Source organism: Microbulbifer maximicatervae (SeqCode) (genome assembly GCF_052467825.1).
This window is the reverse complement of the sequence record NZ_CP174327.1, coordinates 409,650-524,992: the sequence shown is the minus strand read 5'-3', so window position 1 is coordinate 524,992 and position 115,343 is coordinate 409,650. Positions and strand designations below refer to the sequence as shown.

Annotated in this window: 92 protein-coding genes and 4 tRNA genes (2 of these 96 cut by a window edge); 47 read left to right on the top strand and 49 right to left on the bottom strand. The window is 48.1% G+C overall.

Features of this window, described 5'->3' with window-relative positions; translation table 11 throughout:
* The 9 genes from ACJJII_RS02345 to ACJJII_RS02305 all read right to left on the bottom strand — a co-directional run.
* Positions 1–761, bottom strand: the 5' portion of a protein-coding gene (locus ACJJII_RS02345) for a hypothetical protein (protein WP_444918148.1). 124 nt of this gene lie to the left of the window's left edge; the window shows 761 of its 885 coding nt (coding positions 1–761); it begins with the start codon at positions 759–761; its stop codon lies beyond the left edge, outside the window.
* Positions 762–1,171: 410 nt separating this feature from the next.
* Entirely contained in the window at positions 1,172–2,053 is an 882-nt protein-coding gene (locus ACJJII_RS02340) for a hypothetical protein (RefSeq protein WP_444918147.1), read from the bottom strand.
* A 245-nt stretch (positions 2,054–2,298) separates the two neighbouring features.
* Positions 2,299–3,318, bottom strand: a complete 1,020-nt coding sequence (locus tag ACJJII_RS02335; protein WP_444918146.1) for a hypothetical protein — start codon at positions 3,316–3,318, stop codon at positions 2,299–2,301.
* Between the two features lie 446 nt (positions 3,319–3,764).
* Positions 3,765–4,787 carry a hypothetical protein gene (locus ACJJII_RS02330; RefSeq protein WP_444918145.1) on the bottom strand — a complete coding sequence of 341 codons (1,023 nt, stop codon included), beginning with the start codon at positions 4,785–4,787 and terminating at the stop codon, positions 3,765–3,767.
* Positions 4,788–5,255: 468 nt separating this feature from the next.
* The gene (locus ACJJII_RS02325; protein WP_444915578.1) at positions 5,256–5,798 is read right to left on the bottom strand and encodes a hypothetical protein; all 543 of its coding nucleotides are present in this window, start codon (positions 5,796–5,798) and stop codon (positions 5,256–5,258) included.
* A gap of 59 nt (positions 5,799–5,857) precedes the next feature.
* Entirely contained in the window at positions 5,858–6,730 is an 873-nt protein-coding gene (locus tag ACJJII_RS02320; RefSeq protein WP_413663259.1) for a CsgG/HfaB family protein, read from the bottom strand.
* A 32-nt stretch (positions 6,731–6,762) separates the two neighbouring features.
* Complete coding sequence (locus ACJJII_RS02315) at positions 6,763–7,182, bottom strand: curli assembly protein CsgF (RefSeq protein ID WP_413663258.1); 420 nt, start codon at positions 7,180–7,182, stop codon at positions 6,763–6,765.
* The gene (locus ACJJII_RS02310) at positions 7,182–7,610 is read right to left on the bottom strand and encodes a CsgE family curli-type amyloid fiber assembly protein (RefSeq protein ID WP_444918144.1); all 429 of its coding nucleotides are present in this window, start codon (positions 7,608–7,610) and stop codon (positions 7,182–7,184) included. Before ACJJII_RS02310 ends, ACJJII_RS02315 begins: the two co-directional genes overlap by 1 nt.
* Positions 7,607–8,038 (bottom strand): response regulator transcription factor, encoded by a 432-nt coding sequence (locus tag ACJJII_RS02305; protein WP_282931332.1) that lies wholly within the window; start codon positions 8,036–8,038, stop codon positions 7,607–7,609. The genes ACJJII_RS02310 and ACJJII_RS02305 overlap by 4 nt, the downstream gene beginning before the upstream one ends.
* Before the next feature lie 869 nt (positions 8,039–8,907).
* On the opposite strand from ACJJII_RS02305, the gene ACJJII_RS02300 reads away from it, so the two are divergent.
* From ACJJII_RS02300 to ACJJII_RS02290, 3 genes are all read left to right on the top strand, one after another.
* The gene (locus ACJJII_RS02300) at positions 8,908–10,362 is read left to right on the top strand and encodes a hypothetical protein (protein ID WP_444918143.1); all 1,455 of its coding nucleotides are present in this window, start codon (positions 8,908–8,910) and stop codon (positions 10,360–10,362) included.
* A 163-nt stretch (positions 10,363–10,525) separates the two neighbouring features.
* Positions 10,526–11,317 (top strand): glycerophosphodiester phosphodiesterase family protein, encoded by a 792-nt coding sequence (locus ACJJII_RS02295; protein WP_444918142.1) that lies wholly within the window; start codon positions 10,526–10,528, stop codon positions 11,315–11,317.
* A gap of 57 nt (positions 11,318–11,374) precedes the next feature.
* Positions 11,375–12,277 carry an MBL fold metallo-hydrolase gene (locus ACJJII_RS02290; protein WP_444918141.1) on the top strand — a complete coding sequence of 301 codons (903 nt, stop codon included), beginning with the start codon at positions 11,375–11,377 and terminating at the stop codon, positions 12,275–12,277.
* A 63-nt stretch (positions 12,278–12,340) separates the two neighbouring features.
* Here ACJJII_RS02290 and ACJJII_RS02285 read toward each other — a convergent pair whose 3' ends face one another.
* Together ACJJII_RS02285 and ACJJII_RS02280 are read right to left on the bottom strand one after the other, a co-directional pair.
* Complete coding sequence (locus ACJJII_RS02285; RefSeq protein ID WP_444896146.1) at positions 12,341–15,460, bottom strand: efflux RND transporter permease subunit; 3,120 nt, start codon at positions 15,458–15,460, stop codon at positions 12,341–12,343.
* 120 nt (positions 15,461–15,580) lie between these two features.
* Positions 15,581–16,699, bottom strand: coding sequence for an efflux RND transporter periplasmic adaptor subunit (locus ACJJII_RS02280; RefSeq protein WP_444918140.1), 1,119 nt, complete (start codon positions 16,697–16,699; stop codon positions 15,581–15,583).
* Positions 16,700–16,833: 134 nt separating this feature from the next.
* Here ACJJII_RS02280 and ACJJII_RS02275 point away from each other — a divergent pair, with 134 nt between their 5' ends.
* Positions 16,834–17,466 (top strand): TetR/AcrR family transcriptional regulator, encoded by a 633-nt coding sequence (locus tag ACJJII_RS02275; RefSeq protein ID WP_413663250.1) that lies wholly within the window; start codon positions 16,834–16,836, stop codon positions 17,464–17,466.
* Here ACJJII_RS02275 and ACJJII_RS02270 read toward each other — a convergent pair.
* The 5 genes from ACJJII_RS02270 to ACJJII_RS02250 form a co-directional block, all read right to left on the bottom strand.
* Entirely contained in the window at positions 17,447–17,911 is a 465-nt protein-coding gene (locus tag ACJJII_RS02270; RefSeq protein ID WP_444918139.1) for a GFA family protein, read from the bottom strand. The genes ACJJII_RS02275 and ACJJII_RS02270 overlap by 20 nt on opposite strands.
* Before the next feature lie 59 nt (positions 17,912–17,970).
* The gene (locus ACJJII_RS02265) at positions 17,971–18,732 is read right to left on the bottom strand and encodes an ABC transporter permease (RefSeq protein ID WP_413663248.1); all 762 of its coding nucleotides are present in this window, start codon (positions 18,730–18,732) and stop codon (positions 17,971–17,973) included.
* Entirely contained in the window at positions 18,729–19,694 is a 966-nt protein-coding gene (locus ACJJII_RS02260) for an ABC transporter ATP-binding protein (protein ID WP_444918138.1), read from the bottom strand. Before ACJJII_RS02260 ends, ACJJII_RS02265 begins: the two co-directional genes overlap by 4 nt.
* A 92-nt stretch (positions 19,695–19,786) precedes the next feature.
* A complete protein-coding gene (locus tag ACJJII_RS02255) occupies positions 19,787–21,010 on the bottom strand; it encodes an MFS transporter (protein WP_444896150.1) in 1,224 nt (407 codons plus the stop codon).
* 18 nt (positions 21,011–21,028) lie between these two features.
* Entirely contained in the window at positions 21,029–21,184 is a 156-nt protein-coding gene (locus tag ACJJII_RS02250; RefSeq protein ID WP_444896151.1) for a hypothetical protein, read from the bottom strand.
* Positions 21,185–21,268: 84 nt separating this feature from the next.
* On the opposite strand from ACJJII_RS02250, the gene soxR reads away from it, so the two are divergent.
* Positions 21,269–21,757, top strand: coding sequence for a redox-sensitive transcriptional activator SoxR (gene soxR / locus ACJJII_RS02245; protein ID WP_444918137.1), 489 nt, complete (start codon positions 21,269–21,271; stop codon positions 21,755–21,757).
* Between the two features lie 93 nt (positions 21,758–21,850).
* Here soxR and ACJJII_RS02240 read toward each other — a convergent pair whose 3' ends face one another.
* The 3 genes from ACJJII_RS02240 to ACJJII_RS02230 form a co-directional block, all read right to left on the bottom strand.
* The gene (locus ACJJII_RS02240) at positions 21,851–22,576 is read right to left on the bottom strand and encodes a dienelactone hydrolase family protein (RefSeq protein WP_444915587.1); all 726 of its coding nucleotides are present in this window, start codon (positions 22,574–22,576) and stop codon (positions 21,851–21,853) included.
* 80 nt (positions 22,577–22,656) lie between these two features.
* A complete protein-coding gene (locus tag ACJJII_RS02235) occupies positions 22,657–23,070 on the bottom strand; it encodes a VOC family protein (RefSeq protein ID WP_444915588.1) in 414 nt (137 codons plus the stop codon).
* A gap of 83 nt (positions 23,071–23,153) precedes the next feature.
* Complete coding sequence (locus ACJJII_RS02230; protein ID WP_444918136.1) at positions 23,154–23,756, bottom strand: LysE family translocator; 603 nt, start codon at positions 23,754–23,756, stop codon at positions 23,154–23,156.
* Between the two features lie 375 nt (positions 23,757–24,131).
* Here ACJJII_RS02230 and ACJJII_RS02225 point away from each other — a divergent pair, with 375 nt between their 5' ends.
* The gene (locus tag ACJJII_RS02225; RefSeq protein ID WP_444918135.1) at positions 24,132–25,064 is read left to right on the top strand and encodes a LysR family transcriptional regulator; all 933 of its coding nucleotides are present in this window, start codon (positions 24,132–24,134) and stop codon (positions 25,062–25,064) included.
* 99 nt (positions 25,065–25,163) lie between these two features.
* Here the strand turns inward: ACJJII_RS02225 and ACJJII_RS02220 are convergent, their stop codons facing one another.
* The 7 genes from ACJJII_RS02220 to ACJJII_RS02190 form a co-directional block, all read right to left on the bottom strand.
* A complete protein-coding gene (locus tag ACJJII_RS02220; RefSeq protein WP_444918134.1) occupies positions 25,164–27,926 on the bottom strand; it encodes a nitrate reductase in 2,763 nt (920 codons plus the stop codon).
* Positions 27,926–28,372, bottom strand: a complete 447-nt coding sequence (gene nirD / locus ACJJII_RS02215; RefSeq protein ID WP_282931350.1) for a nitrite reductase small subunit NirD — start codon at positions 28,370–28,372, stop codon at positions 27,926–27,928. Before nirD ends, ACJJII_RS02220 begins: the two co-directional genes overlap by 1 nt.
* 87 nt (positions 28,373–28,459) lie before the next feature.
* Complete coding sequence (gene nirB / locus ACJJII_RS02210) at positions 28,460–30,997, bottom strand: nitrite reductase large subunit NirB (protein WP_444896156.1); 2,538 nt, start codon at positions 30,995–30,997, stop codon at positions 28,460–28,462.
* A gap of 270 nt (positions 30,998–31,267) precedes the next feature.
* On the bottom strand, positions 31,268–33,049 hold the full coding sequence (locus tag ACJJII_RS02205) for a bifunctional protein-serine/threonine kinase/phosphatase (RefSeq protein WP_444896157.1): 1,782 nt from the start codon (positions 33,047–33,049) through the stop codon (positions 31,268–31,270).
* Positions 33,039–34,502: a NarK family nitrate/nitrite MFS transporter gene (locus tag ACJJII_RS02200; RefSeq protein ID WP_444896158.1), complete on the bottom strand. Its 1,464-nt coding sequence runs from the start codon at positions 34,500–34,502 to the stop codon at positions 33,039–33,041. The genes ACJJII_RS02205 and ACJJII_RS02200 overlap by 11 nt, the downstream gene beginning before the upstream one ends.
* Before the next feature lie 180 nt (positions 34,503–34,682).
* Positions 34,683–35,747, bottom strand: coding sequence for a CmpA/NrtA family ABC transporter substrate-binding protein (locus ACJJII_RS02195; RefSeq protein ID WP_444896159.1), 1,065 nt, complete (start codon positions 35,745–35,747; stop codon positions 34,683–34,685).
* A 7-nt stretch (positions 35,748–35,754) separates the two neighbouring features.
* Positions 35,755–36,342 (bottom strand): ANTAR domain-containing response regulator, encoded by a 588-nt coding sequence (locus ACJJII_RS02190; protein ID WP_444918133.1) that lies wholly within the window; start codon positions 36,340–36,342, stop codon positions 35,755–35,757.
* A gap of 773 nt (positions 36,343–37,115) precedes the next feature.
* Here ACJJII_RS02190 and ACJJII_RS02185 point away from each other — a divergent pair.
* From ACJJII_RS02185 to ACJJII_RS02170, 4 genes are all read left to right on the top strand, one after another.
* Complete coding sequence (locus ACJJII_RS02185) at positions 37,116–38,663, top strand: Re/Si-specific NAD(P)(+) transhydrogenase subunit alpha (RefSeq protein ID WP_444918132.1); 1,548 nt, start codon at positions 37,116–37,118, stop codon at positions 38,661–38,663.
* Between the two features lie 15 nt (positions 38,664–38,678).
* Positions 38,679–40,070 carry a Re/Si-specific NAD(P)(+) transhydrogenase subunit beta gene (gene pntB, locus ACJJII_RS02180; RefSeq protein ID WP_413663233.1) on the top strand — a complete coding sequence of 464 codons (1,392 nt, stop codon included), beginning with the start codon at positions 38,679–38,681 and terminating at the stop codon, positions 40,068–40,070.
* A 213-nt stretch (positions 40,071–40,283) separates the two neighbouring features.
* A complete protein-coding gene (locus tag ACJJII_RS02175) occupies positions 40,284–41,891 on the top strand; it encodes a S41 family peptidase (RefSeq protein WP_444896161.1) in 1,608 nt (535 codons plus the stop codon).
* Position 41,892: 1 nt separating this feature from the next.
* Positions 41,893–42,267: a hypothetical protein gene (locus tag ACJJII_RS02170; protein ID WP_444896162.1), complete on the top strand. Its 375-nt coding sequence runs from the start codon at positions 41,893–41,895 to the stop codon at positions 42,265–42,267.
* A 34-nt stretch (positions 42,268–42,301) separates the two neighbouring features.
* Here the strand turns inward: ACJJII_RS02170 and yhbY are convergent, their stop codons facing one another.
* Positions 42,302–42,604 (bottom strand): ribosome assembly RNA-binding protein YhbY, encoded by a 303-nt coding sequence (yhbY, locus tag ACJJII_RS02165; RefSeq protein WP_108734403.1) that lies wholly within the window; start codon positions 42,602–42,604, stop codon positions 42,302–42,304.
* Between the two features lie 143 nt (positions 42,605–42,747).
* Between yhbY and rlmE the strand changes: the two genes are divergently transcribed.
* From rlmE to ACJJII_RS02115, 10 genes are all read left to right on the top strand, one after another.
* On the top strand, positions 42,748–43,368 hold the full coding sequence (gene rlmE / locus ACJJII_RS02160) for a 23S rRNA (uridine(2552)-2'-O)-methyltransferase RlmE (RefSeq protein ID WP_108734402.1): 621 nt from the start codon (positions 42,748–42,750) through the stop codon (positions 43,366–43,368).
* 187 nt (positions 43,369–43,555) lie between these two features.
* Positions 43,556–45,475 (top strand): ATP-dependent zinc metalloprotease FtsH, encoded by a 1,920-nt coding sequence (ftsH, locus tag ACJJII_RS02155; RefSeq protein ID WP_444896163.1) that lies wholly within the window; start codon positions 43,556–43,558, stop codon positions 45,473–45,475.
* A gap of 91 nt (positions 45,476–45,566) precedes the next feature.
* Positions 45,567–46,412, top strand: coding sequence for a dihydropteroate synthase (folP, locus tag ACJJII_RS02150; RefSeq protein ID WP_444918131.1), 846 nt, complete (start codon positions 45,567–45,569; stop codon positions 46,410–46,412).
* 94 nt (positions 46,413–46,506) lie between these two features.
* Complete coding sequence (glmM, locus tag ACJJII_RS02145) at positions 46,507–47,859, top strand: phosphoglucosamine mutase (RefSeq protein WP_282931361.1); 1,353 nt, start codon at positions 46,507–46,509, stop codon at positions 47,857–47,859.
* A gap of 119 nt (positions 47,860–47,978) precedes the next feature.
* A complete protein-coding gene (tpiA, locus tag ACJJII_RS02140) occupies positions 47,979–48,713 on the top strand; it encodes a triose-phosphate isomerase (RefSeq protein ID WP_444918130.1) in 735 nt (244 codons plus the stop codon).
* Positions 48,714–48,783: 70 nt separating this feature from the next.
* A complete protein-coding gene (secG, locus tag ACJJII_RS02135) occupies positions 48,784–49,218 on the top strand; it encodes a preprotein translocase subunit SecG (RefSeq protein WP_444918129.1) in 435 nt (144 codons plus the stop codon).
* Between the two features lie 9 nt (positions 49,219–49,227).
* Positions 49,228–49,313, top strand: a tRNA-Leu gene (locus ACJJII_RS02130).
* 173 nt (positions 49,314–49,486) lie between these two features.
* Positions 49,487–49,714 carry an Arm DNA-binding domain-containing protein gene (locus ACJJII_RS02125; protein ID WP_444919250.1) on the top strand — a complete coding sequence of 76 codons (228 nt, stop codon included), beginning with the start codon at positions 49,487–49,489 and terminating at the stop codon, positions 49,712–49,714.
* Positions 49,671–50,063 carry a tyrosine-type recombinase/integrase gene (locus ACJJII_RS02120; RefSeq protein WP_444919249.1) on the top strand — a complete coding sequence of 131 codons (393 nt, stop codon included), beginning with the start codon at positions 49,671–49,673 and terminating at the stop codon, positions 50,061–50,063. The genes ACJJII_RS02125 and ACJJII_RS02120 overlap by 44 nt, the downstream gene beginning before the upstream one ends.
* 33 nt (positions 50,064–50,096) lie before the next feature.
* A complete protein-coding gene (locus ACJJII_RS02115; RefSeq protein ID WP_444919247.1) occupies positions 50,097–50,441 on the top strand; it encodes a tyrosine-type recombinase/integrase in 345 nt (114 codons plus the stop codon).
* A 459-nt stretch (positions 50,442–50,900) separates the two neighbouring features.
* Here the strand turns inward: ACJJII_RS02115 and ACJJII_RS02110 are convergent, their stop codons facing one another.
* Together ACJJII_RS02110 and ACJJII_RS02105 are read right to left on the bottom strand one after the other, a co-directional pair.
* Positions 50,901–51,440 carry a serine protease external chaperone gene (locus tag ACJJII_RS02110; protein ID WP_444918128.1) on the bottom strand — a complete coding sequence of 180 codons (540 nt, stop codon included), beginning with the start codon at positions 51,438–51,440 and terminating at the stop codon, positions 50,901–50,903.
* 13 nt (positions 51,441–51,453) lie between these two features.
* Entirely contained in the window at positions 51,454–54,090 is a 2,637-nt protein-coding gene (locus ACJJII_RS02105) for a S8 family serine peptidase (RefSeq protein ID WP_444918127.1), read from the bottom strand.
* A gap of 1,752 nt (positions 54,091–55,842) precedes the next feature.
* On the opposite strand from ACJJII_RS02105, the gene ACJJII_RS02100 reads away from it, so the two are divergent.
* The 6 genes from ACJJII_RS02100 to cas6e all read left to right on the top strand — a co-directional run bounded on the left by ACJJII_RS02100 (position 55,843) and on the right by cas6e (position 62,114).
* Positions 55,843–56,388, top strand: a complete 546-nt coding sequence (locus tag ACJJII_RS02100) for a hypothetical protein (RefSeq protein ID WP_444918126.1) — start codon at positions 55,843–55,845, stop codon at positions 56,386–56,388.
* Positions 56,389–57,126: 738 nt separating this feature from the next.
* On the top strand, positions 57,127–58,728 hold the full coding sequence (casA, locus tag ACJJII_RS02095; RefSeq protein ID WP_444918125.1) for a type I-E CRISPR-associated protein Cse1/CasA: 1,602 nt from the start codon (positions 57,127–57,129) through the stop codon (positions 58,726–58,728).
* Positions 58,728–59,306 carry a type I-E CRISPR-associated protein Cse2/CasB gene (gene casB, locus ACJJII_RS02090; protein ID WP_444918124.1) on the top strand — a complete coding sequence of 193 codons (579 nt, stop codon included), beginning with the start codon at positions 58,728–58,730 and terminating at the stop codon, positions 59,304–59,306. The genes casA and casB overlap by 1 nt, the downstream gene beginning before the upstream one ends.
* Positions 59,307–59,489: 183 nt before the next feature.
* Complete coding sequence (gene cas7e, locus ACJJII_RS02085) at positions 59,490–60,566, top strand: type I-E CRISPR-associated protein Cas7/Cse4/CasC (protein ID WP_444918123.1); 1,077 nt, start codon at positions 59,490–59,492, stop codon at positions 60,564–60,566.
* Positions 60,567–60,574: 8 nt separating this feature from the next.
* A complete protein-coding gene (cas5e, locus tag ACJJII_RS02080; RefSeq protein WP_444911465.1) occupies positions 60,575–61,333 on the top strand; it encodes a type I-E CRISPR-associated protein Cas5/CasD in 759 nt (252 codons plus the stop codon).
* Between the two features lie 10 nt (positions 61,334–61,343).
* Positions 61,344–62,114 carry a type I-E CRISPR-associated protein Cas6/Cse3/CasE gene (gene cas6e, locus ACJJII_RS02075; RefSeq protein WP_413663212.1) on the top strand — a complete coding sequence of 257 codons (771 nt, stop codon included), beginning with the start codon at positions 61,344–61,346 and terminating at the stop codon, positions 62,112–62,114.
* A 783-nt stretch (positions 62,115–62,897) separates the two neighbouring features.
* Here cas6e and ACJJII_RS02070 read toward each other — a convergent pair.
* The 3 genes from ACJJII_RS02070 to ACJJII_RS02060 all read right to left on the bottom strand — a co-directional run bounded on the left by ACJJII_RS02070 (position 62,898) and on the right by ACJJII_RS02060 (position 65,879).
* Positions 62,898–64,256 carry a hypothetical protein gene (locus ACJJII_RS02070; protein ID WP_444918122.1) on the bottom strand — a complete coding sequence of 453 codons (1,359 nt, stop codon included), beginning with the start codon at positions 64,254–64,256 and terminating at the stop codon, positions 62,898–62,900.
* Positions 64,257–64,598: 342 nt separating this feature from the next.
* Positions 64,599–65,102, bottom strand: coding sequence for an endonuclease V (locus ACJJII_RS02065; protein WP_475708108.1), 504 nt, complete (start codon positions 65,100–65,102; stop codon positions 64,599–64,601).
* A 42-nt stretch (positions 65,103–65,144) separates the two neighbouring features.
* Positions 65,145–65,879 (bottom strand): tetratricopeptide repeat protein, encoded by a 735-nt coding sequence (locus tag ACJJII_RS02060; protein ID WP_444918121.1) that lies wholly within the window; start codon positions 65,877–65,879, stop codon positions 65,145–65,147.
* A 236-nt stretch (positions 65,880–66,115) separates the two neighbouring features.
* Between ACJJII_RS02060 and cueO the strand changes: the two genes are divergently transcribed.
* Entirely contained in the window at positions 66,116–67,687 is a 1,572-nt protein-coding gene (gene cueO, locus ACJJII_RS02055) for a multicopper oxidase CueO (RefSeq protein WP_444918120.1), read from the top strand.
* A 20-nt stretch (positions 67,688–67,707) separates the two neighbouring features.
* Here the strand turns inward: cueO and ACJJII_RS02050 are convergent, their stop codons facing one another.
* Positions 67,708–68,142 (bottom strand): helix-turn-helix domain-containing protein, encoded by a 435-nt coding sequence (locus tag ACJJII_RS02050; protein WP_282931385.1) that lies wholly within the window; start codon positions 68,140–68,142, stop codon positions 67,708–67,710.
* A gap of 22 nt (positions 68,143–68,164) precedes the next feature.
* Between ACJJII_RS02050 and ACJJII_RS02045 the strand changes: the two genes are divergently transcribed.
* Positions 68,165–69,676, top strand: coding sequence for an MFS transporter (locus ACJJII_RS02045; protein WP_444918119.1), 1,512 nt, complete (start codon positions 68,165–68,167; stop codon positions 69,674–69,676).
* Positions 69,677–69,958: 282 nt separating this feature from the next.
* Positions 69,959–70,486 (top strand): hypothetical protein, encoded by a 528-nt coding sequence (locus tag ACJJII_RS02040; protein ID WP_444918118.1) that lies wholly within the window; start codon positions 69,959–69,961, stop codon positions 70,484–70,486.
* A gap of 164 nt (positions 70,487–70,650) precedes the next feature.
* Here the strand turns inward: ACJJII_RS02040 and ACJJII_RS02035 are convergent, their stop codons facing one another.
* On the bottom strand, positions 70,651–71,604 hold the full coding sequence (locus ACJJII_RS02035) for a hypothetical protein (protein ID WP_444918117.1): 954 nt from the start codon (positions 71,602–71,604) through the stop codon (positions 70,651–70,653).
* A gap of 895 nt (positions 71,605–72,499) precedes the next feature.
* On the opposite strand from ACJJII_RS02035, the gene ACJJII_RS02030 reads away from it, so the two are divergent.
* Positions 72,500–74,938 (top strand): glycoside hydrolase family 19 protein, encoded by a 2,439-nt coding sequence (locus ACJJII_RS02030; RefSeq protein WP_444918116.1) that lies wholly within the window; start codon positions 72,500–72,502, stop codon positions 74,936–74,938.
* 147 nt (positions 74,939–75,085) lie between these two features.
* Here ACJJII_RS02030 and ACJJII_RS02025 read toward each other — a convergent pair whose 3' ends face one another.
* The 5 genes from ACJJII_RS02025 to ACJJII_RS02005 form a co-directional block, all read right to left on the bottom strand.
* Positions 75,086–75,901, bottom strand: coding sequence for a NosD domain-containing protein (locus ACJJII_RS02025; protein ID WP_444918115.1), 816 nt, complete (start codon positions 75,899–75,901; stop codon positions 75,086–75,088).
* Positions 75,902–76,295: 394 nt separating this feature from the next.
* A complete protein-coding gene (locus tag ACJJII_RS02020; RefSeq protein WP_444918114.1) occupies positions 76,296–77,519 on the bottom strand; it encodes a hypothetical protein in 1,224 nt (407 codons plus the stop codon).
* A 278-nt stretch (positions 77,520–77,797) separates the two neighbouring features.
* Positions 77,798–77,962 carry a hypothetical protein gene (locus tag ACJJII_RS02015; RefSeq protein ID WP_282931392.1) on the bottom strand — a complete coding sequence of 55 codons (165 nt, stop codon included), beginning with the start codon at positions 77,960–77,962 and terminating at the stop codon, positions 77,798–77,800.
* 128 nt (positions 77,963–78,090) lie between these two features.
* Entirely contained in the window at positions 78,091–79,449 is a 1,359-nt protein-coding gene (locus ACJJII_RS02010) for a hypothetical protein (protein ID WP_282931393.1), read from the bottom strand.
* A 511-nt stretch (positions 79,450–79,960) separates the two neighbouring features.
* Positions 79,961–80,071 (bottom strand): hypothetical protein, encoded by a 111-nt coding sequence (locus ACJJII_RS02005; protein WP_353057086.1) that lies wholly within the window; start codon positions 80,069–80,071, stop codon positions 79,961–79,963.
* A 1,177-nt stretch (positions 80,072–81,248) separates the two neighbouring features.
* On the opposite strand from ACJJII_RS02005, the gene ACJJII_RS02000 reads away from it, so the two are divergent.
* Positions 81,249–82,088: a right-handed parallel beta-helix repeat-containing protein gene (locus ACJJII_RS02000; protein WP_282931394.1), complete on the top strand. Its 840-nt coding sequence runs from the start codon at positions 81,249–81,251 to the stop codon at positions 82,086–82,088.
* A gap of 846 nt (positions 82,089–82,934) precedes the next feature.
* On the opposite strand, the gene ACJJII_RS01995 is transcribed toward ACJJII_RS02000, so the two are convergent.
* The 5 genes from ACJJII_RS01995 to ACJJII_RS01975 form a co-directional block, all read right to left on the bottom strand.
* The gene (locus tag ACJJII_RS01995) at positions 82,935–84,251 is read right to left on the bottom strand and encodes an autotransporter outer membrane beta-barrel domain-containing protein (RefSeq protein WP_444918113.1); all 1,317 of its coding nucleotides are present in this window, start codon (positions 84,249–84,251) and stop codon (positions 82,935–82,937) included.
* 870 nt (positions 84,252–85,121) lie between these two features.
* A complete protein-coding gene (locus tag ACJJII_RS01990; RefSeq protein ID WP_444918112.1) occupies positions 85,122–86,426 on the bottom strand; it encodes a hypothetical protein in 1,305 nt (434 codons plus the stop codon).
* A 476-nt stretch (positions 86,427–86,902) separates the two neighbouring features.
* Positions 86,903–88,327 carry a hypothetical protein gene (locus ACJJII_RS01985; RefSeq protein ID WP_444918111.1) on the bottom strand — a complete coding sequence of 475 codons (1,425 nt, stop codon included), beginning with the start codon at positions 88,325–88,327 and terminating at the stop codon, positions 86,903–86,905.
* 554 nt (positions 88,328–88,881) lie between these two features.
* A complete protein-coding gene (locus ACJJII_RS01980; protein WP_444918110.1) occupies positions 88,882–90,174 on the bottom strand; it encodes a hypothetical protein in 1,293 nt (430 codons plus the stop codon).
* A 579-nt stretch (positions 90,175–90,753) separates the two neighbouring features.
* Complete coding sequence (locus ACJJII_RS01975; protein ID WP_444918109.1) at positions 90,754–92,049, bottom strand: hypothetical protein; 1,296 nt, start codon at positions 92,047–92,049, stop codon at positions 90,754–90,756.
* A 1,401-nt stretch (positions 92,050–93,450) separates the two neighbouring features.
* On the opposite strand from ACJJII_RS01975, the gene ACJJII_RS01970 reads away from it, so the two are divergent.
* Positions 93,451–94,839, top strand: a complete 1,389-nt coding sequence (locus tag ACJJII_RS01970) for an MFS transporter (RefSeq protein ID WP_444918108.1) — start codon at positions 93,451–93,453, stop codon at positions 94,837–94,839.
* Between the two features lie 35 nt (positions 94,840–94,874).
* On the opposite strand, the gene ACJJII_RS01965 is transcribed toward ACJJII_RS01970, so the two are convergent.
* Positions 94,875–96,086: a hypothetical protein gene (locus ACJJII_RS01965; protein WP_444918107.1), complete on the bottom strand. Its 1,212-nt coding sequence runs from the start codon at positions 96,084–96,086 to the stop codon at positions 94,875–94,877.
* An 812-nt stretch (positions 96,087–96,898) separates the two neighbouring features.
* On the opposite strand from ACJJII_RS01965, the gene ACJJII_RS01960 reads away from it, so the two are divergent.
* Positions 96,899–98,059 carry an NnrS family protein gene (locus ACJJII_RS01960; RefSeq protein WP_444907373.1) on the top strand — a complete coding sequence of 387 codons (1,161 nt, stop codon included), beginning with the start codon at positions 96,899–96,901 and terminating at the stop codon, positions 98,057–98,059.
* Between the two features lie 82 nt (positions 98,060–98,141).
* On the opposite strand, the gene ACJJII_RS01955 is transcribed toward ACJJII_RS01960, so the two are convergent.
* Together ACJJII_RS01955 and ACJJII_RS01950 are read right to left on the bottom strand one after the other, a co-directional pair.
* Positions 98,142–98,564: a GFA family protein gene (locus tag ACJJII_RS01955; RefSeq protein ID WP_444896197.1), complete on the bottom strand. Its 423-nt coding sequence runs from the start codon at positions 98,562–98,564 to the stop codon at positions 98,142–98,144.
* A gap of 87 nt (positions 98,565–98,651) precedes the next feature.
* Positions 98,652–99,443 (bottom strand): PhzF family protein, encoded by a 792-nt coding sequence (locus tag ACJJII_RS01950; protein WP_444918106.1) that lies wholly within the window; start codon positions 99,441–99,443, stop codon positions 98,652–98,654.
* A gap of 195 nt (positions 99,444–99,638) precedes the next feature.
* Between ACJJII_RS01950 and ubiM the strand changes: the two genes are divergently transcribed.
* From ubiM to ACJJII_RS01880, 14 genes are all read left to right on the top strand, one after another.
* Positions 99,639–100,805 carry a 5-demethoxyubiquinol-8 5-hydroxylase UbiM gene (gene ubiM, locus ACJJII_RS01945; RefSeq protein ID WP_444911447.1) on the top strand — a complete coding sequence of 389 codons (1,167 nt, stop codon included), beginning with the start codon at positions 99,639–99,641 and terminating at the stop codon, positions 100,803–100,805.
* Positions 100,806–101,093: 288 nt separating this feature from the next.
* A tRNA-Met gene (locus tag ACJJII_RS01940) sits at positions 101,094–101,170 on the top strand.
* A 38-nt stretch (positions 101,171–101,208) separates the two neighbouring features.
* Positions 101,209–101,285: transfer RNA gene (locus ACJJII_RS01935), tRNA-Met, on the top strand.
* Positions 101,286–101,322: 37 nt separating this feature from the next.
* Positions 101,323–101,399: transfer RNA gene (locus ACJJII_RS01930), tRNA-Met, on the top strand.
* 136 nt (positions 101,400–101,535) lie between these two features.
* Entirely contained in the window at positions 101,536–102,000 is a 465-nt protein-coding gene (rimP, locus tag ACJJII_RS01925; protein ID WP_108734364.1) for a ribosome maturation factor RimP, read from the top strand.
* Between the two features lie 42 nt (positions 102,001–102,042).
* On the top strand, positions 102,043–103,545 hold the full coding sequence (gene nusA / locus ACJJII_RS01920) for a transcription termination factor NusA (protein WP_413663186.1): 1,503 nt from the start codon (positions 102,043–102,045) through the stop codon (positions 103,543–103,545).
* Positions 103,546–103,609: 64 nt separating this feature from the next.
* Positions 103,610–106,504: a translation initiation factor IF-2 gene (infB, locus tag ACJJII_RS01915; protein ID WP_413663185.1), complete on the top strand. Its 2,895-nt coding sequence runs from the start codon at positions 103,610–103,612 to the stop codon at positions 106,502–106,504.
* A 90-nt stretch (positions 106,505–106,594) separates the two neighbouring features.
* Positions 106,595–106,993: a 30S ribosome-binding factor RbfA gene (gene rbfA / locus ACJJII_RS01910; protein WP_108734361.1), complete on the top strand. Its 399-nt coding sequence runs from the start codon at positions 106,595–106,597 to the stop codon at positions 106,991–106,993.
* Positions 106,994–106,996: 3 nt separating this feature from the next.
* Entirely contained in the window at positions 106,997–107,938 is a 942-nt protein-coding gene (gene truB / locus ACJJII_RS01905; protein ID WP_108734360.1) for a tRNA pseudouridine(55) synthase TruB, read from the top strand.
* Positions 107,939–108,351: 413 nt separating this feature from the next.
* On the top strand, positions 108,352–108,621 hold the full coding sequence (rpsO, locus tag ACJJII_RS01900) for a 30S ribosomal protein S15 (RefSeq protein ID WP_252083174.1): 270 nt from the start codon (positions 108,352–108,354) through the stop codon (positions 108,619–108,621).
* A 263-nt stretch (positions 108,622–108,884) separates the two neighbouring features.
* Entirely contained in the window at positions 108,885–111,008 is a 2,124-nt protein-coding gene (gene pnp, locus ACJJII_RS01895) for a polyribonucleotide nucleotidyltransferase (protein WP_444918105.1), read from the top strand.
* A 115-nt stretch (positions 111,009–111,123) separates the two neighbouring features.
* Positions 111,124–111,774, top strand: coding sequence for a hypothetical protein (locus ACJJII_RS01890; protein ID WP_444918104.1), 651 nt, complete (start codon positions 111,124–111,126; stop codon positions 111,772–111,774).
* Positions 111,767–112,171: a GFA family protein gene (locus ACJJII_RS01885; protein WP_413663182.1), complete on the top strand. Its 405-nt coding sequence runs from the start codon at positions 111,767–111,769 to the stop codon at positions 112,169–112,171. Before ACJJII_RS01890 ends, ACJJII_RS01885 begins: the two co-directional genes overlap by 8 nt.
* Positions 112,172–112,222: 51 nt before the next feature.
* On the top strand, positions 112,223–113,191 hold the full coding sequence (locus tag ACJJII_RS01880; RefSeq protein ID WP_444918103.1) for a zinc transporter ZntB: 969 nt from the start codon (positions 112,223–112,225) through the stop codon (positions 113,189–113,191).
* Between the two features lie 55 nt (positions 113,192–113,246).
* Here the strand turns inward: ACJJII_RS01880 and ACJJII_RS01875 are convergent, their stop codons facing one another.
* Together ACJJII_RS01875 and ACJJII_RS01870 are read right to left on the bottom strand one after the other, a co-directional pair.
* Entirely contained in the window at positions 113,247–114,809 is a 1,563-nt protein-coding gene (locus tag ACJJII_RS01875; protein WP_444918102.1) for a hypothetical protein, read from the bottom strand.
* Between the two features lie 164 nt (positions 114,810–114,973).
* On the bottom strand, positions 114,974–115,343 hold the 3' portion of the coding sequence (locus ACJJII_RS01870; RefSeq protein WP_444907381.1) for an endonuclease/exonuclease/phosphatase family protein. It continues 668 nt past the right edge of the window; only the last 370 of its 1,038 coding nucleotides appear in the window; its start codon lies off the right edge, out of view — the gene reads right to left on this strand; the stop codon is at positions 114,974–114,976.

Here is a 115,343-nt window from a genome sequence, read left to right as displayed (position 1 = left end):
ATTGCTCCAGCTTGATCCACGATGGACATATTGCCAGTACCATCTTGTAGCGTAGAAACCAACAAAATATCTCCCGTCTGGGTCTGGGTACTAATGTTACCATCTCCTATCTGGGTACTTGTTGCTACCAGGATGTCACCCGTTTGTATAGAAAAATAAGTATTTAGATTGCCCGTTTGCGAGGAGGTCAACAGATTATCAAACCCTGTTTGTTCGGCATCTGCGCTATTTTGATCACCCGTTTGAGACACATTTAGGCTGTTAAACGTGGTGGTAGTTTGAGTCACTAACATCTGGTTATCAAAACCAGACTGATAGAGGTTGACTGTATCGAAACTACTGTCTGTTTGGGAGAAAATGATGTCATTTGCAGAATTGAACTGAGAAATGTCAACAAAGCTGGAAGAAGTACTGTCTTGTAAAGTAGAGGCGAAATTTCCAGCGCCCTCCTGATAGATATTTACCTCTGCATCATCTGAAAAATTAGTTTGAGTCGAGTCAGCTTCATTCCCCAGCGTTACCTGTTCATGCCTGATGATACTCAAGTTGGTTGAAGTGTCTTGCAGGCTATTGCTAACCTGTGCTTCATCTGCCTGAATAACCTCAATAAAGTTGTTAGTTGCCGTTGGGTCTACTTGGTTTGCAGTCACCTGGTGATTGTTACCCGTTTGTTCCACGGTAGTTGTATTTCCATCCGCATAAGCAATTGACCCGACAAGGCATAAACTGATGCCCACGGAAATTGGTGTATGGATTCGCATCGATATCTCCGATTGAAGGTAAGGTGGATTTTTCTTATCCCCATGATTTCAGTTGCGGTGAAGCATCAAGCCTAGGAAGGACAAAAGACTCCATAGATAGGGTATGGCATTTATTGCGCAAGGAGTTTGGCACACCTTGTTTTATTGCTATCCCTAATAGGTATTATCACTGGAGTACCTGATAATACCCTGATGCTGGTATGAGTTTTATCGTAAGCCTCAAGTATTGCTATGGGAAGTTAGTGCCTAAAAAATAGGAAAAACTTCTTTGTTGTTGTTTTTTGCGTTACCTGGATGTGCCTGTAAAGGGATACGATAAACGGATTTAAGCGATAGGTTTGTAGAGCTATAGTGAGGTTTAGATTGGGCTACCTGTTAGAGTAGCCCGTTAATAAACAACTAAACAGATGTTATTGAAAAATAAAGCCCATATTATTACTGCCATTTTGAGTGGCATTGGCTGTTTGGCTGATGCCGTTCTGGCCGGTCTGGTGCGAGTTGTTTGTACCTATTTGCAAAGTGGTTGCCAAATTATTACTACCTCCTTGATTCATATTAATGATATTCATAGAGCCTATTTGAGTCGATAATCCAGTTGCGAATGTCCCGAATTGTCCATGAAAAGAGGTGTTGTTATCACCATCCTGCATAATGGTGATTGAGCCCTGCTGACTACTTTGTACAGCACTGATTGTATTGGAGGTACCAATCTGAGTGGCATCAATCAAGTGGGCCAGACCTGTCTGCGTATATCCAGCACCATTTGAATCTCCAGATTGTGAAGATATGGTGGTACTTGAGTCGCTATTTGCTTGGGTAACTGTAGCCAGGTTTTGAGTGCCAAATTGCTCAAAGTCGGCATTGTCAGAAACGCTATTGACCTGGCTGATAGTGGCAGACTGAAGGGTTCCGAATTGCTCAACACTACCGCTGCTGGTTGTTGTATTAGTTTGGCTTGTAGTTACGCTGTGACTAACGCCATCCTGGTAAACAGTCGCTGTTGTATTAGAAGCTGCCGTTTGAGTTGAAAAAATGGAGTTGCTGTCTCCGAGTTGTTCCTGATCAATTCCATTAGAGGTGCTATTTGTTTGCTGCGTAGCATTAGCAGTATTTAGATTCCCGGTCTGAATTTGAGTAACTAAATTTCCAATAGCAGTAGGATCACCCTGATCCACAGTGGCACTATTGGTTAATCCGCTTTGTAAAACTGTAGCGGTATTATTAGATGCGACAGCATTGTAGCTTGGGATACACAGTAAGAGTCCGATGGCTAACGATTGGTGACGTATCATTCTATCTCCGTGGAATTTTAATTTTGAATATAAAAGATCTTGAATAGCTTGAATGAAATGAAGAAGCAGATTATCTGATAGATATAGTGATTTTTACTTCTTAAACACTATATATGCAGAACTATTGTAGAGTGTTCACTTATGGTGGCTATGAGAACTTAGTATGGATAAATTGAGATTAAAGTTTGTGAGATGATTTTTTTCGTTAAAAAAAGGCCGACTTTAACAGTCGGCCTTTATCTTGATTACTGAATAATTACTGCCACATTGCCATCGCCCACTTGAGCGGGAGCGGCTGCGTTGAAGTCACCTACTTGGGTCACAGTTATGGTGTTGAAGTTGCCAACTTGTGATGATGTAGCGCTATTGAAATCGCCAGGTTGTGTCACGGTCAGGTTATTGAAAGTACCATCCTGAGCGGCCTGGGAGAAGTTATCGAAACCACTTTGGGTAACGACAGCAACATTAGTGAGTCCCACTTGTTCTGTGTATGCCCAGTGGTCACCGCCACTTTGGTTGTGGACCAAAGTCTGGGTAGTACCGTTTTGTAAGCCCTCACTGTAGTTTCCGTCATCAGTCTGGCTAAAGAACAAGGTGTTGAAAGAACCATCCTGGAAGGAGAAGGTTGAGCTGTTGCTCGCAGATATTTGCTGGTGAGCGACAGTGTTAGTATCACCCGCCTGGATCATATTCATGGTGTTCTGCGTGCTATTACTTTGCGTTGCAGAAGCGGTGCCATTGGTGCCGGTTTGAGTAATAATTGCGCTATTCAATGAGGTCAGGGTTTGAATGGCGACTGCCACATTACCGTCACCGGATTGATTAACTACAGCGGTGTCATTTGCGCTGGTAGTCTGGGCAATAGTTGCATCTTGCGGGCCACCGCTTTGATTTATCACGGCAACACTGGTATCTACAAAGCTCTGAGTAGTCGATGCAAACTGGCCGTCATTTATCTGGGTGATGGTAGCCACTGGCACATTGGAATCGTTTTGGAATGATTCCGCGTAATTCATATCTCCTACTTGAGTTTGAGTAATTACTCCCGAATCGTTATTGCTGGATTGCTCAGCATAAACTTCATTCGTATCACCAGTTTGAGTCTGGGTGATAACATTGTTGGTTACCGTTGGATCACTCTGATCAGCGGTTGCCATGTTACCAGTACCGTTCTGATTGAGAATGGCGGTATTGTTCGATGCGAAGGCTCCGGTGCTGGCGATCGCCAGAAGAACACTGGCGGCAATAGGTGTGTACTTGGTCATCTGTAACTCCATATAGATGTCAAATATCGCTGTACAGCTTTTACAAACAAAAGGAAAACAGCATCATTTGATATTGGGAGAGTCTCATTTTCAGGCATACTACAACTTTGTCTGAAGTATGTGAGGAAACTGGGATGAACCCGACTGCTTATTAACCTTCACATTCCTTGTGAAAACCTAGCAATATCATTTAAACAGCAGCTTGATGCTGATTAGAGTTTTGTCGTCTTCTGGAGTTACAGCCATAGGACGGAAGTGCCGAAACCTTAGGAATAAAGTTCTTTTTTTAACTAGCTATGGCAAATAATGGCAGCTGATTTGGGGGGTGGCATTAAATGTAGAAAATGGTTGTCTCATGCGAATTTTGGACTAGTAATAATTAAAGCTTGCACTTAGCCCATCAAATTGAAAATAGGCCGGCCAATTAAGCCGGCCTACACCCTTTACTATTGAATGATAATTGCCATGTTGAAATCACCTACCTGTGTAGGTGTAGCCATGTTGGTATCGGTTGCCTGGGTTACGGCAATAGTGTTGTTATTACCGGTCTGCGAGGCGATAGTGGTATTGAAGTCGCCAGGCTGGGTAACGGTCAAGCTATTGAACGTTCCATCCTGGTAGCCTTCAGAATAGTTATCAAAGCCAGTTTGGGTGATCACACCAATATTGGTGGTACCCACTTGCTCAGTATAAGCCCAGTGATCATCTCCAACTTGAATGTGAGTCAAGCCTTGAGTAGTACCATTTTGGAAGCCCTCGCTGTAATTCCCATCACCTGCTGTCTGTGATGAAGTGAATGTGTTGGAAGTGCCATCCTGGAAGGAAACTGAGGTGCTGTTGGTGGCCAGGTTTTGAATAAGTACTACAGAGTTTGTGGTACCGGCCTGGATAGCGTTAACAGTGCTCGAGGTACTGGAAGTTTGAGTAGAAGTTGCAGTATTGGTGGTTCCTGTTTGGGTTAATATTGCGGTGTTAAATGAACCGTTAGTTTGGATAACATTACCTACATTACCGTCGCCGGACTGAGTCACTACAGCATTATCATTTGTACTGGAAACTTGGGTTACTGCTGCTGTTTGTGGACTACCACTTTGGGTGACAGTAGCAACGCTGGTATCTACAAAACTTTGTGTAGTTGTTGCAAAGTGACCGTCGTTGATTTGGGTGATAGTAACAATTGCAGTACTTGAATCATTCTGGAAGGACTCTGCGTCATTCATGTCCCCGACTTGAGTTTGGGTAATTACACCGGAATCATTAAAGCTGGTTTGCTCTGCATAAACTACGTTGTTGTCACCGGTTTGGGTTTGTGTGATCAGGTTGTTGGATACAGTGGCATCACTCTGATCAGCCGTGGCCATGTTGCCAGTGCCATTTTGGTTGAGAATGGCGGTATTGTTGGTAGCTAAGGCTCCGGTACTGGCGATCGCCAGAAGAACACTGGCGGCAATAGGTGTGTACTTAGTCATCAGTAACTCCATAGGGATGTCAAATATAGCTGTACAGCTTTTTACAAATAAAAAGAATTCAGCACCATTAGATATTGGGAGTGTTTTGTCTCAGGACACGATACGGCTGTGCCAGGCGTATGTGAGTTATCTGGAGTGAAACCGACTGCTTCTAACCTTCACATTCCTTGTGAAACATCTAGCAATATCATTTTTAACAGCAGCTTGATGCTGAATAGAGTTTTGTCGTCTTTGGGGGTTGTGGCTATAGGGCAGAAGTCTCGAAACTTTAGGAAGAAAGTTCTTTTTTTTAGGTGGGGTGATAAAGCTTGTCAGAAAATTCTTTTATACGGCGCGAGGTTCAAATAATCACATTTCTGATGAATTTTCTAAGTTGCTGTAATAATTATTGTCACTTAATAAGCTTACATGAATTAAAATAAAGAAGTCTAATCAGGTGAAAGGGAATCAGAGAAGTATTATTATTTATTAGTCATATTGGCTAATATACGTTGTTGTAGCAGTTCCGCTAACAGTGACCGAAGTGTGAAGGCCATTCCCACTTTGGTAAATATTGACGTTATGAAAACTGCCAATCTCTTCCACATGGGCACTATTTTGTATTCCAAATTGGGATATACCCGCGGTATTGCCAACTCCATACTGGTCGATATCTATAAAATTCTCAAAGCCTATTTGTATCAACATTGAATAGTTGTAATTCCCGACCTGACTCGATGTGATAATATTATCCTCACCAGATTGGGTGACCGATAAACTATTTCTATTGCCGTCCTGGTGAGCAGAAGTGTAGTTGTTACTACCTGATTGGCGGGTATGTATGTTGTTGTTTCCACCTTCCTGGTTGATTACGGTTAAATTTGTGACGGAGTAAAGATTGGCTGCGCTTAATTCGCTCGCAACAGCCAATTCACTGCTGGAATCCAAGTCTGAGCAATGGCCTAAACCCGGAAGATTAACAACAGCCATTGCTAGGGTGGCAGAAAAAATAACTCTGAATTTATGGTACATCTTTCCAAGTATCCCAATTTTAAGCCGAGCTTAAAAATATAATTTGTCAGTCATTGATACTACATAATGACAGTGCTGTCATTAAGGTAGTACTGCAATATCGGATTTTCGATCTCATCCGGATTGGCAAGTGCCCAAGAGTTGTGCACGATGCCTTCACTGATCAAATGAATCACAGCAGATTCCATCGCTGAAAGCATAGCAAGCTGTGCGGGTTCATTATAAGTAGTGCCAGCTTCCAATTCCAACAGGCGCCGATATTTTACGTAGCGAAATACATCGGCACTGATTGCCTTGGAGTAGACGGTTTTAGATGTCAATACAGAGTGGAGTACCCGCCCGGAACGAATATCTATGGCCCGCAAGTTCACTGTTACCTGATCCACGCGATACTGCTCGTCTGCGCCAATACCAAAATAGCGAGCACCTGCGCCACCGGTTTGAATATTTTGGTCGTAGGCAACAATGCCGCCTTCTAATAGGACATTCGCAGCTACGAGTGTGGGAAGTGGCACACTGTTATTGACGGGAATATCCGGCTTGGTTAATCCTGCACGGATAATCTTCCGCTCTGTCAGCAGATTTTGCAGCCCTTCACGTTCCAACGGGATAAACCAGCCGGACTCATTGAGTACGTCCATCAGCATGGCCGCGCCACCTTGGGTGACTGCGGTAGAGAAACTGCTGTTTGGTGCGGGTTTGTACTGGCCAGTCTGATCGCGGAAACCGTATACCGCCACCAATATTTTACCCTTCGGTTGCGGAAGGTTGATCAGGTCCCGATAGGTGTTTTTCCTCGGGGTGAGCATTGCATCTGTGATGCCCGGACCAAAAAGTGCATCGCCCACATCTTTGACCGCGGAACAACTACTTAGCGTCATTAATGTCGCTACGATGGGCAAAGCTATCACTTTTTTTATTGCATTACGCATTGCCAAAGAATCCTTTGAAATTTAAACGTTCGTTAGTTTGTCGGGTTTAGCCCGCTTACAACGATTTCGCTTTTATCTCCGGTGCTGCGGTCGGTGATAAGTACTGTTAGAACACCATCGTTATCAACGATTTGTACGATAAAGTCGTCTGTAATCAGTTCTCCACTATTACCATCACCAACATCGGTTAGAAGTTGGTTTAGCAGGCGGGTTTCCAGCGAGTCGCTGAACCTATCCAGAGCACTGGGTTGTTCATAGAGGCTGTCTGGTTTATCCGGATCTTCGTGAGTGTCTTGTGACTGCGCATTTTGCAGTAGGTAAGTACCATTGAGTGGGTTGCCACCAAAATTGGGATTTACCGGTTCATAGATTAATTCGGTGGCCGAGACGTGATGATATGAGAACGCCGCCAGAGAAAAAAAAGCGGTACCCAGTAATGATTTGATCTTCATTAGAATTCATCCTTACCCAAATCAAAGGTGTCTGTGAGTGAGTTGCGAACACGCGCTTGCAGTACTTCCTGGTGAATATATTGCGCGGCCTCATCGGCCAAGCGATGAATATTATTGGTGCTTGGACTGATAAAACGCCTGAAAACAATTTTGTCGTTATAGGTAACCCAGATGAGATTTCCCCAACGTGCTGAGGGTCTCTCGTAAATAGTTAAGTTGTAAGTGGCATCTGGATAATTAAGGTTTCTGTATTCGCTCATGTAGCGGGCAAAATCGTGCCCGGTACGGGTTATTGTTCGATCAATATTGAATCCACTGATTTCGTCTTCGAGTTTTCCAGAATCGGTATCTGCTGGAGGGACCTCTGTGTCATCCTGGCCAAAGGCCAGGGATGCACACAGTGTCAACATCAACAGGGTTAGTCTCATATCCTCTCTTCCTGGAGATTGAGCTTGGCCCAATTACTGGCCTGCAGCCGGTTTTTAACTCCAATTTTTCGGAAAATGTTATACATGTGATTTTTCACCGTGTGTTCGCTAAGGTGCAATTTTGTTGCGATCACACTGTTGGGTTCACCGGTAGTGAGTTGTCCGAGTATTTCCTGTTCCCTGCGGGTAAGAGGGAGGGAGTTTTGTGGGCTGATATGTTGTCGCCCCTCGGCACTGTGAATCGCGGTATCCAATTTGTGAATAAGGTTTTCCTGACTGGTATTGCTATCACAAAGTAGGTGAAAACCTTTCTGGCGTAACTTTTCCGATATATGAATGGGTAGGTTGGCTGGGAGATTAATCAGTAAAGCTTTTGCATGACTAATCTTCTTTAGATCTGAAAGAAACTGCTTTGAGTCGGAGCTCACACCAATTTGCCAGCAATCTATCACGATAGCCTGATAATGCTGCAGGCAGTTTTTTTGTTTTCCAATGCTAGATTTTTCCCAGGGTATGGGAATAGCTTGTGAAAACAGTGAAAATAATAGATCGCCTTGAAGGCCGGAGTTGCTAAAAAAAAGAACCGGCATATACCTCGTACCTCTCCTTGATACAGATAGATCTCTCTTAAAATAAGAGTTTGACCTTCCATCGACTCCTGTCGTTTAGGTTCCCAAAATTACCCCACGTTACCTGCCATGACGACGTGGGAGTCAGCGTAAAATTGTTTCTGCCGTGTTAGGGAAAAACACTCACTCAATGAGAATTTAGTTTGGAGTGTAGACGTAGGAGGGGTAAGGCTTAGGAAAAAATGTGCCTTATTTATGGGGTTTGAATATTTTTGGTTTGATTTGGCTGTGGTTTTTAAGTTTGGAAATGTATTGTTTTTCTCAGTCAAAGTTTTGAAAGGTATGCGTACAATTTATTTTTTTGGCATTTTGTGTCTCGCATATGGTGCTGTTTTTTTTCTTTGGCAACTATTGTGCTTTATTGTTGATTTTCTCTACTCTATGCAGACGTTTATTTTTTTAATTTCTAACGGGATAAACTTAAATTGATGTAAAAGAACAACTGTTTTCAGGTAACTTAATGATGTCACCTGTATGGTTCCGTATTGTTGGGTCGCCTTAACGGCCCTGCGTCTATATCAGCTTTCCCTGTGTTTCCAAAATTAGGGCCTGATCCCAATGGCAAAGCTGTCGTCATACTCCTGTACAAATTGTGAACTTTTGGGCGAATGTGCTGTCCGCAGCTGTTAGGATAGAGGCCAATTGGGCTGATAATGAAGGGGGGAGAGATGAGTCAACTAATGCAAAGTTTACCACTTTGGCTTTGGGGTATCCTGGGATTGATTGTTTTGTTCCTGGCCCGTGAGCCTGTGCATCGCGCCGTATATGCTATAGCGCGTCTGGGACATCGGGCGTTGCGCTTTGTGGCGAGTAATATTGATTCCGCAGAACAAAGACTGGTAGAGCGCAATCGAGAAGTACTTTTTGCTGAAGGCAGGGACACGGCAGAGCGCCAGATTGAAAGAGAATTTGAACGTATTGAGCAAACCGTACAGCGGGATTTGGCACTGTATCCAACCTTACATAGAAAGCTCTGTGAACAACTCAGCAGCTTGGATGAAGACTATGTACGCAGTGCTGAAATAGCACCAGAACCGTCAAACTGGGCCAGGGCTATTCGAGCTGTTTCGGAAATTCCTGGCAAAGAGGACCCTGTGGTAGCAGATGTTCTCGATACTATTAATCAGTCTATGCGCAAGGCCGAGTCCAAAGCTCTGGAGTCCTATCGTGAGTCCACCCGGGAGAGGCATCAATTACTAAAACGTATGCTGCCCAGTTGGCGTGCAATGCTTTCGACATTGGGACGTATTAACAAAAATGTAGAATCGGTTATTCGGCGGGCCAAAGCGCTGGATGGCCATATGGAGCGCTACGAAGAGATTTTGCAGGAAACGGATAAAAGCCTTCACTTGCTGTCTTCATCCTCTTTCAGCCGCTTTCTGACAGCTTCTCTGGTATTAGTGGTTGCTTTAGCTGGCGCTATGGTGAATTTTCAGTTACTGGCACAGCCTATGGCGGCAGTACTGGGCACTGAAGCTTCACTTGGCAGTTATAGTCTCGCCAGTATTTCAGCCGCAGTGGTTATCTTTTTGCAGATCACAGTCGGGTTGTTGATTATGGAATGCTTGCAGGTTACTCGAATGTTTCCTGCGGTAGGTTCCCTCGGTGAGAGTACGCGCAGGTTATTGCTGGGAGTGGCTTTGGCACTCTTATTGGTTTTGGCTGTAGTCGGTGGAAACCTGGCTTTCTCACGTGAGTTGATTCTGCAACAGCAGTTATTAGGTTCTGAGCAGCTTTGGCCAATTCCTCTGGCACAGATGGGACTTGGGTTTGTGCTTCCCTTGATTCTGGCTTTTCTGGCAATTCCTTTGGAGCAGTTTATCCGTTCAGCGCGAACGGTAATTGGTATTGGTGTGGGCTTATCCCTGCGGGGAATGACCATAATACTGCGGTTTTTGGCGATGGCTTCACTGCACTTAGGTGTTTTGGCTAATCGTTTTTACGACATCGTTATTTTTGTTCCCCTCTGGTTACAGGCTTTATATGTGCGTCAGAAACAGGGAATTGAAAGTGAGGCTAAAGAACCGGCGGGGAAAGAAGAGTCCAAAAAGAATACTGTGCTTGCTGACACTGACACTGACACTGACACTGACTCTGTTGCCAAATTAGTGGAAGAGGCGTGATCGAAGCTAACACTATCCAGCTTGAAAACTGACAAAATAATAAGTGTGGTGAAGCATGTTTTGGTTGTCGTTCTTTTTAATTGCCCTAGTCGTCCTATTTCTTTATGCCCGGTCTGCACCGGGTAAACCTTGTCCCCTGTGGTTTCCTCAGGGGGAGGGGCCGATGGTGATCGCACATGGTAATGATTGCGGCAATGGCCTCTACCCAGGAAACACGGCGATTTACCTTGAAAAAATGGTGCAACTGGGCGTGGATGCTATTGAAGTGGATCTGTGGCTCACTGCCGACGGCCATTTAGTGTTGATTCACGACAGGGAGCTGGAAATGTTCTCTGATGGTGCGGGGTTTATAGAGGATAAAACCTTAGAGCAGCTGCGCCAGTTAAATGTTGCCTATCTCTGGACTCGGGATGGAGAGTATTACCCCTATAGAGAAAAGCCCCTGCGAGTGTTGACTCTGGAAGAGGCGCTGTCAATGGTGGGGGATATGCCAATGATACTGGAGATTAAAAGCCGTCAGTATCGCGCTGCAAAAGTGTTGAAGGATGTGCTGGCAAAGTGTGGAAAAGGCGAGCAGGTCGTCGTTTCCTCATTTCACCAAGGGGTGATTAATGAGTTTCGTCGACTCTGTCCGCAAGTAGCGACGGGCACGCCTACCGTAGAGGCGGTGGTATTTTATATTGCACAGTTACTCCGAGCAGAGAAACTGCTGCGTCCAAGCTATAGCGCGATGCAGCTACCGATGGAGCAAAAAGGTATTCCCGTAGTTACTGAAAGTATGGTGCGCGCCGCTAATAAGAAGAAAGTCCACTTGGCGGTATGGACTGTGAATGGCACGGAAAACTACCGGCGCTATATTGAACTGGGCGTACACGGCATTGTGACTGACCGACCGGATCTGCTGTTGGAAATGTTGGCGCAGCAGCGAGAAACTTTATTGAAGCAGGCAGCCTGAGCTAAATAATCAGTTGCCGATGATATTGGAAAGAAATAATAACAACTGGGAGTTTTTATGAAGAACGTAGTAGGTTCCGTCGCCCTGGCGGTTTCTGTATTGGCTGCATCTTTTACCTCTGCGCAGGATCGGTTTGCCAATGTGGAAATTAGTAGTGAATCTGTGTCTGGCAATGTTTATATGCTCAAAGGGGCTGGGGGCAATATTGCGGTACTGGTGGGGGAGGACGGCACTTTTATGGTGGATGACCAATACGCGCCTTTGACCGCAAAAATTCAACAGGCAGTAGCTGAGTTAGCCAAGCAACCTTTGCGCTTCGTCATTAATACCCACTGGCATGGAGATCATACCGGCGGTAATGAAAACCTGGGTAAAAGCGGCGCCCTGATTGTGGCTCACGAGAATGTGCGCAAACGGGTAAGTACCGAGCAGTTTATTGAGGCATTTAAGCGGAAGGTTGAGCCGTCTCCTCCAGAAGCATTACCGGTGATTACCTTTACCGATGCCACTACCTTTTACTGGAATGGCGATAGGGTAAAGGTCCAACATGTGGGGCCGGCGCACACGGATGGTGACTCCATCGTGCATTTTGCCGAAGCCGATGTGATTCATATGGGGGATATTTATTTTAACGGCAACTATCCCTTTATCGATCTCTCTTCCGGCGGCTCGGTGGATGGCATGATCGCAGCTATGGACACTGCTCTGGCAATGGCGGGGGAAGATACCAAAATTATTCCCGGCCATGGCCCCCTCAGTAATCGGGCAGAGCTGCAACAGCAGCGCAATATACTGGCAGGGCTTAGGGACAAAGTGAAAGCGATGGTGGATGAGGGTAAAACCCGGCAGGAAGTGATTTCTGCAAAACCGACTGCGGAATTTGATGCGCAGTATGGCCAGGGTTTTATGACACCGGATATTTGGACCGGGATTGTTTACGACTCCCTGACACAATCTTAGGAAATAAAAAAGGCGGCGCAGTGAAAACCTACGCCGCCTTTTTTGTTGGATTACCCAGTGATTTTAATCTGTAGTGGCGTTCGGGGTCATGGGCCCGCCAAATTCAGGACTGTTTTCCACCGCTTCTTCATTGTGTTCTTCCCGCACTCGGAACCAAGCAGCATAGAGTGCTGGCAGGAACAGTAGGGTGAGTCCGGTTGCGACAATCAATCCGCCCATAATGGCGACCGCCATAGGGCCAAAGAAGTCACTGCGGGACAGTGGAATCATCGCCAATACCGCAGTCAGCGCTGTCAAAACAATCGGCCTGAAGCGTCTTACCGTCGACTCGACAATTGCATCCCAGGGGCTGAGGCCCTGGCTGATATCCTGCTGTATCTGGTCCACCAAAATCACCGAGTTACGCATAATCATTCCCGCCAGGGCGATGGTGCCCAGCATGGCGACAAAACCAAAGGGCTTGCCAAACAGCAGCAGGAACAGGGTAACGCCGATCAGGCCCAGGGGAGCCGTGAGGAATACCATGGTGGATAGGGACATACTGCGCAACTGCAGCATCAGCAGGGTAAAGACCACCAACACAAATAGCGGCATACCGGCATTGACCGATTTTTGCCCCCGCGCAGATTCTTCCACGGTACCACCCACTTCCAGCAAGTAGCCCGGCGGTAATTTATCGCGAATGGATTGAAGCTGAGGCCACACGGCATTGACTACGGTCGCCGGTAACTCTTCCCCATAAATATCAGCGCGCACTGTGACGGTGGGCAGGCGGTCCCGGTGCCAGATAATACCTTCCTCAAAACCGTATTCCAGGGTGGCAATCTGGTTCAACGGTACACTGCGGCCGCTGTCGGTTTGTACCGCGAGGTTACCCAACTGGCGCAGGGCATAGCGATCGTCTTCATTACCGCGCACACGCACGTCGATCAGCTCGTTATCCTCCCGGTATTGGCTCACAGTGATACCCGTTAAGGAGCTTTGCAGAGCCTGGGACAAGGTTGCACTGTTGACGCCCATGGCGCGAGCGCGGTCCTGGTCGATATTGAGGTTGATAGATTTACTGGGTTCTTCCCAATCCAGGTGCACGTTGGTCACTTGTGGATTGTCCCGCAGGCGCTCGGCCACTTCCCGGGCCAATCCGCGCACTTCGCGAATATGTTCGCCGGACAAGCGGAATTGCACCGGGTAACCCACGGGCGGGCCGTTCTCGAGGCGGGACACACGGCTGCGCAGGGTGGGGAACTCCTCATTCATCGTATTGATCAACCAGCTGCGCACTTGCTCGCGTTCTTCGACACTGCGGGTCATCACAACAAACTGGGCGAAACTGGCAGCGGGCAGCTGCTGGTCCAAAGGCAGGTAGAAGCGCGGGGAGCCGGTGCCCACATAGGCCACGTAATTTTCTACCTGATCGTTTTGCGCCAGCAGGGTTTCCAACCTTTTGGCCTGGTGCTCGGTGGATTTCAGCGAGGCACCTTCGGCCAGCTTCAGGTCCACCATCAATTCGAGGCGTCCGGAAGAGGGGAAGAACTGTTGCGGAACCAGTTTGAACAGAGCGAGCGAGCCGACAAAAATTGCCAGGGTGGCTGCGATCACTGTTTTGCGATTGCGCAGGCACCAGGTAATAAAGCGGCGGAAGCGCTGGTAAAAGGGTTTCTGGTAGGGGTCTGCCACTTCACCGCCGTGGCCGTGTCGCGCCAGGTTTGGCAGCAGGTAGTGGCCCAGATAGGGTACAAAGACCACGGCGGCAATCCAGGAAACGATTAGCGACAGGGTGACCACCTGGAAAATAGATCGGGTGTATTCACCGGTGCCGGATTGGGCGGTGGCAATCGGTAAAAAACCGGCGGCGGTAATCAGTGTACCGGTGAGCATGGGAAAAGCGGTGCTGGTCCAGGCGAAGCCGGCGGCTTTTAGCCGGCTGAGCCCCTGCTCCATTTTTATCGCCATCATCTCCACCGCGATAATGGCATCGTCCACCATCAAGCCCAGGGCGAGTACCAGTGCCCCCAGCGAGATCTTGTGCAGGCCGATATTGAAGTAGTGCATCAGCGCGAAGGTCATCGCCAATACCAATGGGATCGACAGCGCCACAATTAATCCCGGGCGGCTGCCGAGGGAGAAAAAACTCACCAGCAGTACGATACCCAGGGCTTCGGCCAGCACTTGCAGGAATTCGCCGACGCCGCGTTTTACTGCCGCCGGTTGGTCGGAGACCTTGCGCAGTTCCATACCTATGGGCAGATCTTCCTGTAGTCGGGCAAAGGTTTCGTCGAGGGCTTTACCCAACTTTAAAATATCTCCCCCTTCCTTCATGGACACGGCGAGGCCGATGGCATCCTCTCCCATAAAGCGCATGCGGGGCTGGGCCGGATCGCTAAAGCCGCGGTGGACCTGGGCGATATCTCCCAGGCGCTGGGTGCGGCCATCTGCGGTAATAGGAAACTGGCGTATTTCATTGACGGAGGTGAATTGTCCGCTCACACGGATGCGCACCCGGTCGCTGACGGTATCCACAAAGCCGCCATCGGTGACCTGGTTTTGCGCTTGCAGGGCGTTTTGAACCGCAGACAGTGGAATGCCCATGGAGGCCAATTTGGTGTTGGATATTTCCACCCAAATTTTTTCGTCCTGTAGTCCCAGTAACTCGACCTTGCCTACATCCTTAACTCGCTGAAGGGCCAGTTGCAGCCGCTCAGCGTAGTCCTTCATCAGTGCGTAATCGAAGCCACTGCCGGTGAGGGCATAAATATTGCCGAAGGTGGTGCCAAACTCGTCGTTAAAAAATGGGCCCTGGATATCCGGTGGCAGGGTGTGGCGAATATCCCCCACTTTTTTGCGCACTTCATACCAGAGATCGGGAATGTCACGGGAGTGCATATCGTCCCGGGCAACAAACAATACCTGGGATTGCCCCGGACGGGAAAAAGAGGAGATACGCTGGTAATCACCGGTCTCCAGTAATTTCTTTTCTACCCGTTCGGTAATCTGGCGGGATACATCTTCGGCGCTGGCGCCGGGCCAGACGGTGTTGATCACCATCACCTTAAAGGTAAAGGGTGGATCTTCACTTTGCCCCAATTGGGTATAGGAAAAGGTTCCCAGCAGTCCCAGGACGATCATTGCGTAAAGCACCAGCGGGCGGTTTTTTAAGGCCCACTCGGAGAGGTTAAAACCCATGGCAGTTTCTCTGTTTCAAGGGCGGCTCTGCTGTTCGCGGCCGCACTTTGGAAATTGTTATCGAGGCTTTATTGGGAATTAATTTGCGCAGGCAGGCATTATTGTTCCCGCGCCTTTAATTTATTCCTGATGGGCGAGAGACGGCCCCTGTTCGATGGGGCGGTTCATACGGTCCACAGGGCGCACCACCATACCTTCCTGCAATAAATGGGTACCTGCGGCCACAATCCAGTCATTGCGTTCCAACCCGGAAAATACCGAGACAAACTCCTCACCGTAGGGGCCCAGGCTGACCGGGGTTTTATGCAGCGTTTTTGTCTCTGGATTTAATACCCATACAAATGCGGCGCCTTCGTCAGCACTGACTGCTGACATCGGAACTTGCAGTACATCAGTTTTTTCCGTCCTGGGGACAAACGCCCGTGCACTCTGGCCGATTTCTACACCGCTCACTTTATTTTCGAAAGCGACCCTGGCTTCAAAGGTGCGGGATATGGGATCGGCTGCCGGTGATAGTTCGCGGATGCGTGCGGGGAAAGATTGGCCCGGTTGGGACCAGAGTTCGACAGTTAGCGGTTGGCCCACTTTAAAGCGGCTGATGGATTGTTCCGGCAGGTCGATACGCACTTCCCGTTCACCATCGGCTGCCAGCTCAAAAATGCCTTGTCCTGCGGCAACGACCTGGCCGGCCTCGGCCATGCGGCGGGCGATCACGCCACTTTCCGGCGCCTTGAGTACGGCGTAGGCAGCCTGGTTGCGGGCAACATCCAGCTGTGCCTTGGCCTGCTGTAGTCGCGCTTCGCTGGCTTCGAATTGGGTTTCTACGGTATCGAATTGGGAGAGGCTCACCAGCTGCTTTTCCAATAGCTTGCGGTGGCGCGACAGTTCACTGCTAGCCAGGCGCTGGTCTGCCTCGGCGGAAGTATGGCTGGCGCGGGCTGAATCCAGTTGTAGCAGCAGGTCTTCAGTGTCCAGTTCCGCCAGGGGCTGGCCCTGTTCCACACGGTCGCCGACATTTACCAGGCGCCGCTGGATTTTCCCGCCGATACGGAAGGCCAGTGCCGGCTCGAAGCGGGCTCTTACCTCACCGGGATAGACATCGGTTTGGGCGCTGGCCAGGGTGGGGCGCACCATAACAGCGGGGCGCGGTTTGGTTTCTTGTTCCTGGGATTCAGAGGGGGCACAAGCGCTCAGCAAAAGGCTGAGTGAGAGTGCAGCGAGGATTGGCATTCGGTACATATTGGCTTCCTTCCCCGGCGCTGGCGCGTCGAGGCAGATCCGTGACTGGGTCAAGCATGGCCGGGCGGCCATCAATGTTATACTGGCGAGTATAGTATATTTAATGAACTAACGAGTCTAGTATATGGAGAGCTATGTCTGAGCAGACCCAGACGGCCGCCCAGCGCGGTCGCCCCAAGGATCCGGTGAAACGCCAAGCCATTCTGGATGCCGCCCGGGACCTGTTTTTATCCCACGGTTTTGCCGCTACCAGCGTGGATGCGGTGGCCTCGGCAGCGGGAGTATCCAAACTTACGGTCTACAGCCACTTCTCCGATAAGGAGACGCTCTTTAGCGCCGCTATTGCCTCTCGCTGCGAAATGATGATGCCCTTGCCCATCTTTGCTTTAGAAGAGGGGGAATCGGTAGAGCAGGTCCTGGAGCGTATTGGCGACGCTTTTATGGGGATGGTGGAGAGCGAGGATAGCGTGCGTCTGTTACGCCTTTTGTGTGCTCTGGCATCCCAGGAGTCGGAAATGGCCCAGCTATTTTTTGACGCCGGTCCACAGAGGATTTTGGGGGAGATAGAGCAGCTATTGCGCAGAGCCAATCAGTTACAGATGTTGAAGGTGGATAATCCCGCCGTAGCGGCGGAAGATTTTATCGGTTTGTTGCTGGGTTGCCACCATATGCAGGTCTTGATCGGCTGCCGACAAATGTCGACACAGGAAGAGCGCCGTGAGCGCGTACAAAAGGCGGTGAGAACCTTTATGTGTGCCCACCACTAGCGCCGGGATTATTGCCTGTATTCTTGGGCTGCTCCGCCATCGCGGGGCACAGGACAATATCACTGGCTACCTGGAGCCACTCAGGTTTATTGCGGCTGTAAACATAGCGCTCGGGATAAATAAATTCCGGTGCATCAAAGGCGCCGCCGCCAAAGCCCCGATATTCGGGTAGGAATTCCAGTGTCCAGGTGAGCGTGCTGCCGCAATCGGGGCAGAACTGGCTCTTTATCCAGCGACCGGCATCGGAGTAAAGAGTGTGGGTTTGCAAATGGCCCTGAAGAAAGGCTATTTGTTTCTTTTTGAAGTAGACCGATAAGCCGATGGGGCTACCGCTGCGCTTTCTGCACCACTGACAAGAGCACAGGCTGACCCGGCGAGGGGAGCCGTGGGCGCGAAAGCGCAGTTGCCCGCAAACGCAGCCCCCTTCGTGATATTCCTCCACCATACTAAGTCCACCGCTGTACCGCCTTTACTAAGGTTGGCACAGCGGCGTGGGGGGAGGAATCAGGTTTTGATGCGGTATCCGGTGCGGAAAATCCACCAGACGGTGGTGAGACACAGCACCAGAAAGAGCAAAGTCATGCCGATACTCAGCCCCAGGTTAACATCGGCTACGCCGTAAAAAGCCCAGCGGAAGCCGCTGATCAAATAAACTACCGGGTTGAACAAGGTAATTTTTTGCCACATTTCCGGCAGCATACTGATCGAATAAAATGCACCGCCGAGAAAAGTGAGCGGCGTAATAATCATCAGCGGAATAACTTGCAGCTTCTGAAAGTCATCGGCCCAAACTCCGATAATAAATCCGAACAGGCTAAAAGTGACGGCAGTCAGCGCGAGGAATGTCAGCATCCACCAGGGGTGTACAATTTCGTAATCCACAAAAAAGCGAGCGGTCAGCAATATCAACAGCCCCAATAAAATGGACTTTGTAGCTGCGGCACCCACATATCCGGTGACGATTTCGAAGGAGGATATGGGAGCGGACAGTACTTCATAAATGGTGCCGGAAAACTTAGGGAAAAATATTCCGAAAGAGGCGTTGGAAATACTCTCGCTGAGCAGCGCCAGCATTACCAATCCTGGAATAATAAAGGCCCCATAGCTGACCCCGTCGATATCCCCCATACGCGATCCAATCGCCGCACCAAACACAATAAAATAGAGAGATGTGGAGAGCACCGGTGAGGCGATGCTCTGCATCAGGGTGCGCCAGGTGCGGGCCATCTCAAACTTATAGATGGCGCCAATTCCATACCAATTCATGCCTGTGCCTCCTTACTGAGCTGCTCTTCCCGTTCAAGGCGGGCACCGTGAACCAAGTTGACGAAAATTTCCTCCAGGGAGCTTTCCCGGGTGTGTAAATCGCGGAATTCAATATTGGCGGCATTTAAACGGCGCAGAAATTCCGCAAGACCAGTGTCTTCGCTTTTGATATCAAAGCGATAAACCAGCTGGCTGCCATCGCTGCTGAGACTGAGTGGCAGGTCAGCGAGACTCTCTGGAATTTGTTGCAGTGGTGTGGGCAGTTGCAGGCTGAGTTCTTTCTCCCCCATTTTCTTCATCAGTGCATTTTTCTCCTCAACCAGAACCAGTTGGCCGTGATTGATAACACCGACACGATCGGCCATTTCCTCGGCCTCTTCGATATAGTGGGTGGTGAGGATAACGGTTACTCCCGACTCTTTCAGTTCGCGCACCATTTGCCACATATCCTGGCGTAGCTCCACATCGACCCCGGCGGTGGGTTCGTCGAGGAAGAGCACATTGGGCTCGTGGGATAGCGCTTTGGCGATCATCAGGCGGCGCTTCATTCCTCCTGAAAGCGTAATAATTTTGTTATCTTTTTTCTCCCATAGGGATAGCTGCCGTAGAATTTTCTCCAGATAGGCGGGATTGGGAGCCTTGCCGAATAGACCGCGGCTGAATTTCACTGCCGCCCAAACGGTTTCAAAGGCATCGGTGGATATCTCCTGGGGCACCAGACCAATCTCATTGCGGGCATTGCGATAGTCCCGCTGAATATTGTAACCATTGACAGTGACCTCACCGCGGCTCGGATTTACGATGCCGCAGATAATGCTGATCATGGTTGTCTTGCCCGCGCCATTGGGGCCGAGCAAAGCAAAGAGTTCTCCCCGCTGAATTTCCAGGTCGATATTCTTCAGGGCGGTAAACCCCTCGGCATAGGTTTTTCCCAAGCCTTTGATGGAAATAATCGATTCCACTTTTTCTCCTTGCCAAAATTACCGTACGGCTTTGGCTGTGTGTTGTCAGGTGGATTTATCGGGCAGAAAGGAGGAATACCTTTCCTTTCGGATCAGTTTCCCGATCCCAGCCCGGAAGTATATGCCAATGAGAATTCTTTTTTAATTTTAATGATGTATATCAAAGCCGCGCTGGAGGCGGAGATCATCAAAATTAAAGCCATGGATGAGAATGCACTGGAATATCCCATTTTATCAATCCAGGGCTGGCTGATGAAAGGCGAAATAAATTGCCCAAGAAAAATTCCAGTCGTCAGAAATCCCGCAGTTTTCCCTCTTTTTGACTCTGGAGCAGACTCGAGAGCCGTAGAAAAGATATGTGGTATCAGGGTACCCATTCCAAGTCCGTAGAGGGCAATAAAAGCAACTATTTCTGTCAGGTTTTGAGCGCCGGCGAGCAGCCCAAAGCTGGCGGCCATAATAGTAAAGCTTGCGATAAAAACGCCGAGCACTCCCAGTCGATTCCGGGCTCGCCGGTAAATCAATAATGAGGCGATGGCTCCCATAACATTACTGGAGGCGATAGCCATAGCAATAAGGCTGGGTGAAGAAATTTCTATCTTGCGCAAGTAAAAAGGGATCTGAGTTGGAATCAGGGTAAAAGCCAGGCTATTTAAAGTTGCCGCCGCCAGTAGTGCATAAAATGCAAGCGGGTTATCCTGCTTTTCTTTTTTGGGGTCTCTGTGCTTGAAAGGCCTTACTCGCATGGGCTCCCAAAGGAAAATTTTAACTGCTGGAACTAGTAGTAAGGCCAACAAGTAAATTGCGAAGGGGGCGCGCCAATGTAAGCTGGCCAGTAGTCCGCCCAGGGTTAGAAATACGACCCCACCGATACTGATAAAAGTACTCTGCTGGCTCAAATAAGTTAGGCGTTGCTCCCGGCTGAAATAATCCCCCACCAGGGCTGTTACCGAGGTCATTGTTCCGGCCACGGCAACTCCCAATAGTAAGCGGCTAGTCAGGATACCTGCGAGACTATCCTGAAATAGGGCTAGTAGACCGGATAGTCCATAGAGTACCAGGGCTGCTTTCAATAATTGCAGGCGGCCATGGCGATCAGCAATCCAGCCTGCTAATGGAGCGCAGAGGGCGATGCTCAAAGCGGGCAGGGTCACTACCAGTCGGCTCCACAAATCACTATTGGGTGTCCCTGAGAAATACTGCTGCAGTGCAGGTAGTGACGGGGCTACAGTGGCCCCCGACATGATAGTGAGTGCTGCCAGGCACAGTAATGTGATACGGCTCTGAGACGGTATCCCGCTGGTCGTGTGCTTCATGATTATTAGTCGCTGCTTCTAGGTCCCTGGGTTTCTCTTCGCGGTATCTCCAGACTCGCGTATTTCAGTAGCAAATTTGGGGTTCAGGCTTGCAGCTGCCACTAGTAGTAAGAACAGGTTTGGGGTGGCTTGACCGGCTGGTTGCGCAACGACGTTTGCTTGGTGCTTTTCCATCACTTTTCTCCCTCGCTTGCATTAGGTTGCGCAGCAGTGTAAAACCTCAATTAATGTTTAGGTCAATGGTTGGTGGGCATTTTTATGGCAGCTGAAGAATCGGCCGAAAAAGGAGCGGTAAAGTCAAAGCAAATCAAGCGGGAGCTGACTGTTGGCGAGGTGGCCGAGCGCAGCGGCGTGGCAGTCAGCGCCCTGCATTTCTATGAAAGCAAAGGCCTGATTGCCAGCCGGCGGACCTCCGGAAATCAAAGGCGTTACTCGCGGGATGTATTGCGTCGAGTGGCCATTATCAAGGTGGCCCAGAGCACCGGGATTCCACTGTCGGAAATACGCGAGGCTTTCGGGGAGCTTCCCAATAAACGTACGCCCAATGCGGGGGATTGGTCATCACTCTCTTCTCACTGGCGTGAAGAGTTGGATCAGCGTATCCAGCAGTTAACCAAGTTGCGCGATGACCTTGAGGGATGTATTGGCTGCGGTTGTTTGTCTATGCAGAAATGCCCTTTACGGAATCCCGGGGATGAAGCTGCGGAGCAGGGAGGGGGAGCTCGCTATTTGGATTTGACCGAATAGGAAAGTGGTAGCAATACACGAGTACTGCTACCAACCCCCAAGGCGTACTTTTATCACTGCTAAAACGCTGATAGCGGTTTTCCGGCGCTCACTTCAGGAGAAAATCTTCTCGTAAAACGCCAGTGTTCCCCGCCAGGCGTCTTCAGCGGCTTCACGGTTATAGGCCAGCGGCAGGCCGAACTTTTCTCCCCGGTCTGTTGCACAGGGGTTGGTAAATCCGTGTAGGACCCCCGGGTAACTGACCAGAGTTAATTTGGCTTCGGATTCCTGCATCTCAGTAACAAACTGGCCGACCTGGTCCGGTGGAACCATCACATCGGCGCCGCCGGTGTAGACCTGTATTTCAGCATTAATAGGTTTGTTTTGTGCGGGGGTACTTCTTGCCAGTGCCCCGTGGTAACTGACTACGCCGCGCAAGTCCACGCCGACTCGAGCCATAGCGAGTACGACTCCGCCGCCAAAACAATAGCCCTGTGCTGCGACCTGGTCCGGGTCTGCTTGGGGCCGCTGCTGGAGCAGTGATAATGCTGTGCGGAAGCGCGCTTCAAGGGCCACCGGGTCCTTCAGGGCTTCATCCCTGAACTGTTGTGCCTCTTGTGGATCATCGGTCTGTTTGCCTGCGCCAAACATATCCACTGCAAAAGCGAGGTAGCCGCAGTTGGCCAGTTTCTCCGCCTGCTCGCGAACAAAGGCATTGTGCCCCCACCATTCGTGTACCAGTAAAACCCCCGGCCGTTTGTCACTGATATTTTCATCCCATGCGAGATATCCGCAAAAAGTATCCCCGTTTACGGTGTAGTCAATTACTTCCGCTTCCATAGTGAGTCGCCTGGCTGATCGAGAAAGAGTCGTTGGGAAACCGGTAAGGGCCCGGCTACTCCGCAAGCGTGGCACAAACTTCAGTTGTTGCCAGTGGGTGGCCCTTTCAGCTCAATCACATTGTCTTCGGGATCTGAGATGTAAATTGACAGGCCAATTCCATCGGCACCAAAGCGCTCTTCTGCTGGCGAAAACTTTACCTGTTCCTGCGCTAAAAAGGCTTGAATACTCTCCGGATTAAAGGGTTCAACCCGGAAGCAAAAATGATCCAGGTTCCGCCCTTCCTTTCCCGGTGCTGCTCCCCCTCCCTGGCCTATAGGTTTATCAACTGGCACTAAATCTATCATGCAAGTGCCTGCGCGGAGTTGGTAGAGGCCAATATCATCCCGTTGGCGCACAATGCTGCATCCAAGAATATTTTGGTAAAAGTCGAGCATGGGTTTTAGAGATTGGACACGCAAGACAATATGGTCAATATGGTGGAGCTTAATCATAGGCGGCCCAAGCTTATTTTTTACTAAGACTAGGTGGACCCTAAGGTAGTTGTCGAGTGAATTAAATGTTAGAGATTTTTTAGTTAATCTGTAAAAGCCTGGCTATAGAGCAGGTAGGTAGCGCAAATAATCAGAAGGCTCCCCATGGATCTGTTAAATATTTTGCGCCGGTATTGACTCTCTAATAGTAAGCGAGCCCGATCCCCGGCAATAGCCCAAGTACTTAATGATATATAGCAAACCAGAAAGTAAATCAGGGTGAATGAGAGTAAATTGCTGTGGTTATCGCTGCTGGAGAAAATAGCCACTCCAGAAAGGCAGGCGATCCAGGCCTTCGGATTGAGCCATTGCAATAAAAACCCCTGGTAAAAGCGTGGTTTCTGTAACTGCTCAATATCCGCATGATTAGTAGGTGCAGCCGCTGTTTGGTAGCCGATATAGGCTACATAAATTGATCCTGGTATCGCAACATATCGTAGTAACTGGGGATAAATTTCTATTACCTGATAGAGCCCAAGGCCTATAGCTGCAAGTAACAGTGTAAAGCCTATTGTGGCTCCTGATACAAAGGGCAAGGTGCGGATAAATCCATAATTCACCCCGGAGGAAATGATAACCATATTCACCGGCCCCGGTGTAATGGACATAGCCAGGGAAAACCCAAACATAGCAAGAAGTAGTGACATTCGCTGCTCCTGGCAGTTATCAATTGTTTGGAGACTTTAATGGCCTGGTAGGAAAATGATTAGATACTTAAAACTGAAATATATTGTTTATAAAAATTTACTTACTAAAAAGGGAGAAGGAAAGAATACACTGCGCTCGGGACCCTATGAGGCATGGATGCCGATTAGGAGCTTACAGGGATGTATTTACTGCGTGTCTCGAGTGCGGTGTATTCTTTCCTTCCACCCCAGTAGTAAGTATGGACGAGTGTGCTGCATGAGACTGGATGCCGATTAGGCGCTAACAGCAATATATTCACAGATCTTCGCAAGAGCGGTGTATTCTTTCCTGTTGACCCAGAAGTATCTTTAGAGAATTCATAGGGAGTTGCTATTTTGCTAAAGGATATTCGCTATTTACTGGTGTTTGCCAAGGTTGTGGAAAGCGGCTCTTTTAGAGGCGCTTCTTCGGAACTGGATATTTCTGTCGCCAGCGTTAGTTCCTATGTGGCGAGGTTGGAGGAAAGTCTTGACGTTGCGCTCTTGTATCGCAATACCCGCAAGTTGTCCCTGACCGAAGATGGGGAAAAGATTTATAAAACGGCACAGAATATATTGGATTTGTACGCCGATGGTCTCGGAGAATACAAAGCGCGAGAGGAACGCAGTATCAGTCGGCTTAAAATTGCAACCCCCGCCGTTTTGATCCACAGCCGCTTGCTGAGCAAAATAGTGGACTTTGTCCGACGGGATCTGGGTATTCATTTACAACTTCAATGCAGCGACCAGCACGAGGATGTAATTGGCGGTGGTTTTGACTTGGCAATTCGCCTGGGTAATATGCCTGATAGCAATTTGAAAGCGCGTAAGATATTTGAATTAGAGCGGGTGTTAATTGCCAGTGGCGATATGCTGGATCGCTATGGTTTTCCGGGTCATCCTCGCGACCTTGCAGTCTGGCCCTGGATTGGGCTGACAATGCGGCCCAATCACCGGCAATTTCTACATCGGCAGCAGGGCGAATATGAAGTTAGCTACACCCCGGTAGCGACTGTCGACAGCGTTGAAGCGGCTTATCGACTGACGAGCTGCGGCCTGGGACTATCGGCGCCACCTCGATTTTTAATAAGCGCACAGGATGATGTACAAGAGTTATTACCAGACTGGCAGCTTCCGAATTTACCCGCCTATGCAGTTAGGCCTTCAAACGGAGTCTCCGAAGGTCCTATACAGAAACTGATTGATTATTTGGCCGATAGTGATACCCAGCTGGCCGCCTGCCATCCTCGTGATTTAACGCAAAAGCTAGCTGCAGAAGCGGTTGATTGATTGTCCCGGAAGGTTCTCAATAGCTCGGTAGAGGCCTCTGCCGTCAAGGTTGGTCACTTGCGGGCAGAGGTTCTTTTATTCATGGGGGAATTTAAAACCTTACTGCGGAATAAATTCCTGAACCATATTTATTTGGGCATTACTGCTTATTTCTACCGGATCTTGCTTTACCGGAGTTGACTCCATGGATGTGTCTTCAGAGGCATTAACTGTGCGAATAATACTGGCGATTTCTGGTTTGCAGGAACCGCAGCTGGTACCGCAGCCAAGAGTTTCACCCAGTGCTTCGACAGTGTTAATGCCCTGGGCGATAGCCTCCTCTATCTGTGGCCGTGAAACCTGGAGGCAGGTACAAATCATCTTCACACCGGGCTTTATGGGATGAAGCAGTTGCCCCGGTGATTCCGGCAAGGGAGTGGCCAGGTAGTTTTCCAGGTGCTGTCGGCTGGGTAATTGATGCCAGTCTCTGCCAGAGAAAATCAGCAGTTTTAAGTTATCGTCGTAGGCGATCCAGCGCTGACTTTTAGGGGTAACCAATTCCTGCCAGAATAATTGGGGCTGGTCGACCATTATCTTGGATGCCAGTTCCCGCCCGTGGATAAGTTGGTTCGCGGCAATTTCATAGCGAAAGCCACTTTCCAAGGGGACTCGATACCAGTGCAGGATACTGCTGTCGTTGGGCTGCTGTAACCAATCCCATACTCTATCGGCAGTCTCTTCGGCACAGATCATTGTGGCAAAGTATTCAGCTGCCAGAGGACTGACACTAACGGGAACCTGTTTGAATTCTGGTTGGCCGGAATAGGGATCAATACTGGAGTCCGCCAGGGCGCTGGGCTTGGAATCCTGTGAGAAGGTTTCGCTCCAGTGAATGGGGGCAAAGATCTCCCCGCTTTTTTGTCCTCCGTTGAGGGCGGCGCGGCCGACCATTTTAGATGAGGCGCTGTTTAACCGAACTAATTCCCCATCGTTAACCTGGAAGCGAGCGGCATCCTTGGGGTTTATTTGTATTTCCGGCAGTTCGCTGTGATCGAGTAATTTCCTTACCCGCCCGGTTCGGGTCATGGTATGCCACTGGTCGCGCATACGGCCAGTATTGAGCCATATGGGATAGTCGTCACTGATCTGCTGTTCCGGAGGCTGCGGCGTTATGGGGATAAAGCGCGCACGTTTGTCCGGGGTAAAAAACTGTCCACTGGTGAATAAGCGTTTGCACCCGGCGGGGTGCTCCTGGTTGACCGGCCACTGCACCGGAGCCAATGCATCGTATTCGCTGCGATTGATATTGGCGAGTGCGGAGATATCGAAAGCCCTGGAGCCGTGGTTTTCGAAGCCGGAAAGCTGGGCGTGCTCACGAAAAATATCGGCGGGGTGTGAATAATTAAACTGATCCCCATAGCCCAGATGTTGGGCCAGCCCGCACAGGGCTTGCCAGTCGTGGCGAGCTTCTCCCGCAGGGGATAAAAATCCACGCTGCCGAGAGATACGTCGTTCTGCATTGGTGACAGTGCCGTTTTTTTCTCCCCAGCCCGTTGCAGGAAGTAGCAAATCGGCACAGCGAGCGGTATCGGTATTGGCAATGCAGTCGGAGACAATAACCAACGGGCATTTCTGTAGTGCGGCTTTGACTCTATCGGCTTCGGGCATACTGACGGCGGGGTTGGTAGCCATAACCCAAATGGCTTTAATTTTTCCGCTTTCTACCGCGCGGAACATATCCACAGCCTTCATTCCCGGCTTGGTAGCAATTTGATCGGAATTCCAGAATCGTGATACCCGGTCAATATCCTGCTCGTTAAACTCCATATGCGCGGCGAGGGTATTGGCAAGTCCGCCCACCTCGCGTCCACCCATCGCGTTGGGTTGGCCGGTAATAGAAAATGGTCCTGCACCAATTTTGCCCACGCGTCCGGTGGCTAAATGGCAGTTTATGATTGCGTTGTTTTTATCAGTGCCGCTGCTGGACTGATTGATTCCCATAGAATAAAAACTAATGGTCTTTTCTGTTGCTGCAAATGCCTGAAAAAATTCCAATAGTTTTTCGATAGATATGCCACAGGTGGCCGCAGTTAATTCTGGTGACCAGTCTTGAGCCGCAGCTAAGGTATCGGCAAATCCCTGTGTATGATTTTTTATGTAGTCGGTATCTAGATAATAGTGCCGGCTGAGAAAACGCAGAAGTCCATTGAATAGTGCCGCATCAGTGCCGGGTTTAATTGCCAGGTGCAGATCTGCCATTTCACTGGTAGCGCTGCCACGGGGGTCGATAACGACAAGCTTTGCAGCACCTGCCTGCATTCGCTGGAATAAGATCGGATGTGTCCAGGCTGCATTGGAACCGATAAGCACGATAAGTTCAGCCTGTTCCAGATCCTCATAGGAACAGGGTACCGCATCGGCACCAAATGCGCGTTTATATCCCACCACCGCAGAGGCCATACAAAGTCGGGAATTGGTATCAATATTGGCAGAGCCAATAAATCCCTTCATTAACTTGTTGGCCACATAGTAGTCTTCGGTGAGAAGCTGACCGGACAGATAAAAAGCTACCGAGTCAGGGCCATGGTCGCGAATTGTCTGCTTAAAGGCATCGGCCATATAAGAGAGCGCAGTATCCCAGTCACAATCTTTTCCGTGCAGGCGAGGGTGTAGGAGACGGCCGTGTTCGCCCAGCGTTTCGCCGAGCGCAGAACCTTTAACGCACAATTTGCCGAAATTTGAAGGGTGCTGGGAATCGCCACTAACAGTAATCGCTGTAGTATTTGCGCGCTCTTCCCTGTTAACCGAAACCCCACAACCGACACCACAATAGGGGCAGGTAGTGCAGGAGCGGTGCGCGCTCAGAAATTCCTGTACTGCCATTACTGTAGCTTATTGTTGCCGATGTAAACCGTGTTCCCACTAAATGCCAGCGGGTAGGTGGCAAGCTTGATATCGCTGTCTTCCATGCAGACTCCATCGCTAAGGCGGAAATGGTTTTTATACATTGGGGAAGCAATGGTTAATTCCCCTTCCAATTCCGCAATAATTCCTCTTGCAATCACACCAGCTTGTGCGATTGGGTCCCAGTTGTCAACGGCATAAAGCTGTTGTTCCTGGTCGGGTAAAAAAAACAGGGCGATGCTTCTTTGATAGACAGTTTTAGTCACTGTATTCAAAGCCTTCGTTGGGTATACGGAGGTATCGCCCCAAAGCGCACATACCCCAGAGTTGGTGACCAAATCTGATCGCTGACAGATTGGAGACCATTGGGGGTGGGTTATGGCAACTGAATTTGAGGGAGTTTCTTGCAGGGCAGCCAGGCTCATAATAATTTCCTCACAATGGATGGAAAGGATTCAAAAGCAATTTATTAATAAAGGTATAACTGGCGGCTTGCGCCGCCGGGAGAAGCTTTAGGCGGATTCGGCTGTTTCCACTAGCTCGTCAGTGGTTGCCGGACGCGGTTGTCCACGCTCCTTAACGAAAACAATCTTTTCATCGGTTTCGTTGCTATTGACGAATTGACGGAAGCGCTTGAGTTTTTCCGGATCGTTAATGGCTGTTTTCCATTCGCACTGGTAGGTGTCTACTACTCGGGCCATCTGGACTTCCAGCTCGGCACAAATCCCCAGCTTGTCATCGATAATGACTTCGCGCAGGTAATCCAGGCCGCCGTCAAGATTTTCCAGCCACACAGATGTGCGTTGTAATTTATCGGCGGTGCGCACATAGAACATCAGGAAACGGTCGATATAGCGGATAAGAGTTTCGTCATCCAGGTCGGTGGCGAACAAATCTGCATGGCGGGGGCGCATGCCACCGTTGCCACAAACAAATAGATTCCAACCTTTTTCAGTGGCAATAACCCCGACATCTTTGCTTTGAGCCTCAGCGCATTCACGGGTACAGCCGGAAACAGCCATTTTTATTTTGTGTGGAGAACGCAGTCCCTTGTAACGATTTTCTACTTGAAGGGCCATTGAAACGCTGTCCTGAACCCCAAAGCGACACCAGGTGCTACCAACACAAGACTTAACCGTGCGCAGGGATTTGCCGTAGGCATGGCCGGTTTCAAATCCGGCATCAATCAGTTCTCGCCAAATTTCCGGTAGCTGCTCCAGGCGCGCGCCAAACAAGTCGATACGCTGGCCACCGGTAATTTTGGTATAGAGGTTGTAGCGTTTGGCCACTTCGCCGATCACTATTAATTTTTCCGGTGTGATCTCGCCGCCGGGAATACGCGGGACTACAGAATAGCTGCCGTTTTTCTGCATATTCGCCATGAAAGTATCGTTGGTGTCCTGTAAGCCGACGTGAGTCTGCTCCAGAATATGTTCATTCCACAGGGAGGCAAATATGGATGCGGCTGCAGGTTTACAAATTTCACAGCCGCGCCCTGAACCGTGTTTGCTTAATAATTCACTAAAGGTTTTTATTTCTTCCACCTGGATAATGTGGAATAACTCCTGGCGGGAGAAGGGGAAGTGCACGCATAAGTGATTGTTCACTTCCATGCCGAGCGCCGCTAGCTCTTCATCGACAATATTTTTCAGTAGCCCAGCACAACCACCGCAACCTGTAGATGCTTTTGTTACATCCTTAACATCAGCCAGTGAGTGGCAGCCACCGGCAACGGCGTCGATAATCTGGCCTTTACTTACATTGTGGCAGGAACATACGGTAGCCGAAGCGGGGAGTGCAGCAGCACCCAGCCCGGGAGCTGCGCCATCGGTTGCCGGTAAAATTAATTGTTCCGGGTGTTCGGGCAGATCAATATCGTTGAGGTGATATTGCAGCAGGGTATCGTAGTCATCCGTATCTCCTACCATTACCGCGCCCAGGAGCTTTTTTCCCTCGCTATCGGTGATCATACGTTTGTAAACACCGCTCTGCTCGTCTACAAAAGTAATAGCGGCAGCGCCGTTGGTGCGACCATGGGCATCGCCAATAGAACCGACCTGTACGCCCAGGAGTTTCAGCTTGGTGCTCATGTCAGCACCGTTAAAACTTTCCTCTCCACCGGTCAGTTGAGCGACAGCAGTACGCGCCATGCTGTAACCGGGAGCGACCAGGCCAAAAATTTTCTGATCGTAAAGCGCGCATTCGCCGATAGCGAAAATATTCGGGTCTGAAGTACGGCAGTTGCTGTCAATTACGATCCCGCCGCGTTCGCCAACTTCCAGCCCGCTGGATTTTGCCAGTTCATCCTGGGGGCGAATGCCTGCGGAGAAAACAATCATATCGGTAAGCAGTTCTTTATCTCCCTTGAACTGCATACGCAGGCGGCCGTCTACTTCTTCAATCAATTCCGTGGCGGTACTGGTGTGTACCTGAACCCCGAGTGCTTCAATTTTTGTTCTTAATAGGGCTGAACCACCTTCATCCAACTGAGTGGCCATAAGGCCTGGGGCGAACTCGACAACGTGGGCTTCAAGTCCCAGGGCTTTCAGGGCATTGGCAGCTTCCAGGCCCAGTAGGCCACCGCCGACAACTACACCACTTTTTGCACTGGCGGCAATCGAGCGAATGGAATCGAGATCTTCCAGGGTTCGATATACAAAGCAGCGCTGGTGTTGATGGCCGGGTATTGGCGGAACAAAAGGGTAGGAGCCGGTGGCAAGTATTAATTGGTCGTAAGAGTGGCTGGCTCCACTTGCCGCAGTAATTGTTTTATTGTCCCGATCAATTTGCACCACCTTGTCATTGAGCAGGATATTAAAACCCCACTGCTGATACTGCTCCAAGTTTCCCATGGACAGGTCTTCAGCTGTGCGTCCGGCAAAGTATTCGGAAAGGTGGACCCGGTCATAAGCGGGACGGGGCTCTGCACAGAATATGGTGATATCAAACTGGTTGGCGTATTGATGGTTGGCGAGCTGTTCCAGGAAATGGTGCCCGACCATACCGTTGCCAATCACAATCAGCTTTTGAGGTTTAACATTTGCCTTCATTTACAATCCTGCCGTCTCAATTCGTTTTATTCGGCAGGAAGAGAGCCCGTCTGAAATGGCAAGGGCGTCTCCTCTTCTGCCGAAGAGTACAGGCGCCGTTGCCTCGTAATGGGGGAATAATTTGTTGGTAATTAAATACATTCAATCTCTATGCCAATTTTATTTTTAGTAATAAAGGGGGTTTGGCCTGATTGTCCACAATTTTTGCGACAAAGTGGTGCATTTAATTAATTTTCTGCGCTGTAAATGTGCTTATTCAAATCTTATGTATTAGCGCCAAAAGAAGTAGAGCAGATGAGAGAGCAGTAGAATTAAAGTTAGTAGCTGCCAGACAAGAACCGGATTTCTTTCTAGCAGGGGACGGCTTTGGGGGGCTTTAAAATCTGGGCTGGGAGATTGCAGATCCTGGATAAATTCTGACAATGCGTTGTAGCGCTTTTTAGGATCAGGAGCACAAGCCTTTTGTAGAGCGCTATCAATCCAGTAGGGAATATCTTTGCGGTGTGCGGATGCGCGAGTAAAGCGCATTTGGTTATAGTTCTTTAAACGGTAGTGGTAGCTACCAAAGCGCTCGGGATAGGGATATTTGCCCGTGAGTAATTCATAAGCAATGATTCCCAGGGAAAAGATGTCTGATCGATGGCTGGCGCTATCCCCAAAAAAGAATTCTGGAGCTGTATAATTCTTACTGCCGGGTGCTGTTTCACCAGATAGATGTAATTGCTCTCTGAGCCCTGGGCCATCGGCACCACCGAGATCAATGATTGCCAGGCGCCCGTCGTTGCGCATCATAATATTCTCTGGCTTGAGATCGCCGTGAACGATCTCCAACCGCTGTAAACTTCGCAACGCACTAACCAGTTGTGCCATTAGCTCCCGCACTTGGGGAATTTGAGGTTGTGGATGTAATTGCATCCACTGACGCAAAGTCTGTCCTTCGATATATTCGAGAATATGATAGAGACAGTGCCTTTCAGAAGTCGGAGCAAAAACTTTAATAATTCCTGGGTGGGAGATTCGTCGCCCGGTCCATTCCTCAGCAATAAATCGTTCGATGTAGTGGGGGTCATCACAGAAATTAACTGAGGGAGTTTTTATCACCCGCAATACTTCGGTATTGAGGTCTCGGGCCAGATAGAGATGGCTGCGGCTGCTGGCATGTAATTCCTGTAAAACAAGGAAATTGTCGAGCTTTTGGCCTGGGCGCAGGTCAGGTGCGAACGGGAGTTCGCGATTGCGCATAGCCAATTCATCGCATTGGGGCAGCCCTACATAATTTATCCGGCAAGTGACAGCAGTCAGGTTATCGGTGGAGCCCGCTGTCAGAGCAGCATCAATAAGCCCTTGTGGGGTTGAACTGGAAAAATTAAGCAATAGCTCAATTAACTCTGTCTCAGGCAGAAAATCGTGAATCCCATCGCTACTCAGCAGGAAAATATCCCCGGGTTGCAATTCCTCACAGCGGTAGTCCACTTCAATATGAGCATCCATTCCCAGGGCGCGGCTCAAAAAGGTGCGTCCAGGTCCGAGGCTGTGGCTGTGATCGCTACTCAAGCACTCTAATTTCCTGTCGCGGAGTCGGTAGATCCGGGAGTCGCCGATGTGAACCAGATGTGCGCTGGTGCCTTTGAAAATAACGGCAGAAAAAGTGGTCAGCCAACCCCGTTTAATTTCGGCACTGCCGCCACTCTGTCGAAATAGCCAGCTATTGAGCGAGTGCAAAACCCGCGCAACAGCGTGCTTTGTCGACCAGGTTTGCGGGGTGCTGTAATAATCGGAAAAGAATCCATTGATGGCAGCGCGGGCTGCTTCACCGCCGGCTTCTGCATTGGCAACACCGTCGGCTACTGCCGCAAGGCTGCCGTGGCGCTGTAATTCAGCGCCTTCGGGAAGCCGCACTGCGCAGGCGTCGTCATTGTGTTGGCGAAGTCCGGCGCAGGAGGCAGTGAACAGTTGCAGGGCATCTTCTTTATTGTCCTGCGAACTGTCACTAGCAGCGAGCCCGGATTCTATTGTGCTCGCTGCAGTGGGTAGATCGTTATTAGGCAACATCGATCATGGATACGCTGCCATCGGGGTGTACTTCTGCCATTTGTCCCTCCGGTTCTTCCAGTAGAAGCAGGGCGGCAAAGCCGAGCAATGCGGTAGCGCAGATTACCAGGAAAAAGGCCTGGTAAGACACCATGCTGAGAACGGTGAGATAGAAAACGGCTCCGACATTGCCGTAGGCGCCAGTCATGCCGGCAATCTGCCCGGTTAGGCGGCGTTTGATTAAGGGCACCACTGCGAATACAGCGCCTTCACCAGCTTGCACAAAGAAGGAACAGGCCATGGCAGCGGCGACCGCCAGGTACAGGGGCCATTCGGCATCGATCATGCTCATAGTGAAGTAACCCAGAGCCAGGCCAGCGGTGAGGATCAGCAGGGTAGGTTTGCGGCCCCAGCGGTCGCTAATCAATCCGCCGGCAGGGCGTGACATGAGGTTCATAAAGGCATAGGCGGAGGCCAGCAAGCCAGCTTTTACCGGGTCCAGTGTAAAGGTCTCGGAGAAGAACAGGGGCAGCATGGAAACCACAGCCAATTCGGAACCGAAAGTCGCGAAGTAGAGCAGATTCAAAACTGCTACTTGCTTAAACTTATAGCGGTGTACCGGTGCTGGTGGGTTGCTGAGTACTTCACGGTTAATACTGTAGGTTTTATACGCGTCCAGAAGGTACAGTAGTACCAGACCTGCATAGATCAGGTTGGCAGTAAGGTTGGATATTAATGCAACGCCGCTAGATAATTTCCAGGTTAGCAGAGCCAGTGCCGCATACATGGGCACTTTCATCACCAGAAGCAGGATAAAATCCCCGGGACTGGTGACTTCCATAGCACCAATTTTTTTTGGCTTGAAATAGGTTGACCCCTTGGGCGTATCAGTCACAGAGAAGTAATAAATTACGCTGTAAACCAGTGCGATTGCGCCGGTGAGGCCAATGGCATAACGCCAGCCGTCGTCACCGCCAAAAAACAGGGCGATAGTGGGCAGGGACATGGCTGCTGCAGCTGAGCCAAAATTTCCCCATCCCCCGTAAATACCTTCCGCGGTACCCAGCTGTCGAGCCGGGAACCACTCGGACACCATTCGGATACCTACAACAAAACCTGCACCAATAAAGCCCAAAAGGAATCGGCCAATGGCTGCCTGCACAAAATTGTCTGCCAGGGCAAAAATAAAGCAAGGCACACTGCCGATTGCCAGTAATAGCGAATAGGTGAGTCTGGGGCCATATTTATCAGTGAGCATCCCGATTACAATGCGCGCGGGAATTGTCAGGGCCACGTTTAAAATAAGTAGGGTTTTGACCTGGTCCGGAGTCAATGAAAGGCTTTTCGCAATTGCCATTAGCAATGGTGCGTGGTTAAACCAGGCAAAGAAAGTGATAAAGAAGGCCACCCAGGTTAGGTGGAGCACTTTTATCTTCCCGCGGAACGAGAATAGATTGAGTGAGTCACTGGACATGCGCATTTCCTTTGTTTGCTAATTCCGCAGGCACAAAAAAAGCCCAAAGCTGCAGCCGCTTGACTGCAGACGATGGACTTCGTTGCCCGTTATATTCGGTGAACAACCGCTTCACCGCGCTGATGCGCCTGAGGGAAGGCAATTGCATCATCGAATTATTTCCATTCAATTAATGTGCCACTATTTTTTTGCGAGCAGGAAATCCACCGTTTGCCGGTAGAGGTCTGGACGATAGGCTTCTGCTGCACGAAGTGTCGAGCTCCCCAGATCTGAATACATCTCCAGTAGCTGCCGTGCTTTTTCCTGAGTTGGACGCCCACAGTCGTTATCAATATGGGCAAAGAGGTGCCAGCCGGGATTGGCGAGGATTTCCCGGTCCCGATGGTAGAGAATCTGGTCATTGAGAGAGCGTTGAATCAGCTCCTCAGGCAGGTTGAGGTATTGCCCCAGGGACAAGAGCTTGGCAGCTTCGGCTCTGTTTGCGCGTGCGGCAAGCCAGGTACAGGCTTTGAGAAGAGCGGCCCTTAGGGCCAGGTGGGTTGCAGGGTTGGCTTGATGCCAGCTTTCAGTGACTGTCAGCACTTTTTCCGGCATAGCTGGCAGCAGTGTATTACAGGCTGCAATGACCACTCCGGACCCTTTGTGGGCGGCCAGGGAGTTCCAGGGTTCGCCTACACAATAGCCATCGATAACGCCACTGTGGAGGTTTTCCAGCATTTGTTCAGGCGGTAATACCACCAGTTTTATATCCCGGTCCGGGTCGATATCGACGGAGCGCAACCAGTACCTTAATTGCAAGCTATGGCTTGAAAATGGATAAACTGTGGCGAGTCTGACAGTAGGAGGGTGTTTATTGCCATGCAGATAGCGCTTAAGTGCCAAGGCGATATCACTTTGAGAGTCACCTTCACAGTAATTTTGCAGGCGTTCGAATAATTCTGCGGAAAGGGTAATAGCGTTACCGTTGCAGCTGAGAATTAACCCACTTAACAAGCGTTCGTGGCAATTGGGTAAAGCTTGTTCCAGTGTCAGGGGCATAGGAGCGAGCATTGCTGCAGCATCTGCCTTGCGCGCAATTAACTTGTCTCGCAGGGTGGCCCAGCTTGTTTCTTTTTGCAGCTGTACTTTTAATCCATGTTCTTGGAAGTAGCCTAGTTCCTTGGCGACAATCAGCGGTGCGCTGTCGGTCAGGCGCAGGTAAAGCAGTTTGATGGTCTTTTTTTCCGGGCACAGAAGGGCTGACATCGGTACTCTAATGCTCTTTCTGAAAATATTGGATAACTTGCTCGGCAACTGTATGGATGGTTGAGTTGCTGTTCATCGCGAGATTGCGCAAGGTCTTATGGGCATCCTCTTCACTGAGGTTCTTCTTGGCCATTAATAGCCCTTTGGCCCGCTCGATCGCTTTTCGCTCTGTGAGTTGCTGCTGGGTGCGCTCGAGAGACTGACGCAATTGCTGGAAATGTTTAAATTGTGCCATAGCGATTTCTATCGCTGGTGCCACGCGCTCAGGAGTCATTCCCTCGGCCATATAGGCGCTTACCCCGGAGTCGACCGCGCGGCTAATGAAGTCTGCGTTGCCGCTACTTGAAAACATGGCCACCGGAGTCGGCGCCTCACGATTAACTATGGCCAGGCTTTCCAGGATATCCCTGTCCGGGGATTCGATATCTATCAACACAATATCCGGACGGTATTTTTCCACCTGGAAGAGGAGGCCTTCGGCACTGTTGATCTGGGCGAGAATGCTGTAGCCAGCAGCACGTAATCGCTCACAAACCAAGTGGGCGCGCTCGGGACTGTCATCGACCAGCATGATTCCAGGGCTTGGATTAGTCACAATTTACTGCGGCACTCATCTAATAATTTTTATTGGGCTTTACCAACTTTTAATCAATAGTTGTGCCAAATACGCAGAGGTGGGGGAGTGGATGTATGTCTCTAATTCCATGAGATAAATCTGATGTTACTGCTTTTTCCTGGTGCGACATTCTGCGGATATTGTTTTTTTTGCACAAGTAGGGGGCTAGTACATATTTTTCAGGCAGAAAAGTGTGACTTGGTACTATGGAAGCAAAATCATCTGCACATTTGTGGTTTGCGTGAATAGACTGTCACATGGCGCGTTATTTTTTGTTATAAACGTAATGTGGCATCCGTATTCGTCGATAATATTTAACTAACATGATGTATTTGGTGATCTATTTTTGGTTATTAAAAATAGTCAGTTACCCCTAAATTTTTGTAGTTTCTGTTTATTTGCAGGTGCTTGCTCTACCGTGGGGATTCTTTTGGATTGAAAATTCATAGTGAATTGATCGGTGAGGCCATTCAAAAAGGAAAATCCCTTATATTTTGGATAAACAAATAGCAATTTAACTTCAGGGAAAAGGTTTCGAGCGAGACTAATTTTTGCTTATTTCTCTCAGGTCTATATAGCCAATTCAGGATATATAGTCTTATTAATTTCACCAATTACGGCTATCAGGTTATCCCCCTTTTCATCCCCTTTGACGACGTTTACACTCGATCTGTTTATAAATTGGGCAATCCAATACTTTTTGAGGTAGATGTAGCTGTAAGTTCATAAAATCAACTAAGAGGGGCACGGCGGTGATTATAGCCATACCTAGAGAGACCGCAGAGGGAGAAGCACGTGTTGCAGCGACTCCCGATAGCGTAAGACGATTACGCGATTTGGGTTTTTCCGTAGCGGTGGAGAAGGGGGCTGGTAACAGGGCCAGTTTTACTGATGAAGCTTATGCTGAAGCCGGTGCAGAAATCCGTGAGGATATGCAACAGTGCCTGGCTGATGCGGGCATAGTATTAAAAGTACAAGCACCAACTGATCAAGAGTTGGCCCTGATTCCCAAAGGGGCTACGCTGATCGCCTTTCTGAAGCCGGCACAAAATGCCGAGTTCCTACAGAAGCTTGCCGAGCGCGATATCAATGCGCTAGCGGTCGAGTCGATTCCAAGAATTTCCCGCGCGCAAAAAATGGATGCGCTCAGCTCCATGGCAAATATTGCCGGCTATCGTGCGGTTGTGGAGGCTGCCCACAATTTCGGTCGCTTCTTTACAGGGCAGATCACGGCAGCAGGAAAAATTCCCCCGGCAAAAGTACTTGTTATTGGTGCTGGTGTAGCGGGGCTCTCTGCAATAGGTACGGCAAAAAGCATGGGAGCTATAGTGCGGGCCTTCGATACCCGCGCTGAAGTACGTGAGCAAGTGGAGTCCATGGGGGCTGAATTCCTCACCGTAGAAATTGAGGAGGAAGGCTCGGGCTCCGGTGGTTACGCCAAGGTGATGTCGAAGGAATTTATTGATGCTGAAATGGCACTGTTCCGCGAGCAGGCCAAAGAAGTGGATATTGTGATTACCACTGCCTTAATTCCGGGGAAACCCGCTCCGAAATTATGGCTTGCAGATATGGTCGACAGTATGCCTAAAGGTTCTGTCGTCGTGGATTTAGCAGCAGAAATGGGCGGTAACTGTGACTATACGGTGGCTCATGAAAAAGTGGAGCAGAACGGCGTCACTATTCTTGGTTATACCAATCTGCCCAGTCGAGCAGCGGCACAATCCTCGCGCCTGTATTCAACCAATCTCGCTCACCTGCTTGGGGAGCTAACTCCAGAGAAAGATGGTGAGGTTAATCTCAATTTTGAAGATGAAGTGATTCGTGGTGCCACAGTGGTTAAATCCGGTGAGATTACCTGGCCTCCACCCGCACCAAAAATTTCGGCTCAGCCCAAGCCATCGGTGAAAGCCACTGAGGAAGTGAAAATTGTTGAGGAGAAAGCTGAGAAACGAAAATCTCCCGTATCTATTTTTGCATTTTGGGCGATCGCGGCAATCTTATTGCTGTGGTTGGGGCGCGTGGCACCTCCTGATTTCGTCTCGCACTTTACCGTATTTGTTCTGGCAATATTTGTTGGCTGGCAAGTGATTTGGAATGTTACTCATGCGCTACACACTCCGCTAATGAGTGTTACTAATGCAATTTCCGGCATAGTGGTTGTTGGTGCGTTAGTGCAGCTTGGGATTGCCAATTCGGGTTTGGTGAGCCTGCTTGCTTTCATCGGCGTGTTGGTGGCCAGTATTAATATATTCGGTGGTTTCTTTGTGACCTACCGTATGTTGAAAATGTTTCGCCGGTAAGGGGAGGAGAGAGTGATGAACGGTATGATTGCAATGGCTTATCTCTTCTCGGCAGTGATGTTTATCTTGAGTCTGGGAGGTTTATCCAGTCACGAAACTGCGCGCAGGGGAAATATTTACGGCATGGTGGGAATGGCAGTTGCCATTATCGCCACTATTGCTGGAGTGGCCGCCGGGGCTTACTGGATGGTCGCCATCGCCATGATCGTCGGCGCGGTGATTGGTTTGGCACTGGCCAAGCGTGTAGCTATGACTCAAATGCCACAAATGGTTGCTTTGCTACACAGCTTCGTCGGCTTGGCTGCGGTATTAATTGGTTGGGGCGGTTTCCTCGATCCAGTTGTGGAGTTACACGGAGCTGCTCATGTTGTCCACAGCACTGAGATATACCTGGGTGTATTTATTGGGGCAATTACCCTGACCGGTTCTTTGGTTGCTTTTTGTAAGTTGCAGGGATTGGTTTCCGGGAAACCATTAATGCTACCGGCCCGGCACTGGCTTAACTTGATTGCCATTTTGGCCTGTATTGTTCTGGGTGTGTTGTTTGTACCGGCAGATGTGCATGCGGGTACGGTTATTAACTTGCTGTTAATGACCTCAATTGCATTGCTGTTAGGTATTCACCTTGTGGCGGCTATTGGCGGCGCTGATATGCCGGTGGTTATATCCATGCTGAACAGCTACTCCGGTTGGGCCGCTGCCGCTACCGGATTTATGCTGGGCAATGACCTGTTAATTGTAGTGGGCGCCCTGGTGGGTTCTTCCGGTGCCATCCTGAGTTACATCATGTGCCGGGGAATGAACCGCTCTTTTATCAGCGTTATTCTCGGTGGATTTGGCTCTGATGGTGGTGAAGTGTCCGATGAGGAAGTCGATGGTGAAGTAATTGCCATTGATCAACAGGAGCTTGCGGATGAACTGGATGCGGCGGACAGTATCATTATTGTTCCCGGATTCGGAATGGCGGTTGCCCATGCCCAGCAGGCGGTTAGTGACTTGACTGATCGTTTGAGAAAAGCGGGCAAAACAGTGCGCTTTGGTATTCACCCGGTAGCTGGACGTCTTCCCGGACATATGAATGTGCTCTTGGCCGAGGCTAATGTGCCCTACGATATCGTTCTGGAAATGGATGAGATTAATCCAGACTTTCCCGCTACAGATTTGGTTTTGGTGATCGGTGCTAACGACACGGTAAACCCGGATGCAGTGGAAAAACCGGGCTCGCCAATCGCAGGTATGCCGGTATTGGAAGTTTGGAAGGCCGGTAAGGTTGTTATCCTTAAGCGCTCTATGGCTTCCGGGTATGCGGGAGTTGCTAACCCACTGTTTTACAAAGAAAACTCACGCATGCTGTTCGGTGATGCAAAAGATAGTTTGCAGGGGGTTTTGGGTAAAGTCGGCAATTAGTTGCTGACTCGGGTTATTAATAGTAATTAACCTGTTTTGTACTGAAAGGCCTGGTGGGGTACAAATTGTGATGTGCCTCTTCAGGCCTTTCTGTATTTTGGTTTAGCAATTTCTTTTGATGAAAAACTTGGTTATCGAACCCTTTTTCAAATAGTGGTAGGCTCCACCGCTTTACATATCTTTACTAATAAAAAGGTTAATAGGAGTTTGGGGATGGAAATCCGTCTACGTAAGCTAGCTTTAGCAGGGGTTGTTACTCTGGGAGCTTTAGGCTTGGCAGCCTGTGGGGGAGGCGGAGGTAGCTCTGACTCTGATAGTGGAGATGGTTCTGAGACGCCAACTGCCGTTGGCGGCACTTGGGAAAAGGATAACTTTCTGCCTGTCTCAACTTATGCGAGCCGGTGTGTTGCTCCCCGTAGTGGCACAGACCCAGCAACGGGTTCAGCTTATGCTGATGTAGCGGGCACCCGCGAGGACGAGAATAACTGGCTGCGCTCAATGAGTAATGAGCTCTACCTATGGTACGACGAGATTGAAGACCAGGATCCAGCGAGCTTCGATGATTCTTTAGCTTATTTCGAAGAGCTAAGAACTTTCGCTCTAACTCCCTCCGGTCGAGAAAAGGACCGCTTCCATTATACGGTTCCGTCAGATGAGTGGTATTCACAAACTGAATCTGGTGTGTACGTTGGTTATGGTGTCCAGTGGGCCCTACTTTCCGATAAGCCGCCACGTAAAGCGGTAGTCGCTTATCTGGATGAGGAAAACGGTGGTAATCTGCCGGATATTATCACCCGCGGTGCAGAAGTTATCAGTGTGGACGGCGTTGACCTGGCTTATGGTGATGATGTCGATACCTTAAATTACGGTATGTGGCCGGAAAACGATGGTGAGTCCCATGTATTTGAAATAAGACCTTTGGGTTCTTCAACGATTGAGACTGTCACTTTGGTTGCATCACCAGTGCAATCAGATCCTGTTCAATATGTTAAAACGGTGGACACAAATTCGGGCCGCAAAGTCGGATATATGTTGTTCAATGATCATATTGCGACAGCCGAAGCGGAATTGATTGATGCTGTCAGCGAGCTTGAGTCTGAGTCTGTTGACGATTTAGTACTAGACCTTCGTTATAACGGTGGTGGTTACCTCGATATCGCTGCAGAGTTAGCTTATATGATCGCAGGTGATAATACTGCGGGACAGGTATTTGAAACGTCCCAATTTAATGATCAACACCCGGAAACAAACCCTGTTACCGGAGCGCCATTGGATGGGACTCCATTCTACTCGACCGGTCTGGGCTTTGTTGATGAGTCTTTATACGGGGAAGAATTGCCGACTTTAAACCTGTCGCGACTGTTTGTCTTAACCAGTGAAAATACCTGCTCAGCCAGTGAGGCCATTATCAATGGCTTGCGCGGAATTGATGTAGAAGTTATTCAGATCGGTGAGACTACTTGCGGTAAGCCTTACGGTTTTTACCCCCTGGATAACTGTGGCACTACTTACTTCACAATTCAGTTCTCCGGTGTGAATGCAAAAGGCTTTGGCGATTACTCCGATGGTTTTGTACCCAATGGTAATTATGGAACTGATGCCGATTTGCCCGGGTGTGTGATTGGGGATGACTTTGACAATCTCCTGGGTGATGCTGATGAAGCGCGGTTTGCCACTGCGTTGAATTACATTGAGACTGGCGAATGTGGAGATATTGCGGTTAGCGCATTCTCCATTTCCGGTGAAAGCGAGGGTGCCCCCGCTTTCAATGCACGAGTGACCAAGGAAGTCTCTCGCAGTAACCGCATAATGGTGAAATAAAATGAAAAAGGCAGCTTTGGCTAAACTTTGTGGTTTTGCATTGGTGTGTCTTGGCTGCTCCTCCCAGCAAAATATTGAAACTGCACAACCGGCACTGTTACAGGAAACGAGCCCGGAGATTCAGGGCAAGTTGCAGGTGGCAGTTTCGCAAGCGCTGGGCGGGGTTAATGTGACCCTAGGCCCGAGGGTGTTTGTGGACGATACTATTTTGGTGATTGAGAATGATCCCAAAAAGATGGCTCTGATTGGCCGGGATATGGGGCGGCCGATCAAGTTTCAATTAGTCGGCAATGGTGAGAAGTGCTGGTTGAGGCGACTGTCCAATGGAGAATCCTGGGAGTTGCCTGTGATGTGTAAGCCTGTTTCCACTGGTTGAGAAAAGAAAGGGGAGCATTAGCTCCCCTTTTTGTTTAACGCAGCAGGTTGGACTTGCGAATATCCGGCTTCTGCGCCGCACGGAAAATCAGGGCAATCTTGCCGATTTCCTGTACCAGCTCGGATGAGGATTTTTCGCAAAGCTCACCAACGATTTGGTGGCGTACTTCCCGGTCGGCGATCATCAGTTTGACCTTGATCAGCTCGTGGTCTTCGAGTGCACGGTTCAGTTCTTCCATCACCCCCTCGCTCAGCCCATTGCCGGCTACGGTCACGACAGGTTTCAGGTTGTGACCTAGAGAGCGAAGAGCTTTTTTGCGGTCGGCGGTTAAAGGCATACAATACTCCATTACCACTTTGTGGAATTCGATGTGGGAGCGGCCACAGACCGCGATCGTCGCCAGCGTTTGTTCGGCGGACCCGATCGCGGCCAGTGGCCGCTCTTACAATTAAGCTGTAGTGATTGTAGGCATTGTACCCGATGGGCCGATCTAAGAGCAGCCACCGTTGGCTGCGTGAACATTTTAATGACCATTACGTCAAACAGTCCCAAAAAGAGGGCTATCGCTCCCGTGCCAGCTACAAGCTGCAGGAGCTACAAAATAAGGACCGCTTATTCAAGCCGGGAATGACTGTTGTCGACCTGGGTGCGGCTCCAGGGGGCTGGTCCCAGGTAGCGATGGAGTTGGTAGGGCACAAAGGTAAGGTTTTGGCGTCAGATATATTGCCGATGGACCCGCTGGCCGGTGTGGACTTTGTCCAGGGGGACTTTACCGAGGAGTCGGTGCTCAGTGAACTGTTACAGCGCATGGGCGATGAACTGGCAGACCTTGTGATTTCCGATATGGCCCCCAATATGAGTGGGATACGCGATGTTGATCAGCCCGCCTCCATGTATTTGGTGGAACTGGCGGTCGATATGGCCCGGCAGGTACTTAAGCCCGGTGGTGCATTTGTTGCAAAGGTATTCCAGGGAGAGGGTTTCGACGAGTTGATCCGCGACTTGCGTGGGAGCTACAACAGTGTCGTAACTCGCAAACCTGGTGCTTCCCGCCCCCGTTCACGTGAAGTATACGTGGTGGCGCGAGGATTTAAGGGCTGAGAGCGACTGAGAACATCGGCGTATTTCTAGTCTGACTCCCCATATGGTATAAGCGATACCTGTATCGGGGGCGAAGGCTGTTGACCCCCCGCACCTATACTGGTTTTATCCGGTATTGATGTGGCCGGCATTGCCGGAATGAACGGATTTTGATTGCGAAAGCGAGAGGGCTATCCCTTTGAATGATATGGCAAAGAACCTAGTACTGTGGTTGATCATCGCAGCGGTACTGCTGATGGTTTTTCAAAACTTTAAACCGCAGTCACGGGATGAGGCTCTCAGTTACTCCGACTTTGTTCAGGATGTGCAGTCGGGCCAAGTTAAGAACGTGATCGTAGACGGTCTGGTAATCACCGGCGAAAAAGCCGATGGCAGCCGCTTCAAGACTATCCAGCCACAGATTATCGACGATGAACTCACCAATGAGCTGGTTCGCAGCAATGTGCAATTCGTTGGTCGCGAGCCTGAGTCACCGAGTATCTGGCAGCAGCTTCTGGTAGCCAGCTTCCCGATCCTGATTATTATCGCTGTATTTATGTTCTTTATGCGCCAAATGCAGGGCGGAGCCGGCGGTCGCTCAGGTCCTATGGCATTTGGTAAGAGCAAGGCGCGCCTGCTGGGCGAAGACCAGATCAAGACAACTTTTTCCGATGTTGCCGGAGTAGATGAAGCTAAGGAAGAGGTACAGGAGCTGGTCGAGTTCCTGCGCGATCCCACCAAGTTCCAGCGACTGGGTGGCAATATCCCCCGTGGCGTACTGATGTGTGGCCCTCCCGGTACCGGTAAGACCCTGCTTGCCAAAGCAATTGCCGGCGAAGCAAAAGTACCTTTCTTCTCTATCTCCGGTTCTGACTTTGTTGAGATGTTTGTTGGTGTGGGCGCTTCCCGGGTGCGGGATATGTTTGACCAAGCCAAGAAGCAGGCTCCCTGCATCATCTTTATCGACGAGATTGACGCTGTTGGCCGTCACCGTGGAGCCGGCGTTGGCGGCGGTCACGATGAGCGCGAGCAGACCCTGAACCAGTTGCTGGTTGAGATGGATGGTTTCGAAGGTAATGAGGGTGTGATCGTTATTGCAGCGACCAACCGCCCGGATGTACTGGACCACGCCCTGCTGCGCCCAGGTCGCTTTGACCGCCAGGTGTTTGTCGGGCTGCCAGATATTCGCGGCCGCGAACAAATCCTCAAGGTTCATATGCGTAAAGTGCCTATGGACGACAAGGTGAATCCGCAGACTATTGCCCGTGGTACCCCTGGTTTCTCCGGTGCCGATCTGGCCAACTTGGTCAACGAGGCTGCCCTGTTTGCTGCGCGAGCCAATAGACGCACCGTGACCATGGAGGAGTTTGAGCGCGCCCGTGACAAGATCATGATGGGTGCCGAGCGCAAGTCCATGGTGATGAATGAAAAGGAAAAGGTGAATACCGCTTACCACGAGGCCGGTCACGCCATTATTGGTCGACTGGTACCCGAGCATGACCCGGTACACAAAGTAACTATTATTCCCCGTGGCCGGGCTCTGGGCGTCACCCAGTTCCTGCCTGAGGAAGACAAGTACAGCCTGTCCAAGCGCGCGATTGAATCGCAACTGTGCTCCCTGTTTGGCGGCCGTATTGCCGAGGAAATGACCCTGGGTATCGACGGTGTTACTACCGGCGCTTCCAACGACATTGAACGGGCCACTGACTTGGCGCGCAGTATGGTGACCAAGTGGGGTTTGTCCGAAAAGCTCGGCCCATTGCATTACGGCGAAGATGAAAGTGGCCAGCCCGGTCAGGGCAATCCGGTTTCCGGCAAGACTTCCAATGAAATTGATGTGGAGGTGCGCCGTATTATCGATGTCTGCTACGAGCGAGCACAAAAGCTGCTGGAAGATAACCGCGATATTCTTGAAGCGATGAAAGATGCGCTGATGGAATATGAAACCCTGGATGCGGAGCAGGTGGACGATCTTATGGCTCGCCGCAAAGTTCGCGCACCGAGGGATTGGGAAGATAATAACTTCGGTTCTGGTGGAAACAGCCCGACCCAGGATACTGAAACCACAGAGGCCTCAACTGAGGCAGATAAGAGCAATACCGTCGGCGGCCCATTAAACGGCCACTGATTCTCCGAAGCGACTAACTGGACAAAACCAAATGCCGGGTTGGGGATAGGGCGATAGCCTGTTCCGATCCGGCATTTTTTTATTTCAGCCAATGAAAATTATTTGTGGTAACCACATCCTAGATCTCTCCCAACCGGTGGTTATGGGGGTTCTGAATACAACGCCCGACTCCTTTTCCGACGGTGGCAGTTACTATGCCTCCGGTAGCCTGGACTTGACCCTGGCTTTGCAGAGAGCAGAACAGATGCTCTCTGAGGGAGCGAAAATCCTGGACATTGGCGGAGAATCGACACGCCCTGGCGCATCGCCGGTCACCGAGCAGCAGGAGCTGGATCGGGTAGTGCCGGTGGTGGAGGCAATCAAAGCGAACTTTGACGTGATTATCTCTGTCGATACCAGTACCCCGGCAGTGATGCGTGAGTCAGCTGCGGTAGGGGCGGGACTGATCAATGATGTTCGCGCCCTGGAGCGCCCGGGTGCACTGGAAGCAGCCGTCGAGAGTGGCTTGGCGATCTGTCTGATGCATATGCAGGGTCAGCCCGGCACTATGCAGAATGATCCGTCTTACACTGATGTTGTAGAGGATGTCGCCAGGTATTTGCAGAAACGGGTCGATCTCTGTATCGATCTGGGGGTGACACGTCACCGGCTCATTCTCGACCCAGGTTTTGGCTTTGGCAAAACCGATGAGCACAATTTGACGTTGTTGCGTAATTTGTCGCAGCTGGCGCCGGCGGATATGCCCATACTGGCAGGCTTGTCGCGCAAGTCGATGATCGGCCGCCTGCTCGATCGAGATGTAGATGGCCGACTCCCCGGTAGCCTGGCCCTGGCCATGTTGGCTGCGCAAAAAGGCGCAAGAATTTTACGTGTCCACGATGTTGCGGAAACCGTGGATGTGTTGCGTATGCAGCAATTGGTTTGCAGCGAAATTTGATGAGTGATGTCTTACAGAGACCTTAAGCCGCAGGGTCCTGTTCTGGTTTTCCGACAGAACAGAAGAGCGGCGAAGTACACAATTGAGAAGCGTTATGGAAAGAAAGTATTTTGGCACTGATGGTATTCGTGGTCGCGTTGGCGAGGGAGCAATTACTCCCGATTTTATGCTGCGCCTGGGATATGCAGCGGGCAAGGTACTGGGAAGAATTTCCAAAGCTAAACACCACCGGCGCCCCCGTATCCTTATCGGTAAGGACACTCGGGTCTCCGGCTACATGTTTGAGGCAGCGCTGCAGGCGGGCCTGATTAATGCTGGCGTGGATGTCGCCCTGTTGGGGCCAATGCCGACTCCGGCGATCGCCTACCTGACCCGGACTTTCCATGCCGGTGCAGGCATTGTTATCAGCGCCTCCCATAATCCTTACCACGACAATGGCATTAAGTTTTTCAGCGCTGAAGGCTCCAAGTTACCGGATGAGGTTGAATTGGAGATTGAAGCCGCTCTCGAGCTGCCGATGGAAACTTCCGATGATCTCGGTCGCGCCTATCGAGTTGATGATGCAGCCGCGCGTTACATTGAGTTTTGCAAGGCTTCTACGCCCTGGGGTTTCTCCCTTGAGGGTTTGAAAATTGTTCTCGACTGCGCCAATGGTGCCACTTATCACGTAGCGCCAATGGTGTTTCGTGAGCAGGGAGCAGAAGTCAGCGTAATTGGAGCAGGCCCTGATGGACTCAATATCAATCTAGATTGCGGCTCCACTAAACCACAGCAGTTGCAACGGGCCGTGGTTAAGCGCGGTGCGGACCTGGGCATAGCCTTTGATGGTGACGGGGACAGGGTGTTGTTCGTCGATGCCAATGGGGAATTGGTCGATGGCGATCAGCTGTTGTATATCATTGCCATGCACCAGCATAAATTCCTGGGCGGTTGCAGTGGTGTTGTCGGCACCTTGATGAGCAATTACGGTTTTGAGCTTGCATTGCGCGAAAACAAAATCCCGTTTGAGAGAGCCAAAGTGGGCGACCGCCATGTGCTTGAAAAAATGTCAGCTAATCAGTGGAAACTGGGAGGCGAGTCATCAGGCCACATTATCTGTGCCGATGCTTCTACCACCGGCGACGGTATCATTGCCGCACTGCAGGTACTGCGTGGCCTGTGTGAATTTGATGAGCCCTTGCATCAGCTTAAATCCCGTATGACAATGTTCCCCCAGCACATGATTAATGTGCAACTGGCTCATCGCGATGGTGTTCTCGATCACACAGACGTTAAGGCCATTGTTGTCGATGCAGAACGTCAGCTCGCAGACAGCGGACGTGTGCTGCTGCGGCCATCTGGCACAGAGCCTCTGATTCGGGTAATGGTTGAAGGTCGCGACAGCGCCCTGGTGGAACAGCTGGCCAAAGATATTTCCTCCGTGGTGGAGCGAATTGGAAATAACTGATCTGCTGCGATTTAACCCGTAGTAAATCGGTCCTCTTGGGGCGTAGAAGAAACTCGTATAATTTTGGTTGTATGTTGGCGTCAATGTCGCTAAGATTTGCGCCCCTTGAAGGAGCACACATGCGAACACCGCTAGTAGCAGCAAACTGGAAAATGAACGGCAGCCGCGAGTTTGCCGAACGTTTTTTCACCGAACTCAACCTCGAAGGTGTGAAGTCCGGTGTTGTTGTTTGCCCATCTTTTCCATACCTCGGTTTGGTGGCTGATGCGGCGGAAAAGAGCGGAGGTTTTAGTCTGGGTGCCCAGGACCTTAGCCAGGAGCCCAAAGGGGCGTTTACTGGTGAGGTTTCCGCTAGCATGTTACTGGATTGGAATACCCGTTACGTTATTGTCGGGCATTCTGAGCGCCGTAGTCTCTACGGAGAAACCAGTGAGTTAGTGGCGAAAAAATTTGTTGCGGCCCAAGAGGCGGGACTGGCTCCAATACTTTGCGTCGGGGAAACCCTTGAAGAACGCGAGCAGGAGCGCACTCTCGAAGTGGTTGCAGAACAACTTCAAGCGGTTGCCGACATCATTGATTCGGCTGGCTGGAAGCAGTCCGTGATTGCCTATGAACCGGTATGGGCCATTGGCACCGGAAAAACTGCTACCCCTGATGAGGCCCAAGCCGTACATGCGTTTATTCGCTCGCAGTTGGGAGATTTGGGCGCTGAAGTACAGATTTTATATGGCGGTAGTGTAAAATCCGCAAATGCCAGGGAGCTTTTTGCCCAGGCAGATATTGATGGCGCCCTGGTGGGTGGAGCCTCGCTGGATGCCGGCGAGTTTGCTGAGATTTGTCGCGCTGCTGTCTGAATTGACAGCACGCGGGCTGGCGAATACTGAATAACGGGTTGTTTAGACCCCGGTAGAGAGTTTCCAGAAAATGGAAAAATTGGTATTAGTTGTACACGTTTTGACCGCATTGGGCATTATTGGCCTGATTTTGTTGCAGCAAGGTAAAGGTGCTGAAGCCGGTGCATCCTTTGGTGCGGGCGCGTCTCAGACAGTTTTTGGCAGTCAAGGTAGCGGAAATTTCTTTTCCCGCTTGACAGCAATTTTTGCGACGGTATTCTTCGTCACCAGTTTCGGCCTGGCCATCCTGGCTAAGCAAGGTGCAGGCACCAATGTTGATGCGGATCTTCCGCAAATTCCAGCAGCGGTACAGCAAATTGGCCCAGCCGAAGAACTGCCGGCTATCGACAGCGATATCCCGCAGCTCGAAACAGATTTGGAAGCTGGCGATATCCCGCAGATTCCTGCAGACAGCACCGGTTCAGAAGAGCCAGCTGCTAACCAGGAAAGTGAGGAAAAGCAGTAAAAGATTTTTGCCCAGGTGGTGGAATTGGTAGACACGCTATCTTGAGGGGGTAGTGAGCTATGCTCGTGCGGGTTCAAGTCCCGCCCTGGGCACCACATCAAGATCCGAAGAAGTTCGGAATCATCCAGAAAGCCCGGTAAATCCGGGCTTTCTGCTATCTGGAGGGTACACACTCCTCCGCTTTTGTTCGTTGTCATCCAGTGCTATTTGGTGCTACCTGGTTCAATTTAGAACCTGGTAGCACCACCATGGTTTTGACAGATACTCAATCAAACAAGCCAAACCAAGCAATAAGGATCAGTGGCTTACGGATGGACAGGGATTGTGCCTGTTGATCAAATCTACTGGCTCCAAGTATTGGCGGCTTAAATATCGATTCCAAGGAAAACAAAAGACGTTGAACTTGGGTGTTTACCCCTCTGTAAGTCTCAAACAGGCGAGGCAAAAAGTAGCTGAAGCAAAACAGCTGCGACCCTTCAGCACGGAAACGAGTTGAGAAGAACCAAACCAGAGTCAATATTGACCGGAGTTTTACTGCTGTTGCTGAAGAGTGTTGGAACCACCAGAAAGAAACCTGGACAGAGGACCATGCCAACCGTGTATGGACTAGGCTACGAGATAATACCTTCCCTCGAATTGGCCAAAGGCCCATTGACGATCTTCATCCCCAAGATGTAATAGCCATTGTCCGCGATGTTGAAGAGCGGGATGTTATGGGTATTGCGCAACGGGTTTTACAGGATATTCGCCGCGTTTATCGCTATGGGGTTCAGGTTGGCAAGCTTACGCATAATCCCGCGATTGAGTTAACGGGCATTTTGCGTGGCCGAAAAAGTAGCCATTGAGCTTCCCTCCCGCGAGAAGAGTAACCCTGCTTTCTGAAAGAAGTAGACCTCTACCAAGAGTGGGGCAGGGTATTAATCAAGCTCCCTACCCAGTTACTAATTCTCACCTTTGTTAGACCTGGCGAATTACGCTGTGTACGTTGGGAAGATCTCGACTTTAAGCCTGCTCTATGGCGAGTCCCCGGTGAGTGTATGAAAATGGGCACGGATCATATCATGCCGCTGTCTTCACAAGCCCTTTCTGCACTTGTAGAGTTGAAGTCTTTCGCTGGCAATTATTCTTTGCATTTCCCTCTAAGCGGGAAAGGGCTTGGCCGCTGTCCGATTACACTATGCGTAGGGCAAATTTTAAAATGGGCTGGGATGGCTCCCAAGTAGGGGGGAGCTAGAGCAAGCCCCTACGATTTCCATATTGCTGCTACCTCAGCCTTGAATCAGGTCTGCTTTGATTCTGATGTCATTGAAAGGCAACGGAAAGGAATTAGCAGCGAATCTCATTCCTATTCGTTCAATGGATGAGGGAAAAGAGATGATACAGTGATGGGCAAGTTTACTTTGCTGGGATGCGGGTACGGGAGCCGATATTAGCAATACCAAAGTAAGTACCCAAGAAAACCACGGTTTGCTTTCTTGCTTTTAAGTGGGGATAGATCTCTTGGCTTCACTCAATGATTTCATACCTTAAAAGTATGTTTTCTGCGTTAAAGTTCAATGTTGGAAACCTGAGTTTTTATTTTGTCGTTAGGGTATTTAAGCTGCAAAAAATAAAGAGGCACTACTTTATAAGTAGTGCCTCTTGCTTATTAAGGCATAAAACGCAACCGAAATAGATTGTATTTATTGTGCCTCGTGCATGCTTTCCGTGACTTCGACTCGACTTTCAATTGTTAAGCCCGACTGCTTCATGGCATTGAATGCTTCCAGCAAATCGTTGCCTTCTTTAACTTTTAATATGGCAATGTCAGTGCCAGGAAATACCGATACTACTTCCATTCCTGTGGCTTCCGCTACTTCAGATGCAGTAACATTTTTACTTAATAAAATAGTTACATTGCCGGTTAGGGTTGTTAGTTTATTGGTTATTATGTTCCGTACTATTGTACCTTTTCCGACAATATCTGTTGCGGAATCAGTGTCAATATCTACGATGGCGCTTTCACCTTTGGTTGCAATGATTTGTTCTGGTGCAGCAAGAGATAAAGGAACCCTTGTTAGTGAGTGTTCAATCTTAAAGATACCAAATTCAGCATTCTCCTTTGCTTGTGTCGCTTTAACCTGTTTGCTCTCAGTGATAGCTCCTTGCTTAATATCATTTGCCTGTGCTATACCAGATATACACATTGTAGCAGTCAAGATAATTAATTTATTAATCTTCATAGTACTATCCTTCTTATTGAGCGGCTTGAGCAGCACGGCCGAATGTTCTTAATGAAACCCCTTCGAGAACGCTTTCTACAGGGTTATTTATCAGCCCAGTCGGTAGTTCCTCAGTCTCTTCATTTATAACAATTGTAGAGAGATTCTCCGTGTCTACGAACTCTAAATTAGTTTCACCAGTGTCTAGCGCTTTAAAAGTCCAAGTTCCCTTGGCATTTTCACCATAAAATGCATTAGAGAGGAATACGGCACCATTTAGGATATAGCCCATACTGAAGCCATCCGCAGAACTCCAGGAAGGATTCAATAAAGCTTGCTTGGAAGACAACAAGACACTTCTGGTGCCTGAGGGAGAAATTACTTCAAGAGCCAAATCATTCCCTGCTGAACTTAGTGAGGTTTCATTTAAGAGATAGCCCATATCATCATTACGGATATCGAATTCAAACTGCATAGCTTCAATAGTTATATCTTCAGCTACTTCAATTTGTAGGCTGACACCATTTGCACTGTTATCCGGAATGGTCTCTTCCAGCGCAGCTTCGCCAGCTGTCGACCCCAGACCTTGCCACTCAGTGATCACTTGCTCTCCGAGGTCCTCGGAGTAATTCAGGGCCATGTTTACTGCTGCACCGGCATCCACCCGACCAAATCCATATAAGTTATTGAATTGATAGCCTGCTGCATTTTCAACCCAGCCGTCATGAGCAATAAAAGAGTCTTCGCCAATTGTGATCTCAACTGCTTCATTATCAGGATCAATCAAAGTACTTGTTGAGGCCAAAATATGCCGAACATCACGCCAAGTTAAGTCGGGGTTTGCAGATAAGATGAGAGAGACAACACCGGATGTATTAGGTGCTGCAGAAGATGTTCCATTGAAGGTTGAGGTATAGTTACAGCTAGTGTTCTCCGGGTGGCCTGGATAGTTGAATGGGAATTGGCTAGTTACAAAGTCTAAGCCATACACTTCTCCCCAAGCACTTATTGTTCCACCATTAAAGCCAGAGTATCCATTAATGCAGGTCATTTGGTCCGTAGTTACCATGGCGGGAGCCCATCGCCCATACTCCCCCGCTGGGGCTGAGACCATAGTGCTTGCCCCGGCTGTTGAGTAGCTGGTATGTTTGCCATTAGCATTCACTGCTGCAATACCCAAGTAATATGGGTGTGCCTGACTGGATTCAAACGCTGCGTTATGACAAGTTAGGCCTAATGCAACAGCACCATTAACTTCACATAAATAACCATCACGACTACCGCCCTCAAAACCATTACCGTTAGACTTTATATTTAAGGCGCCTTTACCATTTCGAAGCACAAGGTTGGGGTAAGATTCAATAGCTTCATCCAAATATGAGTAACCTATAGAGCCGGGCCATGTAATGCCGTAACTGCGGTTGAATGCTGAAATTTCTTCATCGGTAGAAATACCACTTCCAGGAAAGCCATGAATTAATAGCTCTGTTTGTTCTATTGTCTCATCACCTAAATAATTCATACCGATGAGCCCTGTATCTGGGGCTACACCACGGGTACCAATATTGTTCCAGCCTTTAGCTGCAATTAACCCTGCGACACTAGTTCCATGATCGCCGCTATTAGAAAGGCTTGTTGGATCTGTTCTGTCAGATGCTAATTCGGATAAGTTGAGGGAACGATTTACTAGTACATTGTCTATCAAGTCTTCATGACGAATTTCTAAGCCTGAATCTACAACAACTGCTGTAACACCCGTACCAGTCACGCCTTGAGCATAAGAAGCGGCTACATTCATATCTTCGCCAGCAATAAGCTCTTCTGCTAAATGGGTTTCATATTTTTCGCTGGCATATTCGGATGTATAGAAACCTATATCAACCATCCCTTGTGGTACCGAATCACTCAGTGCGAAAGCTCTTTGACCAGTATTGCGCAAGTGCCATTGCTGATAGGCTAAAGGATCACTTGCAACATTGATAATTTCGATTACTGCAGATGCAGACGAATCATTCGCTGTTACTGTATAAGAAATGGAAGCGTTTTCCCCTGAGAATGAGGTGTACTCGAACTGATTTTCATTTAAGGTTAGCTCACCGTGACTAAATGTATATATATCATCTACTGGATTTACAGCTGCTTCATTTTCAGAAAAACTAAACGTTAAAGCGTCGCCATCTTGGTCGTTGCCCTGCAATTCTCCAGATATTGGAATCCATTGTTTGGCTCCATCTACAGTTACATCGGCAGCAGTTGGGGGAATATCTGCAATGATTTCAATAGTTGAAGATGCTGAGGCACCGTTAGCGGTTACGGTATAGGTGATGGAGGCATCTTCTCCAGAAGCTGATGTATATTCGAACTGATCACCGCTTAACGTTAGCTGACCATGGGAGAACGTATAAACACCATCAACTGGATCAATAGTCCCATCATCACCAGAAAAGCTATATGTCAGGGTGTCTCCATCCTCATCATTGCCCAATAGTATCCCTGATACAGGAACAGATTGTTTTACACCCTCTATAGTAACTGTGCTAGCAGTTGGTGGGATGTCGGCCGGTTCAGGAGTTGGACTGGCCCCGGAAGAACTACTATCACTACCGCAACCTGATAAAGTTAATAAAATGGCCGCATGGATAGCAGAAAATTGAAATATTTTTTTATTCATTTAAATTCCCTATATTTTAATACTTATTGAGCAAGGGGATTATAAGTCAGCTCGTCGGCATCTGGTCAAATAAATTTGTTCACTTGACTTTTAGTGGTGTCTTTAGATTTGATCTCAGGTCCATTGACTTGGTTTGACGGTCAAGTGCGGACAGAATTAAAGAGGTCTTTACGATTAACTGTTAGTGCTATACATGCTTTTCAAGCATCAGTTAGTGCTTATGAGGAGAATACCTTATCAATACAGGTATCGATCTATAGTATTTTAAGTCAGGATAGACAGGTGTAAGCGTTAGCTTTCTAATATGAATGATAATCTTGGGTGATTGGCTGTTTGTTTATCCCGCTGTGTTTGTCTGAAGCAAGAAGCCTTGAGTGGTCAGCAGTCAGATTTTACCCAATGAGCGTTATGGTTTGAATGCCAAGATAAATAAAGTGTGCCTATACGATAAAAAATCCGGGGGAGATTTAATAATGTAAAATTTTTTGGCCGGCATCAATGCGGAATAGTCCATTGCAAGCCTGATTTTCAGTACTTTGTTAGTTTTCCCTTGCCTTTGAAAGTGATGCGGCTCTGCTATTGTTCATTCATATGGAGCTAGATGGTGTAGGTTCCCAGAGCTTCCTGATTTATTTGTTTTTAAAAGCTAATTAGTCTATAGCTAGTTAACTTTCCTCTTAATCATCAAGGGGGTTGACTGTTGTGTAGTTTAGGGTGTTACGTGTACGATACATATGTTTGTATTACAGTCTCTATGACCTTGCTATAGTGGATGCACTATATAAAATTAATGCTATGAGTATTTTCGTTCCAATTTTTCTTAAAAAATAATAAGCAAGCCTGATAATTATATTGCACTCCCTTGAGGCCATTTTTTCCTTTTTACTTTCGTATAATTAAGGCAGTATTGGATAATTGTCTTTATGAGTCATCTTTGGGCTTTATGATGTAGGGTGCTGTGCTGCACCTTTCCGGAAACTACATTTCCTTCAGGTGGCGGTTCACCCGAGTTCAATTCTGAAGCGTATCATCTGATTATTTGAAAATAGTGATTAGTTATAAATGATATTTACCACTTTTTATCAGTAGTAGATTAAGTAAGTATAGAAATCTATGAGAAAATGATCGACGCATAGCGATGTTGGAGTGGATACGAAAGAAAAATGGCAGAAATGAGAGAGCCTGAGGTTGATCGATTTACGATATGTAGGTAGTTAGGTCGATATCGATATTGTAGTGATTTTTACTGTGGGAAAGCTAAAAGATTAATTGAAGTTTTCCTGCCGACTAGGAAAGTTATAGGTTGGCTGAATTGATAGTTTACTACTTTGTTTTTTTAGGGGTTGTATCTATCACGATATCTATATACATGTCATCGATATGTGTAATGTGAATGGATGCTCCTTTTGCTTCGTTAATTGTTGCTTTTCAAGTATAGGGGTAGGTCATAATAAAAGTTAAGCTCTCCTGAAAATAGCTTTCTGTTGCTTGAAGGGATTGTTGTGTTTTTAGGTTTGTGGTGGGGAAAGAGAAGTTGGAATTTTCAATGAGCAGCTAATTTAAGTTTAAAGATATATTTTTAAGTGGAGTGATATGCGAGGCATAATGAATGTGAATGTAGCCTGAATATTTTAAATTTTTTTAAGATTTTTCCTGGAATACTTCAAGTGTTAATTATGTTGGTGGATTATCTTGCTAGTTAATATTTGGGTATTTATACTGCCTGCTCGATTATTTTTTTAAGGATGAAAAATGAAGTTTTTAAAGTCTATGTTGCCGGTGTTTGCCTTGTTGTTAGCGAGTCAGTCTTTAGCGGAAATGACTTTTATTAGCGGCGTTAAGCACAATGTTACTGAGTACACTTATACTTCGGATACTCGGCGAATTGCTGAGATTGATGTCTTGGGTGATGGTGCGCAAGAAATCAGTTTCGATATTACTGCGATTGTATCTGGTTTGGGGCGGTTGAGGCCAGATGTCGTTTGTCGTTATTCCCATAGGGGAGAGCGTTGCTACACTAGAAATCATCCTAGAATTTTTGATTTTGTATATGATGTTGCGATCACGGCAAGTTGTGTTGCCAAAGATGGTACTCAAACTGCAATAGGGGTTGATAGGGACGATAAAAATATTTATACGAATGTGCCCATTTCAGATTTTCGCAATGAAGTAGTCTTAACGATAGATAATGGTTCAATTGCCGCGGATATGTGCGATACCTTGACAGTTGATATTCAGGGTGATTTAGAGGCTATTGAAGATGTAAATTTAAAAGTTTTCACCTACGAAATTTTCTAGTTAATAGTATGAAAGTGTCGGTAATAATTGCCGGCACTTTCACAGTCGAACTCCAATCTAGTATATCCATACAATCAAAAGTAGTGGATCACCGCACACCTAATAGAAATGATGTCAGCTCTGTAGCAGAGTCAGAAGCAGTTAATAAAGTCTTTTCTTTTATCTGAAGTCGGTAAGGGTTGAACGGCTTAGTAGTGGCGATTCAGTGCCGATAGCTACCGGCCGGTTAAAAGTGATGAGCTTATATTGAGCTGGATACCGATTCGTTAAATTTCCTTCACAATGGAATCTGTCGCTAGTTTTGAGCCCCATCAAGGGGCTCTTTTGTATCTGTTGATTAACAATTGAGGTCAATAGCTGATGCAGGTTAGAGAGTGGGAGAATTGCCTGTACAGGAATACTCTTATATAGAGAGGCGAATGGGATTAATACCCTTATCTTGTGTGTGGTCTATGCGATAACTGAGCGCTTTGTTTTGTGTCAGGTAGAGGGCGCTACCCTGATTTCCGGTGTGGAAAGCGAGAAAGATGCCCAGACTTGAGCCAGATCATTTTTCTCTAGTCAGAGTGGCATAAGGTAATGGAATTAGTGTCCCGGCAGTGACGCTGAGAGATTGAGCACTCAAAAATGAGGCAGAGGCGCTCGCACTGCTCTGAGTGTAACTGTTCCCTCTAACTCTTGAAAAAAGCATGGCTATGGCAGAGTAAGAGGGCGGAGACTGGATCAGGGAGGATCGTGGTGAATTTGGTTGAAGATTCCTGGCTGCCAATTATCCGGCGATGCGGCATGCAGGAAAGAATTGCTCCTTGGCAAATTGTCGAGGTAGATAATCCTGTCGTAGATATCTGTACGGTACGACCGGATTTTCGCGGGGCGCTTTTCCAATTTTTAATCGGCCTGTTGCAAACAGCTTTTGCACCTGAAAGTGTCGATGATTGGGGAGTCTACTGGAAAAAGGCGCCTACTGAGGAAACACTGAAATCACGGCTGCAAAACTACGCTCCCAATTTTGAATTGTTTCAAGAGTCCGGGCCTGCATTTATGCAGGACTTGGAATTAAGCGAGGGAGAATCAAAGTCGATTGCTGCCCTACTGATTGAGGCGCCGGGCAGTAAAACCTGTAGAGATAATCAGGATCTATTTATTAAGGGCGGTAGGGTGCAGGGTGTATGTCCCAGCTGTGCCGCTAGTGCCTTGTTCACTTTGCAAATTAACGCCCCCTCTGGAGGTGTGGGACATAGAACCAGTTTGCGTGGTGGTGGTCCCCTTACCACATTGATAATACCAGAGGCTGAAAATGCCAACCTATGGCAGAAACTGTGGCTCAATATCTTGCTACAAGAGGAGTTTGGGGCGAGGTCTGAAAGCTCTGATAGTTGTATCTTCCCCTGGCTCGCTCCCTCCCGCCTCTCTGACAAACAAGGTTCCTCTACGTCTCCCAATGATACCCATCCCCTGCAAATGTACTGGGGTATGCCGCGCAGGATACGTTTCCATATCCCGAGAGAAGGCAAGGGTTACTGCGATCTTTGTGGAGAGCAGACGAATCAGTTAATTCGGGAATATACCACTAAGAATTATGGCATTAATTACGAGGGTCCCTGGATTCATCCCCTGACGCCCTATCGACGTGATCCCAAGAAAAAAGCCCCACCCTTGAGTTTGAAAGGTCAACAGAGTGGCCTCGGTTATCGGCATTGGTTGGGGCTTATGTGGTATGACCATTCAAATGGCGATGAAGCGAGCCGGGCGGTGCGCTTGTTCCATGAAGAATATGCGGAAATTCTCGAAGAGCTTGATTTGAATGTCGATGTACGTCTGTGGGGATTTGGCTATGACATGGACAATATGAAAGCGCGTTGCTGGTATGAACAGGAAATGCCAGTACTGCCTATTTCCCCCGAGTACCGGTCGCTATTTATTCAGCTGGCAGGGCAGCTTTTAACGGCTGCAAAAGATACTTTGAAAGAGCTGCGCTTTAGGGTCAAGGCTGCCTGGTTTAATAACCCTAATGAGACTAAAGGGGATTTTTCATTTGTCGATCAGGCGTTTTGGCAGGCGACGGAAAGCCAGTTTTATCACTCGCTCAAGCAATTATCCCTCGAATCCAAGAAATCCCAATTTACACCTGCACCAGTGGCTATTACCTGGGCACACACATTGAAAAAAACGGCCTTTGCGCAGTTTGACCATTGGTCAATGGAGGGCTCGGCGGAAGACTTGAAATTGCAGCGAGTGACTCGGGCGCGACGTTTTTTAAGGAATAAGCTCGCCAGCTTGGCAAGTTTAAAGACTCTGGATAATACAGCCAAAGTTGAGCAACAACAGGAGGAATTGTGATGGCCGGATATCAATATCTTAGCGATACAGATGTGAGCCGACTGCGCGAATGGCACCGCTGGCTCAATGACAAAGCTGGCCGAGCCGACCGAGCGCGTTTGCGCCGTGCGGTAGAGCCCATGGATGTAATGCCTACTCCCGCCTTTATCCGTTTTTTAAAGGATATGCCCGAGCGCTGGCAGAAAGATGAGCAAATTCGTATCGAAGATGCGGCTCTGGTAGCCACCGTAATTGCACACGTAAAAAATGATAACACCGGAAAAACAATTGATGTTGACAGCAGCGAGGCTATGGATATCAGTTTTGCCCGGTCCCTGGCTATGCCCCGGGAGAGAGGCGGGCGCCCCCCTTTAAGTGAGCTGCGTTTTTTTCAGTTGCAAAAAAGTCGCGATACGGCTGAGTTCTACCGCCGCATAGTACGGGCCCTGGCCCTGCTGGATGGCAGAGCCAATATAGCTTCTCTTGCCAATGATTTGCTGCATTGGCAAAGAGAGATGCGCACGATTCCAGCACGGCATCCACAGGAACGCCTAGCTGTGCGTTGGGCAACTGATTACTACGCCGTATTACCAGACTGAGAAGTATTTAGAGAATTACAAATTAAAGGTGTCTTAGGGGCCTAAAGAATTTTTAAAAGCTATTCCCATAACAACACTAAGCACAGAGCAAAGCCAGACCGATTGACAGTGACTGTTGATCAGATACCTGAGAAATGAATCGAAGTAATGTGATGGCCTGACGGTCGCAACAAGGAGAGATTTATGAGCCGCTTTATTCAATTGCATGTATTGACCGCCTATCCCCCTGCGAACCTGAACCGGGATGACTTGGGGCGGCCAAAAACAGCGAAGATGGGAGGTTGTGATCGCCTGCGAATCTCTTCCCAGAGCCTTAAGCGTCACTGGCGAACGTCAGAGTTGTTCCAGCAGGTATTGGCAACGGAGCAGGGGGATAGCCTCATTGGCATCAGAACCAAGCGTCAGGGAGTACTGGCCTATGAGACTTTATTGGAACTGGGTGTCTCTGAGAAAAAGGCCAAATTGTGGGCACAGAAAATTGCCGAGCAATTCGGTAAGTTAAAAAAGCCGGAAAAAGATAACCCTCTGGCCGATTTGGAAATCGAGCAGTTAGTTCACCTCAGTAGTGCTGAGCAAAACGGGATCAATGCACTACTGAAAACCTTGGCAGAAGAGGGGCGGGAGCCGGATAAGACGGAGTTGGATTTATTGCGCAAGGAAAACATGGCGGTGGATATTGCTTTGTTTGGCCGTATGCTCGCTTCCAAGCCCACCTATAACGTTGAGGCGGCGTGCCAGGTGGCCCATGCACTCTCGGCTCACTCTGTAGTGATTGAAGATGATTATTTTACTGCGGTAGACGACCTGAATGATCGCAGCGAGGATGCCGGTGCTGCTCACTTGGGTGAGGCGGGTTTTGCTGCGGGATTATTTTATTCCTATATCTGCATTAACAAAGAGCTGCTAATTGAAAACCTTGGCGGGGATAAACCCCTGGCCGATCGAGCCGTAGCTGCGCTGACTGAGACAATCCTTAAAGTTTCTCCCAGCGGTAAACAAAACAGCTATGCCAGCCGTGCCTATGCCTCTTATGTCGTGGCCGAAGCCGGTGACCAGCAACCGCGCTCTCTCTCTGCGGCCTACCTGAAGCCGGTTGATCGCTATAGCGAGGATTACGCCCATGACGCTATTGATGCACTTCAAAAGCAATTGCAGAGTTTCGATAAGGTGTACGGGGATTGTGCTGATAGCCGCTATGTTCTCAATGCCGTAACTGGCGAAGGTAATATTGAGGAACTTTTAGCCTTCGTCAGCGAATAGGTGGCGCTATGGAATACCTAGTATTTCGTCTGTACGGTGCCATGGCTTCCTGGGGGGAAGTGGCTGTGGGAGAGTCCCGCCACAGCGCACACTACCCGGGTAAATCCGCTATCGCGGGACTATTTGGTGCGGCACTGGGGATACCCCGGGAGCGAGAGGACTTACACCAGAGCCTGGCCCGGCAATATCGCCAGGCGGTGAAGGTGCTGAATGTCGGTACTTTGCTAAAGGATTTCCACACGGTGCAGGTCCCAGATTCCGCTGGCAAGCGCCGCTACCATACGCGCCGGGATGAGCTGGTTGTAGGGAAAGCGCGTCTGGGAACCCTGTTATCCCGCAGGGAGTATCTGGTGGATGCGCAGGCGATAGTGGCCCTGAGATCCTGTGAAGAGGCTAACTGGTCTCTGGCGGAGCTGTGTGAAGCCCTGGCCCGGCCAAAGTATCACCTCTATCTGGGGCGAAAAGCATTTCCCCTTTCAGCCCCCACTGCCGCACGGGTGATCGGTGCGGACAATTTCCGCAGCGCCCTGGATCATTATGAATCCCCGGAGTTGCTGGATTACCAACCGGAATGGGCCCGGCAGGAGCGCTGGTTGCCCACTGAAGAGAGTTGTCGTTACTACTGGGAGGGTAGCTTGGATGATTTCTCTGCGGAAGATGGAGTGTTTTCAGCAGGATCTGTACAGCGGCTTAGCCGTCTCGATCAGCCCCTATCTCGCAAGCGCTGGCAGTTCCAGCCGCGTATTGAAAATCTCTGGCAGTCATAAGGGAGCGGCTATGTATTTATCCAGAGTTCAACTATCTCCCTCGCTGGCGGTGCAGAAGCAGCTGGCACGGTTGCTCAGCGAAAACAGCTACGGTATTCATCAAATCTTGTGGGATCTTTTTGATGGTGATGAGCGTTTTTTATTTCGTGAGGAATCCTCGCGGGAACAGCTGCTTAGCAAACGCAATCTACCGGTGTATTACCTGCTGTCTAAAGTCCGGCCTGCGCAGGACAATCCGATATTTTTGGTAGAGACAAAAATCTTCGAGCCCCGTTTAAACCCCGGCGATCGGCTGGCCTTCCGCCTGCGGGCGAACCCTACAGTTGCTCGTAAAACTGAAGGGCAAAAGCGCGGCAAGCGGCACGATGTGCTGATGGATGCCCAATACCATTGGTTGAGGGAGCAGTGCGAATTGCATGGTTTACCTGTTGAAGGTGGCAAAGGGCAGCTGAAGCAGAGCTTGGTGCAGGAAAAGCCGGAGCAGTTTGACCAGGGGCAGATTGAAACCCGGTTACAGGATGTCAGCCAAACTGCCGCCCGCAGCTGGTTAATTCACCGGGGGACGCGCCTCGGATTTGATATTTACCCACCAAAGCTTCACTGCAATGGGTATCGTTGGAATTTGTTACATAAAAAGCAGCGCGGTGCTGGTTTCAGTTCTGTGGATTACCGGGGAGAGCTTTTGGTTACTGAACCCGAATTATTTATAAAAAATATTTTTGCGGGTATGGGGCCGGCCAAAGCATTTGGTTGTGGATTGATGTTAATCCGCCGAATCTGATTGGGATAAATAGAGTTGTTATACAACTGGAAGTGTTTGAGAGCGAGGGCTGGGATTCAAAAGTATCGGCAACGATACTGAGACTTTAGAGGATAGCAAATAGGCATATTTAGAGAGTTCCCCGCATCAGCGGAGATAAATCGACCGGTGATATGATGGTCAAACCAGCTTCATACTGTTCCCCGTATATACGGGGCTAAACCGGAGGGTATCCTGTTATACGCTCCTTTCCGAATAGGTTCTCCGCATAAGCGGAGTTGCACCGGTAATTGCGCAATAAGGCGATCTTAACTGAGGCTGTTCCCCGCCCAGGCGGGGTTAAACCGTGGAAAATCGTCAAAGCTGCACGGTAATTATTCGGGCTATTCCCCGCTGCTGCGGGGGTAAACCGAGTGTGGGGTTGGGTTGTGCCGACACCTGAGTTTGTTCCCCCGCTGGGCGGGGCTGGACCGTAGCCGATAGCGCACGGACATTAGTTCTGAAAATGTTTCCCCGAAGGCTCGGGGATGTAATGAGGGTGTGCTATGATCGCGCTCCTTTTGCGCGACTGTTCCCTGTTTGTACAGGGGTAAACCGGATAAGGCATAGCCTTTATGCTCTGCGCAAGGTGTTCCCTGAATACTCGGGGATAAACCGACGATGGAGAAGTTGTCGGAGTGCATCCTAGTTGTTCCCCGCTCTCGCGGGGCTGCACAGCGACTTTTCCCTTCTTCTTTTTCCTGTAGATTTCGCAATCGAAAGCCCCGCAGTGTATTACCGGGGGCTTCTGAATTTTGGCTGGAATTATTGGATGATTACGCCGGTATTACTCTCGCCGCCGATCTGGAAGTTAAAAGCGCGGCCATTAGAACCCGTCTGAGTAATTTCCTTGGTGTGATTGTTACCAATTTGCAGGCTAAAGGCTGAGTTGGAGTCACCGCTCTGGGTGATGGTGATGTTATTACTATCGCCAAATTGTCGGGAGCTTATTGAAAGAGACTCACCAGCCTGTTCGAACGTTGCCCGGTTATCGAAACCCAATTGACGGGTGAATATATCTACCTCTGTTCCAGCCTGCTCGATATTGGCAACATTCTGCAACCCGGTTTGTTCATTGGTCGCGCTGATCAGGAAGCCGCCTTGATTAATAACAACCACATTATCAATCAGGAACTGTTCGCTGTTCATGGAGTTGAATTCGGCACCCAGCTGGGAACCCGTAATCTGGTTGGTGGTACCGGTCTGGCGTATATCGATACTGCTACTCAATGCGGATTGTTCTAAAGCCGCGTTGTTGCCCCCACCATTTTGGCGCAACTCAAGGGTATTAAAGGCACCGGTTTGGGTAATCGAGGTGATATTGGCATCGCCGAGCCTTTGGATAATCAGAAGGTCATTGAACAGACTGTCTACTTGGGTTGCAAAGGCGAAGTGGCGATTGTTTGTTTGCCGTAAGGTCATACTGCTGCTGACACTGGCAAATTGTGCGAGCCCGCCATAGATATCGCTGCCATCCTGCAGTATGTCCAAGGTGCCATCGATTGTGGCAACCAGGCTGGCGGTGGCGAAGTCGTCCCGATCAAACTGAAAGATTAAAACGGAACTGCCTATATTGCCTGCGGTTTCCTCTACCACGGCACTTTGCCTTTCGCCGTCCTGGAATACAAAAATGCTGCCGTTAGCACTGGCTTCCTGGCGACCAATAAAAAAGTGACTGTCTCCATCCTGGATATTGGTAATGGCATTACCGCTGCCAAAGCGCTGTTCGATAGTGGAAGCATTGGAGGTACCGAGTTGCAGAATAGATACCTGGCTGTCGAGAGAGAGTTCTTGGGTGATCTCGGAAGTATTTTGCGATCCGATTTGTGTATTGGTTGCGCTTAGAGAAGCACCACCGGATTGAGATATCGTGGTCTCGTTTTGACTGCCGATCTGGGAACTCTGAATACTACTGTTAATAACACCGCCACTTTGAGTGGCGGTGGCGGTATTAGTATCACCTATTTGGCGTTTGATAATAGTATTGCCGAAACCCGCTTCAGTTTGATCGGAATTTGCTGAGTTACCTGAACCGATTTGTTCCAAGTCAGTAGAGTTGGTGCCCAGCGCATTGCCGCTAAAGGCAACCAGTGCGAGCGTCGCAATACTGGCGCATAACTTCATGAGTAACTCCTTTACTACAAACTTCTAAGGAGCCCATTCGGGGCTGCTAATGAATATCGCCCACTCGGACTTCACAAGTGGACATCAAAAACTACGAGCCGAATACATCAGTGTGGGATCTTAGCTACTTCTAGCCGTCTATCTAAGCGCCAAATTATCCCTATGGGATAAATGGATGCCAGGTAGCTTTTACTTTCAGTATCTATTTCCCGCCGAATAGAAAAATTATTGCTGGCATCGAAGGGGTAGGATATGAGAAATAAGTATTGAAAATGTAGGAAGAAAGTCCCAGGGATGTGACTGGGAAATGGCGGCGATAACTGCCTTTCATTCTCTCGGGAATTATCGTGGGGACTTTCGACACTCGCGGTCCACGCGTTTCAATAAAGTGGGGATACGGTGGTCTCCATGCATCTTTTTCACCAATTTTTTGGCTTCCGGCAAAGGGAGACCGAGGCTGCTGATATACAGCGGTTTTATACTTTTTCCCCGCAGCAGCTCCGCCTCAACAGGGGTGTCCTTAAATGGTTTCTTGGCGACACCGATGATGGGAACTTCCTGCTGGAGAGTAGAGTAGAGATGGGCACCCAGACCCGGTTTTTGTTCCCCTCCGAGAAATACATAACCATCGATAACAATCAGTTCTGCTTCTATCTTGTGCTCCTCGATTAGGGTGAGGATACAGGGGAGTTCTCTCTTGTAGAAAGCACCGGGCTCATAGGCCAAGGTACTCTCTATTTTACTGAGATAGAGTTGCTCGGGCTCAGGAGCTGACCAATCCTCAAAGCCGACCCCGGCTACCATTGCTCCGGGGTCCCGGTAATCTACATCTACCGCCAAAATCATATTGGGAGCCTTTTTACCATTGAGTCGAATGTTGCAGTTGGTTCAGGATACTTCCAGTTTTGCCTGCTTTAACAGCTGCTTATGAGTCGCTTTGTAGTGCTTGCCCAGTGTTTTGGATTTCTCAAGGATTTCATTGAACAAGACATTGGCCTTTTCCACCTGGGATTGATCTTTCAAGAATAAGGCAAAGTAAAAAGTCGCTTCTGGTCCGCTGTAGTATTGGTACAGCGTTTCATACTCGTGGTAGGCCTCTTTTACTTGCTTCAATGCCGCTAGTGTACGAGCGTAAAGTAAGTGAGCATCCTGATTTTTAAAATCGGGGTTCTTTTCGATTAATTGGTCCAGTGTTTCCTTGGCCAGTTCAAACAGATTGAGAGCAAACTGACAGCGAGCCAACCCAAACATCAGCTCAGGGTCATCCTGATGAACCCCCTGGAGGCACTTTTCATAGAGAGTTTTTGCCTCGTGATAAAGGCCGCGTTTCACGCATTCATCGGCCATGCGCATAGAGTTTTCCACATTATTGGAACGGGACAATTCTTGCGCAGCCTGATGGATATCCCGATTGGGATTTAGAGTTTCCCGCACCGTCCTGCGCGCATTTTTGGCACTGCGTGATTGGTTTACTTCCGGCAGAATTTCCAGGACCAGGTAAGCAATAACTCCGGCCATGGGCAGCATCACCAGAACCCAAATCCAAGTGGTGTTGCGCCCGGTTTTGAGCACGTGAATTACAAAAGCTGCCTGAATAAGGATGGATAGAATAAGAAACGGCATAGGGATTACTCTTCTTATTTTCACTACTAACTTTTCGAGGGCAAGGTTAACCGAGTTCGCTTAGAACACAAGGGCTGTGGATCACGGAGTTGTGCACCAGGGTACCACTCTGTATTGAGTGTACAGTTGTCGCAATATACTACTGGGCCATTGGAATAAGCCGTCTAAGATTTCTGGGGATAAAAATGACCAGTGCCCTAGACACTTGGAGCTATGGCGCATAGGGAGGTGGACCCATGGCTCAATTGTCGCGACGGGAATTTTGTTTTGCCACTGGCGCATTGGGGGCGGCCTTGCTAACAGGGGTGTCGACTTCCAAAGCTGCCCAGGCACAGAAGGGTCGCCGTCAGGCTTTACCGATTCCCCCGGAGTTGCGTGCAGATGGGCAAGGCCGGATTAAATTGGCAGCGCGCCCGGGCAAGCAGTCTTTCCTACCGGGGGTGACTACGCGTACTTATGGGTTCAATGGTCCGTTTTTAGGCCCGGCGATACGGGTGCGTAAGGGCGAGAAAGTAACCGTCAGCGTGGTCAATCATCTGCCGCAAAATGTAACTGCGCATTGGCATGGACTGATCGTACCCGGCAATGCCGATGGTGGCCCCTATATGCCATTGAAGCCTGGCGAAACCTGGACCGTAGATTGGAACATAATCCAGCCCGCCGCCACCTTATGGTTTCATCCCCACCTCTACCCGACAACCGCCGAGTTGGTACTCAAAGGCTTGGCGGGATTGATTATTATCGATGATGAAGAAGGCGATGCACTGCCGATACCTTCGCGGTGGGGTGTGGATGACATTCCGTTAGTGATTCAGGATCGCCGCTTTACCGATGATGGTCAGTTCTTCCATCGCTTTAACGAAGTGACGGTTGCGGCGGGCTATTGTGGGGATCGACTTCTGGTTAATGGCGTTATTAATCCGGTGGTCAGGCCACCTAAAGGCTGGGTGCGCTTTCGTATTTTGGATGGCTCCAACGGACGCAACTATCGGCTTGCCACCAGTGACAAGCGACCACTCTACGTGATCGCCAGCGATGGCGGTTTTCTCTCGGAACCAGTGAAAGTAGATGTACTGCCTATTGCTGCGGGAGAGCGCTACGAAGTAATGATCGACACCCGCGATGGCAAGCCTTTCGACTTCCAAACACTGCCAGTGCCCCAGCCAATAATGCGCCTGCCGCCATTTGATCAGGCCCACAGTTTTCTCAGTGTGGTGCCTGGAACATCCGAGGGGAAAGGAAAATTGCCGGAGCGCCTGGTATCCCTGCCGACAATTCCCCAAAACCTGCCACCAATCAGTCAGAAGCTGGTGATGCAAATGAATCGACAGAAGCAGGCGCAAGCTGTGATCGGTGCAACGGGGCTGCCGCAGATGGTTGCCGCAGGTACGACCAACCCCGATGTGGTGGCCAAAGTATTGAAGCTAATTACTGAGGGGCCGGCATTGCCGTTAAAAGAGCAATTAACTGCGAATGCGATTAATGGGGTTTCCTTCGCATTTACCGAGCCCGGGTTTAAGGTTGCGAGGAATAAGGACCTACGCTGGGAGATCTCTGAAGGACAGGACCGAATGCTACACCCGGTACATATCCATGGCTGCCAGTTCCGAGTCACGAAATACAATAATGCAGAACCGCCACTCTATATGCGTGGCTGGAAAGATACGATGCCCATATCCGATGGCGGCAAAGCGGAAATATTTGTTCGTTTCCCGCTGCCGGCGATGCCGGATATGCCCTATATGGCGCACTGCCATGTTTTGGAGCACGAGGACTCGGGAATGATGACAGAGTTTAGTGTCTCCTGACTTTATTCGCTGCTATTCTGTCAGCGTCGCTTCTGTTTCCTGTCTTCCTTATGCTGTAACTTGGTAGCTTTCCTGATCAGGTTTTGGAAGTTGGGGCACTCCAGCTGATTGACCTCGGGACAGTTGGCCACATGGCGTAGCCCATCGCGCATAGCTTCGAGTCGGCGGATATTCTTTTCCAGATCGTCGGCCCTGGCGAGGAGCTGCTCCCTGTCGATAGCGGGGTTGCCATTAGAGGAAAACATCTCGCCAATTTCATCCAGGGAAAAACCGGCGTAGCGGCCAAGGGAGATAAGGGACAACTGTTCTATCACTGTGGCTTTAAAAATCCGGGTAATTCCCCGACGACCACATGACTTTATCAGGCCTTTTTCCTCATAATACCGAAGTGTGGAAGAGGGGAGTCCCGACAGTTTGGAGACTTCGCGTATATCCAGTTCTTCCCTGTTATTCATCGCTTATTGACCTCAAGCTCACTTGAAGTTGTATGCTAGTTTCACGCGTCATTACTGGCAAGTCAAAGTTCAGCTTATGCACACCGCGAAAAGTTATTCCGAAGACCCAATTTCCCAAGAGGCTGCTCAGGTTTCCAAAAGAGGAGTCCTGGTCACCTTGTGTTTGGCGACCTTGCTCGCAGCCTTGGGAGTCAGTGCAATTAATATGGCGCTGCCTGTATTAATCGAAAGCTTGGGGGCTTCCTTCAGTAATACTCAGTGGATTACCGTGGCCTACATGATGTGTATGACTGCGACCCTGCCTATTGCCGGAAGCCTCAGTGACAAGCTGGGTCGCAGGAAATTGTTTCTAAGTGGCGGATTGATATTCACCTTATCGACATTACTTTGCGCGCTGTCTTTCAATGTTTGGACTCTGGTTTTTTTCCGCGCAATACAAGGGGTCGGTGCCGCGATGTTCGTGGCTGTGTCTATGGCTATTGCCAGCGATGTTTTCGATAAAAGTGAAACGGGAAAGATAATTGGATTACTGGGCAGCCTGTCTGCGGTTGGGACTGGCATGGGCCCTATTGTGGGCGGCTTGATTGTCGAAAACCTGAATTGGCAGGCCATCTTTTGGTTGGTAGTGCCGGTGGGATTGGGGGTGTTCTTTCTCGCATATCGAACTCTGCCGGAAAACATAGTCAGCGAAGTTGTTGATGGCAGGAGTCGATTCAAACGCTACCTGGCCGCAGCATTCCTGTTCTTTAGCATTGTTTTTTATACCCTGGCAATTAAACCATTGGGAGAGGGATATTCCGCGGTTAATGGAATTGCTATCGCTCTATCGGTGATATTTGGTGTGGGGTTGTTTTATGTCAGGCAGAAAGTACAACCCCTGCGTGACGGATTTACGGAATCTTCTGGGAAGCAGACATTCTTGGCGAATGTGGCCGGAAACTTTTTGGTGGCTTCATCGGTAATGAGTAGCCTGATTGTAGGGCCTTTTTATTTGACCCTGGCACTGGATCTGGACCTTTTTATCGCAGGGCTGGTGATGACAACCGGATCATTTATGGTGGCTGCTTGTTCAAATCTTGCCGGTCGAGCCGTGGATCGATTCAATAGTCGAGGTATCGTATTACTGGGTCTGTTAATTTTGCTTTGTGGAGCCATGGGAATGGGGCTGCTCAGGGTGGAGCAGGGCTTGGTAGGCTATCTGATTTTTTCCGTCACTATGGCAATGGGTTACGGAACCTACCTGTCGACAGTTAATACCATGACCATGAATAGCGCCCGGGCCGAAGTTCGTGGGCGTATTTCCGGGTTTCTCAGCCTTTCACGAGGTTTGGGTTTGTTGACCGGAGCTTCAGTGATGAGTGTGATTTTTGTAGGGCTTGTACCCAGCCAGCCCCTGCAAGACATGAGCCCTTCGCAGATAGCGGATGGTCTCAATGCCGTTTATCGCCTGGCATCAGTGTTCTTGTTAACCGCATTAACAATACAGGTGGTGTCTATTCTTGCCAGCAAGCTTGCTTCCAAAGCGCAAAATTAACGATTACCTCCAGAGCTATAAAGTAAACCCATTAGCGAGTGCTTCGTTTTAGTGAACACTCGCGGGTATTAATAACTGCTGGAGCTGTTAATACCCATCTTTATTTCCCGATTTATTCCTATTTTCCAGGCCAACGTTTTTACACTTCACCCACTAGCTCAATAGCTAAAAATTCAGGCACAGATCTGGTTGACTTAAAGCTGGCTTCAAGTTGTATCTTGAGTTTGTGGATTCGCAGTAATTTTCAACAAGATATCGAGAGAGCTTTAGGAGGACCAATCAGTGACGGATTCTTTGAGACAGTGTGTTGAAGCACTTAAAGCGAATTGGCAGGGACTTGATACTTCATCGATTGTGAGATGTCGAGAGGCCCTGGGAAAATTGGCGTCATCAAATTCTGATGAAGCATGGTTGGCTGATCTACACAGTCGCCAAGAACCCAGTGTAGAGTTATACCGTGACGAAGATAAGGGTTTTATCTTACTGGCTCATGTGGAGCCTCGTGGGCTCTATCGTCCACCACATAATCATGGCAATGGCTGGGTATTTTACGCGGTGCAACATGGTGAAGTGGAGATGTCTACCTATGGTTTGCTCAATCAAGACGACGGTGAACAACTGGTGAGCCGGGGCTGTTATCAAATGAAGCCCGGTGACTGTAGTGCGTTCTTACCAGGGGATATTCACGATACTCATTGCCTTTCCGAATATGTATTGATGTTTAGGTTGACCAGTTGTGACTTTAGCGAGGAGAAGCGTGAGGGTCGACTTAGAGTGTTTTCACCAAGTTTTGAACCTATCAGCGTATAATTTTTGTTGGCCATTAGGTAGCAGGTGTGCCAGAGAGGAAGTGTAAAGAAAATAATCTCAGGCACAAAAGCCCTTAAAGTATTTCCCTTTGTGTTTGGGGGGCACATTAAGCTCTCTGTAAGTCAACGGAAAGTGAGTGTTCCCCCGGTTTACTCCTACTATTACTACTGAAATATCATTCCGGTATTCCCGTTACCCGCCTGATTAGCAGTGATATTTCCATTCATCTCATCTTGTGAAATTTCCATAAAATTATCCAGCCCATTTTGCTGAGCTGTAGTAAAACTCAAAGAGCCACCCTGATTTGCTGTAATCTCATTAGTCATACCGATCTGTGTCGTGCTTATATCCATAAACTCTCCCTCTTGTCGGGTATTTAAAATATTGTCTGATCCAATTTGACTTGATTGGGCATAGCTATTTTCAATGAATATCTGTAACACAGTCGCATTATTGCCATCGCCGCTCTGGGTTATCTCATTCATAATGGATTCGCCAAAATTCTGTGCGCTTGTCGCCTCGTTTCCTACACCGTTTTGTGTAACTGTTGCCGTGTAGAAGGCACCACGCAGTTGTATAAGGACACCGTCATTTGAGGTTCCTGTTTGTAATAATGACCCTGTATGGAATTCACCACTGGTGGCGCGAACAAAGCCTATATTGCTTTGTCCTGATTGAAATAGGTAGCCGGTATCATTGAGTGAGTCAGTTTGGAACATCTCAGCATCGTTCAATTGCCCCTCCTGGTAAATCTCCCCGATAGTATTTTCTGTGAGAAAATGGGTGCTCAATGCAATTTGGTTATCACCAACCTGTTGTATCAACATCATTGTGGAGTTGCTTTCCTCCTGGCTGGAAGAGGCATCATTGCTGTTGCCGGTTTGTGTTTGAATTATCGAGCTAAATGACGAGTTTACAGTTTGTATGGCTTCAGCTGAATTACTATTGCCCGTCTGCGACTGATCTATCAGGTTGTTTTCAACGGAGGGATCGGTTTGATCTGCGACTGCCAGATTTCCATCGCCCGTCTGTTCCACATTGGAAGTATTGCTGTCGGCGCGAATAGCCATACTTGGCAAAAGAAGTATGACCGCAAAAAGGATATGGTGCTGCTTCACAGAAAACTCCCAATATTGAGCTAATCAAAATACATATTTGTTTGAGGCTTATGGCGATGAGTTGATACTGTCGATAAGGTGAAGGGTTGCTAGTTTCGGCTTATTACTACTGATATTGCCGACTTAAGTGTCGTATGAAGTGGGGGGAATGCCATGGGATATAAGTACTTTAAACTTGAGAATAAAGTCACTTTTTAGAAGGTTGGTACTTATTTAATTTATTATTTACTGTCTGTGGGTCACAGTGGTATTAGGAAATTGTTCTCATTTATTCATAAAATAAGCACTTGACTCCATTAATGATGACGGATACGGCTCCAGAAATTCTCAAAGTCACATTGGGTCGCAACTATCTATTCCCTGTTCATATACTTCCCGATCCATCGGTTAGGATAATTTGCCAATTAAAGCTATATTTGAGTTTTAAAAACCCCTTATTCTTTATTTTTTGTAATTAATTCCTCATTTAATAATATTTGCCCACTTGCGCACATCATCTATGTCTAGGTGGTCACGAAATATTTTCTGTATGTCTGGAACCATTCCCCCTGGGGTTTATCGAATTTGCTGTGTACGTATGGGGTTATATGAACAGCGTACAAAAATAAAGTAAGTATTTGTAAAGGTTTTTAAGGGGCGCAAAGGCAGCTGCATTTAATCGAGTGAATAATAACGGGAGAGGGGATGTTGCCCTTCGCTGAGTTCAATGACTTTGATCGCATAAAACAATTTCATAATTGTCTACTGCTCAAATCGCAAACGCTATCCGTTACAGATCATTCACACGAGCTCTTAATCTCTATTTTTACAAATAATACCTAGCAGTTCGGTGGTTGCCTCATCGCATAAAACTGCGTTTTTAAATAGAACCCTAAAAACGACAATTGGAGATTCTATGAGCCATATTTTTATTCGCACAGCCATAGCATCGGCGCTGATGCTGGGCGCTCAAGGTTTGAGTGCGGCACAACCCGCCGACGACTACGTTGCGGGGCAGAGTTATTCCGGTGGCAGCCAGGTTTGCTACGGGGGAAACCTGTATAAAGCTCAATGGTGGGCAACAGCTTCTCAAATTCCCTCGGATGCCCTGACAGCAGAAAACCGCTGGGACTCCCCCTGGATCTTGGAAGAGTCAGGTGCATGCGATACCGATGGTGGCGATGACTCCAATTCCGGTGATGGTGATAACACCGATTCTGATGATGATACTGATACCGGTACCGGAAATAACGGAGATACGGATTCTGGTAACAATGATGATACAGGTTCCGGCAGTGGTGGTGGCACTGGTGGCTCCGATGACTCCGATACTTATATTTCCGGTCAAAACTATCGCAAAGGCGAAGAAGTTTGTTACGACGGCGACCTATTTGTTGCCCAGTGGTGGGCTAATGGTGACGACCACCCCACCGATGCATTAACGGCTGAAAATACCTGGGGTTCCCCTTGGCTTCTTAAGGAAGCGGATGGTTGCTCCAGTGATGGCGGCTCCGATGACGACACCGGCACCGGTGGCGATGATAGCGGTAGTGGCAACGACGATAACGACAACAGTGGCGATGGCAACGATAATTCTGACAGCACTCCCATTACGATCAGTACTTCAGTGTCGCAGTCACAAATTACCGGTGGTGGCACTGTAACACTTGATGCCAGTGCCTCCGGTGGCGACGGCAACTTATCTTACAGCTGGGCTCAATTATCCCCGGCCTCTCCTGAAGCAGATATTGCCTCTGCTACCAGCGCATCCACCACTGTTACCCTACCTTCAAGCACCTTTGATGTGAGCTATGTCTTTAGCTTGATCGTCAGTGATGGTGACACTACTGAAGAAGCACAGGTAACCGTGCAAAACCTCGCTGTGGACGATACCGATGAAGACGACGATGATAATACCGATGGTTCTGAAAGCTCAGTAACCGCAAATATCTCGGCCTCAAGTATCAATGTAGGCTGTAGTGGAACGGTTAATCTGGATGGCTCGGGTAGTACCGGTGGCAGCGATATCTCTTACATTTGGAGCCAAACCAGTGGCCCGGTTGTAAAGATGACCAACTATACCGGCAGCGCTACCTCAGTGACCCTGTCTGAGGTATACAGCGATGTAACCTACACCTTCCAGCTGACAGCTTCTGACTCCACTCAAGCCAGTGATGTGGACGAGGTCTCCATTAGCCAGGATGGCTGTGCCGCAGCCGATGGCTATGTGATGGGCATCAGCGAACTGGAAGCTGCGGAAGAGTCGATTACCAGCAGTGATTCCCTGCTTCAGGAAGTAAAGGACACTGTCGAAACCCGGGACAACGCCGTGGTTGAGGCGGTACAACCTGGCCGCAGTGCAAACCCTGAAAATGTCCTCCGCGTTGAGAACATCCTGTCTGAAGAAGACTGGGACTACCTTTTCGCCCTCAGAGCGGAAGAGTACACCTACACCAATTTCCTCCGAGCCGTAGCCAAGTTCCCAGCTTTCTGTGGTGACTATACAGATGGCCGCGATGCCGAGGCGATCTGTCGCAAGTCGATGGCGGTAATGTTTGCACACTACGCCCAGGAAACCGGTGCCCACGCAACAGGTTGGGAAGTGCCGGAATGGCGCCAGGGCCTGTACTGGTTGCGGGAAATTGGCTGGACTGAAGATACTTCCGGTGGCTACGGCGCCTGTGATGCCAGCAGCAGCTGGGCAGCAGAAGCATGGCCCTGTGCGATCAATAGTGATGGTGGCTACAAGAGTTACTTCGGCCGCGGCGCCAAGCAGTTGAGCTGGAACTATAACTACGGTCCCTTCTCCCAGGCAATGTACGGCGATATTTACACCCTGCTGGAAGCCCCGGAATTGGTAGCAGATACCTGGTTGAACCTGGCGAGCTCCATCTTCTTCTTCGTCTATCCACAGCCACCCAAGCCAAGCATCCTGCATGTAATCGATGGCACCTGGGAACCGAACAGTGTGGATCTGGCCAATAACCTGACTTCTGGATTCGGTGTTACCACCAATATTATTAATGGGGCGATCGAATGTAGTTCTGGTACTGAAGACTACCGCTCACAGTATCGGATCGAGTACTACCAGAGCACAGCGGAATACTTCGGTGTAGAAATTCCGGCAGATGAAGAACTCGGTTGTGCCAATATGGGACAGTTCCAGACTGGTGGTGCAGCCTCCCTGGATATTTACTGGGATAAAGATTGGGGATGGTCTGCGGATACCCCAAATAATGAGAGCTACGCATGTCAGTTGGTGAATTACCAGACTGCCTACTCAGCACTGAATGAGGGCGATTATGCCAAGTGTGTTGAGGGCAACTTTGATATGAGCATCGATTACCAAGACTAAAAACCAGGGGGCCGAATAGTCCCCACCCAAACCCTTTCAGTGACCTGGCTCTCCCCCGCAGCCAGGTCACTTTTTTATTGCCTTTCCTTCGGTGTTATCTTTCTCTAAACCTATCTACTGGCATATACATTCCTGTTAGACAAAATTTTAATCCAGGCAGTTGGGGTTAGCAGTTGTAAAAGTGTTGGAGACCCATATATTGGAAGACGCACATGCATCCGCATTGGCATCATTAAGGTCGAAGCCGAGACTGATGTCGCCCCCAATAACTCTATTGCCAGTAATAAGGTAATTGGTTTGCGCAAATTCCTGCATCAATATGCCGCTAAACTCAATATCTAAAACGGTATTTTGCGTAATAATCCCTCCGGACGAGCTGCCGATAACGATACCATTCAACCCTGTAAAGACACCTCCATTTTCAGGTTCTATGGTATTTTGTGATACGAGTACATAGTCCCCTTGAATAACGATGGAGTCCTTCTCGTTACTCAGGATTTCGTTTGAAAGTATGCTGTTAAAATCCCCATCGGAAGAGATACCCATTTCGGTATTTGAAGAAATTGTTGAACCGCTAACAAAATTGTGATCGCTGGTTAGGGAAATACCTATTTCATTACCTTGCACCAGGACATTGTAAATTCCATGAAATCCCGAGTCCTCTGCGCTGACGCCGGTATAACAATTTTCAACAGTTCCGTTTGAGAGAAAAGCCCCCTGACCAGACAAAATAATGCCAGTATTTAGCACGGGAAGTTCGGCACAGTGCACGGTAAACCCGTTCATATCCAGATTGCCGCTAGGACCGGATATGGTGATTGGCGGCATAGCAGTGCAGAATAATATGTCTTCAGTCATTATTTCAGCGGTGGTAATGGTATCGCCGCACTGAACGTCAGCAAAAGATAGGGCTGGTAAAAGCACGGATGCAAAAATTAACGGGAAATATTTTCCTGCCTGCATAGGGTTTCTTCTCTGTCAGTTGCTTTAAAGTGGCGCTTAAAAGAGATCCTTTGAGCGGATCTTCTGAGAAAAATATAGATATGATTGATTGGAGGGTGAGGTAATAGGTGACGGAGATCAGGCGTGGGAAATGGGTGCATGTTATTGATATTTGCATAGATTCCAGCCAAACAGGTAGGAATAATTAGCGGTAAGTACATCCTGTACAGGCTGTTTTTATACGTGCAGATTACTCTTTTTACTCTGTGGTATTGTGCTCGCGCCTTGTGTATAAGGCGAAAATATACGATAGGGCTAATAAACTATAATGCCGCCGGATATCGCAAAGGATATTGGCGGCATGGTGTTACAACATATTTAACATCTACTTAAAAATAGGGGTGCCGGTTTACTCCTACTGTGTGACCTGGGCAAAGTTGGCGCTGCCGATTTGGATCGTGAAAGAGGAATGACCTTCACCAGATTGTGATATCTCCTTGTAATGCCCTTCGCCAATTTGTAGGAGTGTGAGGGAATTATTCAGGCCACTTTGTGAGATCACTGCTTCATTGGAATTGCCAATTTGGGCAACATCTGCACTGAGAATAGTGCCATCCTGCTGTAGGCTGACGGTATTAGCTGTTCCGATCTGTGCAACCAGCAAGTGTACATCAAGCCCTAACTGATCAGTATCCACTGCATTTTGGCTTCCGAGCTGAGCAATCTCACCACTACTAATCAGTGTATTTTGGTCGGCCTCAACACTATTTCCTGAACCGCCTTGGGTAATGATTAGGGAGCCATCTTCAGATAGATTCTGGTTAGTAGTCGCTGTATTTAAGGTTCCTAGCTGGGCAATAAATACACTATTAGAGTTACTAATAGTCTGGGTAGTTTCAGCGGAGTTCTGAGTGCCAGTTTGTAATACTTCTGCACTATCAGAATTGGCATCCAGCTGAGAAATCTTCGCATAGTTATTACCTCCAATTTGGGTAATAGACCCTTGAGCGGTGTCGCTGTCGATTTGGTCAATACGGCCTGTATTTAATGATCCGACCTGAAGCAGAGTTCCAGTGCTACCAGACCTTAGCAGTTGCAGAATATTCCCCGTATTTGATATTCCAAATTGTTGAAGTGTGCCACTAGCAGAACTTATATTCTCCTGGTAAATTTCCGCAGAGTTTTGTTCTCCCAATTGAGTGGTGAGTGATGAGATTGAAGAGGTCACAACCTGTTGGGAGGTAGCGGTATTCGATACGCCGATTTGATTGACGATAATCGATCCGTCTGATGAGCTTCCCTGGCCAGCATTAGCGCTGTTACTATCCCCTGTCTGAGAAGTGTTGATATGCCCATTACTGGTATTTTCCTGGGCAGTCTCACTGTCATTGGCGACACCGATCTGGCTTTGCACGATGGTGCTTTCACTGGTTCCATCAATTTGGAGAGCATCCTCGCTGTTGTTGACTCCAATTTGAGTTTGTACTATTAAGCTGTTGTTAACATCAGAGTCTGCATTATTGGCTGTCGCGGTATTGCCTATGCCAGTTTGGTTTTGGATTACAAAATTGTTTTCGGCAAAAACCACACTGCTGATTGCCAACGCAAGTGAGCTAAAGATAAGTGGTGAGATTTTCATAAGTTACTCCTTTAAACTAAAAATCCCTAAATCATTGTCCGTTCAGTTACTGCTTCCTCCTTGTAAATCGAATTGACCACTGATATCCACTTGAGGCTCTGCCGATGAACGATACTGCATACAGAGCCTAATCCTGTGAGTTTTGGATATAACTATTGCTGCACACTGGCAAAGTTGGCATTACCAATTTGTAACGTAAATGAAGTTTGGTTTACATACACTTTGTGAAATTTCTTCAGAATGACAGCAGCCAATCTGGATTAATATCATCAAATTTCTCAGATCCGTATGGGTATTGTCTGCCTCATGGTACTGCCATTTTGTGTTACAGCGGTGCTCAGAAAGGCCCTACCTTGCTGTGAAGTAACAAAATTATTCTCGGCGATAGCAGCACTGCTGATGGTCAGCGCCAGGGAATCGGTAAGGAAGGAAGAGATTTTCATAAGATACTCCTTGACTACAAAATCTCTATGACAGCATATGGTGATGTTTAGGCGATGTGCTCATTAACTTTTGCATATTGAGTAGGTTAAGATGCCCAAAGGGCACCTTAACGAAAGTCTCTATCAGTCTACTGTATAAATGTAGCGCTATTGCCGTCTCCAAGTTGGGTAACACTGATAGCATCATTAAAGCCAGTTTGCGTAACCGATATGTAGTTACTGCTACCGTCTTGAGATAATGTTGCAGTGTTTTGCATGCCGCTCTGGGCCAACTCAATCAAATTCAAGTTACCTGCCTGCAGCATGGTTGCTGTCTCCATATCTCCATCCTGTGTTGAGGTAATTTCGTTCTCATCACCTTCCTGGGTGATATCCAGTGAGCCACTGAATGCTGATTGGCTAGCTGAAACCATATTCATATTTCCAATTTGTTCAACAGAGGATGTATCCGATGAACCGCTTTGTGTGACAGTAGCATCGTTTTGTGTACCGTCCTGGGAAATAATATTGGAGCTATTGTCAGTCGACGCCTGTAAGGCTGTAGCCATATTGGATGAGCCTGACTGATAAATTTCAATGTTGTCACTGGCTCCTGATTGTGTTGCCAAAGCCATATTATTGTCATCACTTTGGCTAATATAAATGTTACTTTCAAAAGCACTACTTTGTGTGGCAACCGCTGATTGATTATCCCCATATTGGTAGATGGATAATGTATTGTCTGCAGTATCAAAACTAGTAGCACTGGCAAAATTGGAGTCTCCGGACTGTACTACGATAGCACTATCGGAACTTGAGGTGTTTCTGTTAATTGAGGCATTGTTGAAATCACCAACCTGACTTATCAAGTCTGAATTGGTAAAGGAGTTAAGGTGAGATATCCCAGCAGCATTTTGTTGCCCGAATTGAATTGTGGTAGCGCTGTTACCAGAGCTTGCTGTGTTTTGCAATGTAGTTGAAATATTTAAGTCACCGGATTGGGTAATGACTACAATATTGCTGGAACTCGTATCCTGAGTACTAGTAGCCAGGTTTTGATCGCCATACTGGCTGATTGAAATAGAATCAGAATCTGAGGAGGTTTGTTCAGAGCTGGCAAAGTTAGTGTCACCATTCTGGAGGATTTCACTGCTACCGTTTGAAGCGGTTTCCTGACTGGTTAAAACGATATTGTTATCCCCGACCTGGAGTGCTGATGCCGTAGTGCTGGTTGTGGCATCTTGTGTCGAGGTGACACTATTATTATCCCCCTGCTGTGTTTGATAAATGGCGCCGCTGACATTGCCATTAGTTTGACTGGCATCAGCGTCGTTGTTATCACCAATTTGTGTTTGCACAATAAGGTTATCAAATACGGTGGGATCACTTTGATCAGCTGTCGCGTTATTATCTGTACCCATCTGGTTCTGGATGACAGTATTTTCCGCATAGGAAATCCCACTGATCATAAAGGATAAGGCCGTGGCTATAAGGGAATAGGTCTTCATTGGATAACTCCTTTACCAATTTGGACTTTGGGTGGTAAGCATATACTCTGCCTTTAACATCCATATAAAGGCAGAGTGTTTTTCGTGTTTCTACGAAAAATTATGTGCGGTCAATAATGATTGGGAATCTTAAGTGGAGGCTAGTACATAAAAAATATCACTCTACTACACGATGATATGGTTTAAAGCCATAGGTTGGGTTGTTAGCCATTTGATTTATAGCGTCAGATCAATCAAAGGCTACTTTAATTTTTGTCGATGAATTGGTATGTAGCTATGAGAATTTAGTTTGGCAAAGTTAGGAATAAAGTCGAGTTTGTGTTTTGACTGACTACGTACTGGGCTGATCTATATTTTATAGATTGACAAGAATATAGGGAGGTTGCGCCCTGATGATCACATCAGCTCACCGATCAGCACAGCTTTCGAGACAACCTTGAAAGGGCTAGGTTATTGCTGCTGGTAGTTTGCGCTGTTGTCACCACCTATTCGTAGTATGTCAGCACTGCTATTAACCCCCAGTTTGCATCATTTGTATAAAGTTATTGCTACCAATTGGGGAGAGTTCGACAGTATTTTGTCTCCCACTCTGGGTTAGACTGAGCCTATGATCGCTGCCTATTTGGTGAGTGTAGAGGTGAGTCTCTTCTCCACTCTAAGTGACGTTTAAACTATTAATATATCCCTCCTGCAGTAGTTGCAGTTCGCTACTTGTGCCGCCCAAATTCACTGTTTTAATATTACTACTGCCGAGTTGATTAATAATGACCTCATTATTAGCTGTAGAGATAAGACTAATATCGATAGTGTGCCTGGCCCCAGCTTGTATAATCTCTACTTTGTCATTATCACTAACACTGTGAATTAGAAAAACCTGGTTGTCCGCACCAACTTTCTTGATATAGTCTATTGCCGAGTTTGTCGTGCTAATAAATACCTAGTTTTGATTGGTATCACCGATTTGAGCGGAAAGTGTACTATTATTAGAGCCATTGTTTGAATCTAGTATTGTTGGTTTGTTACTAAATCCTATCTGATGAAATTGCATTTCTCCATTAATAATATTATCTTGTGAACTAGTGGCAGAATTTTCTGTGTTTTTTTGATAGATAGAAATAGAAGCATTTTTAGAGTAGGTTTGAACACCTTGGGCGTTATTTTGATGGTCTAACTGGATATAGTTAAAATGGCTGTTAGTAATGGAGTCTTGTAGTGAACTTCCCTGGTTGCTATCGCCAATCTGGTAGCCAATACTAGTAATATCGCTTTGGTCAGTAGTGGCACTGTTAGCGCTACCCTACTGATACAGTGATGTACTATTTGCTTCAGCCAAAGAATTTGTGGCAATAAATGAAGATAGAGCGAGGTAAATACCAGCCTTGGTGTACATGATAATTCCTTTCTATGACCGAACATTAAGTAACAGTTTCCCGAAGTTAGTACTTCTATCATGAGTAAATTTTATATAAATAACCTAAGTTTTTCATAATAAGCTGCATGCACTAGCTGGCGAATAAAATCGTACTTTCCAAAATTGGATCAGAGTATGGTGTTCTGGATTAAATGCTAGTAATCATTAAAAAGTAATTGCGCCAGCTTAAGATTTTATTTTTAATCGTTGCTATCGATATGGCTGCGCTAGCTTCTTCAAAAGAATGACGTAGTTTTTTATTCGTTCGAACGTCAATTATTTTAGGCAATTTTTCTTATGGTGGAAGCTATTATTGCATCCAAACTTAGGGGACTCAGTATCTCTGTGCTGAGATGTATTCTTTATTCTGAACTGATAGGAGTTGGATGTGAAAATTAAGCAGTCTGTAGATAAGGTGGCACTATTAGCGATAATGGCTTTTTCGGCGTCTTCATATTCATCAATTGCCTTGGCTGAAGTGGCTTGTGGCGATGTAATTACAACTGCAGAAGTGCTCACTGAGGACTTATCTTGTGATCTAACTACAGATGAACCTGATGCACTTACTATTGTCGGCCCAAGTGGCAGCTTAAATATGGGCGACTATTCCCTGACCTGTACTACAGGAGGAGACCTAGGTGGTGCAGGAATTCGAATCGAAGGCAATGGCGCCACCCTCACTGGGGGCGTTATAGATGGCTGTTTTGATGGAATTTTCTTAGAGGGAGAGGGGTATCACAAAGTACTTGGTACCGAAGTTGTTAATAGTGTTAATGATGGGATAGATATAGATAGTATTTACAATACTATAAATGACTGCGTTATTACTGATAGTGGTAGAGTCGGTGTCGATATGGATGATGACTACAATACTTTTTCTGGCTGTACCGTAACAGGTAGTGTTGCCGACGGAATCCAGGTGGATGATAGTTTTTCACGAGTTTTTAACAACACTTCAAGTGGAAATGGAGGGGCTGGTATTCTGATAGAAGGATCGTCAAATAATGTGATATCACAGAACACAACTACCGATAATGGCAACGGTGATAGCCAAGATGGTGGTATAGTTCTTATTTTTACTAATTCCAACTTCAATATTATTTCTGCGAACTCTTCTCTTGGTAATGATCCTTTTGATCTGAGGGATACAGTTGACCCTGATTGCAGTGGTACTAATATTTGGGTAAACAATGAATATCTCACTAAAGATCCAGATTGCCTGGATTGACAATTCTTAATAGACAATTTCTTTTCCATGGGCTGTTAAATTTGGTGGTAACGTTTTGTGGAATTTTATAGATCGATTAACTTAATTTTTTTATAAAACTTATCAATCAGCAATCTATTAGGGGCTCGTATATGAAATATATGAGCTTCCTTTATATAGCATAATATAAATATATTTATATCTATTATAGTGAAATGTGGTAGAGGTTTAATTAAAATAAAAATATCTCTAAGGTGAGTATCTTGTAAAGGGCTCTCAGGCGTGTATTTTTCACTTTAAATGTTATTGTATGAATTAAATAATATTTGCATCTAAATGTTGATATGTTTCCATGTATGAGATTTTGATGTGGAAGATTAGATGAGTATTTTAAAAGTTAGGCATTAATAGGATGTTGAGTTGAACAGCAGGTATGCGGTTAGTAAGCATGATCTAAATGTTAAATATATATTCCTAAGTTCACCACTTAAAATACGATGGATGTCTGATGGCGTATATGTAGCCAGGTATTTGAAATTTTCAAGAGGGGACTTTTTTGGAGAGTACTATGTGAGTGCAGCGATGCTGTAGTGTTTCGGTAATTTGGGGGGGCGCAAACAAACCGAAGAGTGTGAGTAAGTGTGGGTGTAATTTTAAATTGCCTCTTTTTGTGGTATTACCACGATATTCAATGTGCTGATGGTTGGTTCTATAAGAAATAGTAGTTTTGGGGATGCACTGAGACGATAGATATGATAACAAAACAGAATAATATATATTCAATAATTGTATCAGTTCAGTGAATCCCCAATTTATGATCACTAAATATTTTTCTATGAAATTAAAGTGAGCTTGAAGCCAGGCATATTATTGCATTATGTTTCCGCTATTGTTGTCTCCAAACTGTGTCACGGTAGTTGAGGCAGATGGGTTCGCCTGCATGGCCTGTAGAAAATTATTATTTCCACTTTGTGAGAGTGTGGCCCAGCTACTCATACCTGTCTGGTTAAGATCGATTTCGTTGAGCGTACCATTTTGGTCTGTATCAGCAGAAATCAAATCACCATCCTGAAAAATAGAGAGGACATTTTGTGTACCTGTTTGCGTACTTAGAAGGCTATTTGATGATCCAGTTTGGCTAGCCAAGGCCATATTTTGTTCGCCATTTTGTGAAAGGGTTAATATTGATGAATCACTCATAATTTGGAAAGCAATTGCATCATTGGCAATGCCTATCTGAGTGACTTCTACAATACCGTTGCTACTGGAAAAATGGCCCATACCTCCAATGATATTTTGATCGCCGATTTGGGTTGCAGAGCCGATTACATTGGAACTTGAAAGTGCCTGCACACCACCTACTAAATTATCATTCCCTATTTGCTGGGAAAACGAGTGGCTTTGTGTACTGTCAAGTTGGCTTGAGCCCCCAAGGTTTGAGTTCCCGACCTGATTAGTAAAAGTACTACCAAAACTACTGTTTGAATTACTGCTCCCCCCCAAGTTATCAGTGCCATTTTGAATAACAGTGCTTGTCATAAAGTCAGAATTGTCGAACTGTGAAATTCCACCGTTGTTAAGTGATCCAGTTTGTAAAACTACGGAGGTGGTGTTGTCTGTATTAAGGCTTGCAGATGCAGAACCAATATTTTCAGATCCATCCTGGCTAATAAATATGGAGTTGTTATTTGAATTATTGAAATGAGAAGCTGCTGATTGGTTGTCAGTACCAACCTGAACAATATTTGTACTGTTTAAGCTGGAGTTAAAGTTTACGGTTTCAGCAAAATTGATTTCACCGGTTTGGGAGACAAAGTTGGTGTTATTGGAGTCACCAAGCATACTGGATGTAACTTCGTTAGTATTACCTACCTGTAAGGTTGTCAGCGTTGTGCCTGTACTATCCTCCTGGCTCGCGTTGGCTAAGTTTCCATCTCCAATCTGGGTCTGAATAATCACGCCATCACTGCTATTAATGATCTGTTCCGCCTCTGCTGTATTATTATCCCCATTCTGGGTTTGTACAATCAAATTATTGGTAACGGTGGGATCGCTTTGGTCTCCCATAGCCATGTTGTTATTGCCTGTTTGATTTACAATATATATATTACTAGCCTGTGCCGCAGCGCTGATACTAATTGCTAAAATGCATGGGATTGCTGGAATATACGAAGACATTCTCATTGATAAAACCTCGACTTCTCTAGTGTAGTCATTTTCCTAAAACAAAATTTTAAAAAGGCTTGTTACATATTTAAATTGAGTAGGTACAAGCTTAAATGAATATCATTAATGTCCATTTCTATCTGGAGCTGATAGCAGGTTGGCGCTATAGAGATCAATATTTGCTTGGGGAAGTTTCAGAGCTGCCAAAAGAAATTTTCCGAAACTGACTAATCGGCATTAATACTTAGCTATGCCTGTTATTGATCAAAGCTGAACATGCTTAAGATTTCATCAAGTATGGACTAAAAATTTTGCGATTAATAAATGCATGCTTACTGTCTAATTCTCCTTTAAACCTCCTGAAATCTATTAATGCCGGGTAGAGCTATTTAATCTTCTACCCTACCTATATATGATTACTGCCTTTGGTTTCCCTGAGTAAGTTGAAAGCTTGGTAAAAGTATTGATGGAACATGAGTCTTTTCAATGAGAGATAAGTGTGTAACTGCTAGTAATAAAGTTTACCTCCAGTGAGTTAGGCCAACTGATATTTTTTGCACTATAATTTTCCTCTTCTAGAATGGGTCAAAATTTATCTGGTTGTGAATAATTTTAAATCTAGATAGAGGTTGCAGTCCTAGCTTATGAAAGCTTTAGGCTAACCCTGTTGCCTTGATTTATCCAGAAAGATTATCCGGGGATAAACTTGCACCCTTTTTTTAACAGAAAAAATGACACCAAACAGAAGCATTTGGTATCATCGACTACATATAAAGAAATTCACGTCTTAAGTGGAGTAAATGATATGAGCATTTCTCCTAATGCATGTCCTTTATGAATGGTCATGTATTCCGCTACTTTGTGTACTTTGAGTTAATAGTGGGTGAGTTACTGCATGATATTACCACTATTGTTTTCGCCAAACTGCGTCACAGTGGATGAGGCAGATGGATTTGCCTGCATAGCCTGTAGAAAATTATTGTTACCACTTTGTGTAAGTGTGGCAACACTACTCATGCCGGTCTGATCAAGGTCAATTTCATTAAGTGTGCCACTCTGATTGGTATCGGCAGAAATTGAGTCGCCATCCTGAATAATAGAAAGTACGTTCTGTATTCCTGTTTGCACGCCAAGAAGGATGTTAGAAATCCCTGTTTGCCCCGCCAGGGCCATATTTTGTTCTCCATTTTGAGAAATAGCTAACAATCCCGAGTCGCTCATAATTTGGAAAGCAATTGCATCATTAGCAATACCTATTTGAGTGACCTCTACAGTACCATTGCTACTGGAGGAGTGGCCTGAACCACCAATTATATTTTGGTCGCCTATTTGTGTGATGGAGGCGCTAACATTATCGCTGGAGTTTATCGATATGCTACCTAAATTGTCAGTACCGGTTTGCTGGATAAATGTATGGCTCTGTGTGCTATCAATTTGGCTTGAACTTCCTAAATTTAAACTTCCCACTTGATTAGAAAAGGTACTGCCGAAGCTACTATTTAAATTACTGGCTCCCCCTAGATTATCATCGCCACTTTGAATGACTGTGCTCGTCATAAATTGAGAGCCACTAACTTGCCCAACTCCCCCATTGTTCAGCGATCCATCCTGTAAGATGACAATACTGTTGTTATCAGCATCGAAACCTGCGCCTGGAGAACTCGTATTTTGAGATCCGCTTTGGTTTACAAATATGGAATTGTTACTTGAGTTAAAGCTATGAGCTGTGAAAACTTCATTGTCGGTTCCGGTTTGTAAAACATTAGTGCTATTAGATGTAGAGTTGAAATTAACGGTAGAGGTGAAATTCAATTCACCAATTTGAAAAACGAAATTGGTGCTCGCGGTATCATTTTGCATAAAGGAATCGACTTCGTTATTGTTCCCCATCTGTACGACGGTATCGATTGTGTCGGTGCTATTTTCTTGGCTTGCTGTGGCTAAGTTTCCATCTCCAATTTGAGTCTGACTGATCACTGCATTATTGCTATTTATGATTTGTTCTGCCTCAGCTGTATTATTATCACCATTTTGGGTTTGCACAATTAGGTTGTTGGCAACGGTGGGATCACTTTGATCCCCCATGGCAGTGTTATTGTTACCATTTTGATTGACTATGTAGGTGTTGCTCGCTTGTGCTAGCTGTATCACAGCAAGGGTGGATAATCCGGCAATTGTGGCTTTGAATTTCATTGTTGAGTTCCTTTCAAACTACGTTGTGACTGAGGTTTGGTTTAGTGGGTGACTTGGATTTATAGCTCATTGTTAAAGCTAAACTTAAAATCATCGTTGGTGCTGCCTTTTTGTATTGGCTTTAAACCATATTTTTGGCATTAAAACTTGACTATGCCAGGGGGACTCTTCGTTTATTTGGGATAAAGCTTAGAATCTCCAAACGTACACTGTACTGCTTTGTACTAAATTAAAGCCAATGATGTACTGCACTCATAAAGCAATAGCGACAATTGAAATGTTTGTTGCTGATATCTACCTTTAAATTGTTCCAAAAAATTATTGTCAATGAGCGGTGAGATGTATATAGGATAAAAGCACTGAGAAAGTAGTAAGAAAAACTTAAGCCGCTAATTTCAAAACTGTCTTGTCAGTATTTGAAAGTCTAATAAGGTCTGATAGGGCCTGCAAAGAGGTTTGCAAGGCCCTTGGCTTTTTTACTGCATATAAGTAGCGCTGTTGTTGTCACCTAATTGGGTGACACTGATCGTGTCGCTAAAGCCGGTCTGTGTTACCATTAGGAAATTGCTATTGCCATCCTGAGACAATGTAGCAATATCTGAAGTTCCACTCTGAGTCAGGTCTATTTCGTTGAGATTGCCGCTCTGGTTAAGGGTGGCTGAAATACTGTCTCCGTCTTGGAGGGAATTAATCAAGTTGTCCTCGCCATCTTGTGAGGCGTAAAGGTCGGCATTGAAGTTGGTTTGCTCCGCATTTATTGTGTTTAATTCACTCATTTGAATTATCTCAGCCGAGTGGTTGGAGCCAGTCTGTGTCAATTCCACATCATTGCCATTACCAATTTGGCTGATGGAGTAGTTATTATCAGATACCGATTGCAGGCTAACAAAAATGTCATTGCTATCACCTTGTTGTAGGTTGGAGCCGACACTGTTATTAGCATTGTCATCTGAGGAGCTAAAGGAATTGTCATTTCCATATTGCTCAACTATGGTAAATTGATCAGAACTTTGTCCTCGTACGGTAAACCCTGAATTGAAATTGCCGATCTGTGTTAATTGGACAGAAGTGTTTGAGCTGCCATCATCATCTACCCCTCCGCCGTTATTATCGTCACCCATTTGAAAAACACTGATACTGCTATTGAAGCTATCCGTTTGACCCGATGTGCCGACGTTTCTGTCGCCAATAGAAACTACGTTCAGAAATGCTTCATCCATATTGGTCTGTCCCGATGAACCAATATTATCGGTGCCAATCATGGTAAATTGCATCGAGCTATTGGTAGAGTTTCTTTGCAGTGAACTGCCAACACTACTTGTACCGCTAATAGTGTAAATCATTGAAGTATTGGAAGTATTTTCCTGTAAGGAACCACCTATATTGTCAGTTCCCATAATGGTAAAACTCATTAAGGTACTCGTTGTATTTTCCTGAATAGAGCCACTACCATTATTTGTACCCATAAGGGTATTTATCATAGTTGTACTAGTAGTGCCTTCCTGCCTTGAGCCGCCAAAATTATCGGTACCGATAAATGTCTCTTGCATTACACTATTGCTGGTTGATATTTGGTCCGTTCCCGTTCCGTTATTGTCTCCTATTAAAGTAATTACTGCTGAAGAATTACTGCTTCCGTCTTGTTCACTATTCGCAAAATTGTTGTTTCCCTGTTGTATTTGAATAATAGTTCCATTGCTGTTGGCATTGAATTGTGTTGCTTCAGCATCGTTATTGTCGCCAATCTGAGTCTGCGTGATTAAACTATCAGTGGCACCAGTTTGGTCCCCCATGGCCATATTTCCGGTTCCCTCTTGATTGACAATATAAGTATTGTCACCGTATGCAATACCGGAAATGGCTAACGCTAAGGCAGTGATTGCAAAGATTGATGTTTTCATAAATGATTCCTTTCATTTAATGAGCTATGGATGGTGTTAAGAGTGATAAATCTCTTGGTTCTATATCGGTAATTAACGAATGAAACTTCTGTAGCTCAGTTAGGTTTTAATGAGCGCCAGGTAAGAAGTTTAAAGGCCATAAATGGTAAGAGAAGTAGTGAGAATGCTTGCTTGCACTGATCCCAAGCCATTTTTTGGCATTAATGCTTGGAGATGCCGAGGCTATATTCATTTTTGCTTCGATTGATATGAAATATTTATTCCAAATTTTTCACCTGTATTGGTTGATTTTACTATTCATTTAATTTGCTCCTATTTGGTTTGTTGGTCGGCCAAAATGTAGTGAAGTGATAAATGCCCCCTACTTACGGTATCGCTTTTAGTATTATTAATAAATAAGATAATTGGTATGAGATAAAAGCACTGAAATGCTAGTAAAAAAGTCTGATTTAATCAGTATTTTCATTGCAGAGTTATATTGATATTTGATAGTGGATAGAAGATGTATGGTTAGGAGGAGTCCATATATGGGTATACGGACTCCTATCAATTATTTACTGTGTAAAAGTAGCGCTATTATTGTCACCCAGCTGGGTAACATTGATGCTATCGCTAAATCCGGTTTGGGTAACACTCAGGAAATTGTTGTTACCGTCCTGAGATAGGGTGGCAATATCCTGCTGTCCGCTTTGGATAAGGTCTATTTCATTGAGGGTACCCATTTGGTTGAGCGATGCTATTTCGCTATCGCCATCTTGTAAAGAGGTGATCAGGTTTTGTTCACCATCCTGATAGGCGTAGAGGTCAGCCTCGAATCCTGTTTGCTCGGCGTCGATCATATTCATAGCATCGTTCTGAATTATATCGGCACTATGTGATGAGCCGGACTGAAATAAGAAAGATTCGTTACTCTCACCTGTCTGGGAAACACTTGAAATACTGTCAAATGCGAGATCTGCATTAGTGAAAGCATTATTGTTGTCACCCTGTTGAATAATGGTTGAGTTCAGATTGGCAGAGTCCGAGATTAGTATAAATGCATCATTTTGATCACCAGACTGCAATATATAATTAGTAATATCGCTGCCAGTATTAGTAGTGGCGCCGGCAGAGTTACCGTCCCCATACTGCTCCATGAGATCCATTTGGTCAAAGCTGGGAGTATGGTTAAATCCTACGTTATTTGAATTGCCAGACTGTATAGCGGATATGCTGTTATTCGAGCTATCAATATCGTTGCCGGAAAATGTATTAAAGTCTCCAGTTTGCTGAATGACTATGGTTGTGTTGAAGCTGTCAGTCTGGTTTGTGGATGCGAGGTTGTTATCACCATTTATTTCGGCATTGAATGATACTGAATCGGAGTTTGTTTGACCTGATCCGAATATATTATTATTCCCATTAACGGTGAATATCATTACGCTATTAGAAGTTGATATTTGCCCCGAGCCTCCGAGGTTGTCATCGCCTGTAACGGTATATTCCTGAGTCGTATTACTTGTATCCTGTTGGAGGGGGGAAACGTCATTCATATCGCCAATCAGAGTAATTACTAAGGTAGTGTCAGTGGTCCCATCCTGAAGTGCGATAGAACCGTTAGAGTCACCCTCCTGATACTGAGTAATTACACCATTGGTGTTGCCGTTGGATTGTATTGCATCTACAGAATTATTATCCCCGATTTGAGTCTGTTCGATTAGGTTGTTAAATATAGTGGGGTCGCTTTGATCCCCGCTGGCGGTATTGCCGGTACCATCCTGGTAGAGGATATATTCATTGTCATCTGCATGAACCAGACCACTGATGGCAAGGGATAGAGCGGTAACGGCTATAGGTAAAATCTTCACAAGTAACTCCTTTACTTCAACTCGTTGTGGCGTTTTGATGACATCCACAGTACTTCCTGTACAACACAGGTGAAATCTGTATCCAATCCCGGTGTAAACGAACGGCGACTACATTCCGCCTCTACCGTCCGCCGGGCATTGGGGATGATTTGATCGGCCCTAAATGGTGAGAGAAGTAGTGAGACTGCTTACTTGCACTGGCTCCAAGCCATTGTCATTGGCATTAGTACTTGGATATGCCGGGGCTTTGATCATTGGCGGCTTTCTCTAAAAGAACTCAATGATTCTCTAGCTGCTTATTTATTCACCTAATAGGTGAGAATTTACCTCCTTCGTAAGGTGATTTGTAAAACATCAGCAAACACTCATTTCTCAATGATCGTGTTTGTTAATGTCCTTACTTAGTATTGGCAGTATTCATCATTGTGTGTATAGGACAAAAGCACTGACATACTAGTAATAAAGGCTGAAGGCTAAGTTGTGACAAGCAGGAATCTATATGTTATGACTTAGATTGTTGTTAATAATTGGGCAATCTTACAAGGGCCTACATAACTTATGTAGGCCCTCTAATTTAGATTACTGCATATAAGTTGCGCTGTTATTGTCACCAAGCTGTGTAACATTAATACTGTCGTTGAAGCCTGTTTGCGTGACCATCAAGAAATTGTTATTGCCATCCTGAGATAAAGTAGCGGTATCCTGCTGTCCACTCTGAGTTAAATCTATTTCATTTAAGCTTCCTGCCTGGTTCAGAGTAGCTGATTCTGAATCTCCATCTTGCAGGGAGTTAATTAAGTTGTCTTCACCATCTTGCAGAGCGTAAAGGTTTGCATCAAAACTGCTTTGTTCAGCGTCTATAGTATTCAAATCATCGATTTGTATGATTTCTGCATGGTGAGAAGATCCACTCTGAACAAGAAATGAGTCATTGCTATCTCCTGTTTGGGTCACTGAGGAATCGCTATCAAAGGCTTGATTTAATAATGTATTAGCATTATTACTTGAGCCTTCTTGAATGATTGAGGCAGTTATATTTGCTGAGTCATTATATAGGATAAAGGAGTCATTTTGATCGCCTACCTGTAACAAATAGCTTGTGCTACCGCTGGTGTTGTTTGAAGATGATCCAGAAAAGTTGTCGTCTCCATATTGTTCAATTGTATCATTTTGGTTAAAGCTCACATCGTGAATAAAGTTGATAATATTTGAGTTTCCTTGCTGGATGTTCACAACGCTGTTATCAGCACTGCCATCATCATCAAAACCGCTAACAATGTTAGAGTCCCCTGTTTGTTGTATTACAATACTGGTATTGGAACTATCTTCCTGAAAAGTTGATGCAATATTATCGTTACCATTGATATCAACTACCAAAGATACAGAGTCAGAGTTTTGCTGGAAGGAGCTACCAATATTGTTATCTCCTGTTATCGTGAATTCCATTATGCTGTTTGAAGTTGAAGTTTGAAATGACCCACCTGTATTACTGGAGCCAGTGATGGTATATTCCATCGTGGTATTACTAGTGGAGGTTTGCTGGGTTGCACCTTGGTTATTATCCCCAACAATGGTCATGATTCCGCTGGAGTCAGTTGTTCCATCCTGAAAGGCAAAAGCATCATTGGTATCGCCCTCCTGATACTGAATGATCACTCCATTGGTATTGCCATTAGATTGTGACGCTTCAGCAATATTATTATCGCCGATCTGGGTTTGCTCAATCAGGTTATTGCTAATCGTGGGATCACTTTGATCCCCCATGGCGGTATTGCCAGTGCCCTCCTGATAGAGGATATATTCATTGTCATCTGCATGAATTAGACCACTGATGGCAAGGGATAGAGCGGTAACGGCTATAGGTAAGATCTTCACAAGTAACTCCTTTACTTCAACTCGCTATGGCGCTTTGATGGCGTCCACAGTACTTCCTGTACAACACAGGTGAAATCCATATCCAGTCCCGGTGTAGACGAACGGAGACTACATTCCGCCTCTACCGTCCGCTGGGGATTGGGGGGTGATTTGATCGGCCCTAAATGGTGAGAGAAGTAGTGAGACTGCTTACTTGCACTGGCTCCAAGCCATTGTCATTGGCATTAGTACTTGGATATGCCGGGGCTATGATCATTGGCGGCTTTCAAAAAAAGACTCAATGATTCTAAATTTCTGGTGAGCATAAGTGCTCACCATTTGTCATAGATTTTTCTCCTCTGTAATCCGTTTTATAAGATCCTCCAAAAGTTGAAACCCAAAGCGTTTCAGGCATTGGAGCCTTGAAAAAGTATTGGCAAGGAGAATCCTTAGGGAAATGAGATAAAAGCACTGAGATACTGGGACTAAAGTCGGATAATTTTATTATTATTAGGGTTTTCGGAAGTGGGAGTAGGGCAGGATGGTAGATTTCATGAGATTGATACATAGCTTTACTGCATAGAAATCATAGTATTATTGTTGCCAAACTGGGTGGTGGTGATGCTATCGTTAAACCTTACCTGGATAGTCGCTAAAGACTTTTTATTTCCATTTTGGGTCAAAATGGTGCTATCCGCTTGGCCACTTTAAATCAGATCTATTCCACTAAAAGTTCTCGTCTGATTAATTGTAGAAACTTCTGAGATGCCAGTTTGGAATATATCAACCTAGTTAATTTTGCATCTTATAGTACCAAAGGGTTTTAATTGGAGTCGGCTCGTTCAGCTATTATAGGGCCCGAGTTAACTTGCAGGAGTATACTGGTGCTATGATCTGATCCAGTCTGTAGTGATTCTATGGCAGTAAAGTTTCTAGTTTGAGTGATATTAGACTTGCTATCAACTACTGTAGCGCCTTCATGGGAAAATCCTGTAACACTTGACTTGTAGTTAATGAGAGTGGAAGTAGAAGGTCCCGCTCAAGCTTATCGATCAATCCTGGTTGATCATCGGCTGATAGCTTTTAATACTTCGGCTACCGGGTACTGCTTTTTGGGTTGATCGATCTGCTTAACATGGGATGAAGGGAAGTGAGACTACGGACTTGCACTGACATCATGCCATTGTTGTTGGCATTAATGCTTGTCTATGCCTGAGCTGGGACCTAAACAGAGTATTGTGGATAAGTGCTGGCCAGGGTATAGGAAAAAAGCACTGAGATTCTAGTAATAAAGTTTATATGACCCCCTAGCTAGTACGTCTCCCTTTAGAGTTATACGCTGATTAGTACTGCAACCGGGCTCCTGTTGGTCCAAGCTTTTATATCCATTGCATAATTTGCAAAGTGTAAAGTTTGGCATTTATGGCAGCCTCAAAGACCCCGCTATCGCGATCACAGATTATTGGCTTAACAGCATTGTCGTTGGCAGTCTTTTTGGTGGCCAATGATTTTACGGCCTTCTCCGTCGCTATCCCTGCAATGGAAAAACACTTTAACGCAGATATCTCCACTCTTCAGTGGGTGATTAACGGTTATGCATTGGTGTTCGGGATTTTTATAGTTACTGGCGGGCGCTTGGCGGATATGTTTAGTCGGCGCCGGCTATTTTTTGTTGGAACCTCAATCTTTGTCTTCTTTTCTGTTATGGGCGGGCTGGCCGTCAATGAGTGGATGTTACTGGGAAGTCGGGCATTAATGGGGGTTGGTGGCGCCCTTATGTGGCCCGCTGTACTCGGCATGACTTACCAAATAATGCCTGATGATAGGGCGGGGCAGGCTGGCGGCTTGATAATGACGGTATGTGGTTTTGCCAATTCTATAGGGCCATTATTGGGAGGTTTCTTTACAGAGTTTGTCAGTTGGCGCTGGATTTTTTTTATTAATTTCCCCATTGCGCTGGCGGCAATGTTGGTGGGCTGGAAGGTAATTGAGGATGATAAGCCCGCAGAGAGCAAGGAAAAGGTTGACTATTGGGGGATGGCCTCATTATCAATTAGCCTTTTGGCTTTAATGTTATCTCTGGATTTTGTTATCGATGTAGGATTTAGAAGTCCTTTAGTGATTGGACTTTTAGTAACATCGGTGATTTTCTTTTTGGTATTTGCCTGGGTTGAGCCTCATACTCGCTCTGACCCGCTTATTCCCCCAGATGTAGCTACTAATTGGCGCTTTTTTTCTATCTGTGTGGTGACTTTGCTTCTATCGGTCACTTTTGTATCTATGTTGCTTTATATTCCTCAATTTTTAATTAAGGAGTTGAGTTATTCTGCAGTTTGGTCTGGTGCGGGTTTATTGCCGGTGATGATTACCTATGCGGTAGTCTCATATATAGCAGGGTGGTTATATGAATTTTTGGGGGCTCGCCTAATTTTAGCGGGAGCGGCACTCTTTTTAGGTTTGGGAATGTTTTTACTTTCTGGCCTAGTGGTTCGCGATCACTATCTGCACCTGGTACCGGGAATGCTCACTCTCGGTATAGGATTAGGCTTATATTTTCCTACGATAACGACTACTGCGGTTACGGTATTGGGGCCTGCCAGGGCAAGCTTGGCGGCGGCTTTAATTTATATGTTCCAAATTATTGGCGGTGCTATTGGATTGGCGATGAATACAACAGTTGTAGCCATGGCTCCCGAATTGTCTGAAGGTATTGATCGGGCATTTACTATTAATGCGTGTTTGGCTGCTGCAGCACTGATTGTAAGTTTGCTGTTTGTGAAAGGGGATGTTTCCCAGAAAGAAAAAATCTGAGCAATAAATAATATGGTTTTTCTTAGCCTCTTTCTCTACTGTATGTATATCGCAGAATTGTTACTGCCAATCTGTGAAATGGAGATAGTAGCACCAAAACTCAATTGAATTACCTGGAGAAAGTTGTCTGTACCTAGTTGTAGTAGCTCTGCACTATTAAAGCTGCCGGTTTGAGTGAGATTGATAGTGTTTAGCTCACCCAATTGAATGATGTCCGCATCATCAATATAACCAGACTGCGTTGAACTTACTTGATTCTCTAGACCTTGTTGCAGCAACTGTAGTCTTGCACTAAAGCCATCTTGAATGGCTATTAATGTGTTTTGATCAAATTCCTGGTCTATAGCTGCCTCAGAGACTGATCCACTTTGACTAATATCAGCGCTATTATCCGATCCACTTTGTGTGACAACACTACTAGCCCCTTCAATAGCGAGTTGTATTGACGTGGCGCTATTGCTTGTTCCTGTTTGTGTTATCTCGGAAAAATTATTGATGTTTATCTGGTTGATTGTGGACCCGTTGTTTGTTCCGCTTTGAGATGTAAAGGCCTGATTATTTAGAGCAAGATTAACAATGATAGAAGCGCGATTACTCTGTCCTTGCTGGATGGAACTGTTAAATCCCAGAATAGAGTTGCTTGTTTGGATGCTAGTAGCACTGGAATCTGTAAGTTGTACTATTGAGTTGGTATTAAAGGCGCCGTTAGTATTTGTTATCCGGGCAGTGTTGTTATTGCCAAATTGTTGAATTTGATTATTGGTTCCCAGAGACTGTATCAGGGTAATTCTAGTATCAATATTCTGGCTTCCACTTTGGATAATACTGGCAGAATTTGCTATGCCACTTTCTTTATCGATAATCTCAGCTCTATTAAAATTACCTAACTGGCTAATAGAGACATCACTAAGAGCAACATCATCTTGGATAGATTCCGAAAAATTTAGGGTTCCTATCTGCGAGATGTTAGCAGTTGTACCAGTGGAAAGGTTTTGTATGCTCGTAATTTGATTTAGGGATTGTTCCTGACTGATGCTTATAGTGCTAAACAGTGTACTTGTCTGTGAGGTTTCGGCCTTGTTGAGAACATTAAGCTGGGAGACTGATGTCGTGCTACCCAGGCTGCTGGATTGGACTGACATTAGCTCGTTTGATACGCCTCTCTGCAACTGGATAATAGATCCTTCAGTATTGCCGTTGGATTGCTGAGCCACCACATTATTAAATTCACCATCTTGTGTTTGCATGATGAGATTGTTAATGATGGTTGGGTCGCTTTGGTCCCCTATAGCCCGATTGCCAATACCCTGTTGTGACAGGATATAAGTGTTGGTTGCGAGGGCCTGGCAGCAGAATAGTAAGGTTGATGCCGCGATAAGATAGCCTGGTATGAGCATAATTCCTCCACTGCACAGACTGGCGTAAATCTTTAACTTAGGCTGTATCTTGCCGGCACTGGGCACCGTGTAATGATTGCCATATAAAATTATGGTGAAAATATAATGGTTTGTATATGAGAGATAAGTACTGAATTACTAGGGAAGTAGGTTCAAGCTTTATTCCTGGTTGAGTGTTTGTTTATTGGTGGCTCCGTGTATGTTTCTGTAAATGGAAGTGCTTCCCAATTTGAGTAAACTTGTGAGATACTTCAAGTCCACTTCACCTTTGCCCAGTTTTTCCTGAAAATAGAAATAACCCTATAAAACGTGTGGTTTTTTTTCAGGTTATCTACACAGAAAAAGATTCTTCACCCCAGTTAGAATAATTCACAGACTACTCATTTTTTTGTTAACTATTTTTGTTAATTGAGTGAGAATAGGGCTCTTTCCCAATCCCTGGAAATGGAATCTCGGGCGATATCCCGCACTGATGCGGATGACTGAAAAGTCGGCGCTTTTGCCTAGGTTGCGGCGCCGCCGGACAGATAAACCCCTGTGTCCTGCTTTTTTTAGGACGCCTTTGATTCTCCAAGCAAAGCAGGCCTGTCGGGGTGGTCTTGTACTGCGAATTATTTGTGTAGGGAGCCTGGTGTTCCCGTAGTTGGTAAGGAGAATGGATTTTGATACCTATCGTTGACCGCGCGCGCGCGGAGTCTATTGCACCTATTTGGCGTATGCCGTTTCGCCCTTTTTTCTGGGGAGCTGCTCTGTGGAGTATGGTTGCCCTGGTTATCTGGCAGGGGCAGTTATTCGGTTGGCAGATGCCGGCTTTTCGAATGGGGGTAGTCTGGCACTCCCATGAGATGCTGTTTGGGTTCGCGGCTACCGTTGTTGTGGGTTTCCTCGGCACGGCCATGCAAACCTGGACTGGTATCCCCTCGCCAAAGGGAACCCAACTTATTGCTTTGGTCGGCCTGTGGCTCTTGGCCCGTTTGGGTTACCTGTTGGCGGCGGTCCCTATTTGGATGCCGGTGATTGCTGAAGTCTCCTTTTTCCTGTTCTCAGCGTTTTTGCTCGGAGCCAGGGTGTTGCGAACCAAGCAGTGGCGAAATATGTTTGTATTGCCTGCGATGCTGATGTTTGCTGCATTGTCCGCTAGCCACTGGTTGCTGCCAGGGGCACAGAGCCGAATCGCCTTGCTGGCTTTGCTGTTGGTGACGGCGATTATTCTGATAATCGGCGGGCGGGTTATACCCTTCTTTACGGCGCGCCGCTTTCACTTGAGCCCAAGAGATAAGATACCGGCTGTAGAGTGGGGTACCCATATTGCCGCGGTGGGTTTGTTACTGTCGGTGGCTGTTGGTTTGCCGCAAATGGTTTGGGCTTTTTTTGCGGTCTCTCTGGGTATTTTGCAGGTGATCCGGGTAGTTCGCTGGCACCCGACAAAAATATGGGCAGAACCGATGGTTTGGTCTCTGCATGTGAGCTACTGGTTAGTTATTTTGGGGTGTTTTCTCGCGGCTCTGGCCTGGAGCCAAATTGCCCCTTCCTGGCAGAGTCCCGCTTTACACGCATTTGCCGTTGGCGGTATTGGCGGATTGATCTTGTCTATGACCAGCCGCGTCAGTCTCGGCCACACAGGTCGGATATTGAAGGCGCCGCGCTTGATGCCCCTGGCTTTTATGGCTCTGGCGTTATCTGCTCTCGCACGTGTTTTTTGGGCACCTGCCCCGAGTGGTTTGCTCGCAGCAATTATTGCCTGGGTAGTCGGTTACACGCTTTTCTTACTATATTACACCCCGGTGCTTTTCCAGCCGCGCGTTGACGGTCATCCTGGCTAATTCTCTCTATGTGATCTTCAGTTACTGCGAGAAACCTTATCATCGCAGCAACTGTGGTCGAGTAAAGCCATCATTAACTGGTCTATTCAGAGTCCGCACTAGCTACCTGGGGTAGTTTGTCTACTTTAGGTACTGTTTCCAGTTCCCGGTCCCACTCGGCTTTACTGGCCATAAAGATATGGGCATTAGGCCTTACATCTATTGGGCGATCCAGGCTGCCAGCGGGAACCGCTAAGAGGCCAATTTCAGGATCTTCTCGTGGCACTGCGGAACCGCATTGATTGCAAAAGCTTTTGCTGTGCCTCGTCCCTGCTAACTTAAAGGTTTTGACCTGTTCTGCACCGGATAGCCATTCAAGTTTCGCTGATGCGAAGAATAGGTTTGCTGCATGAGCTGAACCGGTATCTTTGCGGCAGTAACTACAGTGGCAGAGAAAGAAGCCCCCAAAGTCACCTTCAATTTCGAAGTTAATAGTGCCGCATAGGCACGATCCTTTTTGTTCCATTGCTCAATGCTCCTCTATTTAGTTGTACTTATCGTAATTGGGGGGAATTGTGATTTATTTTGGATGTCTCGGTGGGTTTTTGGGGTATCAAACCCGTATGGTCCCGCTCAAATAGGGTACTGCTTTGCCTGAGATAATGACCCTGTCCCCGGCGATGGTGCAATTCAGCAGGCCGCCGCGCTTGGAGGCTTGATAGGCGATCAGCTCTTTCTTATCCAGAATTTGTGACCAGTAAGGGGCGAGCCCTGTGTGAATAGAACCGGTCACCGGATCTTCGGCACCACCATTGGATGGCCAGAAATATCGGGAGATAAAATCGTACTTATCGGATTTTGCCGTGACGACCACATCGTAGGGGGCGAGCTTTCGCAGGCTGCTCGCATCCTGCTGTACATCCAATACTTCTCGCTCACTATTGTAGATGGCAAAGTAAGCTTGGTTGTTAAGTAACACTTGACTTGGTGTTATTGAAAGCCCCTCCAGTAATTCTGGCGGTATGCGATCTATGGGTTGTGGCTCCCTTCGTGGGAAGTCCATGGAAATAATTCCATTTTCCCCTCGGCTTATTGTCATTTTGCCCACAGCGGCCGCATGGAGCTGGAGTTGCTCGCATTGAGGGTTTTGAGAAAAAAGAACATGGGCTGACGCCAGGGTGGCATGACCACAAAAATCAATTTCCGTTAACGGTGAAAACCAGCGAATTCCATAACTGGTATCCGGACGTTTTACCAGGAACGCGGTTTCGGAAAGATTATTTTCTGCAGCGATGGATTGCATTAAATTTTCATCCAGCCAATCCTCAGTAACAACAACTCCGGCTGAATTTCCGTGAAAGACTTTGTCGGTAAAAGCGTTAATGAAATGAATTTTAAGTTCCATATTTGAACTCCATGGTGCTCCAGTTTTTTCGGAAGCGCTGGTGGCGGGCGTGATGTTTTATACCCCTAAAGTTCACCAATTTATACCTCTGTAGAGCGGCTTAGGATTGGCTTTAACCTGATCTGGATCAGTTTATCCCAGGTGTGAGTCACTAGAGTGACTTGTATTTGTTGCGTGCAAATCAGGGGTGTGAAAATGACGGAGTCCGATGTAGCTATCGTAGGTGCTGGACCGGCGGGACTTTCCTTGGCGGTGATGCTCGCCCGCAAAGGGTGTCAGGTGGCAATTATTGAGCGCCAGGATAAGTCGGCGCTGTCCGCTCCCGTTGATGATGGCCGCGAGATTGCTCTGACACATAAATCCTACAAGCTGCTGCAAGAACTGGGGGCTTGGCAGAGATTATCCCCGGAAGAGATTAGCCCGCTAAATGCTGCCGAAGTAGTCGACGGCAATTCCCCTTCGACACTCCACTTTAGCCCGGGAGAGAGGGGGCCTCTGGGTTTTATTGTCTCCAACTCTGCAATCCGGCGAATCTTATATGAGACAGTTTTGGAGACTGAGAATATAACGCTGCTCGATAACTCGACCGTTACCGGGATGACATTGAGTGGCGCCATGCGTCATCTTGAGTTGGCAGAGGGGGAGGGCGTGCGCGCTTCCCTGGTGGTTGCAGCCGACAGCCGTTTTTCTGAAGTGCGACGCATGGCGGGAATTGGCGCCGATATGCGCGACTTTGGCCGAGTGGCGATTGTCGGCCCTGTACGCACCGAATTACCCCACGATGGTATTGCCCGGGAGTGTTTCCGCTACGGCTCGACACTGGCGCTGTTGCCTTTGCCCAAGGCAAATATTTCATCGGCCGTGGTTACTGTTCCCGCCAGTCTCTCTGCCCAGATTATGGCGATGGGTAATGAAGAGTTTGCCGGGCACGTATCCCGCGAAAGCGCGTCCCAGCTCGGCGGTGTCGAAGCTTTTGGTGAGCGCCACTGTTATCCATTGGTTGCGGTCTATGCACATCACTTTTTCACTGAGCGCTTTGCCTTGGTGGGAGATGCCGCTGTGGGGATGCATCCAGTGACCGCACATGGATTTAATTTGGGCTTGGCCGGTGCGGATACTTTGGCCCGTCAACTGGATAGTGTTAGCCGTCTATATAACCCGGCCAAGCTGACTCGGGCCTTGGCCCGTTACCAGATGCTGCACCGGGTTGAATCCAAGCCGATTTACTCTGGAACTAATAGGGTGGTGGATTTGTTTACTGACGATCGCCTGCCGGCCAAGTTGCTGCGCAAAATGGTGTTGCGAGTCAGTGATCGCTTTCCCCCTATTCGAAAAGCAATAGTGCACCAGTTAACTCGCTAGCTTATCCAGAGGCTTGTTAAGAGAATTTTACTCTTCGTTCTTTTTATAAAAAGTACATGTGCAAGAAAGAAGACGGTATATGAAGGTGGCCTGCTTGCGGGATTTTCTTCCTTTTCTATACTGATTTGCGAGATGGTAGAGACGGCTTTAACCCCCCGGTGAAAACAAATGCCAATTACGGCTTGACTCACCGGGTCAGCACCAATAGAATGCGCAGCCTCTTGAGTGGTTGGGCTGGTCCCGCCGCAGGGAAACAAAGATCAACCAGGCTTTGTTTCTTGGAGTTGTTGCGGGGTGGAGCAGCCTGGTAGCTCGTCGGGCTCATAACCCGAAGGTCGTAGGTTCAAATCCTGCCCCCGCTACCAATTTTCCTTAGGGAAAAATTTGATTGCGCTTTTGTTGTTGCGGGGTGGAGCAGCCTGGTAGCTCGTCGGGCTCATAACCCGAAGGTCGTAGGTTCAAATCCTGCCCCCGCTACCAACTTTCCTTAGGGAAACTTTGATTGCGCTTTCGTTGTTGCGGGGTGGAGCAGCCTGGTAGCTCGTCGGGCTCATAACCCGAAGGTCGTAGGTTCAAATCCTGCCCCCGCTACCAAATTTTGCATTCGTGCACACTGACTGCACGAATGTGCGGTCAAAGCCCCGTCAGGGGCTTTTTCGTATCTGCAAGAAAAGTTGCAGATATTTTTCGAAGTGGGCCGTAGGCCCATTTTTTGTATGTGGTGACGAGAATGGCGAGCAAACGCGAATTGCTGGAAGAGCTTCTGGCGCCGGTGGTGGCATCGCTGGGGTGTGAGTTGTGGGGTATTGAGTACCAAACCCACGGTCGCAACGCGCTGCTGCGCATTTATATCGACTCCGAAAACGGTATTTCCGTTGAGGATTGCGAGAAAGTGAGCCGCCAATCCAGTGCTGTACTGGATGTGGAAGATCCCATCAGTAGTAAGTACACACTTGAAGTCTCTTCCCCAGGGCTCGACCGCCCTCTTTATAAGCTGGCCCAGTACGAGCGCTTTATCGGCGCCCAGATTGAAGTTCGCCTGCGTATGCCTCTGGATGGGCAGCGTAAGTGGCGCGGACTGCTGGCCGGTGTAGAGGGTGATGAAGTGGTTCTGCGTGTAGATAGTGAAAACGAATACCTTTTGCCGATCGACAGTATCGAAAAAGCAAATATCATTCCCCAATTTACCAAATAACCTGTAGGAGCCTGAGCTCAGGCGATTTTGAGGCACAGTTGCATGAACAAAGAGATCTTGCTGGTAGCCGAGGCGGTATCCAACGAGAAGGGCGTTGACCAGGAGATTATTTTCCAGGCCATCGAAGCGGCATTGGCAACGGCCACGAAGAAGCGCTACGACGAAGATTCAACCATTGAGGTTATCATTGATCGTCGTTCAGGCGATTACGAGACTTTCCGCAGCTGGGAAGTGGTCGGTGATGAAGTCTTGGCTGAGTTGGGTACCCAGTTCACCCTGGAAGAAGCTCACGAAAAAGATGCTGACCTGAAAGCAGGTGATGTTTTCCGCGAGCAGGTGGAAAATGTAGAATTTGGCCGCATCGCTGCACAGACTGCAAAGCAGGTCATCGTACAAAAGGTACGTGAAGCCGAGCGCGCCAAGGTTGTAGACGAGTACCGCGATCGCGTCGGTGAGATGGTTAGCGGCACTGTGAAGAAGGTGACCCGCGACTTTATCGCTGTAGACCTGGGCAATAACGCCGAAGCGCGCCTGCCCCGTGATCAGCTGGTTGGTCGCGAAATTTTCCGACTCGGTGATCGCGTGCGCGCAATCCTGTTGGAAATCCAACCGGAAGCCCGCGGCCCCCAGCTGATGCTGAGCCGCTCCTGCCCGGAAATGATTGTCGAATTGTTCCGCATTGAAGTGCCGGAAATTTCTGAGCAGGTAATCGAAATTAAAGGCGCGGCCCGCGATCCCGGTCTGCGTGCAAAAATCGCTGTAAATACCAACGACGGTCGCATCGACCCGGTGGGTGCCTGTGTGGGCATGCGCGGCGCGCGTGTTCAGGCGGTATCCAACGAGCTGTCTGGTGAGCGCGTAGATATCGTTCTGTGGGACGAGAATCCCGCTCAGTTCGTTATCAATGCGATGGCGCCAGCAGAAATTGAATCCATCGTTGTCGATGAAGACACCGGTTCTATGGACGTAGCCGTAGCAGAGGAAAACCTCGCAATGGCTATCGGCCGCAGCGGTCAGAACGTGCGCTTGGCCTCAGAGCTGACCCAGTGGCAGATCAATGTCATGAGCAGTGACGAGTGGCAGAGCAAGCAGGAAGCCGAGTCCAGCTCCATCATGCAGGTGTTTATGGATCGCCTGGATATCGATGAAGACGTTGCTGGTGTACTGGTTGAAGAGGGCTTCGCCTCTCTGGAAGAAGTAGCTTATGTACCCATCGAAGAGATGCTCGCAATTGAGGGCTTCGATGAGGATATCGCTGAGGAGCTGCGCGCCCGCGCCAAGGACACCCTGTTGACCCAAGCGCTGGCATCCGAAGAGAAGCTGGATGCGTCTGAGCCCCAGGAAGACCTTTTGAATATGGACGGTATGGAGCGCCAGCTGGCATTCCAACTGGCCAGCCGTGGTATTTCCACGATGGAAGACCTGGCAGAGCAGGCTGTCGATGACCTGCTGGATATCGAAGGTCTCGACCAGGAGCGCGCTGCAGCGCTGATTATGAAGGCGCGTGAGCCCTGGTTTGCCGATGACAGCGGCGAAGAAGCTTAAGTGCAGCGAAAAATAACTTACGTATAAGTAACCCCCTCCGACCAAGTGACTTTTAGGAGAGAGAATGGCCGAAGTAACAGTTAGTGAACTCGCCAAATCGGTTGGTGCCACCGAAGACCGTCTGCTCAAGCAGATGAAAGAAGCGGGTTTGCCTCACACCTCTGTGGATGCAGTGGTGTCAGACGAGGAAAAGCAGGTCTTGCTCAGTTTCCTGAAAAGCAGTCACGGGGAGCAGGGCGCCGCGCCGCGCAAGATCACCTTGAAGCGCAAAACCACAAGCACGCTGAAGACTGGCTCTGGCACCGGCCGCAAGACTGTGAATGTGGAAGTGCGCAAGAAGCGCACTTATGTGAAGCGCCCTCAAGCTGAGCTTGAAACCGTAGCGGCAGGCGAAGAATCGAGCAGCCCCGAGCAGGAAGCGGCAGTCGATGCCCTGCAAAATGAGCAGGAAAGACTGGAGGCCGAAGCCGAACGCGCTCGCGTAGAAGCCGAGGCAGAAGCTGCACGCCTAGCGGCGGAAGAAGAGGCGCTAGCCAAAGCCGAAGCCGAGGCGAAAGCCAAGGCTGAAGCCGAAGCGAAAGCCAAGGCCGAAGCAGAAGCAAAAGCCAAGGCTGAAGCCGAAGCGAAAGCAAGCAATGAAGTAAAAGCCGATCAAGATGCGGCTAAATCAGAGGATAAGACCGCGGAAAACGTAGTGAAAAAGGCAGAGCCCGCCGCACCAATCCGCTCAAGCTACTCAGACGATATCGAGGCAATGCGAATTGCCGCGATGGAGCGTCGCAAGCAGCAGGCTGAGCAGGAAAAGCGTGAACTTGAAGAGAAGAAAGCTAAAGTAGAAGCTGACCGACGCGCAGCCCAGGAAAAGAAAGAGAAAGCTGCGCAAGCTGCACAGACAGCCAAGGCTAAGCCAGCACCGGCAAAAAGTGCTGAGAAGACCTCTGAGGTCAAGCCAGCTCTGCGTCGCAAGCTGGAGGCAGCATCCACTGCTCCCGCTGAAGCTGATCGCTCTGAGGACGAGCCGCGTAAGCGTCGCGGTCGCCGCTCCAAGTCCGGCCCGAAAAAATCCAGCAAAACCGCTCTGTACGAACAGGCGCTGGAAGTATTTGAGGAAGACGAAGCATCCAAGCGCAGCACGCGCTCCCTGTCTCGTCCGACCTTGAAGGTTAAACCTACGCACGGCTTTAAAAGGCCCACGGAGAAACAGGTGTACGAAGTACAGTTGGGCGAAACCATCACTGTTGGCGAGCTGGCCAAACAGATGAATGTGAAAGCCGGTGACCTGATCAAGCGCCTGATGAAAATGGGCGAGATGGTTACTATCAACCAGAGCCTGGACCGTGAAACTGCACAGCTGATCATCGAAGAGATGGGCCACAAGGTGGTATTCCGCTCTGAGAGCGAGCTGGAGGAAGCGCTGGTTGCCGAGACCCAGGCCAGTGAAGGCACTGAGGTGTCCCGCGCACCAGTAGTTACCGTTATGGGTCACGTTGACCACGGTAAAACCTCCCTGCTGGACTACATTCGTAAGACCAAGGTGGCTTCCGGTGAGGCCGGTGGTATTACCCAGCACATCGGTGCTTACCGTGTGAAAACCAGCCAGGGCGAGATCGCTTTCCTGGATACCCCCGGACACGCCGCCTTTACTGCGATGCGCGCCCGTGGCGCCCAGGCGACTGACGTGGTTATCCTGGTAGTGGCTGCTGACGACGGTGTGATGCCGCAGACTGAAGAAGCTGTGAACCACGCCCGCGCTGCCGGTGTACCGCTGGTTGTTGCAATCAACAAGTGCGACAAAGAAGCTGCCGATCCCGATCGTGTTAAAAACGAGCTGGCTGCGAAAGATGTAATTCCTGAAGACTGGGGCGGTGATACCCAGTTTATCAATGTGTCTGCACACACTGGTGAAGGCATCGACGACCTGCTGGAAGCGATTTCCCTGCAAGCAGAGATGCTGGAGCTGAAGGCCAAGGTCAAGGTACCGGCAACAGGTGTTGTGATCGAATCCCGCCTGGAAAAAGGTCGCGGTGTTGTGGCCACCCTGCTGGTACAGAACGGCGAGCTGAAGCGCGGCGATATCGTACTGGCAGGCCAGAGCTACGGCCGTGTTCGCGCCATGACCAACGAGCTGGGCAAGCAGGTTAAAGAAGCTGGCCCTTCAACTCCGGTTGAGCTGCTGGGTCTGGACACCACACCCAACGCCGGTGACGAGTTCATGGTGGTTGCGGATGAGCGCAGAGCTCGTGAAGTAGCTGAACAGCGCGGTGATAAAGAGCGTCGCGAGCGTATGCAGCGCCAGCAGGCAGCCAAGCTGGAAAACATGTTTGCGAACATGGAAGCCGGCGAGCGCAAAGTACTGCCGGTTGTTATCAAAGCGGACGTTCGCGGCTCCCTGGAAGCTATCCTGGGCGCATTGGCGGATATCGGCAACGAAGAAGTCTCTGTCAACGTCGTGTCCAGCGGTGTAGGTGGTATCGCCGAGAACGATATCAACCTGGCCCTGACCTCCGGCGCTATCGTTCTGGGCTTCAACACCCGTGCTGATGTGGCTGCCCGAAAGGTTGCTGAGACAGAAGGCGTAGAGATTCGTTACTACAGCGTAATCTACAACCTGCTCGACGAAGTGAAGCAGGCACTGTCCGGTATGCTTGATCCGGAAATACGCGAAGAAATTGTGGGCATTGCCCAGGTTCGCGATGTGTTCCGCTCACCGAAGTTTGGCGCCATTGCCGGTTGTATGGTTACCGAAGGTACCGTCTACCGCAACAAGCCGATCCGCGTACTGCGCGACAACGTTGTGATCTATCAAGGCGAACTGGAATCCCTGCGTCGCTTCAAAGACGATGTGCAAGATGTGCGCAACGGCATGGAGTGTGGTATCGGGGTTAAGGACTACAACGACGTTAAGTCCGGTGACCAGATCGAAGTTTACGATATCGTTAAGGTTGCTCGCGAACTCTAAGGGGTTCCGCAGCGGATCGAGGATAAACCCGCGCGGCGTTAGCCGTGCGGGTTTTCCTGTCTTTAAACCGCCATTCTCAATAGGTAAACAATGGCAAGAGAATTTCATCGTGCAGACCGCGTCGCCGACGCCATGCGCCGCGAGCTGGCCCAGCTGATCCAACACGAGATTCGCGATCCTCGCCTGGGTATGATCAACGTCAATGATGTTGAAGTCAGCCGCGACTTAACCGTTGCTAAAGTTTTTGTCACCCTGGTGGGTGAGGATGATCGCAGCAAAATTAATACCTCTATCGAAGTGCTGAATAAAGCCGCCGGCTTTCTGCGCACGCAGCTTGCGCGCGCAATCCAGATTCGCACTATTCCCCGTTTGCACTTCCGCTACGATGAGACCTCGGTGCGCGGCCAGGCGCTGTCTGCCCTGATCGACAAGGCGGTTAAAGAAGATCGCAAACACCAAGACGACGATAGCGACTCCAACGAAGATTAATCCATGGGCCGCAGACCAAAATGGGGCCGGCCGGTTCACGGCGTGCTGTTATTGAACAAGCCCGCCGGGATTACCGCCAACGACGCCCTGCAAAAAGCCAAACGACTCTTTTTCGCCAATCGCGCCGGTCATACCGGAGCGCTGGACCCCCTGGCAACCGGCGTATTGCCGATCTGTTTCGGCGAAGCGACCAAGTTTTCCCAGTACCTGCTCGATGCGGACAAGCGCTATCGCAGTACTTTTGTTTTCGGTATGACCACTGCTAGTGGCGATGCCGATGGCGATGTACTGGAGACTAAAGATGCTTCCGGTTTGACCGAAGAAGCCGTGCTGAAAGCGATGGAAGCCTTTCGCGGTCCCATCAAGCAAGTGCCGTCCATGTACTCGGCCCTCAAGCACAAGGGGCAGCCGCTGTATAAGTTGGCGCGCCAGGGCTTGGAAGTGGAGCGCGAGGCGCGGGAAGTAGAGATTTTTGAATTTGAACTGCTGAGCTTTACACCGGGCGCCCAGCCCCGTGCAGAAGTTGAGGTTCACTGCTCCAAGGGCACTTATATTCGCAGTATTGCCGAAGACCTGGGCCAGGCTCTGGGTGTCGGTGCCTATGTGGAAGAGTTGCACCGCAGCGCAGCCGGTCCCTACGTCGAAGCCGATTCAGTGACTCTGGATGAGCTCACCGCAGAGCGCGGTGAGGGCATGGCGGAGGAGTTGGATCACCACCTGTTATCGGTGGATTCTCCCGCCTCTTCGCTGCCCAAACTCACCCTTCCGGACGAGTCTGGTTACTATGTGCGTCAGGGGCAGCCGGTAATGGATTTGCAGGTCTACCGTATCGGTGAAGAAGGTGATATGGTGCGCCTCTTCCTGGAAAATGGCGATTTTCTGGGCGTAGGAGAAATTACTGACGACGGGTGCGTAGCGCCTCGGCGTCTGGTAAGCAGTACTTAAGCAGAAAACGCTATATTGGTGAGAGCCGATAGCGGTTGATGTGAGAGTATTGCAGTGGGCAAAGGAGCCTCTGAATAACTCCGTAATGCCTCTGCGGGCCTTGAAGGCTGCAGATGTTAGGCGCAGCTCGCCGCGAATGGCCTTAGCCCTTTGCAAGAGCTGTAACGCAGCAGCTGTGGCCTTCAAGGCCCGCCCTTCGGGGCTTGCAGAGCGATTCACACTCCGCGTTGCGACTTCTTGAAAGGTCTAGACATTCCTGCGAAGCCGCGCCTTGATTGTGAACCGCTCTGCATGCCAGAGGTATCACGGAGTTGTTTAGAGGCTCCTTAAGTCCACAACAGTGAGTAGCTGGTCTGTAAATATGCACGGGCCAGCCGAATCTTTTAAAGCATATTACGACGAGGTTAATCGTTATGGCACTGTCTGCAGTAGAAAAAGCAGCAATCCTGAAAGAGCACGGCCAATCTGAAGGCGACACCGGTTCTCCGGAAGTCCAGGTAGCCCTGCTGACTGCCAACATCAACAAACTGCAGGGTCACTTCTCTGCGCACAAGCAGGATCACCACTCTCGCCGTGGTCTGATCCGCATGGTAAACCAGCGTCGCAAGCTGCTGGACTACCTGAAGCGCAAGGATCTGAACCGTTACGCACAGCTGATCGCTAAGCTCGGCCTGCGTCGCTAAGACCCTGGAATGCCCGCCTCTGGCGGGCTTTCTTCTTTAATGCTTGCTGAAAAGTGGCGCTGTTGTCACTTTTCGGCAGTTTCGCAACACAACCCCAGGGGCAAATATCCCGGCGGATGTGCTGCGTTTGCACCGGCCACCCGGGTCGGTAGCGGTACATCCCCGTATCGCTCTGGATTGAAGGTTTGGAACTTCTATCCAGGCAACCACTGTAGGGGTTACTGGAATGGGCCAGTAACCGTAAGGAAATAGGAAAAAAACTAGTGAATCCAGTAAGCAAAACTTTCCAATACGGACAACACCAAGTCACCATCGAGACCGGCCGTATCGCGCGCCAGGCTACCGGTGCTGCCCTGGTTAGCATGGGAGAGACTGTTGTCCTGTGTACTGTTGTCGGCGCTAAAGAAGCCAAGCCAGATCAGGGCTTCTTCCCGTTGTCCGTGCACTATCAAGAAAAAGCCTACGCGGCTGGCAAAATTCCCGGTGGTTTCTTCAAGCGTGAAGGCCGCCCGTCTGAAAAAGAAACCCTGACTTCCCGTCTTATCGATCGCCCGATCCGCCCGCTGTTCCCGAACGGCTTTATGAACGAAGTTCAGGTGATGTGTACTGTTCTCTCCGCTGAGAAGGACATGGACCCGGATATCGCTGCCATGATCGGCACTTCCGCAGCGCTGTCTGTTTCCGGTATTCCTTTCGCTGGCCCAATCGGTGCTGCACGTGTGGGTTACACCCAGCAAGACGGCTACCTGCTGAACCCGGGCTACGAAGCTCTGAAGACCTCCGAGCTGGACATGGTCGTTGCCGGTACCAAAGACGCCGTACTGATGGTGGAGTCCGAAGCCCAGGAGCTGCCGGAAGACATCATGCTGGGTGCCGTACTCTACGCACACCAGGAAATGCAGGCCATTATCAAGGTTTGTGAAGAGCTGAAAGCGGAAGCGGGCAAGCCCCAGTGGGACTGGCAGGCTCCGGCGGAAAACACCGAGTTGAAAGCTGCTCTGGACGCTCAGTTTGGCGAGAAGGTTGCCGAAGCCTACCGCATCACCAACAAGCAAGAGCGCAGCACCCGCCTGGCGGAACTGCGCAGCGAAGCCGCTGAAGCCCTGGCTACTGAAGAAATTAGCGCCGATCTGGTAAAAAGCTACTTCGGCAAGCTGGAGAAGAAGCTGGTGCGCGGCGCTGTCGTTCGCGGCGAGCCTCGTATCGACGGTCGCGACAGCAAAACTGTACGTTCGATCGCTGTGGAAGTTGGCGCTCTGCCCAAGTCCCACGGCTCTGCGCTGTTCACCCGTGGTGAGACCCAGGCTCTGGTAGTGGCTACCCTCGGTTCCACTGGCGATGCACAGATCATCGACGCCCTGGAAGGTGAGCGCAAAGACTACTTTATGCTGCACTACAACTTCCCTCCCTACTCTGTAGGTGAAGCGGGTCGTGTAGGTGCTACCGGTCGTCGCGAAATCGGCCACGGCCGCCTCGCTCGTCGCGGTATCGCTGCAGTTCTGCCGAGCCCGGACAGCTTCCCCTACACCGTGCGTGTAGTTTCCGAGATCACTGAATCCAACGGTTCCAGCTCCATGGCTTCCGTATGTGGTTCCAGCCTGGCACTGATGGATGCGGGTGTTCCGCTGAAGGCACCGGTAGCCGGTATCGCTATGGGTCTGGTGAAGGAAGACGAAGGCTACGCGGTTCTGACCGATATCCTCGGTGACGAGGACCACCTCGGCGATATGGACTTCAAAGTAGCGGGTACCGCCTCTGGTGTAACCGCGCTGCAGATGGACATCAAGATCGAAGGTATTACCGAAGAGATCATGGAGACCGCTCTGGAGCAGGCTCTGCACGCGCGTCTGCACATCCTCGCGGAAATGAACAAGGTGATCGACTCTTCCCGTACCACCGTGAATGAGAACGCACCGCGCTACGCGACCCTGAAGATCCATCCGGACAAGATCCGCGACGTGATCGGTAAGGGCGGTGCGACTATCCGTTCCATCACTGAAGAGACCGGCGCCTCCATCGATATCGAAGATGACGGCACTATCAAAGTCTTCGGTGAAGACGGTGAGAGCCTGGAAGCGGCGGTAACCCGCATCGAGGAGATCACTGCGGAAGCTGAGATTGGCGCTATCTACGAAGGTACCGTGGTACGTATCGTAGACTTCGGTGCGTTCGTTAACTTCCTGCCGGGCAAAGACGGTCTGGTGCATATCTCCCAGATCGCTGAAGAGCGCGTAAATGCCGTAACTGATTACCTGAGTGAAGGTGAGAAGATTAAGGTTAAGGTACTCGACGTTGACCAGCGTGGACGTATCAAGCTTTCTATCAAGGAAGCCAAGGCCGATGCAGCTGCCGCTGAAGAAGCCAAGCAAGCTTCCGACGAAGCTTAAGTCTACGGACTGAAAAAACCCGGCATTTAAGCCGGGTTTTTTTTGTATCTGCCGAAGCGGAATTGTCGCTTATTACCGGTTTTCTATTAGAATTCTGGAAAAAAAGGGCAAAACATTGGACAACTTCTGGCTGATCGACATTCTCCTCACCCTCGCCGCACTGCTGATTGCCAATCAGTACTGGCGTCTTACCAATGCTCGCTTTCAATCAGCTGCACTCTTGGTGATGGCGGGCCTTCTATTTATCGCTGTCTCCGCGATTGTCGGTGCCTATCGCTACGGTATTGATCCCGGGGCAACCCAATTACACCGGGCTTTACTACAACTATCCGGGTTTAGTTCGCTGTTGCTAATTGGAATAGGGTTGGTTTGGGCACGTTTCGAGATAGGTATTGGACAGAGTACCCGGGGACCCGCTTATGTAGTGCTGGTGCTGGTATTGGCCTCGTCTATTGGCGTCTCGGAAAGTGGCAGGTTATCGCCGCAGGAAGTGACAGAGGTATTTTCCGCCCTGGGGCTTCTATTGTGGTTGTGGGTTGCAATGATGGAATTGATGTCACCGCGACGATTATCGCCACCGGGTCCTTTGTTACTGGGGGCAGGGGCAGTAGTCATTGCAATGGATGGATTGTTTGTGGGTACCGGCGCTCCGCGAGTGCTGGGCTTGGCGCGTACAAACTGGTTCCACCTGCTGCTGGGCTTTTCGCTGTTTTCACTGTTGGCTGCCCGCCCGTTATTTGAAAAGGAAAATAATTCAAATGAGTAAAGTTACTACTGAACTTCGCGGAGGTTGCCACTGTGGCGCTATTCGCTATCGGGCGCGGCACGAGCGCGACTCAGAGGAGAAACTGGTAGCCCATGCGTGCAATTGCTCGATGTGTGAAAAAGTGGGTTTTCTGCATGTCATTATTCCCGCTGAAAACTTTAAGCTGGAGTCTGGGGAAAAAGACCTGGATTGTTATACGTTTAATACGGGAGTGGCCAAGCACCTGTTTTGTCGCCATTGCGGCGTTAAGTCTTTTTATGTGCCGCGCTCCAACCCGGATGGCTATAGTCTTAATGCGCGCTGTTTTGATGAGAGACCCGGAGACTTGGAGGTAGAACCTTTCGATGGTCAAAACTGGGAGCAGAACGCCGCAGAGCTGGCCCATCTCAGTAAATAAGTCGCGTAAAGAAAGTGATGCTCCAATCAATATCAGGTGATATGAGAGCCTATGGAAACTGGTCTGGTCTACGCTGTCTTACTCGATCGCAAAGGCTCGGGCCGAGAGCTTTCCTGGGCAGAGGTGAAATCCTGGCAACCTGATCAGGGAATTCTCTGGCTGCATTTTGACTACGACAGCACCAACACCGTCGAGTGGCTGCAACAGGATAGTGGACTCACAGCTACGGCGATAGAGACCCTGTCTGCGAAGACAACGCGCCCCTGTGTAATGACTGTGGATCAGGGGTTGATGTTGGCTATGTACGGCATTGAGCGAAAATCCAAACCGCGTGCAAAGGATATGATCGCCATTCGCATTTGGGCTGAGGAAAACCGTATTATCAGTACCGGCCGACGGAAGTTGCTTTCAGAGGATGACTTGCTTTCTCGTTTGCGCAGTGGCTTTGGTCCCCGTGGAACTGCGGCTCTTTTGATGTCCCTGGCAGATCTGTTGGTCTTGCGTATGTGTGATCGGGCCGAAGACTTCGAAGAAAAAATCGATGACCTGGAAAACCTGTTATTAGATAAGGGAGGTTCGGAGCTTTCTTCCCTACTGGTTCGGCTGCGCAAGAGAACTATCGTATTGCGACGCTACTTATGCCTGCAGCGGGAGGTGCTCGGGCGTTTGCAGCAGGAATCCCTATCCTGGTTTGATGAGCACAGCCACGCCCTCTTGGGAGAGGTAAATGATCGGTTACAGCGCCATATCGACGATATCGATGCGGTTAGGGAGCGCGCGGCAATTGCTCAGGAGGAATTGTTGAGTCGCACTTCGGATCAGTTGAATAGTCGTATGTATGTACTATCAGTGGTGGCAGCAGTTTTTCTGCCGCTGAGCTTTCTCACTGGATTGTTTGGGATTAATGTCGGCGGTATTCCCTGGGGACAGTCGTCCTTGGGCTTTATTGCTTTTTGCATCTTGCTGGTGGTGGCATTGGCTGGGCAGATCGCTTTGTTTTACTGGAAAAAGTGGTTGTAGTTATCTTTTGAAGTATCCTAGCTAAATAGGTTATTTCAGTTATCTGGGCTGCCAATCAGCCACGAAACCCTATAGACCTTACGATTCGATCAGCATTCGCCATAATGGTAAAGGTGATGGTTGAGCCTGCAATATTGGGAAAGTTGGCAGAATCCACAATATGGACATTTTTAAAGTGTGCCGGCCTTCCTAAGAGGTCTGAGCGGAATATCTCATGTTTTCCTCCCATCGGGAAACTGCCACCAAGGTGGAAGCTTTTGCCTGGTGGTAGTACGGTGAGAAAGAAGGGGGGGACCATACCAAGCCTTATCAGTGAACGCCTTATTAAAGACTGTGTTCTTTGGGCGATTTCTCGGGCTCTCGTATTTTCAATTCCTCTTATTTCTATTGAAGAGCTATCTGCTTGTTTGTCGGTTAAAGTTAGTTCCAATGAATCAGAATCCTCAGAGGACATAAAACCCTGAATTACGTATAAGCGATCCAAGGCGACTTGCTTTGGGAAAAGGGGGGGAAGTAGAGATGTTAATTGTTCTTCAATAATTTGGCTTCGACCATAAAGTTGGAGGTGTATTTGTTCAGGACTTATGTTTGGATTGTCAACTTCTAGAAAGATTTCTGCGAGGGTAAACTCAATCTCATAACGATACCCTTTGTAGAGAAAGAGGGGGAAGAAAAAATACTGGCTGTTTTTGATTTTGATTGGAGTATTTAATAGATTGAGGGATCTTGCCAGTATTGTAGTGGTGGCAAACTGGCCGGTTGCGAGAAAAACTTTCTGTGCGGTAATTTTTTTTATTTTGCTATTGGTTATATCAACTGCAATCACGTCTACGCCTTGACTTGTTTCATGAATCTCCAGGACAAGAAGACCTTTATGTATGGTGAGTTTGTCTTTTTGCAGTTTTTCAAACAAGTATTTAGGGTTGAAAATAGATTGGTATGGGCATCCGTCAAAGCAGTGGCCGCAATATCTACATCCATGCTCCCCCTTGCTTGCATCTACCGCTAAGCGGGCTCGACCAAATTCAATGCCATTCCTCTGGAGATTACTTTCAATAGCCTTCAATTTTTTCAATAAGAAATCTGTCGGCGCATTTCTTTTGATGGCAGTAAACTTGTTAGGGAATAGTGGATACTCGTTGTTGAGATTGTCTATCTCCGCACTTATAGGCATATAGCGGAGTACATTTTTGTAGGATGGCGTTAGTTCATTTAAGGAAATAGGCCAATTTGCTAGCTGATTTTCACTGTAGGGCATGATAGCTGCACCCCATACGTTCCCAAGCCCACCAAAGCCATGGGAAAATTCTGTATTACAGTTTTTTGTCGTAATGCTGAGAGGTTTTGGTACTCTGTATGGAAAGTCAGACCCAAATAGATATCTTCTTTCCAGGCCTTTTCGGGAGGCTACTGGAGCTGGAAACAGTTTATCTTTGTCCTCCTGAGTCCATGCATCAATGTTTTTTTTGGATAAGATATTAACTTGGTATTTGATATCGTCTTCAAGGTCATATGAAACATCAACGACTTCAACTTCTTGCCCAATATCTTGCAATGCCTTGACTGTAGCGATACTCGCAGGACCACTTCCGACAACTAGGTTCTTAATCCTGTCCACTGAAAGCCCTTCCCGCCAAGCATGCGGTTTATGCGTGGGTTAAAGTTCTCCTCAATAAGCAAAATTGTAGCTGGATTGGGTTTTCAGTCCGGTGTCGTTCACTTTGTCGGTAAATTGGTTAAGCCCCTTCCGATCCCCTGCGGAAGAGGCTGTGTGCCGCTCGTTTAGTGTTTAACCCATGAGAAGTCTACAAATACTGGGTCGTGGTCGCTCAGCCCTGTGTACTCCGCGGAGCCAATGTAGTAATTGGTTACGTCCAGCGTGTAATTGGGGTTGTTATTAATAACGACGACATGATCGGTATCGTCCTGAAGTTCATCAGCACAGGCTTCCAAGCTGGTGTCGCTGCCAGATAGCATATATTGGCAGGCATGCTTGCCGCCGGTTTTGGCAAAAAATGCTTTCCAGGTTTGGTAGTTTGTACCGCGCCAGCCGTCGTCATTTTCATCAAACGCCATATTGAAGTCACCGGCCAATATGACTGTGGCATTACTTGAGTGGGCGACGATCATATCGGCAATCTGGTCGAGTTGC

What these genes read in the sequence shown, in the direction of transcription:
- glmM (WP_282931361.1), top strand. Translation starts at nt 46,507, where the DNA reads ATGGAAAGAAAGTATTTTGGCACTGATGGTATTCGTGGTCGCGTTGGC.
- ACJJII_RS02325 (WP_444915578.1), bottom strand. Translation starts at nt 5,798, where the DNA reads ATGTACCATAAATTCAGAGTTATTTTTTCTGCCACCCTAGCAATGGCT.
- folP (WP_444918131.1), top strand. Translation starts at nt 45,567, where the DNA reads ATGAAAATTATTTGTGGTAACCACATCCTAGATCTCTCCCAACCGGTG.
- ACJJII_RS01885 (WP_413663182.1), top strand. Translation starts at nt 111,767, where the DNA reads ATGAGTAAAGTTACTACTGAACTTCGCGGAGGTTGCCACTGTGGCGCT.
- ACJJII_RS02010 (WP_282931393.1), bottom strand. Translation starts at nt 79,449, where the DNA reads ATGAAGACCTATTCCCTTATAGCCACGGCCTTATCCTTTATGATCAGT.
- soxR (WP_444918137.1), top strand. Translation starts at nt 21,269, where the DNA reads ATGGCAGCTGAAGAATCGGCCGAAAAAGGAGCGGTAAAGTCAAAGCAA.
- yhbY (WP_108734403.1), bottom strand. Translation starts at nt 42,604, where the DNA reads ATGCCTTTAACCGCCGACCGCAAAAAAGCTCTTCGCTCTCTAGGTCAC.
- ACJJII_RS02275 (WP_413663250.1), top strand. Translation starts at nt 16,834, where the DNA reads ATGTCTGAGCAGACCCAGACGGCCGCCCAGCGCGGTCGCCCCAAGGAT.
- ACJJII_RS02195 (WP_444896159.1), bottom strand. Translation starts at nt 35,747, where the DNA reads ATGTCAGCCCTTCTGTGCCCGGAAAAAAAGACCATCAAACTGCTTTAC.
- ACJJII_RS02100 (WP_444918126.1), top strand. Translation starts at nt 55,843, where the DNA reads ATGAAGTTTTTAAAGTCTATGTTGCCGGTGTTTGCCTTGTTGTTAGCG.
- cas6e (WP_413663212.1), top strand. Translation starts at nt 61,344, where the DNA reads ATGTATTTATCCAGAGTTCAACTATCTCCCTCGCTGGCGGTGCAGAAG.
- ACJJII_RS02105 (WP_444918127.1), bottom strand. Translation starts at nt 54,090, where the DNA reads ATGAATAAAAAAATATTTCAATTTTCTGCTATCCATGCGGCCATTTTA.
- ACJJII_RS02025 (WP_444918115.1), bottom strand. Translation starts at nt 75,901, where the DNA reads ATGCAGGCAGGAAAATATTTCCCGTTAATTTTTGCATCCGTGCTTTTA.
- ACJJII_RS02290 (WP_444918141.1), top strand. Translation starts at nt 11,375, where the DNA reads ATGAAGAACGTAGTAGGTTCCGTCGCCCTGGCGGTTTCTGTATTGGCT.
- ACJJII_RS01990 (WP_444918112.1), bottom strand. Translation starts at nt 86,426, where the DNA reads ATGAAATTCAAAGCCACAATTGCCGGATTATCCACCCTTGCTGTGATA.
- ACJJII_RS02030 (WP_444918116.1), top strand. Translation starts at nt 72,500, where the DNA reads ATGAGCCATATTTTTATTCGCACAGCCATAGCATCGGCGCTGATGCTG.
- ACJJII_RS02070 (WP_444918122.1), bottom strand. Translation starts at nt 64,256, where the DNA reads ATGAAGTTATGCGCCAGTATTGCGACGCTCGCACTGGTTGCCTTTAGC.
- ACJJII_RS02340 (WP_444918147.1), bottom strand. Translation starts at nt 2,053, where the DNA reads ATGATACGTCACCAATCGTTAGCCATCGGACTCTTACTGTGTATCCCA.
- cas5e (WP_444911465.1), top strand. Translation starts at nt 60,575, where the DNA reads ATGGAATACCTAGTATTTCGTCTGTACGGTGCCATGGCTTCCTGGGGG.
- ACJJII_RS01985 (WP_444918111.1), bottom strand. Translation starts at nt 88,327, where the DNA reads ATGAAAACATCAATCTTTGCAATCACTGCCTTAGCGTTAGCCATTTCC.
- ACJJII_RS01880 (WP_444918103.1), top strand. Translation starts at nt 112,223, where the DNA reads ATGGAAACTGGTCTGGTCTACGCTGTCTTACTCGATCGCAAAGGCTCG.
- cueO (WP_444918120.1), top strand. Translation starts at nt 66,116, where the DNA reads ATGGCTCAATTGTCGCGACGGGAATTTTGTTTTGCCACTGGCGCATTG.
- ACJJII_RS01950 (WP_444918106.1), bottom strand. Translation starts at nt 99,443, where the DNA reads ATGGAACTTAAAATTCATTTCATTAACGCTTTTACCGACAAAGTCTTT.
- ACJJII_RS01965 (WP_444918107.1), bottom strand. Translation starts at nt 96,086, where the DNA reads ATGCAAACACAAGATGGTGAATTTAATAATGTGGTGGCTCAGCAATCC.
- ACJJII_RS02220 (WP_444918134.1), bottom strand. Translation starts at nt 27,926, where the DNA reads ATGGCAGTACAGGAATTTCTGAGCGCGCACCGCTCCTGCACTACCTGC.
- ACJJII_RS02015 (WP_282931392.1), bottom strand. Translation starts at nt 77,962, where the DNA reads ATGAAAATCTCTTCCTTCCTTACCGATTCCCTGGCGCTGACCATCAGC.
- ACJJII_RS02250 (WP_444896151.1), bottom strand. Translation starts at nt 21,184, where the DNA reads ATGGAAAAGCACCAAGCAAACGTCGTTGCGCAACCAGCCGGTCAAGCC.
- ACJJII_RS02295 (WP_444918142.1), top strand. Translation starts at nt 10,526, where the DNA reads ATGGTGATCGCACATGGTAATGATTGCGGCAATGGCCTCTACCCAGGA.
- nirB (WP_444896156.1), bottom strand. Translation starts at nt 30,997, where the DNA reads ATGAAGGCAAATGTTAAACCTCAAAAGCTGATTGTGATTGGCAACGGT.
- ACJJII_RS02320 (WP_413663259.1), bottom strand. Translation starts at nt 6,730, where the DNA reads ATGCGTAATGCAATAAAAAAAGTGATAGCTTTGCCCATCGTAGCGACA.
- ACJJII_RS02050 (WP_282931385.1), bottom strand. Translation starts at nt 68,142, where the DNA reads ATGAATAACAGGGAAGAACTGGATATACGCGAAGTCTCCAAACTGTCG.
- nirD (WP_282931350.1), bottom strand. Translation starts at nt 28,372, where the DNA reads ATGAGCCTGGCTGCCCTGCAAGAAACTCCCTCAAATTCAGTTGCCATA.
- rimP (WP_108734364.1), top strand. Translation starts at nt 101,536, where the DNA reads ATGGCGAGCAAACGCGAATTGCTGGAAGAGCTTCTGGCGCCGGTGGTG.
- ubiM (WP_444911447.1), top strand. Translation starts at nt 99,639, where the DNA reads ATGACGGAGTCCGATGTAGCTATCGTAGGTGCTGGACCGGCGGGACTT.
- ACJJII_RS02235 (WP_444915588.1), bottom strand. Translation starts at nt 23,070, where the DNA reads ATGATTAAGCTCCACCATATTGACCATATTGTCTTGCGTGTCCAATCT.
- rbfA (WP_108734361.1), top strand. Translation starts at nt 106,595, where the DNA reads ATGGCAAGAGAATTTCATCGTGCAGACCGCGTCGCCGACGCCATGCGC.
- ACJJII_RS02255 (WP_444896150.1), bottom strand. Translation starts at nt 21,010, where the DNA reads ATGAAGCACACGACCAGCGGGATACCGTCTCAGAGCCGTATCACATTA.
- rlmE (WP_108734402.1), top strand. Translation starts at nt 42,748, where the DNA reads ATGGGCCGATCTAAGAGCAGCCACCGTTGGCTGCGTGAACATTTTAAT.
- tpiA (WP_444918130.1), top strand. Translation starts at nt 47,979, where the DNA reads ATGCGAACACCGCTAGTAGCAGCAAACTGGAAAATGAACGGCAGCCGC.
- ACJJII_RS02230 (WP_444918136.1), bottom strand. Translation starts at nt 23,756, where the DNA reads ATGTCACTACTTCTTGCTATGTTTGGGTTTTCCCTGGCTATGTCCATT.
- ACJJII_RS02310 (WP_444918144.1), bottom strand. Translation starts at nt 7,610, where the DNA reads ATGAGACTAACCCTGTTGATGTTGACACTGTGTGCATCCCTGGCCTTT.
- ACJJII_RS01970 (WP_444918108.1), top strand. Translation starts at nt 93,451, where the DNA reads ATGGCAGCCTCAAAGACCCCGCTATCGCGATCACAGATTATTGGCTTA.
- ACJJII_RS02315 (WP_413663258.1), bottom strand. Translation starts at nt 7,182, where the DNA reads ATGAAGATCAAATCATTACTGGGTACCGCTTTTTTTTCTCTGGCGGCG.
- ACJJII_RS02270 (WP_444918139.1), bottom strand. Translation starts at nt 17,911, where the DNA reads ATGGTGGAGGAATATCACGAAGGGGGCTGCGTTTGCGGGCAACTGCGC.
- ACJJII_RS02280 (WP_444918140.1), bottom strand. Translation starts at nt 16,699, where the DNA reads ATGTACCGAATGCCAATCCTCGCTGCACTCTCACTCAGCCTTTTGCTG.
- casB (WP_444918124.1), top strand. Translation starts at nt 58,728, where the DNA reads ATGGCCGGATATCAATATCTTAGCGATACAGATGTGAGCCGACTGCGC.
- ACJJII_RS02300 (WP_444918143.1), top strand. Translation starts at nt 8,908, where the DNA reads ATGAGTCAACTAATGCAAAGTTTACCACTTTGGCTTTGGGGTATCCTG.
- truB (WP_108734360.1), top strand. Translation starts at nt 106,997, where the DNA reads ATGGGCCGCAGACCAAAATGGGGCCGGCCGGTTCACGGCGTGCTGTTA.
- ACJJII_RS02110 (WP_444918128.1), bottom strand. Translation starts at nt 51,440, where the DNA reads ATGAAGATTAATAAATTAATTATCTTGACTGCTACAATGTGTATATCT.
- secG (WP_444918129.1), top strand. Translation starts at nt 48,784, where the DNA reads ATGGAAAAATTGGTATTAGTTGTACACGTTTTGACCGCATTGGGCATT.
- ACJJII_RS02170 (WP_444896162.1), top strand. Translation starts at nt 41,893, where the DNA reads ATGAAAAAGGCAGCTTTGGCTAAACTTTGTGGTTTTGCATTGGTGTGT.
- pntB (WP_413663233.1), top strand. Translation starts at nt 38,679, where the DNA reads ATGAACGGTATGATTGCAATGGCTTATCTCTTCTCGGCAGTGATGTTT.
- ACJJII_RS02265 (WP_413663248.1), bottom strand. Translation starts at nt 18,732, where the DNA reads ATGAATTGGTATGGAATTGGCGCCATCTATAAGTTTGAGATGGCCCGC.
- rpsO (WP_252083174.1), top strand. Translation starts at nt 108,352, where the DNA reads ATGGCACTGTCTGCAGTAGAAAAAGCAGCAATCCTGAAAGAGCACGGC.
- infB (WP_413663185.1), top strand. Translation starts at nt 103,610, where the DNA reads ATGGCCGAAGTAACAGTTAGTGAACTCGCCAAATCGGTTGGTGCCACC.
- nusA (WP_413663186.1), top strand. Translation starts at nt 102,043, where the DNA reads ATGAACAAAGAGATCTTGCTGGTAGCCGAGGCGGTATCCAACGAGAAG.
- ACJJII_RS02020 (WP_444918114.1), bottom strand. Translation starts at nt 77,519, where the DNA reads ATGAAAATCTCACCACTTATCTTTAGCTCACTTGCGTTGGCAATCAGC.
- ACJJII_RS02200 (WP_444896158.1), bottom strand. Translation starts at nt 34,502, where the DNA reads ATGTCCAGTGACTCACTCAATCTATTCTCGTTCCGCGGGAAGATAAAA.
- ACJJII_RS02060 (WP_444918121.1), bottom strand. Translation starts at nt 65,879, where the DNA reads ATGCCGTTTCTTATTCTATCCATCCTTATTCAGGCAGCTTTTGTAATT.
- ACJJII_RS02240 (WP_444915587.1), bottom strand. Translation starts at nt 22,576, where the DNA reads ATGGAAGCGGAAGTAATTGACTACACCGTAAACGGGGATACTTTTTGC.
- cas7e (WP_444918123.1), top strand. Translation starts at nt 59,490, where the DNA reads ATGAGCCGCTTTATTCAATTGCATGTATTGACCGCCTATCCCCCTGCG.
- ACJJII_RS02205 (WP_444896157.1), bottom strand. Translation starts at nt 33,049, where the DNA reads ATGTTGCCTAATAACGATCTACCCACTGCAGCGAGCACAATAGAATCC.
- ACJJII_RS01955 (WP_444896197.1), bottom strand. Translation starts at nt 98,564, where the DNA reads ATGGAACAAAAAGGATCGTGCCTATGCGGCACTATTAACTTCGAAATT.
- ACJJII_RS02175 (WP_444896161.1), top strand. Translation starts at nt 40,284, where the DNA reads ATGGAAATCCGTCTACGTAAGCTAGCTTTAGCAGGGGTTGTTACTCTG.
- ACJJII_RS02285 (WP_444896146.1), bottom strand. Translation starts at nt 15,460, where the DNA reads ATGGGTTTTAACCTCTCCGAGTGGGCCTTAAAAAACCGCCCGCTGGTG.
- ACJJII_RS01995 (WP_444918113.1), bottom strand. Translation starts at nt 84,251, where the DNA reads ATGAGAATGTCTTCGTATATTCCAGCAATCCCATGCATTTTAGCAATT.
- ACJJII_RS02330 (WP_444918145.1), bottom strand. Translation starts at nt 4,787, where the DNA reads ATGACTAAGTACACACCTATTGCCGCCAGTGTTCTTCTGGCGATCGCC.
- ACJJII_RS02335 (WP_444918146.1), bottom strand. Translation starts at nt 3,318, where the DNA reads ATGACCAAGTACACACCTATTGCCGCCAGTGTTCTTCTGGCGATCGCC.
- ACJJII_RS02065 (WP_475708108.1), bottom strand. Translation starts at nt 65,102, where the DNA reads ATGATTTTGGCGGTAGATGTAGATTACCGGGACCCCGGAGCAATGGTA.
- ftsH (WP_444896163.1), top strand. Translation starts at nt 43,556, where the DNA reads ATGGCAAAGAACCTAGTACTGTGGTTGATCATCGCAGCGGTACTGCTG.